This is a genomic window from uncultured Eudoraea sp., from assembly GCF_947260015.1.
GTDB lineage: Bacteria > Bacteroidota > Bacteroidia > Flavobacteriales > Flavobacteriaceae > Eudoraea.
The window spans coordinates 1-86,860 of sequence record NZ_CAMYOM010000012.1 but is presented as its reverse complement, the minus strand read 5'-3'; the positions used below and the strand labels follow the sequence as shown (position 1 = coordinate 86,860).

88 protein-coding genes, 1 tRNA gene and 1 pseudogene are annotated in these 86,860 nt (G+C 35.9%); 53 read left to right on the top strand and 37 right to left on the bottom strand.

The genetic code is table 11. The features are described from left to right. Nucleotides 1-229: 229 nt before the first annotated feature. Nucleotides 230-2,473: a transglycosylase domain-containing protein gene (locus Q0X66_RS07605; protein WP_297704882.1), complete on the bottom strand. Its 2,244-nt coding sequence runs from the start codon at nucleotides 2,471-2,473 to the stop codon at nucleotides 230-232. A 104-nt stretch (nucleotides 2,474-2,577) separates the two neighbouring features. On the opposite strand from Q0X66_RS07605, the gene Q0X66_RS07600 reads away from it, so the two are divergent. Next, on the top strand, nucleotides 2,578-3,351 hold the full coding sequence (locus Q0X66_RS07600) for a S1/P1 nuclease (RefSeq protein WP_297704880.1): 774 nt from the start codon (nucleotides 2,578-2,580) through the stop codon (nucleotides 3,349-3,351). 204 nt (nucleotides 3,352-3,555) lie between these two features. On the opposite strand, the gene Q0X66_RS07595 is transcribed toward Q0X66_RS07600, so the two are convergent. Together Q0X66_RS07595 and Q0X66_RS07590 are read right to left on the bottom strand one after the other, a co-directional pair. Continuing rightward, the gene (locus Q0X66_RS07595; RefSeq protein ID WP_297704878.1) at nucleotides 3,556-4,131 is read right to left on the bottom strand and encodes an alpha-ketoglutarate-dependent dioxygenase AlkB; all 576 of its coding nucleotides are present in this window, start codon (nucleotides 4,129-4,131) and stop codon (nucleotides 3,556-3,558) included. A gap of 23 nt (nucleotides 4,132-4,154) precedes the next feature. Next, the gene (locus tag Q0X66_RS07590) at nucleotides 4,155-5,027 is read right to left on the bottom strand and encodes an AraC family transcriptional regulator (RefSeq protein ID WP_297704876.1); all 873 of its coding nucleotides are present in this window, start codon (nucleotides 5,025-5,027) and stop codon (nucleotides 4,155-4,157) included. A gap of 216 nt (nucleotides 5,028-5,243) precedes the next feature. Between Q0X66_RS07590 and Q0X66_RS07585 the strand changes: the two genes are divergently transcribed. Beyond that, complete coding sequence (locus tag Q0X66_RS07585; RefSeq protein WP_297704874.1) at nucleotides 5,244-5,828, top strand: hypothetical protein; 585 nt, start codon at nucleotides 5,244-5,246, stop codon at nucleotides 5,826-5,828. Nucleotides 5,829-5,873: 45 nt separating this feature from the next. Here Q0X66_RS07585 and Q0X66_RS07580 read toward each other — a convergent pair whose 3' ends face one another. The 4 genes from Q0X66_RS07580 to Q0X66_RS07565 form a co-directional block, all read right to left on the bottom strand. Then, a complete protein-coding gene (locus tag Q0X66_RS07580; protein WP_297704872.1) occupies nucleotides 5,874-6,506 on the bottom strand; it encodes an MOSC domain-containing protein in 633 nt (210 codons plus the stop codon). 121 nt (nucleotides 6,507-6,627) lie between these two features. Then, the gene (locus Q0X66_RS07575; protein WP_297704870.1) at nucleotides 6,628-7,014 is read right to left on the bottom strand and encodes a hypothetical protein; all 387 of its coding nucleotides are present in this window, start codon (nucleotides 7,012-7,014) and stop codon (nucleotides 6,628-6,630) included. A gap of 287 nt (nucleotides 7,015-7,301) precedes the next feature. Further along, nucleotides 7,302-8,393 carry a helix-turn-helix domain-containing protein gene (locus tag Q0X66_RS07570; protein ID WP_297704868.1) on the bottom strand — a complete coding sequence of 364 codons (1,092 nt, stop codon included), beginning with the start codon at nucleotides 8,391-8,393 and terminating at the stop codon, nucleotides 7,302-7,304. Between the two features lie 126 nt (nucleotides 8,394-8,519). After that, nucleotides 8,520-8,873 carry a DUF6249 domain-containing protein gene (locus tag Q0X66_RS07565; protein ID WP_297704866.1) on the bottom strand — a complete coding sequence of 118 codons (354 nt, stop codon included), beginning with the start codon at nucleotides 8,871-8,873 and terminating at the stop codon, nucleotides 8,520-8,522. Nucleotides 8,874-9,008: 135 nt separating this feature from the next. Here Q0X66_RS07565 and Q0X66_RS07560 point away from each other — a divergent pair, with 135 nt between their 5' ends. Next, entirely contained in the window at nucleotides 9,009-9,593 is a 585-nt protein-coding gene (locus Q0X66_RS07560; protein ID WP_297704864.1) for a sigma-70 family RNA polymerase sigma factor, read from the top strand. Then, the gene (locus Q0X66_RS07555; protein WP_297704862.1) at nucleotides 9,580-9,999 is read left to right on the top strand and encodes a hypothetical protein; all 420 of its coding nucleotides are present in this window, start codon (nucleotides 9,580-9,582) and stop codon (nucleotides 9,997-9,999) included. Before Q0X66_RS07560 ends, Q0X66_RS07555 begins: the two co-directional genes overlap by 14 nt. Nucleotides 10,000-10,034: 35 nt before the next feature. Here Q0X66_RS07555 and Q0X66_RS07550 read toward each other — a convergent pair whose 3' ends face one another. Both Q0X66_RS07550 and htpG read right to left on the bottom strand, forming a co-directional pair. Beyond that, nucleotides 10,035-10,394 (bottom strand): MauE/DoxX family redox-associated membrane protein, encoded by a 360-nt coding sequence (locus Q0X66_RS07550; RefSeq protein WP_297704860.1) that lies wholly within the window; start codon nucleotides 10,392-10,394, stop codon nucleotides 10,035-10,037. Nucleotides 10,395-10,534: 140 nt separating this feature from the next. After that, a complete protein-coding gene (gene htpG, locus Q0X66_RS07545; protein WP_297704858.1) occupies nucleotides 10,535-12,421 on the bottom strand; it encodes a molecular chaperone HtpG in 1,887 nt (628 codons plus the stop codon). A 681-nt stretch (nucleotides 12,422-13,102) separates the two neighbouring features. On the opposite strand from htpG, the gene Q0X66_RS07540 reads away from it, so the two are divergent. Together Q0X66_RS07540 and Q0X66_RS07535 are read left to right on the top strand one after the other, a co-directional pair. Further along, nucleotides 13,103-14,110 carry a 3-oxoacyl-ACP synthase III family protein gene (locus Q0X66_RS07540; RefSeq protein WP_297704856.1) on the top strand — a complete coding sequence of 336 codons (1,008 nt, stop codon included), beginning with the start codon at nucleotides 13,103-13,105 and terminating at the stop codon, nucleotides 14,108-14,110. A gap of 19 nt (nucleotides 14,111-14,129) precedes the next feature. Beyond that, nucleotides 14,130-14,681, top strand: a complete 552-nt coding sequence (locus Q0X66_RS07535; protein ID WP_297704854.1) for a pyridoxamine 5'-phosphate oxidase family protein — start codon at nucleotides 14,130-14,132, stop codon at nucleotides 14,679-14,681. 96 nt (nucleotides 14,682-14,777) lie between these two features. Here the strand turns inward: Q0X66_RS07535 and Q0X66_RS07530 are convergent, their stop codons facing one another. Next, complete coding sequence (locus Q0X66_RS07530) at nucleotides 14,778-15,146, bottom strand: carboxypeptidase-like regulatory domain-containing protein (protein ID WP_297704852.1); 369 nt, start codon at nucleotides 15,144-15,146, stop codon at nucleotides 14,778-14,780. A gap of 380 nt (nucleotides 15,147-15,526) precedes the next feature. Between Q0X66_RS07530 and Q0X66_RS07525 the strand changes: the two genes are divergently transcribed. After that, a complete protein-coding gene (locus tag Q0X66_RS07525; protein ID WP_297704850.1) occupies nucleotides 15,527-15,886 on the top strand; it encodes a CoA-binding protein in 360 nt (119 codons plus the stop codon). Here Q0X66_RS07525 and Q0X66_RS07520 read toward each other — a convergent pair. Then, complete coding sequence (locus tag Q0X66_RS07520; protein ID WP_297704848.1) at nucleotides 15,883-17,346, bottom strand: sodium:solute symporter; 1,464 nt, start codon at nucleotides 17,344-17,346, stop codon at nucleotides 15,883-15,885. The genes Q0X66_RS07525 and Q0X66_RS07520 overlap by 4 nt on opposite strands. A 58-nt stretch (nucleotides 17,347-17,404) precedes the next feature. Here Q0X66_RS07520 and recR point away from each other — a divergent pair, with 58 nt between their 5' ends. The 14 genes and pseudogenes from recR to Q0X66_RS07450 all read left to right on the top strand — a co-directional run bounded on the left by recR (nucleotide 17,405) and on the right by Q0X66_RS07450 (nucleotide 27,936). After that, nucleotides 17,405-18,025 carry a recombination mediator RecR gene (gene recR, locus Q0X66_RS07515; RefSeq protein WP_297704847.1) on the top strand — a complete coding sequence of 207 codons (621 nt, stop codon included), beginning with the start codon at nucleotides 17,405-17,407 and terminating at the stop codon, nucleotides 18,023-18,025. A gap of 89 nt (nucleotides 18,026-18,114) precedes the next feature. Next, nucleotides 18,115-19,470, top strand: coding sequence for a dihydrolipoamide acetyltransferase family protein (locus Q0X66_RS07510; protein WP_297704845.1), 1,356 nt, complete (start codon nucleotides 18,115-18,117; stop codon nucleotides 19,468-19,470). 181 nt (nucleotides 19,471-19,651) lie between these two features. After that, on the top strand, nucleotides 19,652-20,428 hold the full coding sequence (locus Q0X66_RS07505; RefSeq protein ID WP_297704843.1) for a 3'-5' exonuclease: 777 nt from the start codon (nucleotides 19,652-19,654) through the stop codon (nucleotides 20,426-20,428). Between the two features lie 19 nt (nucleotides 20,429-20,447). Next, nucleotides 20,448-21,059, top strand: coding sequence for a fumarylacetoacetate hydrolase family protein (locus Q0X66_RS07500; protein WP_297704842.1), 612 nt, complete (start codon nucleotides 20,448-20,450; stop codon nucleotides 21,057-21,059). Beyond that, nucleotides 21,060-21,398 carry an Hpt domain-containing protein gene (locus tag Q0X66_RS07495; protein ID WP_297704840.1) on the top strand — a complete coding sequence of 113 codons (339 nt, stop codon included), beginning with the start codon at nucleotides 21,060-21,062 and terminating at the stop codon, nucleotides 21,396-21,398. Further along, a pseudogene (locus Q0X66_RS07490) lies at nucleotides 21,398-22,633 on the top strand (competence/damage-inducible protein A); the annotation flags it as partial. The gene Q0X66_RS07495 and the pseudogene Q0X66_RS07490, both read left to right, overlap by 1 nt. Next, the gene (gene rpmB / locus Q0X66_RS07485) at nucleotides 22,616-22,882 is read left to right on the top strand and encodes a 50S ribosomal protein L28 (RefSeq protein WP_366938681.1); all 267 of its coding nucleotides are present in this window, start codon (nucleotides 22,616-22,618) and stop codon (nucleotides 22,880-22,882) included. The pseudogene Q0X66_RS07490 and the gene rpmB, both read left to right, overlap by 18 nt. 21 nt (nucleotides 22,883-22,903) lie before the next feature. Beyond that, a complete protein-coding gene (rpmG, locus tag Q0X66_RS07480) occupies nucleotides 22,904-23,086 on the top strand; it encodes a 50S ribosomal protein L33 (protein WP_297704838.1) in 183 nt (60 codons plus the stop codon). 6 nt (nucleotides 23,087-23,092) lie between these two features. Next, a complete protein-coding gene (locus Q0X66_RS07475; RefSeq protein WP_297704836.1) occupies nucleotides 23,093-23,245 on the top strand; it encodes a DUF4295 domain-containing protein in 153 nt (50 codons plus the stop codon). Between the two features lie 90 nt (nucleotides 23,246-23,335). Beyond that, nucleotides 23,336-24,298, top strand: coding sequence for a signal recognition particle-docking protein FtsY (gene ftsY / locus Q0X66_RS07470; protein ID WP_297704834.1), 963 nt, complete (start codon nucleotides 23,336-23,338; stop codon nucleotides 24,296-24,298). Beyond that, on the top strand, nucleotides 24,295-24,918 hold the full coding sequence (locus Q0X66_RS07465) for a DUF2911 domain-containing protein (RefSeq protein ID WP_297704832.1): 624 nt from the start codon (nucleotides 24,295-24,297) through the stop codon (nucleotides 24,916-24,918). The genes ftsY and Q0X66_RS07465 overlap by 4 nt, the downstream gene beginning before the upstream one ends. A gap of 84 nt (nucleotides 24,919-25,002) precedes the next feature. Further along, nucleotides 25,003-25,152 carry a hypothetical protein gene (locus Q0X66_RS07460; protein WP_297704830.1) on the top strand — a complete coding sequence of 50 codons (150 nt, stop codon included), beginning with the start codon at nucleotides 25,003-25,005 and terminating at the stop codon, nucleotides 25,150-25,152. 2 nt (nucleotides 25,153-25,154) lie between these two features. Then, on the top strand, nucleotides 25,155-26,816 hold the full coding sequence (locus Q0X66_RS07455; RefSeq protein WP_297704828.1) for an amidase family protein: 1,662 nt from the start codon (nucleotides 25,155-25,157) through the stop codon (nucleotides 26,814-26,816). Between the two features lie 121 nt (nucleotides 26,817-26,937). After that, nucleotides 26,938-27,936 carry a DUF481 domain-containing protein gene (locus tag Q0X66_RS07450; RefSeq protein ID WP_297704826.1) on the top strand — a complete coding sequence of 333 codons (999 nt, stop codon included), beginning with the start codon at nucleotides 26,938-26,940 and terminating at the stop codon, nucleotides 27,934-27,936. A 44-nt stretch (nucleotides 27,937-27,980) separates the two neighbouring features. Here the strand turns inward: Q0X66_RS07450 and Q0X66_RS07445 are convergent, their stop codons facing one another. Next, nucleotides 27,981-29,081 (bottom strand): serine hydrolase, encoded by a 1,101-nt coding sequence (locus Q0X66_RS07445; protein WP_297704824.1) that lies wholly within the window; start codon nucleotides 29,079-29,081, stop codon nucleotides 27,981-27,983. Nucleotides 29,082-29,205: 124 nt separating this feature from the next. On the opposite strand from Q0X66_RS07445, the gene rimO reads away from it, so the two are divergent. Continuing rightward, a complete protein-coding gene (gene rimO / locus Q0X66_RS07440) occupies nucleotides 29,206-30,525 on the top strand; it encodes a 30S ribosomal protein S12 methylthiotransferase RimO (protein ID WP_297704822.1) in 1,320 nt (439 codons plus the stop codon). Between the two features lie 36 nt (nucleotides 30,526-30,561). Here the strand turns inward: rimO and Q0X66_RS07435 are convergent, their stop codons facing one another. After that, nucleotides 30,562-31,353 (bottom strand): anti-sigma factor, encoded by a 792-nt coding sequence (locus tag Q0X66_RS07435; protein ID WP_297704820.1) that lies wholly within the window; start codon nucleotides 31,351-31,353, stop codon nucleotides 30,562-30,564. Further along, the gene (locus Q0X66_RS07430; RefSeq protein WP_297704817.1) at nucleotides 31,346-31,912 is read right to left on the bottom strand and encodes a sigma-70 family RNA polymerase sigma factor; all 567 of its coding nucleotides are present in this window, start codon (nucleotides 31,910-31,912) and stop codon (nucleotides 31,346-31,348) included. Before Q0X66_RS07430 ends, Q0X66_RS07435 begins: the two co-directional genes overlap by 8 nt. A 119-nt stretch (nucleotides 31,913-32,031) precedes the next feature. Between Q0X66_RS07430 and Q0X66_RS07425 the strand changes: the two genes are divergently transcribed. Then, the gene (locus tag Q0X66_RS07425; protein WP_297704815.1) at nucleotides 32,032-32,550 is read left to right on the top strand and encodes a fasciclin domain-containing protein; all 519 of its coding nucleotides are present in this window, start codon (nucleotides 32,032-32,034) and stop codon (nucleotides 32,548-32,550) included. 33 nt (nucleotides 32,551-32,583) lie between these two features. Here the strand turns inward: Q0X66_RS07425 and Q0X66_RS07420 are convergent, their stop codons facing one another. Genes Q0X66_RS07420 through Q0X66_RS07405 form a run of 4 tightly spaced genes read right to left on the bottom strand, consistent with a single transcriptional unit; the run spans nucleotide 32,584 to nucleotide 34,373 of the window. Beyond that, complete coding sequence (locus Q0X66_RS07420; protein WP_297704813.1) at nucleotides 32,584-33,006, bottom strand: hypothetical protein; 423 nt, start codon at nucleotides 33,004-33,006, stop codon at nucleotides 32,584-32,586. Beyond that, nucleotides 33,003-33,656 carry a serine hydrolase gene (locus Q0X66_RS07415; RefSeq protein ID WP_297704811.1) on the bottom strand — a complete coding sequence of 218 codons (654 nt, stop codon included), beginning with the start codon at nucleotides 33,654-33,656 and terminating at the stop codon, nucleotides 33,003-33,005. Before Q0X66_RS07415 ends, Q0X66_RS07420 begins: the two co-directional genes overlap by 4 nt. Nucleotides 33,657-33,660: 4 nt before the next feature. Then, the gene (locus Q0X66_RS07410; protein WP_297704809.1) at nucleotides 33,661-33,909 is read right to left on the bottom strand and encodes a hypothetical protein; all 249 of its coding nucleotides are present in this window, start codon (nucleotides 33,907-33,909) and stop codon (nucleotides 33,661-33,663) included. An 11-nt stretch (nucleotides 33,910-33,920) separates the two neighbouring features. Beyond that, nucleotides 33,921-34,373: an SRPBCC family protein gene (locus Q0X66_RS07405; protein WP_297704807.1), complete on the bottom strand. Its 453-nt coding sequence runs from the start codon at nucleotides 34,371-34,373 to the stop codon at nucleotides 33,921-33,923. Between the two features lie 209 nt (nucleotides 34,374-34,582). Here Q0X66_RS07405 and Q0X66_RS07400 point away from each other — a divergent pair, with 209 nt between their 5' ends. The 6 genes from Q0X66_RS07400 to Q0X66_RS07375 all read left to right on the top strand — a co-directional run bounded on the left by Q0X66_RS07400 (nucleotide 34,583) and on the right by Q0X66_RS07375 (nucleotide 41,487). Beyond that, the gene (locus Q0X66_RS07400) at nucleotides 34,583-35,386 is read left to right on the top strand and encodes a peptidyl-prolyl cis-trans isomerase (RefSeq protein ID WP_297704805.1); all 804 of its coding nucleotides are present in this window, start codon (nucleotides 34,583-34,585) and stop codon (nucleotides 35,384-35,386) included. Beyond that, nucleotides 35,337-36,821, top strand: a complete 1,485-nt coding sequence (locus tag Q0X66_RS07395; RefSeq protein ID WP_297704803.1) for a peptidylprolyl isomerase — start codon at nucleotides 35,337-35,339, stop codon at nucleotides 36,819-36,821. The genes Q0X66_RS07400 and Q0X66_RS07395 overlap by 50 nt, the downstream gene beginning before the upstream one ends. Nucleotides 36,822-36,825: 4 nt before the next feature. Beyond that, nucleotides 36,826-37,779: a MoxR family ATPase gene (locus Q0X66_RS07390; protein WP_297704801.1), complete on the top strand. Its 954-nt coding sequence runs from the start codon at nucleotides 36,826-36,828 to the stop codon at nucleotides 37,777-37,779. Between the two features lie 248 nt (nucleotides 37,780-38,027). Continuing rightward, nucleotides 38,028-40,295: an aconitate hydratase gene (locus Q0X66_RS07385; RefSeq protein ID WP_297704799.1), complete on the top strand. Its 2,268-nt coding sequence runs from the start codon at nucleotides 38,028-38,030 to the stop codon at nucleotides 40,293-40,295. A gap of 74 nt (nucleotides 40,296-40,369) precedes the next feature. Further along, entirely contained in the window at nucleotides 40,370-40,927 is a 558-nt protein-coding gene (locus Q0X66_RS07380; RefSeq protein WP_297704797.1) for a TlpA disulfide reductase family protein, read from the top strand. A 2-nt stretch (nucleotides 40,928-40,929) separates the two neighbouring features. Beyond that, nucleotides 40,930-41,487: a TlpA disulfide reductase family protein gene (locus Q0X66_RS07375; protein WP_297704795.1), complete on the top strand. Its 558-nt coding sequence runs from the start codon at nucleotides 40,930-40,932 to the stop codon at nucleotides 41,485-41,487. A gap of 59 nt (nucleotides 41,488-41,546) precedes the next feature. Here the strand turns inward: Q0X66_RS07375 and Q0X66_RS07370 are convergent, their stop codons facing one another. The 4 genes from Q0X66_RS07370 to Q0X66_RS07355 are packed head-to-tail and all read right to left on the bottom strand — an operon-like array spanning nucleotide 41,547 to nucleotide 45,231. Next, nucleotides 41,547-41,996, bottom strand: coding sequence for a sterol desaturase family protein (locus tag Q0X66_RS07370; protein WP_297704793.1), 450 nt, complete (start codon nucleotides 41,994-41,996; stop codon nucleotides 41,547-41,549). A 1-nt stretch (nucleotide 41,997) separates the two neighbouring features. Beyond that, on the bottom strand, nucleotides 41,998-42,837 hold the full coding sequence (locus Q0X66_RS07365) for a phytoene/squalene synthase family protein (protein WP_297704791.1): 840 nt from the start codon (nucleotides 42,835-42,837) through the stop codon (nucleotides 41,998-42,000). Between the two features lie 3 nt (nucleotides 42,838-42,840). Then, complete coding sequence (gene crtI / locus Q0X66_RS07360) at nucleotides 42,841-44,313, bottom strand: NAD(P)/FAD-dependent oxidoreductase (RefSeq protein WP_297704788.1); 1,473 nt, start codon at nucleotides 44,311-44,313, stop codon at nucleotides 42,841-42,843. Between the two features lie 21 nt (nucleotides 44,314-44,334). After that, a complete protein-coding gene (locus tag Q0X66_RS07355; protein WP_297704887.1) occupies nucleotides 44,335-45,231 on the bottom strand; it encodes a MerR family transcriptional regulator in 897 nt (298 codons plus the stop codon). Nucleotides 45,232-45,407: 176 nt separating this feature from the next. On the opposite strand from Q0X66_RS07355, the gene Q0X66_RS07350 reads away from it, so the two are divergent. After that, on the top strand, nucleotides 45,408-46,763 hold the full coding sequence (locus Q0X66_RS07350) for a Gfo/Idh/MocA family oxidoreductase (protein WP_297704786.1): 1,356 nt from the start codon (nucleotides 45,408-45,410) through the stop codon (nucleotides 46,761-46,763). 11 nt (nucleotides 46,764-46,774) lie between these two features. Continuing rightward, nucleotides 46,775-47,491, top strand: a complete 717-nt coding sequence (locus Q0X66_RS07345) for a DUF1080 domain-containing protein (protein ID WP_297704784.1) — start codon at nucleotides 46,775-46,777, stop codon at nucleotides 47,489-47,491. A gap of 52 nt (nucleotides 47,492-47,543) precedes the next feature. On the opposite strand, the gene Q0X66_RS07340 is transcribed toward Q0X66_RS07345, so the two are convergent. Together Q0X66_RS07340 and Q0X66_RS07335 are read right to left on the bottom strand one after the other, a co-directional pair. Further along, nucleotides 47,544-47,627, bottom strand: a tRNA-Leu gene (locus Q0X66_RS07340). 134 nt (nucleotides 47,628-47,761) lie between these two features. Continuing rightward, nucleotides 47,762-48,211 carry a hypothetical protein gene (locus Q0X66_RS07335; RefSeq protein ID WP_297704782.1) on the bottom strand — a complete coding sequence of 150 codons (450 nt, stop codon included), beginning with the start codon at nucleotides 48,209-48,211 and terminating at the stop codon, nucleotides 47,762-47,764. Between the two features lie 147 nt (nucleotides 48,212-48,358). Here Q0X66_RS07335 and Q0X66_RS07330 point away from each other — a divergent pair, with 147 nt between their 5' ends. Beyond that, a complete protein-coding gene (locus Q0X66_RS07330; protein WP_297704780.1) occupies nucleotides 48,359-49,192 on the top strand; it encodes a universal stress protein in 834 nt (277 codons plus the stop codon). A 24-nt stretch (nucleotides 49,193-49,216) separates the two neighbouring features. Here the strand turns inward: Q0X66_RS07330 and Q0X66_RS07325 are convergent, their stop codons facing one another. Genes Q0X66_RS07325 through Q0X66_RS07310 form a run of 4 tightly spaced genes read right to left on the bottom strand, consistent with a single transcriptional unit; the run spans nucleotide 49,217 to nucleotide 53,005 of the window. After that, entirely contained in the window at nucleotides 49,217-49,891 is a 675-nt protein-coding gene (locus tag Q0X66_RS07325) for an ABC transporter ATP-binding protein (protein ID WP_297704778.1), read from the bottom strand. Nucleotides 49,892-49,900: 9 nt separating this feature from the next. Then, complete coding sequence (locus Q0X66_RS07320) at nucleotides 49,901-51,163, bottom strand: FtsX-like permease family protein (RefSeq protein ID WP_297704776.1); 1,263 nt, start codon at nucleotides 51,161-51,163, stop codon at nucleotides 49,901-49,903. Next, the gene (locus tag Q0X66_RS07315) at nucleotides 51,163-52,263 is read right to left on the bottom strand and encodes an efflux RND transporter periplasmic adaptor subunit (RefSeq protein WP_297704774.1); all 1,101 of its coding nucleotides are present in this window, start codon (nucleotides 52,261-52,263) and stop codon (nucleotides 51,163-51,165) included. Before Q0X66_RS07315 ends, Q0X66_RS07320 begins: the two co-directional genes overlap by 1 nt. 37 nt (nucleotides 52,264-52,300) lie before the next feature. Beyond that, nucleotides 52,301-53,005, bottom strand: a complete 705-nt coding sequence (locus Q0X66_RS07310) for a LytTR family DNA-binding domain-containing protein (protein ID WP_297704771.1) — start codon at nucleotides 53,003-53,005, stop codon at nucleotides 52,301-52,303. A 498-nt stretch (nucleotides 53,006-53,503) separates the two neighbouring features. Here Q0X66_RS07310 and Q0X66_RS07305 point away from each other — a divergent pair, with 498 nt between their 5' ends. The 5 genes from Q0X66_RS07305 (at nucleotide 53,504) to Q0X66_RS07285 (ending at nucleotide 58,652) form a co-directional block, all read left to right on the top strand. Continuing rightward, on the top strand, nucleotides 53,504-53,803 hold the full coding sequence (locus Q0X66_RS07305) for an HPF/RaiA family ribosome-associated protein (RefSeq protein ID WP_297704768.1): 300 nt from the start codon (nucleotides 53,504-53,506) through the stop codon (nucleotides 53,801-53,803). Nucleotides 53,804-53,827: 24 nt separating this feature from the next. Beyond that, nucleotides 53,828-54,664 carry a universal stress protein gene (locus Q0X66_RS07300; RefSeq protein ID WP_297704766.1) on the top strand — a complete coding sequence of 279 codons (837 nt, stop codon included), beginning with the start codon at nucleotides 53,828-53,830 and terminating at the stop codon, nucleotides 54,662-54,664. Nucleotides 54,665-54,712: 48 nt separating this feature from the next. Then, nucleotides 54,713-56,608: a PAS domain S-box protein gene (locus Q0X66_RS07295; RefSeq protein ID WP_297704764.1), complete on the top strand. Its 1,896-nt coding sequence runs from the start codon at nucleotides 54,713-54,715 to the stop codon at nucleotides 56,606-56,608. A 55-nt stretch (nucleotides 56,609-56,663) separates the two neighbouring features. Further along, nucleotides 56,664-57,719: a response regulator gene (locus Q0X66_RS07290; protein WP_297704884.1), complete on the top strand. Its 1,056-nt coding sequence runs from the start codon at nucleotides 56,664-56,666 to the stop codon at nucleotides 57,717-57,719. Nucleotides 57,720-57,812: 93 nt separating this feature from the next. Continuing rightward, the gene (locus tag Q0X66_RS07285) at nucleotides 57,813-58,652 is read left to right on the top strand and encodes a universal stress protein (RefSeq protein ID WP_297704762.1); all 840 of its coding nucleotides are present in this window, start codon (nucleotides 57,813-57,815) and stop codon (nucleotides 58,650-58,652) included. Nucleotides 58,653-58,740: 88 nt separating this feature from the next. On the opposite strand, the gene trxA is transcribed toward Q0X66_RS07285, so the two are convergent. Then, nucleotides 58,741-59,040 (bottom strand): thioredoxin, encoded by a 300-nt coding sequence (trxA, locus tag Q0X66_RS07280; RefSeq protein WP_297704760.1) that lies wholly within the window; start codon nucleotides 59,038-59,040, stop codon nucleotides 58,741-58,743. 119 nt (nucleotides 59,041-59,159) lie between these two features. Between trxA and Q0X66_RS07275 the strand changes: the two genes are divergently transcribed. The 10 genes from Q0X66_RS07275 (at nucleotide 59,160) to Q0X66_RS07230 (ending at nucleotide 66,651) form a co-directional block, all read left to right on the top strand. Further along, on the top strand, nucleotides 59,160-60,005 hold the full coding sequence (locus Q0X66_RS07275; RefSeq protein ID WP_297704758.1) for a universal stress protein: 846 nt from the start codon (nucleotides 59,160-59,162) through the stop codon (nucleotides 60,003-60,005). A gap of 18 nt (nucleotides 60,006-60,023) precedes the next feature. Continuing rightward, nucleotides 60,024-60,857: a universal stress protein gene (locus Q0X66_RS07270; protein ID WP_297704756.1), complete on the top strand. Its 834-nt coding sequence runs from the start codon at nucleotides 60,024-60,026 to the stop codon at nucleotides 60,855-60,857. A gap of 18 nt (nucleotides 60,858-60,875) precedes the next feature. Next, on the top strand, nucleotides 60,876-61,724 hold the full coding sequence (locus Q0X66_RS07265) for a universal stress protein (RefSeq protein ID WP_297704754.1): 849 nt from the start codon (nucleotides 60,876-60,878) through the stop codon (nucleotides 61,722-61,724). A 96-nt stretch (nucleotides 61,725-61,820) separates the two neighbouring features. Next, the gene (locus Q0X66_RS07260; protein ID WP_297704752.1) at nucleotides 61,821-62,237 is read left to right on the top strand and encodes a hypothetical protein; all 417 of its coding nucleotides are present in this window, start codon (nucleotides 61,821-61,823) and stop codon (nucleotides 62,235-62,237) included. A 42-nt stretch (nucleotides 62,238-62,279) separates the two neighbouring features. Next, nucleotides 62,280-63,122, top strand: coding sequence for an ATP cone domain-containing protein (locus Q0X66_RS07255; protein ID WP_297704750.1), 843 nt, complete (start codon nucleotides 62,280-62,282; stop codon nucleotides 63,120-63,122). Nucleotides 63,123-63,140: 18 nt separating this feature from the next. Further along, on the top strand, nucleotides 63,141-64,505 hold the full coding sequence (locus Q0X66_RS07250; protein ID WP_297704748.1) for an MBL fold metallo-hydrolase: 1,365 nt from the start codon (nucleotides 63,141-63,143) through the stop codon (nucleotides 64,503-64,505). A gap of 76 nt (nucleotides 64,506-64,581) precedes the next feature. Further along, entirely contained in the window at nucleotides 64,582-65,007 is a 426-nt protein-coding gene (locus Q0X66_RS07245) for a hypothetical protein (protein ID WP_297704746.1), read from the top strand. A gap of 106 nt (nucleotides 65,008-65,113) precedes the next feature. Further along, a complete protein-coding gene (locus Q0X66_RS07240; protein WP_297704744.1) occupies nucleotides 65,114-65,557 on the top strand; it encodes a hypothetical protein in 444 nt (147 codons plus the stop codon). 10 nt (nucleotides 65,558-65,567) lie between these two features. Next, entirely contained in the window at nucleotides 65,568-66,227 is a 660-nt protein-coding gene (locus Q0X66_RS07235; protein WP_297704742.1) for a hypothetical protein, read from the top strand. 133 nt (nucleotides 66,228-66,360) lie between these two features. Beyond that, complete coding sequence (locus tag Q0X66_RS07230) at nucleotides 66,361-66,651, top strand: hypothetical protein (RefSeq protein ID WP_297704740.1); 291 nt, start codon at nucleotides 66,361-66,363, stop codon at nucleotides 66,649-66,651. A 236-nt stretch (nucleotides 66,652-66,887) separates the two neighbouring features. Here the strand turns inward: Q0X66_RS07230 and Q0X66_RS07225 are convergent, their stop codons facing one another. The 4 genes from Q0X66_RS07225 to bglX all read right to left on the bottom strand — a co-directional run bounded on the left by Q0X66_RS07225 (nucleotide 66,888) and on the right by bglX (nucleotide 75,191). Next, complete coding sequence (locus Q0X66_RS07225; RefSeq protein ID WP_297704739.1) at nucleotides 66,888-67,385, bottom strand: heme-binding domain-containing protein; 498 nt, start codon at nucleotides 67,383-67,385, stop codon at nucleotides 66,888-66,890. 122 nt (nucleotides 67,386-67,507) lie between these two features. Further along, on the bottom strand, nucleotides 67,508-68,392 hold the full coding sequence (locus Q0X66_RS07220; protein ID WP_297704738.1) for a dienelactone hydrolase family protein: 885 nt from the start codon (nucleotides 68,390-68,392) through the stop codon (nucleotides 67,508-67,510). Between the two features lie 51 nt (nucleotides 68,393-68,443). Further along, on the bottom strand, nucleotides 68,444-72,385 hold the full coding sequence (locus Q0X66_RS07215) for an AsmA-like C-terminal region-containing protein (protein ID WP_297704736.1): 3,942 nt from the start codon (nucleotides 72,383-72,385) through the stop codon (nucleotides 68,444-68,446). 517 nt (nucleotides 72,386-72,902) lie between these two features. After that, nucleotides 72,903-75,191 carry a beta-glucosidase BglX gene (bglX, locus tag Q0X66_RS07210; protein WP_297704734.1) on the bottom strand — a complete coding sequence of 763 codons (2,289 nt, stop codon included), beginning with the start codon at nucleotides 75,189-75,191 and terminating at the stop codon, nucleotides 72,903-72,905. A gap of 445 nt (nucleotides 75,192-75,636) precedes the next feature. Here bglX and Q0X66_RS07205 point away from each other — a divergent pair, with 445 nt between their 5' ends. From Q0X66_RS07205 to ugpC, 6 genes are read left to right on the top strand one after another with little or no spacing between them, the layout of a single operon-like run. Further along, nucleotides 75,637-76,932, top strand: coding sequence for an extracellular solute-binding protein (locus Q0X66_RS07205; RefSeq protein ID WP_297704732.1), 1,296 nt, complete (start codon nucleotides 75,637-75,639; stop codon nucleotides 76,930-76,932). Between the two features lie 9 nt (nucleotides 76,933-76,941). Next, the gene (locus Q0X66_RS07200; RefSeq protein ID WP_297704730.1) at nucleotides 76,942-77,814 is read left to right on the top strand and encodes a carbohydrate ABC transporter permease; all 873 of its coding nucleotides are present in this window, start codon (nucleotides 76,942-76,944) and stop codon (nucleotides 77,812-77,814) included. Nucleotides 77,815-77,826: 12 nt separating this feature from the next. Beyond that, nucleotides 77,827-78,633 (top strand): carbohydrate ABC transporter permease, encoded by an 807-nt coding sequence (locus Q0X66_RS07195; protein WP_297704727.1) that lies wholly within the window; start codon nucleotides 77,827-77,829, stop codon nucleotides 78,631-78,633. A gap of 17 nt (nucleotides 78,634-78,650) precedes the next feature. After that, nucleotides 78,651-80,093, top strand: coding sequence for a glycoside hydrolase family 130 protein (locus tag Q0X66_RS07190; protein ID WP_297704725.1), 1,443 nt, complete (start codon nucleotides 78,651-78,653; stop codon nucleotides 80,091-80,093). An 18-nt stretch (nucleotides 80,094-80,111) separates the two neighbouring features. Further along, nucleotides 80,112-81,227: a hypothetical protein gene (locus Q0X66_RS07185; protein WP_297704723.1), complete on the top strand. Its 1,116-nt coding sequence runs from the start codon at nucleotides 80,112-80,114 to the stop codon at nucleotides 81,225-81,227. A 15-nt stretch (nucleotides 81,228-81,242) separates the two neighbouring features. Beyond that, nucleotides 81,243-82,340 carry a sn-glycerol-3-phosphate ABC transporter ATP-binding protein UgpC gene (ugpC, locus tag Q0X66_RS07180; protein ID WP_297704721.1) on the top strand — a complete coding sequence of 366 codons (1,098 nt, stop codon included), beginning with the start codon at nucleotides 81,243-81,245 and terminating at the stop codon, nucleotides 82,338-82,340. 225 nt (nucleotides 82,341-82,565) lie between these two features. Here the strand turns inward: ugpC and Q0X66_RS07175 are convergent, their stop codons facing one another. From Q0X66_RS07175 to Q0X66_RS07160, 4 genes are all read right to left on the bottom strand, one after another. Then, the gene (locus Q0X66_RS07175; RefSeq protein WP_297704719.1) at nucleotides 82,566-83,075 is read right to left on the bottom strand and encodes a hypothetical protein; all 510 of its coding nucleotides are present in this window, start codon (nucleotides 83,073-83,075) and stop codon (nucleotides 82,566-82,568) included. 158 nt (nucleotides 83,076-83,233) lie between these two features. Further along, complete coding sequence (locus tag Q0X66_RS07170) at nucleotides 83,234-84,376, bottom strand: saccharopine dehydrogenase C-terminal domain-containing protein (protein ID WP_297704717.1); 1,143 nt, start codon at nucleotides 84,374-84,376, stop codon at nucleotides 83,234-83,236. A gap of 504 nt (nucleotides 84,377-84,880) precedes the next feature. Then, nucleotides 84,881-85,681 (bottom strand): tetratricopeptide repeat protein, encoded by an 801-nt coding sequence (locus Q0X66_RS07165; RefSeq protein ID WP_297704715.1) that lies wholly within the window; start codon nucleotides 85,679-85,681, stop codon nucleotides 84,881-84,883. 3 nt (nucleotides 85,682-85,684) lie between these two features. Then, nucleotides 85,685-86,182, bottom strand: a complete 498-nt coding sequence (locus Q0X66_RS07160) for a hypothetical protein (protein WP_297704713.1) — start codon at nucleotides 86,180-86,182, stop codon at nucleotides 85,685-85,687. Nucleotides 86,183-86,860 lie beyond the last annotated feature (678 nt).

Here is an 86,860-nt window from a genome sequence, read left to right as displayed (position 1 = left end):
TTTAATAAAAACCAGGATACAAATATCCTCCGTTTTTATTTAGGGAACAATGCTTTTTCTGCAAATGACCGGAGTTGTATTGTGAACGACATATTCCCAAGTATTTCATTGAACTATTTTTGGATAACTGATAAACTTTTAAGTGTTATAAAAGTGTAAAATTAAAGCAATATTCTTTAAAATTTAATCAAACTACAAATTACCATGATCTACAGGTGTGATGTTAACTTTACTGCTTGAATTTTTTAGTTTTCTTCTTTTTGGGATTTTTAAAAAGTCTTTTAAAGAAGCCGTCCCGTTTTACAGGTTCGCATTCAAGCATGGAAAGTACCGCAGCATCAGGTTTAATAAACCTGGCCCGGGTTATGTAATTATAGGATGCATCTCTATTTAATTTTTGCATCCAAATCGCAAAAATAGGCAATGCAGCACTGGCGCCCTGCCCAAGTGATGTGTTCTTAAAACCTATTTCATGATTATCCAAACCTACCCAGGTTACATGAACTAATTTAGGGGTAAGTGCTACAAACCACGCATCTTTATTATTCTGTGTTGTTCCGGTTTTACCAGCAATATCATTTTTTAATCCATAGATATTTCTTATTCTGCTTCCCGTTCCTTCATTAATCGTGGCTTTCATATATTCGAGCATAATTTGCCGGTTTTCCTCACTGAATGCTTGAACTTTTGATATAGTTGGACTAAAAGTATCAAGTATGGAATCTTTGTAATTATTTATGCTACTTATCAATATGGGTGCAACTGGTTTCCCGTGATTTACATAACTGGCATACGCTCCCGCCATTTCTTCAATACCAATTTCCCCTGTACCCAGAGCTAAGGAGGGTAATTCTGGTAAATCTTCTGTAATTCCCATTTTTACAGCCTGTTCCAGGACGTTCTCTATACCTGTTCTTTCCAAAACTTTTACCGCCACGGTATTCACAGAATTACTCAATGCCTGTTTCATGGAATAATTCATATAAGTTTCTTCTTTATTCCCGGAATTTGAAGGAGACCAACCCTCTAAATTTTTATAGGCTACTTCTTCAGCGGAAAAATAGGTGCAGGGTTCAATTCCGGATTCCAATGCTGCGGTGTAAACTATTGGTTTAAATGTTGACCCCACTTGCCTTCTGCTTTGAGAAATATGATCATATTTGAAAACTTTATACTCAATCCCACCTATCCAGGTTTTAACAGAACCTGTCGTCGGATCTATGGAGATAGAACCGGTATTAAGAAATTTCATATAATGCTTAATACTGTCTATAGAACTTATTTCCAGTTCTTTATCGCCTTCCCATGAAGTAACAGTCATCACTTTCTTTTTTTGTAAGCTATCCAATGCCTGTTGCTCATTCAGGCCCTGTTGAATTAGATTTTTATAGGCTGTAGATTTCTTCACCGTTTTAAAAATTAATTCCTTGTCTGTAAGCCATGGGGCCGATTGACCATAGCTCTTTTCAAAACTTTTTTGAAGGGATTTCATATGAGTCTTCATGGCTTCTTCTGCTAAAACCTGCATTTTGTAATCGAGAGTAGTATAAATTTTGAGCCCCGAAGTATAAATATTATAGGAATTTCCTTGTTCATTTTGCTTTTTACACCAGTTGAGAACTTGTTTTCGTACTTCTTCCCTAAAATATGGAGCTAATCCATGATTATGATCATAATCTCTATAATTAATAGTTAACGGCAGAACTTTTAAACTATCATTTTCTCCTGCTTTAATAAAGCCTCTTTCTTCCATGGAATTCAATACCAGATTTCTTCGTTGAATACTATTTTTAGGGAAAACTCGCGGATTATAAGTGTAGGTAGCCTTTAGCATTCCTATAAGAACTGCAGCTTCTTCAATCTTTAGTTTATTGGAGCCTTTGCTAAAGAATTTTAAGGAGGCACTTTCTATGCCAAAAGTATTATCGCCAAAGGAAACTGTGTTTAAATAGTGCATTAAAACCTCTTCCTTGGTATAGATTTCTTCAAGTCTCGTAGCAACTATCATTTCTTTAATTTTATCAACAGTTAAATAAAATTTTCCTGTTCTTGATCTGGGATAAAGATTTTTGGCCAACTGCTGACTAATGGTACTGCCCCCGCCTGAGGCTTTATTTTGCATTAAAACTGTTTTTACTGCTACTCTTAATAAACTTTTGTAGTCTATTCCGGAATGCTCATAAAATCGTTCGTCTTCAACGGCGATAAGAGCATTTATTAATTGTTTTGGGATATTATGGTACGAAACGGGTTGTCTATCAGTCAGGTAATATTTTCCAATTAGCACGCTATCTGCAGTATATATTTCCGAAGCTCTTGAGTGCTGATATTCTGCCAATGATTTCTTGTCGGGAACTTTTCCCCAGGCACCAAAATAGACACTCAATACAAAGATTAGTGCCAGACCAATGAACAGGGCTGCTGCTAACAAGGCATACCTTAGAAATGGAGGAGTTATTCTTTTAAGAATCACTTATATGGATTTATTTATGCAAGATGAAATTATTTAATTAAAATATTACATGCCTTAACAATACATTAATGCCCTTTTATTTAATTTTGAAAAAAAAATCAGCAATGAGGAGTATTGTTTTATTGGGTCTTTTGAGCGTCCATTTAGTAATGGGAAATTACAATTTCTGGTCCAAAACAGGTCACAGGGTTATTGGTGATGTAGCACAGGAACATTTAAATGGAAGAACAAAACGCGCTATTTCTAAATTACTAAAGGGGCAAAGTCTGGCAACTGTTTCTAATTATGCTGACATCATTAAGTCAGACAGAGCCTTTAGAAATTTCTCGGCCTGGCATTATGTAAATATACCATTGGACAAGAATTATTCAGAGGTAGAACCAAACCCAAATGGAGATTTGGTTACCGGAATTCTAAAATGTATTGAAATACTAAAAAATAGTGACAGTACTGAAGCAGACAGAATTTTCTATTTAAAAATGCTTATTCATTTAATTGGTGATTTGCATCAACCCATGCACGTTGGGCGGGCAGAGGATAAAGGTGGTAATGAAATTCAGCTGCAGTGGTTTGGAAAAGGTAGTAATTTACATAGGGTTTGGGATTCTGATATGATTAATGATTATGGGATGAGTTATACCGAACTATCAAAAAAATTACTGAGCCTTAATAAAGAAAAAATTAGGGAAATAAATAAAGGTACAGTTCTGGAATGGGTAAAGGAATCACAAGAATTGGTAAATGAAATATATACCTCAGTTGAGAAAGGCGAAAAGTTAGGCTATTCTTACAGTTATAAATATTGGAACACGGTAGAGAAACAATTACAAAAAGGAGGGCTGCGTTTAGCTCGGGTATTAAATGATATATATAGTTAAGCTATTTAAAATAAGAGGATTAGAATTGTAATTTACCTAATATATAGGGGATTAAGCGATATTTTATGTTTTTTAATGCATTTTGCAAGTTATTGTATTAAGGTTGCATATGAGGAAATTAACATAGTATACCAAAGTGTTAAAGAGAGTATTCAACTCCGCAGTAAAAGGTATAAAAAAATCGACTTGGATAAGTCGATTTTTTTATGAGATAACTCTAAAGGTCAGGTTTATTCTTTCCCCAATTGATTTGGTTGTTTTAGCTATTTGATGGAGCCAGTAGTGTTGTGTTGGACCACTCATTAGAAGCAGACTACCATGTTCAAGAAGGATTTTATATTTTAAATCCTTTATTTTTTTGTGTTTTAGATGGAAATAACGTTCCTGCCCAAGCGATACTGAGGCTATTACCGGATTCTTCCCTAATTCCTTTTCATCATCTGAATGCCAGCCATTACTGTCTTTTCCATCTCTATAAAGATTTAAAAGACAACTTGTAAATTCAACAGAAGTTAAGCTTGATATTTTTGTTTTAAGATCTAATATCGTTTCACTAAATGGTAGTGGTTGCATTGTGATACCTGAATAGGAATAAGATCGATTATTATTTCCATATAGTGCGGTTAACCTGGGCTGAGGATATAATTTACCATAAACTCTTATTTCATCCTGACGCCATGTAACTGAAGATTTTAGCAGTTCGAAATAGGTACTGGCATTCTCAAAATCAAGAAAATTAGAGAAATAAGTGATATCACTATCTGGTAGTTGTAATTTCAATTGTTTCAAAAGTTTTTAATCTATTATTGGACCACCTTATTTAAGGTGTTTCTGTATTCAGACGGATTTTGCCCGGTAAATGCTTTAAAAGATTTATTAAAGTGCGAAAAATTATTAAAACCACTTTCAAAACATACATCAGTAATGCTCATGGGCTGCTCAGCAAGCAATTTTGACGCGTGCACCAGACGATATTCATTCACAAATTGAATAAAAGTTTTGTTAGTTATTTTTTTGAAATATCTGCAAAAGGAAGGAACAGTCATTCCTGCCTTATCTGAAATTTCAGAAAGGGTTATTTCTTCTTTGAAATTATTTCTCACATGATTAAAAACTATGTTTATTCGGTCGTTATCCTCAATATCCGTTTTAAATGAGAATCCTTCTGCGTTCAGCACTTTAAAATCCTGAGAATTGCTTAATTCATTCAATATGGACAAAATGGATAACAACTGTTCAAAATCTGATTCATTTTCAAGATTTTCCAGTTTTTCGCCAACAATATTTTTGGTTTCACCACTAAAAGCAACGCCACCCCTCGCAATTTCAAACAAAGTCTGGGTTTGTTTCATTTCTGGAATATTAAAAAAAGAATTACCCAAAAAGTCCGCTTTCATTTGTATGACAATTTCACTTTTATTCCCGGTAAACTTATCAGTAAATCCACAATGCGGTAAATTACTTCCAATTAAGATTAAGTCGCCATCTGTATAACAAGAAATATGACTTCCAATCTGGCGTTTACCTGCTCCTCCGTTAACATAAACTAATTCTATTTCGGGATGATAGTGCCACAAATTGTCCTTGTTATTCTTTAATGAATCAAATTTTTGATACGTATATGAGCGCCCAAAATTGGGTTCTATAGCTTCAAAAGCTGGTTTGTGCTTTTTCATTTTTTCTGATGATTGATAATGTAAAATTACTCAACCTTGTTTTAGTCAATAGTTGCAAAATTACCAATTATATGTGCAATATTAACCCTAATATCAAAATAGAGTTAACAAACGGTTAAAATAGGATATAAATTAGAAAACCTGCTTGTATTTCCTGAAATGCATTGGTGGTAAGTTTGTCCTGTAAATTATTCATTAACTCTAAATTAAAATGTCATGAAAACAAATTTGAAATTTACCGCAATGATTGCCTTAATGTTTACTGCAGCAGTAGGCCTGGCAAAAGAACCTAAACTAAGCTTGATGACAAATGGTCAATCCAAAAGCTTAATTGTAGAATTAGATTCACAACACGAAAAGACCTATCTAAAGATTATTGATGAAAATCAGAATGTCATATTTTCTGATAAAATAACAGAAACATCTTATACCACGAAGTTTGACCTCAATGAACTAGAGAATGGTTCTTACTATTTCAAACTGGATGATCCCTTAAGGACTCTCATCTACCCAATAAGTGTAGAAAACGAGGAGGTTAAAATTCTGAAAAGGACTGAAAACAACAAGCCTGTATTTAGGCAAAAAGGTGATAAACTCTTTCTTAACTTACTTAACTTGGACGGTAAAGATGTGGAAATTAAAGTTTTTGATAGTGATAACCGCACTTTGTTTAGTGAAGTAATTGAGAACGAAATCATTGTTACAAAAGCCTTTAATTTTGAATCAGCCCATGAAGATCGGTACATTGTGGTCGTAAAGAATGGTAATAATACCTACTATGAAGACATTGTAGTTAATTAGTAAGTTGTTTAGTTAAGTTTAAAAGGGGCCTTTTTGGCCCCTTTTTTATAGATATTTTTTTAAACGTTCTTTTTTATATTCCGGTAATGCCAGATTTTCTATCGCCAGCCTTAAGATTTTTTCATCTTTTTCCTTTGTATACAGTAATTTAAAGAACTGCTGTACAGTTAATGAATTAGCTGAAGGTTCAATTAGGATTAATTTATCTCCTGAAGAGACCTGGCCTTCTTCAAGTATTTTCACATAAGTACCCGGGAATCCGTACTCAATAAACTCTTTCAAAATCTGTTGTGTGCCAAAACGAATTCCCAATTTAAAACAAGGTTCCCTGGGTTGTGATATCTGAACCAATGCGGAACCAATTTTGTATATATCGCCTATTCTTATTTGAGATTCATCCAAATCGCTCACGCTGAGGTTTTCTCCAAACATTCCCCAGTTCCAGTCTAAGTCCGGATATCGGTTTTTCCAATAGGGATAATGTTCGGCAGAAAAGAGATAACAGGCTTTGTAAATACCTCCATGTACTTTAAGGTCTGCAATGGAATCATTCGCCACCTTTTCTATTTCCAAGACCAATGGAGAACTCGTAGGGTGTTTAAAAATACCCGTACTAAGCTCTTTTCCATTCCAATTAACCTTGGTTAAATTCCCGATGTTGGTAGATAATACCTGCATGCTCTAAAGATATCACCCCTTGGTATTAATTACAAATCAAGGCGTTTGATTTCTTATTAGGAATCCCGGAATTTAAACAAATCATAGAGCTAGTAAGAATCTTGGTGGAATTGAAGAAAGGCTATGATTTTAATTTAAGTTCAAACACCATGAATTTTAAAACCTCAAGACTAATATTTTCAAAATCTAAAATAATTTCTCCATGCTTTTTTATACTATAATAGTAAACATCACCTATTTTGAATTGCCCAAAATTGATCTTTCCATTACCGTGATGAAAAACCCCAAAACCTTCGGTTATAAAGGTGAAACTAAAGTCATTACTAATTTTTCGAAAAGGGAGTCTTTCTTTTGGGTTTAAAGTAATATTCCATAATCTGAATTCGTCATTTTCGTATATAGGTGCCTGGCCCAATGTTTCGACGAATTGTTCAGATCTCAATTCGTTCAATCTGGTAATTTCCCAACTTTCAAAATTTCCTACAGGACTTAATTCTATTAAACTCATAAAACTTTTTTTCAACTTAAGTAGCATTGATAAATCAAAAAATAGGGCCATATAAAATGACCCTAAGGGGAACTATCGCGATTCAACATTCATAATCTACTTCCCGTATATTGGAAAAGTTAAACATGTAACACATTAGTCAAATCGGTTGCAAATATTGGTAAAAGGATTGTTTTGAACTTATGAATTCAATCTTAAGAAGTTTTGATTTCAGAATTTATTACTAAATAAAGGATTAATGAGACTCAATAAAATAGTAGTTAAGCTTTAAACAGTTCATTATTGTTCTAGTTTTCTAAAATCTCAGTATGATAATTCATAGGAGTGGTTCCGGTAGCCTTTTTAAATGCTGTATAAAATGATGCTTTGCTATGAAAACCCACTTCACGACTCAGGCCTTCTATACTTAAACTAGAAAGAATATCAGTGTTTAGTAGCTCCTGAGCCCTCTTTACCCTGAACTCGTTAATGTAAGTATTGAAGTTTTTATTATAATGTTTATTAATGGCCATGGATACATCTCTGGGATGAACTTCAAGAGCAATTGAGATGTCTGCTATTGTAAGATCCTGTTTTGTATAAACGGCGGAATCCATAACATAATAGTCTATTCGGTTAATAAGTTCAAGAACTTTTTCTTTTGGATCCTCTCTTTTAAAAGAAGGCTCTTTTACTGGTAAATCTGCCCGATGAGCAGCGGAAATCACATTATATTGAATAATTCCACTGATAGCAATAGAAAAAACAAGTATTAGGTTAGCACAGGATATGAGCAATTCAAAAATCGGTGCAACCTCAATAAATAAAGTCCCGATGTGTACACTTACAAGCACAAAACAAAAAGCTATAAAAAACCTGGTCCATTGTAGTTGTCTGTTTTTGTCTGTTGCAAATTGGTTTTTTACTTCTTTTGTGTGATTATTAAGATATTTGTTTATTCGGACAATAATGTATAAAGAATACATAAGGCCAAGCACGAATAATATTTCGAAAAGATAGCTGCCTCTCAGATATTCTTTTGTTGTTTCGGGGAGTAAAAACAAAAGAAACAGAAAAAGAATAGAAATCACTCCCGGATACAATATCCGATAAGTTACTCTCTCATGGGCAAATATGGAGATCTTTTGTACGTAAAGAAAAAAGATCGGAAATATGATCCATGAAAAGCTAATGGGAAGAAGGAGTAAACCAGGATGATCTTCAAGGATTTTAAAATCCTCCAGTATAATTGGTGAAAACTCAATGGCAAATCCGATAAGAAACAAACCCAGAAAGAAAGTGGATTTATTCTTTTTGCTAATAAAAAGAAGAATAACCCCCAAAATTAATCCTTGAAACACCCCTAAGGAGTGCACTAAGGCAATGATATTGTCATCCATTTGCTTATTTTGTACTCTTAAAGTTCTATAAAGTATGGCTTTAAAACAAATAATTTAGCAGACAAATAAAAAAACCATTGTAAATATTTACAATGGTTTTAGTTCTCTTTAAGTGGACAGACTTGGTTATGACTCTTTCTCTAATTTTTTTGTCAGAGTAAAACCGGCAAAAAGGCCAAGACCTGCCATTATTAATATAGTTCCGGGATAAGCTACATCTTCATCCATCCCCATAGAGTTTGATAGTATGGAAGCTATAAATATTGCCAATCCAATCCCAAATAATAATAAAGATAAATTAAGGATTAATACTTTCCAGAAAGGAGCAGCATGCTCCCTTTTTCCTTTTACAAAAATGCTGGCATCTGCACCTTTTTCAATTAATGCTAGTCGCTCCTTATTTCGTGTTGAAAAATACAGATAAAAAACACCAAAGATTGCCCCGAATATAAGTCCAACAATAATAATTTCTCCTCCCATGATATTTTGTTTTTAATGGATTAAATAATTTGTTCATAGGGTATGACGAACAAATTTCAAAGATGGTTACAGAAAATAGGATTTTTTTTATATTTTATGTAACCAGGATGTTATTATATGCGTCTTATATAACAAATGAGCCAGAAACCGGACGAGCACCTTATTAATAAGGTTATAAAAGGGGAAAATAATGCCTATGCTGTTTTGGTAGATAGGTATAAGCATATGGTATATACTCTGGCATTGAAAATTGTAAAAAACCGGGAGGACGCTGAAGAAGTAGCGCAGGATACTTTTGTAAAAGCCTATAGCGCGTTGAATGAATTTAAGGGTGAATCTAAGTTTTCTACCTGGTTGTATAAGATTGCTTATTATAGAAGTTTAGACTATTTGAAAAAGAATAAGAGACGGGTTGAGACAAGCACAATAGATATTTCTGAAGAATATAATATAGCATCTATGGATGATGCCTTGGATGGGATGGAAGTAAAAGAACGAGCAGAAATAATAAAACATGCAATTCAGGAACTACCTGCTGCTGATGCTGTTTTGATAACTCTATATTATTTTGAAACACTTTCAATGAATGAAATATCAAAGGTGATGGGGATTTCTGCGAATACAATTAAAGTAAGACTGTTTAGGGGTAGGAAACGTTTAGCAAAAATTTTGGAAAATAATTTGGAACAAGAAATTATACATAGTTATGGAAGAGAATAATGATAAACAGCTTGATGATTTTGTAAAAAAAATTGTAAAAAGTACAGGGCTTGAGACACCTTCTGTTGGTTTTACCCAAAACATTATGTCAAAAATAGTAGCTCAGGAGGCCAAAAGTACTGTAACTGTATACCAGCCTTTGATTTCCAAAACAAGCTGGTTGATTCTGGCCACCATTATTTTATTACTATTGGCCTATGTAATTTTTGGAAAATTGGACCTTACTATTAGCTGGTTACCTAATATTAATTCAGAGGTTTTAAATAAAATTGGATTTATGGATGCTCTGTCACAAATAAATCTGCCTGATACGGCAGTTTACTCCCTAATTGGAATAATGTTGTTTTTTTATGTGCAGATAATTTTTATGAAAAGACATTTGGAAAGCAGATTTACTTTAAATTGATTATTGATGAAAAGATACTCAATTTATTAAATTGTCTAAATCAGCAAATACCAATAGGCCCAGTACATAAGTGCGAATTGTATTGGGATTCTTAGGAGCAGGATCCATCTTGGTATTCCTGCAGAGGCTTTTTTCCCGGATAACATATAAAAATGTACAGTAAGGAAAATAGTTAACATTAGAATTATTCCATATATGGCCGGATCCTTAAGTTTAGGTAACAACAGGCTAATTCCCAATGCTATTTCCGCAATTCCACTTAAACCTACCAAAAGTTTGTGCTTGGGAAGATACCCTGGCATAATGCGGAGGTAGGCTTTGGGTTTTATAAAATGCATAATACCTGCCAGGATATACATAAAGGACATTAATAGATAATGCCAGGTATAAATCATTTAATTTGAATTAGTGGTAAATTAGAATTAAAAAACTTCACGGGCCCTCTGAAATTATCATATAGATAATCTATGTGCGCCCGTGAAGCATTCAATGAACATGAAATTTATGCAGTTTCGGTAATCTCTGATAGGAGTACCTATTTAATCATCTCGTAACTGCGGCTAATAAACTTAGTTAGTTCTTCACCCTTAAGCAAGCCTTTTGATAATCGGGCAAGATCCAAAGACTGATTTATTAATCGATCTCTTTTTTTAGCCGTCTTTGTTCCAAGAATTTCACCTACTAATGGATGATTTATGTTTACTATTAAATTATACATCTCTGGCATATTCCCCATGCCAAACATTCCACCGCCTCCGGTTTGCTGCATTTCCTTCATTCGCCTCATAAACTCCGGTTCAGTAATGATAAAAGGAGAAGCTTCGCTATCCATGGCTTCCAATTGTACAGTATAACCTTTATCCGTAGTTACACCTTCTATATTAGCCTTTAATTGCTCCTTCTCTTCATCAGACAATTTGCTTATTTGAGTATCTTCCTTTTTGATCAGATTATCTAAATGATCTGCATCTACCCTGGCAAAAGACAATTTCTCATTTGAAGTTTCTAATTTTTGCATCAAATGTGATATAATAGGCGAATCAAGAAGGAGTACTTCAAAACCTTTAGTTTTGGCAGCTTCAATATAACTGTGTTGTGATTCCTTATCTGATGCATATAGCACTACCAATTTGTCATCTTTATCTGTTTGAAGAACCTTAATTTTTTCTTTTAACTCGTCAAACGTATAATAAGCGCCATCAACCGTGGGGTATAATGCAAATTTGTCAGCTTTTTCAAAGAATTTTTCCTCTGACAACATTCCGTATTCAATGACTATTTTAATATCATTCCATTTTTTCTCAAAATCCTCCCGGTTATTTTTGAATAAAGCGGTAAGCTTATCAGCAACCTTTCTTGTTATATATGAGGAAATCTTTTTAACTGCACCATCTGCTTGCAGGTACGATCGGGATACATTCAGCGGAATGTCCGGAGAATCAATTACACCTCTGAGCATCGTAAGGAATTCTGGAACTATTCCTTCAACATTATCAGTTACGAAAACCTGGTTTTGATACAGTTGAATTCTGTCCTTCTGAATACTTAAGTCATTAGTTAGTTTTGGAAAATATAGTATGCCCGTCAGATTAAAGGGGTAATCCACATTTAAATGAATATGGAATAGGGGCTCTTCAAATTGCATTGGGTACAATTCCCTGTAAAAATTCTTGTAATCCTCATCTTTTAAATCTGCCGGCTTCTTTGTCCAGGCAGGGTTTGGATTATTTATTATGTTATCTACTTCTATTGTTGGAGCCGGATCATCTTCTTTAGCATCTTCAGGTTTTGGAAGAGTCTCAGTCTTTGTGCCAAATTTAATTGGAATGGGCATAAATTTATTGTACTTCTGCAATAATTCAGTAATCCTGTTCTCCTCTAAAAATTCAGTTGAATCATCTGCAATACTTAAAATTATTTCTGTACCGTGTTCTTTTTTATTCGATTTTTTCAAATTGAATTTAGGCGAACCATCACAGCTCCAATGTACTGCCGGGTCATCGGTATAACTTTTTGTGATAATCTCAACTTTATCCGCAACCATAAAGGAAGAATAAAAGCCTAAGCCAAAATGTCCTATAATACCTGAGTCTTTGTCCCCTTCCTTGTATTTATCAAGGAATTCTTCAGCACCGGAAAACGCTATGTCATTAATATACTTTTTAACTTCTTCTTCAGTCATGCCAATACCCTGGTCAATGATATGAAGCTTTTTACCTTCCTTATCTATCTTCACCTCAATCATTGGATTTCCATACTCTAATTTGGCCTCGCCGATTGAGCTGAGATGTTTTAATTTGAGTGTGGCATCCGTAGCATTTGAAATTAGCTCGCGTAAAAATATTTCGTGATCACTATAGAGGAATTTTTTAATTAATGGGAAAATGTTTTCAACTGAAACATTAATCTTACCTGTAGCCATATTTATATGATTTTTTAAATTATAACTTATTCATGTCAAAAAAAGTACCATACTGCACACAGGTGACAAACTGACACTTTAACATATTCCAGCATCCATTAAGCTAAACTTTAACATATTTTATGTTTAATTTATATGTATAATGATTAAACAATATGTATTTTTGAAGTGTGATTACGAAAAATCAATTGCTATGAAAAAGTTTTTTGGTTTAGTAATCAGATTGTTTATTAATTGGTTAGGTTGTTTAAAAGTGTGCTTTCCCTCGAGAGCACACTTTTTTTTATAATATTTTATAATAATTAAAAATTAGTCTAAATAAATTAAAAATATATTCAACATAAAATATTTTCACATGAATCTGTAAAAATTCGGTACAGGCATTTAAGCATAACATAATTTTGTCTTGTTTCTATCATTTTTTGTAGAATGCAAAAATTTACTTCAATTCGTATATTTTAAATTATAAAAACTATCTATTCAATTTAACATCAAGATAAAGAATACGTCACAGCCTCCACAAAAAACATCTTTGAGAATTATCCAATGTTCTCTGGGTTTCCGAATTCATCAATTCTTTTTTTTTGGTTATCTTAGATTGTAGATATTATATCTTTTTTGATGATTATTTCCCAATGTACAGGCAATTCTTTTCAGATTAACTAACACACATACTAAATAATGTATAATTCAAAAATTAGTGGACTGGGCTATTTTGTACCTGACAACGTAGTGACTAATAGCGATCTGTCAAAAGTCATGGATACCAATGACGAATGGATACAGGAGCGAACAGGGATAAAGGAACGGCGACATGTTGTAAAAGGGGAGGATACCACTTCCACGATGGGTGTTAAGGCGGCAAAAATAGCTATTGAAAGAGCGGGAATAGATAAGGATGACATAGATTTTATCGTATTTGCTACCCTGAGTCCGGACTATTACTTTCCGGGACCAGGGGTACAGGTACAACGAGATCTGGGTATTAAAACTATTGGAGCAATAGATATAAGAAATCAATGTTCCGGCTTTGTTTATGCCATTTCCCTGGCAGATCAGTATATTAAGAGCGGCATGTATAAGAACGTGCTGGTAATAGGTTCTGAGTTACATTCCGGCGGCCTTGATATGACTTCTCGGGGTAGGGGAGTATCTGTAATTTTCGGAGATGGTGCTGGTGCTGTTGTTTTGACCAGAGAGGAGGATAATTCTAAAGGAATTTTGTCTACCCATTTGCATTCAGAGGGAGCCCACGCGGAAGAACTTTCCTTAATTGCTCCGGGGATGGGAAAACGATGGGTATTGGATATATTAAAAGACAATGATCCCAATGACGAATCCTACTTTCCCTATATGAACGGACAGTTTGTATTTAAGAATGCCGTGGTTCGTTTTAGCGAGGTAATTATGGAAGGATTAAAAGCAAATAATCTTGAAGTGACAGACATTGACATGCTAATTCCCCACCAGGCCAATTTGCGAATTTCTCAGTTTATACAAAGAAAGTTCAGGTTAAAGGATGACCAGGTTTATAATAACATTATGAAATATGGAAATACCACTGCTGCCTCTATACCTATAGCACTCACCGAAGCATGGGAGCAGGGCAAAATAAAAGAAGGAGATCTTGTAGTATTGGCCGCATTTGGGAGTGGGTTTACGTGGGGTAGTGCTATAATCCGATGGTAAACATTTTAATCTGATTTGAATGGGGAAACGTTACGAAAGTCTGGATTCTACTCACGTAGATTTTATTTCTAATCAAAAGCTATTTTTTGTTGCAACTGCCATGAAAGATGGATCAATTAATCTATCTCCAAAAGGAATGGATTCTTTCCGAATTATTGATACCACAAGAATTCTTTGGTTAAATCTTACCGGTAGCGGGAATGAAACTGCAACCCATTTGCAATTTGATAAAAGAATGACAATCATGTTTTGTGCATTTGAAGGAAAGCCATTAATATTACGTCTATATGGTGAGGCACGAGCATTCCATGAGCGGGATTCCTTTTGGAAAGAGCATATTGGACAATTTCCTGAAATAGCCGGTAGCAGACAATTAGTTGAAATGAAAATAAAACTGGTCCAGACTTCATGTGGGATGGGCGTGCCACTAATGGACTACAAAGCGGAGCGAAATATGCTCAATATATGGGCAGAAAAAAAAGGTACAAAAGGCCTTATCGAATACATGGGCCTCAAGAATGCAAATAGCCTGGATGGATTGCCAACGGGAATATTTGATGAGAAATCTTAAAATTAAAATCCCCGGCTATATAGCCGGGGATTTTTTAATTGACAAATATTACAAGAGATAACCAACCAATACTCTGCATATTTTATCAATTAATATCTATAGAATACCACCACCGCTTTGCTTTGTATTACTATCTCTTCTTTTTCGTTTTACAGCTTTGTTTTTACCACTTCCAAACCGATAAGAAATTCCTGCAAAAACAGTCTGACTCTCCCAATTGAACTCCCCATCGGGTAGTTTTTTTATTTGAAAAGTGCCATCTTCATTGGTGATTCCTCCTGTAATTATACTTTTATCTGAAGCCAATTTGATCACAATTGCGGCATAAGCCACCGGTTGTTTACGAACATTGTCAATTACCCTGCCGCTTATACTTCCCAATACAACATTTGAATCTGATCTTGCTCCATTTACAAGGAATACTCCACTAAATAGCAGGGTATAAAGCAAAATTAACTTATTCATGAACTTTGCAATATTGATTATACATACTTGACGATAACAATCAGTTAATGTTACCTTTAATAAAGATTTTAACATATTTTAACCATTCAAAGTTTACCCTGATTTTTAAAACTTATTTGGATAGGAATTGATTAAATTGAAATAGTATCTTTGCTTATCAATGGGTGGAAAATGCTTACAATTAACCTGGTGTAATATAATAATAAAACCCCGACAGATTTGTCGGGGTTTCTTTCGTTGATGGGCCATATTAAACACTAACCATTAACTATAAAAATATAGCACCACAACGAATTAAGTCTTTGGTTGTTTACCAAAAGACGAATATTAATATGAATAGTTACAGTAATTAACACACTTTAACGTGACCGAAGTACATTATGAAAACTACACTTGTTTTTGGGGCTTCATTAAATCCAAATCGCTACAGTTATTTGGCCATAATTAGATTGCGGGCAAAAGATATCGAAACCATGGCTTTTGGTCCAAAGATCGGTGATGTATCAGGTGTACAGATTAGTTCGAGCCTTGAAGACTTTCAAGACATTCATACCATTACCTTATATCTTAATCAAAAACGACAAAAGGAGTATTATGAACAAATTATTCAAATTAATCCTAATCGGGTGATTTTTAACCCGGGTACGGAAAACCCTGAGTTTTATAAAATTTTAAACAACAATGAAATTGAAGTAGAAATAGCATGTACTTTGGTGCTATTGGCTACGGATCAATATTAATTAGTTTTTCTTCTAATAACATATAACCCAATAAAAGTAAATAACCCATTAACAGGTAAAAGTTCATATCCCACAGCATATCCTCCCAGGTATGCAGGAGGTATATTGGCAATTCCAATTACAAGCAGTACCGATGTAATTGCAACAATCCAAACATAGTTGTCCTGTACCTTGTAAGTTGTAAATATGCCAAAAGCAAACAGGCCCAGGAGTGGGCCATAAGTGTAAGTAGCAACAGTCAAAAGGCCATCAATAACATTCCTGTCTAAAACGTATTTGAATAGTATGACCACTAGAATCAGGAGCACGCTCATCCAGATATGCGTTTTTTTCCGTAATATTTTTTGATCATTTTTTGGTTTTTGTTCAATTCCAAGAAAATCTATACAAAAAGAAGTTGTCAAAGAGGTAAGGGCACTATCTGCACTGCTATAGGCCGCTGCAATCAGGCCAAGTATAAAAGTGATTGCCACGGTAACACCCAAGCCACTATTTAAGGCTATTTCAGGGAAAAGAAGATCAGATTTTGGTTCCCCGTCCATTAGTGGCGTTGCAATATTGAATTTGCTGGCATAAATGAAAAGTAAAGCCCCCAAAAGCAGAAAAACAAAATTTACCACAATCAGGATAAGACTGAAGGAAACCATATTCTTCTGGGCATCTTTTAAATTTTTACAGGTTAAGTTCTTCTGCATCATATCCTGATCGAGTCCGGTCATGCAAATAGTGATGAACATACCACCTATAAAAGATTTAATGAAGTGGTTTTTAGCGTAAAAATCATCGGTAAAGAAAACTTTGCTGTACTCTTTTAATTCTTCTGAATTAATAAACTCCGTAAAGCTCCAACCCAATTTTGAATTAATAAAGTAAATAGATAACCCCACAGACAATAGCATAAAAAGGGTCTGCAGCGTGTCTGTCCAAACAATTGTTTTAATACCCCCTCGAAAAGTATAAATCCATATTAAGAGAATAGATAAGACTACAGTAAGTTCAAATGGTACATTCCAGGCGTCAAATACAAATTGTTGTAGAACTATGGCTACTAAAAACAGCCGGAAAGAGGCCCCTAACACCCTGGAAATAAAGAAAGACAAAGCACCTACTTTATAACTGACAATTCCAAAGCGCTCTTTGAGGTACTCATAAATTGAGATAACATTCAATCGGTAATAGATAGGCATCAGAATAAAAGCAACCACAAAATATCCTACCAAGTACCCGAAAACAACCTGCATATAACTAAACTGGGAACTTTCTACCCAGCCGGGAACGGATATAAACGTGACACCGGATAAAGAAGCGCCAATCATACCAAAAGCTACCAAATACCAAGGCGACTGTTTTCCTGCTTTAAAAAAATCAGCATTGGAATCGTTTTTTCCGGTGAAGTAAGAGATAAGCAATAGCAAGAAGAAATAACCGCCAATAAGAAGCAGAATATGCGATGCTGTCATAAAAATAAATTACTAGCGCAAAGTACAAAAACTTAAAACATTATGTAATTTTGCCTTTATGGAATTTTCATCTAAACTCTTAGAAAATGCGGTTTACCATATGTCTCAGTTGCCGGGAATTGGAAAACGTACTGCATTGCGGTTAGTACTTCACCTATTAAACCAGCCGGGGGAACAAACTTCAGATTTGTCCCGTTCGCTTCTGGCCCTTAGAGAGGAAATTAAATTATGCTCAAATTGCCATAATATATCGGATGTTGCATTATGTCAAATCTGTGCAAACCCTAAAAGGGAGCAAGATGTGGTTTGTGTAGTTGAGGATATTCGAGATGTAATGGCCATTGAAAACACTGGTCAGTACAGGGGTTTGTACCATGTACTTGGAGGCAAAATATCTCCGATGGAGGGTGTTGGTCCACAGGATTTAACCATTCCCTCTTTGATCTCAAAAGTAAGTCAAAATCAAATAAAAGAACTGATTTTTGCACTGAGCTCTACCATGGAAGGTGATACCACTAACTTTTATATATATAAGCAATTAAAACCCTTTGATATAAAAATCTCTACAATTGCGAGAGGAATATCGGTAGGTGATGAATTGGAATATGCGGATGAAGTCACATTGGGAAGAAGCATTCTTAACAGAATTCCATTTGAAGGTTCCATGAAGGCTACATGAAGATAATTCATACAATAAATTTAAAAATAGGGGCGTTTTTTTAGTATTTTTGCAAAATATTTGTACAAAAAAGCACTATAAATAGTAATATGGCAAAATTTGAATTGAAATTGCCGCAAATGGGTGAAAGTGTTGCAGAAGCTACCTTAACTGCTTGGTTAAAGGAGGTTGGCGATACGATAGAAATGGATGAGGCGGTATTTGAAATTGCGACAGATAAGGTAGACTCTGAAGTACCCAGCGAAGTTGAGGGTGTATTGCTGGAAAAACTTTTTAATATTGACGATATCATTAAAGTTGGACAGACGGTGGCTGTTATAGAAATGGATGGAGAATCAGAGTCCGCAGGAGTCACCTCTGCAGACCAAAAAGAAGAATCGACCGAAATTCTTCCAGAGGAAGTAGTTGTCTCAGAAGAAAAAGTGGGCAATGTTCAGGAACTTGTTGGCAGCTCAGCTCAAAGTTTAGCCGATACAACCCGCTTCTACTCTCCCCTTGTTAAAAATATTGCCAGAGAAGAAGGTATAACGGCAGCTGAATTGGATAATATAGAAGGTACTGGTAAAGAAGGCAGGGTTACCAAAAATGATATTTTGGCCTATATAAAGATTGAGAAGCCTGAAATCACTCCGGTTGCAAAACCTGATGTAACACCAGTGAAGGTGCCTGAACCATTAAAGCAGGAAACTCCTGTTAGCACAGAACCGCATCAGGTTACCAGGGTACAGTCTAATGGTGAAGATGAGATTATTCCATTGACAAGGATGGGTAAACTTATTGCCCATCATATGAAAGAGAGTATCTCCACTTCAGCACACGTACAAAGTTTTATTGAAGTAGACGTTACCAATGTGGTTGCGTGGAGGAATAAGGTTAAGGATGCTTTCCAGAAAAGTGAAGGAGAAAAGTTAACATTTACGCCAATTTTTATTGAGGCCGTCGCAAAGGCTTTAAAGAAATATCCAATGGTTAACATTTCAGTAGAAGGGGAAACAGTAATACGGAAAAAGAATATTAATATTGGAATGGCTGCTGCATTGCCCGATGGAAATCTGATTGTACCTGTAATAAAAAATGCAGATCAGCTGAATTTGGTTGGAATGGCCAAAGTAGTCAATGATCTCGCGAACAGATCAAGAAACAATGCACTAAAACCAGATGAGGTAAAAGACGGCACTTATACAGTCACAAACGTAGGATCTTTTGGAAGTGTTTTTGGGACACCAATTATTAACCAACCTCAGGTGGCAATATTGGCCCTGGGAGCCATTCGAAAAATGCCGGCTGTTATAGAAACAGCAGAGGGCGACTTTATTGGTATCCGTAGTAAAATGTTTCTTTCACATAGCTATGATCATCGTGTTGTAAATGGGGCTCTTGGCGGTATGTTCGTTAAAACCATTGCAGATTATCTTGAGGCCTGGGATATGGATAGGGAGATTTAGTCTTTTTTTGGAAGTTACCGAATGCAAAATATGTAGACTTTCATTACAATAATGGCATCTTAAATACTTTTAGATGATATGTTTATTGGAATGCCTTTGTTCAAAATCTCTTAAAAGATATGTTTTTAAGTCCTGTTTAACTTTATTTTAAAAATTATCTTTGCTTAAATATCCCTCTATAATGGAACTAAAACTCAGCAAACCCATATGTTTTTTTGATTTGGAAACCACGGGCACCAATGTCGCCAAGGACCGAATCGTTGAAATTTCCATTCTGAAAGTATTTCCTAATGGCAATAAAGAAAGTAAGACCTGGCTGGTTAATCCTGAAATGACCATACCTGATGAGGTCGTTGCAATTCATGGTATTTCTAATGAGAAAGTTGCCAACGAACCTAAATTTAAGGAGTTGGCCAGAGAAATTTTCAACATAATAAAGGACTGCGATCTGGCCGGTTTTAATTCGGATCGTTTTGATATCCCACTTCTGGCGGAAGAAATGCTTCGATCAGAAATTGATTTCGATCTAAAAAACATGTTATCTGTAGATGTTCAAACCATTTTTCATAAGATGGAAAAACGTACCCTGGAGGCAGCATATAAATTTTATTGCGATAAAGACCTTAATAATGCTCATAGTGCTGAAGCCGATACCATGGCAACTTACGAAGTCCTTCTATCTCAGTTAGATCGTTATCCAGAGCTTGAAAACAACATAAAGAATCTGTCTGATTTTTCAAGACGGAAACAGTCTGTAGATTTTGCAGGTTTTATTGTTTTGGATGAAAATGGGGAAGAAATATTTTCATTTGGGAAACATAAGGGTAAAAAAGTACTGGCAGTATTGGACCAGGAACCAGGTTATTTTGGATGGATCCTGAATGCGGATTTTCCTCTGTATACCAAAAAGGTACTTACTCAGATAAAACTAAGTCAGCTGAATAATAAATTAAGCTAAAAGTTTCAGGAAATAATAGATGAAAATCATTTGTATTGGTCGTAATTATGTGGATCATATAGAGGAACTGGCCAATGAAAGGCCCAGGGATCCGGTGGTGTTTATCAAGCCCGATTCTGCTGTTCTTCCAAAGGAACAAGATTTTTATATCCCGGAGTTCTCAAAAGAAATTCATTATGAAATAGAAGTTTTGGTAAAAATCAAAAAAGTAGGTAAACATATTAATGACAAATTTGCCCATACCTATTATGATGAGATTGGGCTTGGTATAGATTTTACAGCCAGAGATCTGCAATCCAAGTTAAAAGAAAAAGGTCTTCCCTGGGAAATTTCTAAAGGTTTTGATGGTTCGGCTGTAATAGGAAAATGGGTAGATAAGACTAATTTTCAAGACTTGAACAAATTGAATTTTTCACTTTCAAAAAATGGGACAATAGTCCAAAAGGGAAATACAGCTTTAATGTTATGGAACATAGATTCACTAATTTCATATGTCTCTAAATTCTTTATGTTAAAAAAGGGAGATATAATTTTTACCGGAACTCCCGCTGGTGTTGGTAAAATAAGTGCAAATGATTACCTTTCGGCCATGCTTGAAGGTGAAGAATTACTTACCGTAAAAATTAAATAAATGATATACAGTTTAGATAAAATAAATGAGATGGCTGAAGGGGATGAGGATTTCATAAACTCTGTTATTTCTGTATTCCTTGAGGAAGTTCCCCAGGATCTTGAAGATCTTGAGAAGGCAATTGAAAATGGTGATTACGAAAACGTCTATAAACTGGCACATAAAATAAAGCCGAATGTAGATTTATTGGGCATGGAACAGAGCAGAGTAATTGCCCTGGATATTGAAACAAGAGGTAAAAGCCCCAATAATAAGGAAGAAATTGAGAAAAAGTTTCCCTTACTAAAAAAAGATATTCATCAGGTAATTTCTGAACTTAAAAAAGACTTTAATTTCTGATGTTTGCTGAAATTATTACCATTGGCGATGAAATTCTAATTGGCCAAATAGTAGATACAAACTCTGTCTTTATAGCAGGTGAATTAAATAAGATTGGGGTTTCGGTATTTCAGATAACTTCTGTTCAGGACGATAGATCTCATATACTAAAGGCCTTATCAGATGCCGGGAAGCGGGCAAAAATTGTCATTATTACTGGTGGTTTAGGACCAACCAAGGATGATATAACCAAACATACCCTCTGTGAGTTTTTAGATGATAACCTGGTTGAAAACAAGCAGGTATTGGCTCACATAGAAGAGTTGTTTAAGAATTATATTACCACACCTATTTCCAATATCAACCGGCAACAGGCTTTCGTCCCCTCTAAAGCTCAGATATTGCACAATGCCCATGGTACGGCCCCGGGGATGTGGATTACTACCGAAAAAGCCACTTTTATTTCACTTCCGGGAGTGCCTTTTGAGATGAAAAATCTTATAAACAATGAAGTTATCCCAAAGATTGTGGCAACTTTTGATCGCCCGCATATTTATCATAAGACAATAATGACATATGGCCTGGGCGAAAGCGCCATTGCGGCAAGAATAGAGGATTGGGCGGAAAATTTACCTTCTTTTGTTAAGCTGGCTTACCTCCCTAATTTGGGCAAGGTTCGGTTGCGATTAACGGCAAAAGGAGCAGACAAGGATGTTATAGAAGATGCGGTCAAAGAAGAATCGGCAAAATTGTATTCCATAATCGGGGATATCATATATGGGGAAGAAGAGGATGGGTCTATAGAATCTGGAGTTGCCAAATTGCTTACTTCAAAGAAAATGACCCTGGCCACAGCTGAAAGTTTTACCGGAGGCAAAATTGCAGAACAAATTACGGCAATTCCAGGTGCCTCGGCTTATTTTTTAGGGAGCGTGGTAAGTTATGCCACTCAGGTCAAAATAGATGTTCTTAAGGTGCCTGAGGAGCTGGTAAAAAAGAATTCAGTAGTAAGCGCAGAAGTTGCAAAAGCAATGGCTGTTAATGTAAGGGAATTATTGAAGGCAGACTTTGCTATGGCAACAACAGGCAATGCAGGTCCTACAAAAGGTGATTCGGATGTAGCCATTGGAACTGTTTATATTGCAATTGCTACTCCGAATGATGTTTTAGTGGAAAAATTCACAATGGGAAATCACCGTACTCGAATAGTCCAAAAAGCAGTGCATAGGGCTTTCCAGATGCTGCAAAAAGAAGTAAAAAGTAGCGTAATGTCAAAAGTTTGTGAACTTACCGGAAAGAGAGCTATGTTTGGGAATAATGTATCCTTCTCTCTCAATAGAACAAGGAGAAGATTTGATGTAAATCTTTCCAAGAAACGTTTTTATATTCCGGAGGAAGATAGATGGATCACTTTGAAGGTTTCTACAAGGGCTCTTAAATCGATAAACAAAAAAGGCATTTCTGCTGTTTTAAAGGAAGCTAGAGCTAAAGGATTGATTAAATAATCCTTCAATATATAGATTACGATGGCAAAAAGAGGAAACAGAGTTCAGGTAATATTGGAATGTACAGAGCATAAAAACTCTGGTATGCCAGGAACATCCAGATATATTACAACCAAGAACAAGAAGAATAGCCCTGATAGGTTAGAGGTTAAAAAATTTAATCCTATTCTCAAGAAGATGACTGTTCATAAAGAGATAAAATAAGAAAGCATGGCAAAGAAGACGGTAGCAACTTTACAATCTAGTTCTAAAAGACTTACCAAAGCTATAAAAATGGTAAAATCACCTAAAACAGGTGCCTATACCTTTGTAGAATCCGTTATGCCACCGGAAATGGTGAACGAATGGATGAATAAGAAGTAACAAACTGACTAAAATTGAGTTCTGAGCCGCTTTCTATTGATAGCGGCTTTTTTAATTTCATATATTTGTCTAACGACTTTTTGAGGTGACATGAGCTTATTTAAAAAAATATTTACATCCCGGAATAAAGAGACCTTAGACAAAGGATTAGAGAAAACTAAAACCAGTTTTTTATCCAAACTAAGCAAGGCTGTAGCTGGTAAATCCAAAGTAGACGATGACGTTTTGGATAATCTGGAAGAAGTTTTAGTGACTTCTGATGTTGGAGTGAACACGACACTAAAAATTATTGAACGTATTGAGGCAAGGGTTTCCAGGGATAAATATATGGGCACCGATGAACTGAACGGAATTCTCCGGGAAGAAATTGCAGGTCTATTATCAGAAACTCATGTGGGTGAAGAGGAAGAATTCAGTGTGCCTAAGAACAAAAAACCATACGTTATTATGGTTGTTGGTGTTAATGGGGTAGGTAAAACCACCACCATAGGAAAACTGGCCTATCAGTTTAAAAAACAAGGACTTCAAGTTGTAATAGGGGCAGCTGATACTTTTAGGGCCGCCGCTATAGATCAGCTGCAGGTTTGGGCAGATCGTGTAGAGGTACCTTTAGTGAAACAAAAAATGGGCAGCGATCCTGCTTCTGTTGCCTTTGATACCTTAAGTTCGGCCGTTACCCAGGGTGCAGATGTTGTTTTGATTGATACCGCTGGCAGATTGCATAATAAAGTCAATTTAATGAATGAACTTGGCAAGGTAAAGCGGGTTATGCAAAAAGTCATTGAGGATGCACCACATGAAGTACTTTTGGTACTTGACGGATCTACCGGACAAAACGCATTTGAACAGGCTAAAGAGTTTACAAAGGCTACAGAGGTAACTTCATTAGCAGTAACAAAATTAGATGGTACGGCCAAAGGGGGAGTAGTCATTGGTATTTCAGATCAGTTTAAGATTCCGGTTAAATATATTGGTGTAGGGGAAGGAATAGAGGATCTTCAGGTATTCAATAAATATGAATTTGTGGATTCATTCTTTAATATAGCCCATTGAAAGTCTTAAATCTCATACTTTTTACTTTCTTTTCAGTAGTACTTGCGGCGCAAATTGAGGCTCCTAAAGCCAGTCCGTTTTCGAAGGTTGAACAGGATGTTGGTCTTACTAAAATCACCATTTCTTATTCCAGACCCGGAGCAAAGGGCAGAAAAGTACTGGGAGGTCTTGTCCCTTATGGGCGAATTTGGCGTGTTGGCGCAAATGAGTCTACCAAATTTACATCAGATAGCGATTTGACTATTATGGGGAATTATTTGCCCAATGGCACATATGCCCTTTATGCATTTCCAAATAAAGATTTTTGGGACGTAGTTTTTCACAAAAATTTGGAACATTGGGGAGATGGAAGAAAAGATTATGATCCGGAAGATGATGCTTTCAGGATTCGGATAAAACCACAAGAAATTCCTAATTACCAGGAAAATTTCCTGATTACTTTTGATGAAATTGACCACAATTCCATTAATATGCTTTGGATTTGGGAACAAACACTAATAAAAATACCAATTTCAGTAGATACGGATACAAAAATGAGACAGGAAATTGCACTAAAAATAGAAGAAAATCCTACCGCTCAAACTTATTATGAAGCGGCACGATATCTGCAGGAGCAGTAAGAATCATATCCGGAAGCCCTGTCTTATCTAAATAAGGCCATTGAATTAGGAGGGGATACGTATTATTTTTAAAGAGTTAAATCTTTGGTTGAAGCAGCTTTGAAAGATTACGGTAGTGCCATTATTTCAGCACAAAAATCATTGGAATTAGCACAAAAAGAAGATAAAGATGAATTTGTTCGCATGAATGAACAAAACATCTACGATTGGCGAAATAAACAGGTCAAGAATTAACGATGAATAAACTAATTTATCTTTTTGGACTTATATTAATCATTTCATGTAAGGAATCTAAGGAAATTGATTACTCCTCAGTAGTGCTTTGGGAGTCCTATAATGACTCCTCTGAAGTGGCTGCGAACCAGGAGCATGAAAAATCGCGAATGCGTTTCAAACTTATACAGTCCAGGGTGTCAGACAAAAATGAGAGTTTCCGGCCGCTGTATCACGAAGTGGTTAAAATGCCGGAAAGCGAATATGAACTATTAAAACCCTTAATTCTTGAAAAGGATATACCCACAATACAAGGGCACATTAAAGAGGGAAGATTGACATATGAAAATTTGGTTCGGTTTTTTCTCTATAGAATTTATCGTTTTGAATTGGATAGCAGCACTACGCTACATACTATTATCGCGTTAAATGAAAATGTAATAATAGAAGCCAGGGAACTCGATAATTTAATTTCAGAAGACCGTCATCCTATTTTTGGTATGCCTATTCTCCTTAAAGACAATATTGGTGCTGCCGGGATGAATACAACAGCAGGATCAATTGCACTGAAAGATAATGAAACCGAAGACGCCTTTATTGTCGAACAATTAAAGAAAAACAAAGCTTTGATATTAGGCAAAGTTAATCTTAGTGAATGGGCATATTATATATGTAATGGCTGTCCATTGGGGTATAGTGCTATAGGTGGCCAAACATTAAACCCTTATGGGAGAGGTCTTTATGAAACAGGGGGTTCCAGTTCAGGAAGTGGTACTTCAATGGCCGCAAATTATGCAATTGGCGCGGTTGGCACAGAAACATCCGGATCTATTCTCTCTCCATCGAGTCAAAATTCGGTAGTGGGTTTAAAACCAACCATAGGGCTTTTAAGCAGAACAGGAATTGTGCCAATTTCAAGTACCCTTGATACTCCCGGACCAATGACAAGGAATGTTGTGGATAATGCCATTTTATTATCGGCAATGACGGGTAAGGATAAGGATGATAAAAAATCTGTGGGAACTAACGAAGATTATCTAAATGCGGTTCTCAATGCAGGGACTTTAAAAGGGAAGCGTTTAGGGGTATTTAAAGATCTGCTGGAAACTGATTCTATTTATAAGAATACGGTAAACAGACTTAGAAAACTGGGCGCCATAATATTTGAGCTTACTGAACCGGAGGTATCCATGGATGGGTTTCTAACGCTTCTCAACATTGATATGAAAAATGATCTTCCTGAATATCTCAACGCCAACGTACAAAATAAAAAAGAAATTCCAATGCGCACTCTTGAGGAGATTGTTAAATTTAATTTAGCTGATTCTATGTTGCGTATTCCCTACGGGCAATCAATTTTTGATGGAATACTTAAAGATTCAACTTCATTGGAGGAATTGCAACTCATTAAAAATAGATTAGAGGAAAACGGACGATTATTTTTTGATACCCCTATGGATAAACACCAATTAGATGCCATTTTGTCTATAAATAATTACCATGCAAGCTATGCGGCAGTGGCCAAATATCCTGCATTAACTATGCCTATGGGATACAAGGAAACCGGGGAGCCGATAAGCCTTACATTTATTTCAAAACAATTTCAGGAGCCTAACTTACTTAAATTGGGACGCGCCTTTGAAACGGCCACAAATTTGAGAAAACCTCCAAAAGCATATAAATAGCTACTATAAATGCTTATCTTTTCAAAAAAATATTAATGACTCTATCAAAATTTAATAGATGATATTATAAAAGTAAAATTTGAATAAGACTGCTATACATATTGTTCTATTATTAATTTTAATGACCTTTCCACAAATAAAAGGTCTTGCTCAAAAAACAGACACAATAGTTCATGTGAATGGAAATATATTAAAAGGAGATTTCAAAAAGTTGGAGTATGCAGTGGTTACCTGGAAAATGGAGGGCATGGGAACCATAAGTTTGGAAGAACCCTTTATAAAAACCATTATTTCAGATAAGCAATTTGAAATAAAATTGAAAAATGGTGTGATTTATTATTCTTCTTTCACCGCTTCTGAGAATGGTCGTTCGACTTATATTATGATGGATGGCCAAAAAAAATTAATAAACATTGATGATATTGTTGAAGTATATCCGATAAAAAGGAATTTATGGATGCGATTAAGCGGAAATATAAGTCTTGGCGCTAATTATCAAAAAAGTAGCGATGTATCTACACTAGCCCTATCTGGTAATTTGGATTACAGGAAGAAGAAAACGTATTTTCAGTTAACCTGGAATGTAAACCTGTCATATCAGGGAGATAGCATAACTACAAATAACTCGGAAATTGATCTTTCGTGGCAAAGACTGTTCAAGAACAGATGGTCTACTTTAGTTGCAGTTGGTACAAGTACGAATTTGCAATTGGGTATCAAACGAAGATATAATGTAAGTCTGGGAGGGGTTAAAGATATTACGTACAACACCTGGAATAGATTGTATGTAGGCGCCGCTTTAAGTGGTATCAATGAAACTCCTTTTGATGATTTTGACCCAACAACGGATCTTGCGGGACTCATTCGGGTGGGTTGGTCGGTTTATAAATTTACGAGCCCAAAAGTACAAGTAAATACCAATATCAGCTATATTCCATACATTACGGGTGATTCAAGGTCTAGAGTGAATGTTAACGTTAATCCAAGTATCAGTATTTGGAATGATAATTTTAAGGTTGGATTCACATTTTATTACAATTATGACAGTAACCCTCCTGAAGGGTCTATCACAAATGCAGACTTTGGTGTAAACCTCCAACTAGGCTATGTATTGCATTGACAGAATACTTACTTAAAAGTCATTTAATTCTTAAAAAATGAATCTTAATCTATAAGGTTGCTAATTTTCTCCCATAGGGCATTGTCAAAACTTGAGGGGCCTAATAAACTCTCCCCTGCATTTTCCCCCATTCTAACTATAACCAGTCCCATACTGGGAACAACATATAATTTTTGATCATTTTTGCCAAGTCCGGAATACATGTCGGCTGGTGCGTTTGGTGTGAGGGACCCATTAAATACCACTTGTAAAGAGGGAGCCATAAAGCTCTCTTTCCCGTTGAGCCACCAAAGATATCCATAGGACTTGTTCAGTTCCTGGGAGGTGTTTTTCATTTCAGATATAAAAGTCAAATCACCTAATATAATTTCGTCATTCCACACGCCATTATTTAAATTGAGTAAGCCAAATCTTGCCATACTTCGGGCTGTGCTAAAATAAACATTGTTCAAACCATTGGTGGATAACCAAAATCCATTCATACCGATTCTATTTCTAAGATTGGTATTGAAAAAAGAACTAAAAGTAGTACCTGCGGCTTCGCTTACAACACTTTCTAATAAAGTATAAGGTCCATTGTGATAGGCCCATCTGCTACCTGCATCAGCTTCATATTCCAGGCAAGCTGCTGTAACACAATCAAATGCAGTATCCTTCAGGCCACTTGTCATGGACAATTGATTCCATATGGTGATCAAATTTTCTTTGTCTGCAGGTGCTGATGTCCAGCCTTCACCCAGGTAATCGGAAGTTTTATCATTCAGATCCAGCAATTGCATTTCTTGTGCAATACCAACTGTGAACGCGGTTAGAGTTTTACCTGCCGATGCCCAATACCAGAGGCTATCCTTCTTAAAAGTTCCGAAGTATTCTTCCATGGCAATTTTGCCATCTTTTAAAATTAGAAATGCCTTGGTATCCTTTTCCTCAAGGAAATCTATCAGTGGCTGTTTATTGTTTGTATTCCAGCCTAATTCTTCAGGGCTTACTGTTGCCCAATCATCAGAAGCAGTGCTTGGAAAATATAGGGATGCATCCGGATTTTCTTCAATTATCTCATCGTTTAAATCATCTGAATTATTGGAACATGCCGAACAGCCCAGGAATATGATAATTAAAAATAGTCCTTGAATTTGGTGTTTCATATGGTTTTAATTTCTAATTAGACCAATACTACTATTAATGGTTTAACGCAGAATGAGAAGAATTCTTGTTAAAAGGTGGCTCTTCTTCTATTGTATTGTATTTTTGCACGGCTAAAGAAAACCCATGCGAACAAAGTCGGTAAAGAAAAATAGAATAAATGTTGTAACCCTGGGATGTTCCAAAAATGTCTACGACTCTGAGGTTCTTATGGGACAACTCAGAGCTAATGATAAAGAGGTAGTGCATGAAGAGGAAGGGAATATAGTAGTCATAAATACCTGTGGTTTTATAGCTAATGCCAAAGAGGAAAGCGTGAATACCATTTTGGAATATGTAGATAAAAAGCAATCAGGAGAGGTAGATAAAGTTTTTGTTACAGGATGTTTGAGTGAGCGTTATAAGCCGGATCTGGAAAAGGAAATTCCTAATGTTGATGAATATTTTGGGACCAGTGATCTGCCTAATTTGTTAAAGGCCCTGGGAGCCGATTACAAACATGAATTAATTGGAGAACGCTTAACAACAACCCCGAAAAATTATGCCTATTTGAAGATTGCAGAAGGTTGTGACAGGCCTTGTTCTTTTTGTGCAATACCTTTAATGCGCGGTAAGCACAGGAGTAAGCCAATAGAGGAATTGGTTTTAGAATCTCAAAAACTGGCATCAAATGGGGTCAAAGAACTTATACTAATTGCTCAGGACTTAACATATTACGGACTTGATCTTTATAAAAAGAGGAACCTTGCCGAATTACTAAAGGCACTTGCCGGGGTAGAAGGAATAGAATGGATTCGCCTTCATTATGCCTTTCCAACAGGGTTTCCTATGGATGTGCTTGAGGTTATGAAAGATGAACCAAAAATCTGCAAGTACCTGGATATACCTTTACAACACATCTCAGATCCGATCCTTAAGAGCATGCGCAGAGGAACTACTAAGGCCAAAACTACCGGGCTTTTAAAAGATTTTAGACATAGTGTACCGGATATGGCCATCAGAACCACGCTAATTGTGGGCTATCCGGGTGAAACGGAGGAGGATTATCTGACCTTAAAGAACTGGGTATCAGAAATGCGATTTGAACGACTTGGCTGTTTTACTTATAGCCATGAAGAGAACACCCATGCTTATAAACTGGAAGATGATGTGCAGGAAGAGGTGAAACAACAAAGGGCGAATGAGATAATGGAGCTTCAATCCGGTATTTCATGGCAGTTAAATCAGGAAAAAATAGGGAAAGTATTTCGTTGTATTATTGATCGTAAGGAAGGAAATTATTTTATTGGAAGAACCGAATACGATTCTCCGGATGTGGATAATGAAGTTTTGGTTGATGCAAAGAACTTCTACGTTAAAATTGGAGAATTCGTAGAACTTGAAATTACAGATGCGGCAGACTTTGACCTTTATGGGAAACCAGTTAAACAAAGTGTTTTGAACTAAATGTTTAAATTAATCCTGCTCTGCATCCTGTTTGTTTTAAAGCAAGACATTAGAGATCAGGTTTTCAACCGTAGGATGGTCATTACCACCGGCTGGTTCAATGGTGATATTAAAAGATTCGGCCTTGTCTATATATTTTAAAGGGATCAAATCTGTATCCGCCGGTAACAGACCCATATTTATCATTATGCCATCAACATCGGCCCACATTTGATATGTTTTATCTTTCTCCAAAGGCGGAAGTCCCTGTGAATTTACTAGAACACTTTTTGTAGTATGATTTACGTATGCCACTGCCCTTGATTCAGGAAATATCCTATTGCCCTTAAGTAACAAAGGAATTACATTACGGTTGTTTATGGACTGATAGCGCTGACTGGTAACTTCAAATGTTTGTTCCAAATTTGACAAACGATCCTGCAAGGCAAAAGTCTGTTCCTGCAGTGCTTTTAAGTTATCTTCTGAAGCCTGCCATCTGTTGTAAAACCAAAAGGAACTTAATGCAAAAATTGCAGCAAGACTGGCCGCTACAGCAAGTCGGCCATAATTGAATGTATCACTTTTTTTAAGAACAGTAATGTCCCTGACTTTTGAGGTTTCACCATTGGTCTCCAAAGCATCACTTAATGCTATTTTTACGCTATCAGGTGGTTGAATAGCATTTTCAAAAGCTATATTTTGAAATTCTTCTTCAAGTCCTTCAAATATACTTCTTAAATCAGCATCTTCTTTTAGTCCCTTTTGAATTAGTATTTCCTTATCATCTGAAAGTTCTCCTAAAAGATACTGCGCTAATAGCCCGTCTTCTAAAATCTTTTTCTTATCCATTTCCAAAAACTTCTATTAATAATATAAGCAATGTAAGTTCTGAACGTCTTTCCCGTAATTTCATAAGGGCTTGTCTTATGTATGATTTAAAAGAACCCAGGGGAACATTCATTGCCTTATGGGCCTCCCGATGTGTTTGGCCTTTAAAATAAACCAGATCAATTGCTTGCTGATGGTGAGGTTCCAACTCCGATAAAATCCCTTTTAAAGCCGTATAATCTGTCACCTCCAGATCAGCATTCTTATTTTCATATACACTTAAATCTTCCGATTGGATGAGTGGCGTAGATTTTCGAAGCGCATTTAAGGTCGTATTTTTAGCGATCCTATAGGCCCATGTATAGAATTTGCCTTTCTCAGCATCATACGAGCCTATATTTTTCCAAATTTTTATAAAACTTTCCTGAAGAAGGTCTTTGGCTAAATCTTCTTCTCTACACATTCTTAGTATTACCCCATAAAGTGCTCCTGAGTACTTGTCATATAGGAGATATAAGGCATTCTTATCTCCCTGGAGAAGTAGATTGATGGATTCGATGTCTTTTGGGTCTGCTGCCATAAACTTGTGTTAAAGATATGATAAAAAATCACTTTGCTCATCCACGGCCCTCATCAATGCGTATCTAATAATGCATAATGCACATAAATAATTACTAATAATTAATCTTTAAACAAATCATGAAAAAAATTTATTTAATTCTCTCAATGGTAGCTCTACTATTTTCTGCTCAAACTACCTCCGCACAAGACAATTCTATGGACATAGTAGATATCGCCGTTTCTGTAGATGATTTTTCAACCCTGGTAAGTGCTTTAAAAGCTGCAGACCTTGTAACTGCTCTTCAGGGAGATGGTCCCTTTACTGTATTTGCCCCTGTAAACGCAGGTTTTGCCAAAATTGATTCAAATACTATGAATTCACTTCTAGCTCCTGAAAACAAAGAACAATTAGCTGCTATTTTAACGTATCATGTAGTAGCAGGAAAAGTTGACGCCGCGGCAGTTGTTGCAGCATTAGAAGCAGGAAACGGGAAAGCCGAATTAAAAACCCTTAACGGGGAAATGCTTACGGCAGTTTCTAAAGACGACGGGATCTATCTAATGGATCAGAGCGGAAATTACAGCAAAGTCACCAAAACTGATGTTATGGCTTCAAATGGGGTCATCCATATCATTGAAGATGTTGTTATGCCCTAATATTATACTTTTTTAAAGTTAAGAGCACCGTTTTTACGGTGCTTTTTTTGTTTCAAGCGCATAGTTGTAAAATTCCCTGCCAAGCGCGGCCAAAAATGGGATGCCTATTTCCTCGTACTCGTAATTATCGTTATTAAAAATGCCATCTTTATTGACTAAGATGGTCGCTGTAAGCATAAATTCTATATGATTCTTCTCATCGACAATATAAGCGCAATCAGTTAAAGTGCCATAGGCAAAACCAACTTTGTTATAGATGTTAATGTGTTGGGGAATTGCGTCTCGTGTATCCCCGTAAATAAAAAATTTACAGTAGCCATCATAATATTCCTGAGGGTCATAACCAGCTTCTTTGGGGAGCGTTTGCATAGCATTTAACAGAAATTCTCTTTGATCCTCACTAAGGTTAAACCTTTCATTTATCTTGAATAATTCCGGGAATATTAGTCTTTTCAATACTCCGTGCTGTGAACTAAGCGGATTAAACTAAGTGATATAGGTTCTGTGTTTATTATAGACGCAGATGTTCCGGTAGTGCTGTCGTTTATATAATAAATAAGAGGCTTTGTGGTTACATCATCGGAATGTACACCTAGTCTGTGTGAAATTCTCACAGGAAATACTCCCTTGTTTCTAAGCCGTAAATTAATATCATCCTGTCCTTGGAATTCAAATAATCTGTTGTTGGCATGATTATCACTAACAGCCATAATTTTGGAGATGTCCTCTGCAAAGGTGTTTTCAACTGAATCCCCTTCAACGTAGTAACGCGTATCTCTATTTAAAGAATCTGTAAAATTTAATTTCTCCAGGGCCAGAACTGCAATTGGCAATTTAACGGTACTGGCCGGATAGAAGTATTTCATATCATCCAACTGAAATTCATGATCAGTCAGGATAATACTATCACTACTTCGATCTATTTGGGTATAAAGTATTTGGACTTCATATTGATCAGCACTATCAATAACTTTTCGGATGGATGTGTTTTGAGAGGCCAAAACAAATGCCATTGGGTTATTTTCTTTACTCTTGGAATTACATGCCAGTGATAATAAGAATAGTACGAGAATAGTTAGTTTTAAAGCTCTCAATTCACGGTACATTTCGTTAGTTGTGTTGTTCTGAATAAACTTCCCCTCTATGCGGTATAAGGGCGTCACGTACACCCGCCATATTAACTTCTTCGACCACCATATACGCAATGCTGTGCATAGAACTTAAATCTGCATTGCCGGTAATATTCGGGCTCAAATTTTCAGCCTCGATATAATCTTTCAAATGCTTTTCGTGATGCATGGCAACTTCTTTTGCTTCAGGTCCTCTGAAATCCCAGATTAATTTAATTTTTCTACTCACAGATATTCTTTTTATTTGGCTACAGAGATACCTTTCTCAGCAAATGCCTTAAAATCACTTAAAGATTTAGCGGACTGTTTTTTAAATGCCCCGGGCATTATAAATCCCATTAATTTCATCATAAACCCCGAAAATTGAAATTCTGACTCCGAAACCCATTTGGTAGTATGGTCATCAATAACTTCAAAATAGTTCTTTTGGATATTATGAACACCTTTCGCATCATAAGTAGCATGGAATTCATCAGGAAAATTATTCTTTACAATGGTCTCAACCAGCGTCATCTCTCGTTTTCCCATTTTATAATACAATTCCATTTTTGCACCTTTTTTTGTGGGCTCTCCGGACAATTGTTTATAGCCTAAGAGCCCTTCCTGCCAATGTTTCATATTCTCAGGATTATCCAATTTTTTATGAACCTCGTCACGGGAAAGATCGATGACTATTTCAGTTGTATATTTCATGATAATAAGGTAGTTAGCTCTACTAATGTACTAAATAAATTTATGCAGGTACTAAAAATGTGTTAATCCATATTGCTATTACTTGCCCAGCAGAATTGAATTCTTATTTTTGTCGAATGCGTTTTTTAAACCTACAGACAAAAAATATAAGAATATATATAGGAATTGCTGCCTTGGTTTTCTTTTTATTTTCGTGTAATTCCTTTTTTTTGGAGAATGATGTAAACAAAGAACCATTGGCCAGGGTAGGGGATACTTATTTGTATTGGGACGAGGTTGAAGTTGTTCTTGGTGAAAATATCACAAAACAGGATAGTACATCTATGGTTACCAATTACATAAATAATTGGGCGACAAAACAGATACTCCTGGAAAAAGCCAAGATTAATTTACCTGATGAAAAGATCGCAGAATTTGAACAATTAGTCTCTAATTACCGAACAGATCTATATACCAGGGCCTATAAAGAAGCTTTGGTAAATCAGGTAGAGGATACGGTAATCTCTAAGGCAGAATTAAGCAGCTTTTACGAAGAAGAGAAAGAGAATTTTAAGCTCAAGGAAAAAATCATTAAACTCAGGTTTATTCAATTACCCCTGCAATTTCTTAATACAAAGGAGGTAACAGAGAGTTTAAAGCGATTTAATCAGGAAGACATTAAATATTTGGATTCTATAGGTGTACAATTTAAAAAATTGAATTTTAATGACTCACTTTGGGTTCCTGCCTCCCGGGTGATTGAAGAAATTCCTCCCTTGAATATTGATAATGAAAGTAGATACTTAAAAAAATCACAATTTTTTGAATTAGAGGATGCAATGGGGGTATATTTGACAAAGATAAACGATGTGCTTGGCGTTAATGAAATTGCGCCACTCTCTTACATAGAACCTACCATAAGACAGGTACTTCTTAATAGAAGAAAATTAAACTACATAAGAAAACTGGAAACAGAAATTATAGATGAAGCAACTAAGGAAAAAGTATTTGAAGTATATGACAAACAGGAATAGCTTACTGTTATTTTTATTCTTTTTTATTGTTTTCGTCAGTGCCCAAGCACAGGAAAATGATTCTATCCCTGATACTCAAATTGAACCGCCAGAAACTGTTTTGGTAGCTGATAATGAAGTAAAAAAAGATACTGTAAACACATTTAAAAGGATTAAGCTAGATGGGATTTCGGCGGTAGTAGGAGATTACCTGATTCTGGATTCCGATATTGAAAAAACGCTGATAGACTTGCGTAGCCAGGGAGCTGCTATGGACGATATTACACACTGCGGTTTATTGGGAAAGTTAATGGAAGACCGTTTATATGCCCATCAAGCGGTCCAGGATAGTATTTTGGTGTCTGATGATGAGGTAAATTCTACCAGTGACCGTCAAATGCAACAATTGGTGCAGCAGGTAGGATCTATGGAAAAAGTCCTTAGTTTTTACAATAAAGAAAGCGTTGAAGATTTCCGTGAAGAATTGTACAATATTAATAAGTTGAGAATGTTATCGGAGAAAATGCAACAAAAAATTATCAGCGAAATTGAAGTTACACCAGAAGAAGTAAGACAATTTTTTAGTAAAATTCCCGAGGATGAAAGACCTGTTTTCGGCGCAGAACTTGAAATTTCACAGATAGTTAAGATACCTGAAATCCCTGAAGAGGAAAAACAAAAAACAATTAATAAGTTAAATGAAATAAAGGCAGATTGTGAAGATAATGATGCCAGTTTTAGCGTAAAAGCAATTTTATATTCAAAGGATCCTGGCTCCAAGTCCAAAGGTGGTTTTTATAGCATGACAAGGGAAACACCTTTTGTAAAAGAATTTAAGGATGTGGCTTTTAGCTTGCGCCAGGGAGAAATTTCTGAACCATTTGAGACTCCTTTTGGGTACCATATTATTTTGATTGAAAAGATAAGGGGCCAGGAATTGGACCTGCGTCATATTCTCCTGCAACCAGAGATACCTCAATCTTCTATTGAGAAGGCCAGAGTTGAGTTGGATACCATAAGAAAACAGTTGATAGAAGGTAAATATACATTCGCTGAAGCTGCATTGAATTTTTCAGACGAAAAAGAAACTAAGTTTGACGGAGGGTTATTAAGAAATCCTATAAATTTTGATTCACGTTTTGAACTTACTAAGATGGATCCATCACTATATAATCAGGTAAGGAACTTAAAAGACAACGAAATATCGCAACCTACTTTGGATCAGGATCCTAACGGAGGCCCACCCAGGTATAAGATTTTGATGGTTTCTAATAGATATGATGAGCACGAGGCAAATTTTGCCCAGGACTATATTAAAATTCAGGAACTTGCACTAAGAGATAAGCAGTTTAGTACTATTAGGAAATGGCTTAATGATCATATTGCGGATACTTATGTAAGTGTTGGCGGAGATAATAGAGATTGTGAATTCGCCAATAAATGGATAAAGGAATAGCGGGATGTCTGACGTTACAGCAATCAAAAATTTAGTAGCCAAACATAAGGCTTTAAGAAATGAAATAGCTAAGATAATTGTTGGCCAGGACCTGGTAATAGACCAAATTCTTCTATCTATCTATACAGGGGGTCATTCCTTGCTTATTGGTGTTCCCGGATTAGCCAAAACCTTAATGGTAAACACAATTGCCCGTATTTTGGGGCTCGACTTTAAAAGAATACAGTTTACCCCAGACCTGATGCCCAGTGATATTTTAGGAAGTGAGATATTAGATCAGAATAGGAATTTCAAATTTATTAAGGGCCCTATTTTTGCCAATATAATTTTGGCAGATGAAATTAATAGAACACCACCTAAAACACAAGCAGCCCTTTTAGAGGCTATGCAGGAAAGGGCAGTAACAATAACAGGAGTACAGCATAAACTTTCCCGGCCATATTTTGTTCTCGCCACACAAAACCCTATTGAACAGGAAGGCACTTATCCGCTTCCGGAAGCGCAACTGGATCGATTTATGTTTGCAATAGAATTAAAATATCCATCTGTTGAGGAAGAAACACAAGTAGTAAAAACAACTACCAATGATGAATTTCCTGAGGTAAATTCCTTAATGAATGCAGAGGAGATTTTAGAAGTTCAGCATTTGGTTAGAAGAATACCCGTTCCGGATAATGTTGTGGATTATGCGGTAAAATTGGTAAGCAGTACCCGACCGGGATTAGAGACTTCTTCCGATTATGTTAAACAATACCTGGATTGGGGTGCAGGACCACGGGCTTCACAGAACCTTATTTTAGGGGCCAAGGCCCACGCTGCAATTAATGGCAAATTCTCCCCGGATATAGAAGACGTGCAGGCGGTTGCAATGGGTATTCTCAGACATAGAATAATTAAGAATTATAAAGCAGAGGCCGAAGGTATCTCAGAAGAAGAGATAATAAATAAACTTCTTTAATGTAGTATCGTAGATCTTCTGTGAAGAAGGTACAAGATTATTTTTCGAATCAGTCTGATTGCTATAAAAAGTATAGAACCTCCTGGGCAGAGAAAATCCGATTTCCCATTTTTCTCAAGTTTGGAAGAATTAAAAAATATAGTGATCTTATAACCATATTAAATATATAATCCTATTCTAAAAATTTCTTTACCCCCGCGGGTTTTACTAATTTTACGAAATTCAATTAACAGAAAAAACTCAGAATAATGGCATTTGATATTGACATGATTAAAGGGGTTTACGCCAATTTAGCGGAACGTATTGACAAGGCACGTGATATAGTTGGAAGACCATTGACACTTTCCGAGAAAATTTTATATGCTCATCTTTGGGAGGGCGAACCTACAAAGGCTTTTAAACGAGCAAAGGATTACGTAGATTTTGCACCGGATAGAGTGGCATGTCAGGATGCCACTGCTCAGATGGCGCTTCTACAATTTATGCAGGCGGGCAAGCCTAAGGTTGCAGTTCCCACTACGGTCCATTGCGATCATTTAATCCAGGCAAAGAGCGGGGCGGCTATTGATTTAAAAACTGCTAATAGCACAAGTGCCGAGGTATTCAACTTTTTAGAATCAGTTTCAAATAAATACGGAATAGGTTTTTGGAAGCCAGGAGCTGGAATTATTCATCAGGTGGTTTTGGAAAACTATGCTTTTCCGGGCGGTATGATGATAGGGACAGATTCACATACTGTAAATGCTGGAGGCTTGGGAATGTTAGCCATTGGTGTTGGAGGAGCAGATGCCGTTGATGTTATGGCAGGTATGGCCTGGGAACTTAAGTTTCCAAAATTAATTGGTGTTAAGCTTACAGGTAAGATTTCGGGTTGGACTTCCGCCAAGGATGTGATACTAAAAGTAGCTGGTATTCTAACCGTAAAAGGTGGAACCGGAGCAATTGTAGAATATTTTGGTGAAGGTGCTAAGAATCTCTCTTGTACCGGCAAAGGCACTATATGTAATATGGGTGCAGAAATTGGGGCTACTACTTCCACCTTTGGTTATGATGCCTCCATGGAAAGATATCTGCGTGCAACAGACAGAAGTGCTATTGCCGATGCGGCAAATGAGGTGAAGGAGTATCTGACCGCAGATTCAGAGGTTTATGCAGAACCGGAAAAGTACTTCGATGAACTGATAGAAATTAATTTAAATGATCTAAGACCACATCTTAATGGTCCTTTTACACCAGATTTGGCAACACCTGTTGGCGAACTAGGTCCTAAAGCCAGGACAAATGATTGGCCTCTTCAGGTTGACTGGGGGCTTATAGGGTCTTGTACTAATTCTTCCTATGAAGACTTAACCAGGGCTGCATCTATTGCCAAGCAAGCTGTGGACAATAATATAAAGCCAAAATCCGATTTTGGAATTAACCCGGGATCAGAACAAATCAGATATACGGCGGAACGTGACGGCTTACTGGAGATATTTGAAAACCTGGGAGCAACCATTTTTACCAACGCATGCGGTCCTTGCATTGGACAATGGGACAGAAGTGATCTCAAAGGCGATGAGAAAAATACTATTGTACATTCTTTTAACCGAAATTTTTCCAAAAGGGCAGATGGTAATCCCAACACACATGCTTTTGTGGGTTCTCCTGAAATGGTAGCGGCCATTGCACTTTCGGGAAGGTTAGATTTTGACCCTATGAATGATACTCTAATAAATGAAGATGGTAAGGAAATTAAATTAAAAGAACCAGTGGGAATTGAATTACCACCAAAAGGTTTTGAGGTTGATGATGCAGGATACCTGGCACCAGATGAAGATGGTAGTGGGGTTGAAGTAGTCGTAGCAAAAGATTCCGAGAGGTTGCAGGTTTTGGAACCTTTTGTACCTATTTCTGCGGATAGTCTTCAAAACATGAAGCTTCTTATTAAAGCATTTGGTAAATGTACAACAGACCACATTTCAATGGCTGGCCCATGGCTTAGATACCGGGGGCATTTGGATAATATTGCAAATAATACCTTGATAGGCGCTGTAAATGCTTTTAACAAAAAGACAAATTTTGTAAAAAATCAATTAAGTGGAGAATATGGTGGGGTACCAGATACGCAGAGAGCATATAAGGCCAAGGGTATAAAGACCATTGTAGTTGGTGATCATAATTATGGTGAAGGATCTTCCCGTGAACACGCGGCTATGCAGCCCAGACATTTAGGCGTAGCGGCGGTCCTTGTAAAGTCTTTTGCCCGTATTCACGAAACCAATCTGAAAAAACAAGGTATGTTAGCATTGACTTTTGCGAATGAAAGTGACTATGACCTTATCCAGGAAGATGACACCTTTAACTTTATTGATATTAAAGAATTTACTCCGGATAAACCATTGATTATTGAAGTTGTGCATGCGGACGGATCCAAGGATTTAATCCAAGCGAAACACACCTACAATCTGCAGCAGATTGAATGGTTCCGTGAAGGTTCTGCTCTTAATGTAATAAAGAAGGACAATGTGGTATAAATTACATATTAAATTTAATAAAGTAACTCCCGATATTTCTCGGGAGTTATTTAGTTTTGTCAAACCATAATAAAATGAAAGTAAGCAGGAAAACCATTTTAAATATACTATTCATGGCTTTCGTGCTTTCCTTTTTTGTAACCCCGCTTGGGTATTATGGTAAAGTTTTATTAAACCAAATATTTTCCTTTCGTCCGGAGGTTATTGAAGTTGGACAACAACAGCAAATAACAGATTATAACTGGAAGTTAAAAAATGCGAAATGGGAATTCTTCAATTTTGAAAAATCCAAAGGGAATGTAGTTTTTATTAATTTCTGGGCTTCATGGCGCCTGCCCTGTGCGGCAGAACTCAAAAGTATACAGAACCTATATGATAAATATAAGGATAAGGTCGATTTCTATATAATTACTGATGAGGAAAAGCTTCCAGTAGAGGAATTTATGAAAGAGAATAAATTTACTTTTCCGGTAACCTATCTTATTATTGGTGAGAGATCCCCCTTAACTATTCTTAAGCCGCCATCGTCCTATATAATTGATAAAAAAGGCTATATTAGAGTAAAACAAGAAGGAATTGCCGATTGGGATAATAAAACAATCTATAACCTTATCAATGAATTAATAAATTAGAAGTGAAATTAAAAAAGACACAGCTAGTCAATATTGCTATTATTCTATTATTGGCGCTTTATTTTTTTACACCGATAGGTTTTCATGCTAAAGTATATCTTAACAGGTTAATATCTCACAATCCTGTTCCTGTTGAAGAGAGAGCTCAGCAGTTTTTAGAGGATTATGATTTTAAACTGGTGAATTCAAAAGGTAATACCGTGAATCTCCTGGATTACAAGGGAGATGTTATATTTATTAATTTCTGGGCTACCTGGTGTCCACCTTGTGTTGCAGAAATGCCCGATTTACAACTGCTATATGACGCGTATGGGGAAAAGGTTACTTTTTTATTTATTGCCAGGGATAAAAAAGAAAAAGTGTCTAACTTCATGATGAAGAAAAAATATAATTTGCCGGTCTATTTCGAATCTGGATTTACACCAAAAACCTTATACTCTGCAGCTTTACCAACAACTTTTATTATAGATAAAAAAGGAAATATTGTTGTAGCTGAGACAGGATCTGCTGATTGGAACTCACAAAGCGTTCGCAGTCTATTGGATGGCCTCTTAAAATAATTATTAGCTTTCGGAAGCTTAGATATTCACCATTTTATTGAATACTATATTGAGCCCATTTATTTCTTAAAATACTTAAAAGGAACAATCAGCATTCCAAAACATTCACCTTTTTCTTTGCCAATATGCTTATGGTGCATTTTATGCGCCCTGCGTACACCTTTGGCATACCAGTTATTGGCATTTCTAAACATTTTAAATCGTTGATGAATGAAAATATCATGAACCATGAAGTACGCAGCACCATAGGCCATGATACCAAAGCCTAATGGCCATCCGTACCAGAAGGACGTATAGGACGCCAAATAGAAAAAGGTCATGCTAACAACTGCATAAAATATAAAGAAAGCATCATTGCGTTCAAACCATGAACCATGATCTTTTTTATGATGGTCACTGTGCAAACTCCATAAAAAACCATGCATTATGTACTTGTGAGTAAACCAGGCCATAAACTCCATTAAACCAAATGTGCCAAGGAAAATTAAGATCCAGATTATAATTTTCATGCTAGTATAAGTTCAGTTTATAATTTACATAGGACTTTGCAAGAAGTCCGAATTTTTGATAGTTGGGCACCCGTATTCTAGTGTTTTTGATTTCCATAGACGGCGTTTTCTGTAACTTACGGAGCAATTTATAATAATATTTATAAGCGGTATAAACACCAAATTTTGCTTCGTTAGGAAGTTGAACTATTCCGTCAAATGCCATTTTAAAATCTGTTTTTATTTCTTCGACAATCCTTAATTTCGACGTTTCATCTAGATCCAGGAGGTTCGTGTTTGGAAAATAAGAACGGTTTAAATGTTCATAATCGGCCTTAAGGTCTCTTAGAAAATTAACCTTTTGAAACGCAGACCCCAAAGCCATTGCAGAATCTTTAAGGGCTTCATAGCGATCATCGTCCCCTTTAACAAAAACGCGTAGACACATCAGGCCTACAACGTCCGCAGATCCATAAATGTATTCTTTAAATTCTGCTTCCGTACTGTAAACACTTTTATTAAGATCCATTCTCATACTTTTCATAAATGAACTAACCAAATGATGTGGAATTTGGTATTTATGGTATGTATGTTGAAAGGCATTTAGTATAGGATTAAGGCTTATTTTGTCTATTAAACTTGTCTCAAGATCCTCTTCAAATTTGTTGAATAATGTCTCTTTGTCATAGTCATGGAAGGCATCGACTATCTCGTCAGCACAACGAACAAAACCATATATATTGTATATGTCACCCCTTATGGAGGAGGATAACATTTTTGTAGCTAGCGAAAAGGATGTACTATAAGATTGAGTTACAATTTTGCTGCATTCAAAGGAAATATTATCGAAAATTGCTTTCATTTACTAACTATTATTATTTTTCTCTATTAATTCAGAAACTAATTTTCCCGAAATTAAAGAAGGAGGAACTCCTGGCCCGGGGACTGTAAGTTGTCCGGTGAAAAATAGATTATTAATTTTTTTACTCTTCAATCCTGGCCTCATAAAAGCCGTTTGTGATAATGTATTGGCCATTCCATAGGCATTTCCTTTATAAGAATTGTATTGTTCTTTAAAGTCATTTATACAAAACGATTTTTTAAATATAATATTATTTTCAACACTCTGTTTAGTCCGTTCCTGGAATCTTTTCAAGATAATATCAAAATACTGTTCCCTAAGTTCAGGTGTATCCTCTAATCCCGGGGCTAATGGAATCAGGAAAAAAGCAGTTTCCTTGTTACCGGGAGCCATACTTTTATCTGTTATTGAAGGGAAGTTCGCATAAAATAAAGGTCTGGATGGCCATTTGGGATTGTCATAAATTTCAGAGGCATGCTGACCAAAATCTGTGTCAAAAAACAAATTATGATGTTCAACATTTTCTAATTTTTTGTCAAACCCAATAAAGAAGAGTAAAGAAGAAGGAGCAAAGGTTTTTCTCTGCCAATATTTTTCAGAATATTGCCGATAAGCGCTGTCCAATAAGGTTTCTGTATGATGATAATCGGCACCGCTTAATACCATATCAGCAACTATTGTTTCAGAATTCACTAATATCCCGTTTGCCTTACCCTCATGCACTAAGATCTTTTCTACTGGGCTATCTGTGTGAATCCTAACCCCTAACTCCAGGGCTAAACTTTTCATTGCTAGAATTATCTGGTACATACCTCCCTTAGGATGCCAGGTACCAAGTCCAAAATCTGCAAAATTCATAAAACTATAGAAAGCAGGGGTATTGCTCGGCTTGGCTCCAAGAAATAACACCGGGAATTCCAGTGTTGAAATAAGTTTCGGGTTTTTAAATTTTTTACGAACTTCCTGACTTACTGTTTTAAAGAATTGGTCTACTCTTATTATAGTATCCTTCGTTACTAACTCTAAAGGGGAAAGTCCGGGACGATAGACAATTTCATTTATGGCAATATCATAATTTCTTTGTGCCTTGGCGATAAATTTTTTAAGATGCTTGGAACTGCCTTTTTCAATTCGCTCAAATTCCTCACAAATTTTATCCATGCAGTCCCCAATCGTGATAGTATCGTCTTCAAAGAATATTTTATAGGCCGGGCTTAGTTTATCCAATTGGTAATAGTCTGAGGTTTGTTTGCCAAAATCTGCAAAGAAGCGATCAAAAATATCAGGCATCCAATACCAACTCGGACCAATATCAAAGGTAAAACCATCTTTAGTAAGCTGACGGGCTCTTCCACCAATTGTATCATTCTTTTCATAAAGACTAACATTAAAGCCCTTTTTAGCCAGATAGCAGGCTGCAGAAAGGGATGAAAAACCCGATCCAATGATTACAACTTTTTTATTGTTGATATTCATGGTTTTACAGCTGTTGGTAACTTATAATGCTTTTGACAATTGTTCAATCGATGCAAAGGTACGAATGTGCGGCGGAAGTTTTTCTTTATTTATGTGTTGAATTTGCCTACCTAAAATCCATAAATTAGAATTTTTATGGTTTAAAAGTTTTGTAAAGTCATCAAAATATTTTCCTAATCTGTCTTTGTTTGGTACTACTGTAAAATAGGACAAATAATATATGTTATTATAATAGTTTTCCAGGTCTACAAGGTTTTCTAAAGGCATAGTCTGTCCCAGATAAATAGTTTTGTAACCACGAAGAAGAATTTCATAATTAATAAATAATAGCCCAATTTCATGGATTTCATTTTCAGGAAGAAAAAGAACGAATACTTTATCATGTTGAGTAGGTTCCATCAACTGTAATTTCTCCGTATTCGTGCAAATTTTCTGTTTAATCAAATTAGTAATAAAATGTTCATGCGATGGACTAATAGTATCTGTCTGCCAAAGTAATCCAAGTTCACTTAATAAAGGAATAAAGTATTCCCAAAAAATATCTCGAAAAGATTTTTCTGAAAGCAGGCTATTATATGTATTTTGGAATAATGACACGTCAAAATTAATCATGGACAATTTAAATGCATTGATTGCATGATTTTTTGTACTGTTTTTGGCCACGATCTCCCTGACAACAATCGGTATATCAGTCTCTGGTATTTTTGCGATTTTAGATATTTTGTAACCGTTGCTATAGAGCAAGGTAATATTCAGAAGCTTCTGAAGACTTGCCAGACTATAGGTCCTAATGTTGGTACTGGTTCGCTCTGGCGACAATAACCCGTATCTTTTTTCCCAGATTCGAATTGTATGTGCTTTAATACCGGACAGGTTTTCCAAATCACGAATACTAAATGATTTCTTTACATTGTTCATCATTTATAAATAATGTTTAAACAAATTTACAATTTTAAAGCGTAAGTATTTGATAGTTGCGTTAATTTTTTCGGAAGAAATCGGTAAAACAATCGTTTTTTTTTAGTTTATGACATTAAAATTTAAAAAATTCTATTATAAATGGATATATTTAACCTAACTAACCATGGTATATTATGTCAAAAAAAACCACTCAAACCAGAAAGCAGTTTTTAAAGAAAATAGGAGCAGGAACATTGGCTTTGGCCAGTGCACCGGCAATCATAGGTGCTGGGAGAAGACCTCAAATTTCTTATTTAAGCAGAAAAAAATATAGTGCGAACAGTAATATACAAATCGCTCTTATAGGTGCAGGGGGTATGGGATCTGAGGATACAAATACAGCCTTAAAACACGATGGTGTAAAATTAGTTGCTGTTTGTGACCTATATGATGGTCATCTCGAGAGAGCCAGGGAAAAATGGGGTAAGGACCTGTTTACAACGAAACAATATAAGGAAATATTGGCCAGAAAAGATGTGGATGCAGTTATTATCGGAACACCTGATCATTGGCATAAACAGATTTCAATAGACGCCATGCGTGCTGGTAAACATGTTTACTGTGAAAAGCCTATGGTTCATTCCTTAGACGAGGGGCATGATGTTATTAAAGCTCAGAATGAAACGGGAATGGTATTCCAGGTTGGTAGTCAGGGGATGTCCTCACTTGGAAATGAAAAAGCCAAAGAACTTCTAGCCCAGGGAGCAATTGGAGATATAAATTATGCCGAAGGTTTTTGGGCCAGAAGAAGCCCTACGGGGGCCTGGCAATACAATATCCCAGAGGATGCTTCCACAAAAACGGTAGATTGGGATACTTTTATTTCGAATACCAATAAGCGTCCTTTTGATGCTACCCGTTTTTTCAGGTGGAGAAACTACAAAGACTATGGGACAGGGATGTCCGGAGATCTTTTTGTTCATCTTTTTTCGAGCCTTCATTTTATAACTAATTCAAAGGGACCAAATCAAATATATTCGTCCGGGGGATTGCGTTATTGGAAAGACGGCAGGGAAGTACCGGATGTGCTTCTGGGAGTATTCGATTATCCTGATTCTGAGGAACACCCTCCTTTTAACCTTTCATTGCGTTGTAATTTTGTAGATGGTACCTCGGGAACAACTTATCTGAGAATTGTTGGTAGTGAGGGCTCTATGGATGTCCAATGGAGAAAAGTGATTTTAAGAAGAAATAATGAGGAATTTGACAGTGACCCATTTTTGCAGGCCAAGGCGTCACAAACCGCAGGTGGTAGTTCCAGGAAAAAGATGCTTCCTCAGGAAGAAATAGTTTTTGATGCCGAGGAAGGTTATAAAGGAGCCCATTATGATCATTTTTCCAATTGGTTCAACGCTATCCGAGGAGGCAAAGCTGTAACGGAAGACGCTGTCTTTGGTTATCGTGCGGCGGCCCCTGCTTTAGCTTGCAACGACAGTTATTATTTAGACAAAGCCATTAAATGGGATCCTGTTGGGATGAAACTACTTTAAATTTGAAGATTATGAAACGGCGTATAGTGATTATTGGTATGGTCCTTTTAATTGGAGCCTGCAAGAATACAGAGAAGAAAACAGTACAAATACCTACTGCAAAAGAAGCTCAAATAGTAACCACGGAATGGGTTGAACTCATGAAACCTTCAGACTGGAGGGGATATAACCAGGATTCCCTTCCATCAAATTGGTCAATTAAAGATGGTATTATTGAATGTTTTGGTGAAGCCGGAGATGTGGGAGGAGATATTATCAGTACAGAAACATATGACAACTTTGAATTTGCATTTGAATGGAAGATAACTAAAGGAGGCAATAGTGGTGCTAATTATCATGTCGTAGAGGATACTATATATCAATCACCCTATGAAACCGGACCTGAATACCAAATATTGGATGATATAGGTTTTGAAGAACCACTTGAAGATTGGCAAAAGACCGGCGCCAATTATGCTATGCATATTGCCAATGAAAACAAAACCCTGAAACCAGTAGGGGAGTGGAACACCAGTAAGATTATTTTTAATAAAGGTAAGGCCGAGCATTGGCTCAATGGTCAGAAAATTGTCGAATTTGATAAGAACTCCCAAGACTGGGAAGAAAAACGCAATAGTGGTAAATGGAATGATTATCCTGATTACGGTAAAAGTAATGATGGTTATTTGGCTCTGCAGGACCACGGAGCGGGCGTGTGGTTCAGAAATGTCCGGGTAAAACGCTTATAGTAATACTTTTAAACGAAAAACTGCTCCTTTTTTTACAGGAGCAGTTTTTTTGTGCCCACGACTGGAGTCGAACCAGCACGTCCTTTCGAACACTACCCCCTCAAGGTAGCGTGTATACCAATTTCACCACGTGGGCATTTTTACTAAAATTGCGGTGCAAATATAGCGAAGTATTTCTATTTGAAGATTAATCAAGCTTACTTAGTGCATCAAAAATCAACAATCATCAAAACTGTGTTCTAAGGATATAATAAAAAGTATTGCGTTGGATTAGTTTTTAAGAATATTTGGTAATTCCTCGCTGTCTATGATGTATTCCGTTATGCTAAATACTTCTTTTCGATTGGACCTAAACAGTTTTACAAATTTTGACATTTTATCTTCCAGATCTTCGTGATCATCTATAAATTGGGGGTTTGAACTCTGAACCGGATTTTCTACCATAAGGCCCAAATTCCCTTGGTGTGTGTTAACTTCCCTCATTAGATCCATACTTTTTTTCCGAATCTCAAAAAGGTTTTTCTGTATATTTTTTACCAGGTTAAGGTTATCGTCTTTTGTAATCCAGATAATATATTTATCAATCAAATGATGTAAAAACCTGAGATCGTCTTTATAGAATTCCAGATCTGACTTCCAATGATCTGTAAGAATATAAAGTTCTTGCCAGTTTACTTCTCCAATTTTATTTTGCTGAGTTGATTTATTGCTGCTATCCATGACAAATTTCCTTTTGGTTTGGATATTAAAAATAGTTTAGTTCATGACAAATTTTTATGATATAAGTCATGTAGAGCTTTTGTGACCAAAATCATGTTATGCAGATCTGAAATGAAGTAAATTGACTTATTATTTAAATGAATTGTTATGGACACTATTCTTTATGCCACGGATTGCACCAAAAATTCGATCTCAACTTTAGACTATGCTTTGAATCTCAGCGAAACTGTAAAAGCCAAACTGGTTGTACTTCACATATATGATATTCCGCCTGTAAGAACATCCAATATTAGGTCGCCTGAACAATTAAATAAATTGGCAATGAATGAGCATAAAGAATTACTGGAAGACTATTGCCGAAAAAACCTAAATCAAAATTTAAGTAAAAATCAACCATTATATGAGGTTGCTCAAAACACATCAATAAGCAAAGGAATTGTTGACAGAATAAGTAAATCAAAAATAGATTTGCTGGTCATAGGAATGAAAGATGAACATTCTTCACGAGGTTTCTTTAGTGGAAATATTGCGAATAAATTAATAGATAAAAACCTTTGCCCAATACTAATTATTCCTCCTCAATATAGCTATAAAGGGATAGAAAGGATTGCTTATGCCAGTGATTTTGAATCTTCGGATATCATTGCCATAGAAAAATTAGCTGCAATAGCGGAATATTATGATGCTAAAATAGAAGTAGTGCATATTCCTACTTTAGAGGAATATGGTGCCATGCAACAGATGGAATGGTTTAAAGAATTATTGGAAGTTCAGGTGCCGTACAAAAAAATAAGTTTTCACATGGTACTGGCCAATAGTATAGCACAAGGCTTAAGGAAGCATATAAAGGATGAGAATGCAGATTTATTAGGGATGTTGGAAAGAAAAAATAATGGTCTCTTTTCTTCTATTTTTAATAAAGATATTATAAAAAAAATGGAGACCTTAGTCACTATTCCAATACTTTGCTATAATTCCTAAAGTCAGGACTTAGTAATTTAAGATTCAGTTAATAATTGTGCCATCTTCCATTTCTATTATCCGATCTGTACGATTTGCAAAATCTAAATCATGTGTAACGACCAATAAAGAAAGTCCTTCCTCTTCCTTTAACCTCTTAAAAATTTGGAAAACATTTTCAGCATTATAACTGTCAAGATTACCTGTGGGCTCATCGCCCATTAAAATATCGGGATTATTTATAAGCGCTCTGGCAATTGCTACACGTTGTTTTTCTCCACCAGAAACCCTTGAAGCCCTTTTTTTTGCCAAATGTCCAATGTTCAGCATATTTAATTTTTCCATAGCATCATGTTCAATTTCTTCATAGGTTTTAGCTGCCAGTTTTTTAGCAGGAAGCATCACATTCTCCAGTACACTGAATTCTGATAGCAGATAATGAAACTGAAATACAAAACCGATATGCCTGCTTCTTATTTGTGACAATTCCTTATGGTGTTTGCCCGTGATGAGTTCCTCATTTAAAAATAATTGACCTTCATAATCTGTATCCAGGGTGGAAAGGATATAAAGAAGGGTGGATTTTCCGGAACCAGATTTGCCCATAATGGAGGCAAACTCCCCTTCTTTCACACTAAAGTTTATATCTTTTAAAACATGAAAATCTACGGGCTTTCTAAAATGCTTGTTGATATTTTTAGTTTCCAGTACCGTTCCCATAATTGTGAATTAGGTTCCGCGAATTATACGCACAGGATCTATTTTTCTAGCTTTATTTGAGGGTAAGTATCCGGCAATAAATGTAGAAATCAGGGCAAATACAATTCCAATAACATAATAGCCCGGGTTATAATTTACCGGGAATGTACTTATTGTAGGTAGTGCCTCGGTTTCGAAAGGTATATTATCAATAACTCTGGATAAAAAAAAGCCTATTATTAAACCAACAATTCCCCCTGCAACCCCAATTATCATGGCCTGACTCATAAATATAAGTTGCACATCCTTTCCCGAAAACCCTGTAGCCTTCAGGATGGCAATGTCTTTCATTTTTTCATAAATAAGCATATTCAGAATATTGTAAATTCCAAAGCCCGCAACAATAAGTAGGGTAATTGAAACCGCGTAAGTAATAATATTTCGAATATTACTTCCAGTTTCGAACTGAGCATTTGCTTCATTTATGTCAGTCGCTTTAATTTTAAACTGCCTTTCCAACTGCCTGGCCATGGGAACAGCTTCTGTGATATCATAGAGTTTTATATTGATATCTGTAATATAATTCTCGGCTTCTCCTTGTATTCTCTGCACGGTTTTAAGATTTGCAAAACTTTGAACATTGTCTATTTCCGCAATACCACTTTGGTAGATCCCAACTATCTTTAAAGGAAATACAGTTCCTTTAACAGTACTTATTTGTATTCGGTTCCCAACGCTCAGTGACATTTTTTTAGCAAGACCGGATCCCAGTAAAATACCATTGTCTGTATTTCTGAGCGCCTCCGGGCTACCTTCTACAATATTATCCTGAATATTTGATAAGCGCACTTCCTCCATAATATCTACACCCACAAGGTTACCACCTAATTCAATAGAGCCCGATAAATAAAATATCTGGGAACGAAGTTGAGGTGTTGCACCCTTCACATTTTCCTGATCTTTTAAATAATGTAATATCGGAAGGGCATTATGTATTTTCAGCTGGCTTTGTTTTGGCCTGATGGAGTGTATAACATTTAAGCCACCGTCAAATTTTTTATATAAAGAAATTGGCTGTTCCGCGGAAGGTTCAATTTCATTATACATATGAATATGTGGGGTCTGGTTAAGAACAAGATCATCTAACATTCCATTCAAACCCGTCATAAAGCTTACCAATGTAATATAGGCCCCAATACCAAATGTAACTCCAAGCGAGGCGGTTACCGTAGATTTCATCTTTGTTAGAAGATGTGTTTTGGCGATACTAAATATGACCTTCCAATTAGTCATTATTCCGGCTTTATTAAGTAGGTTTCAGCATCAAGACCCGATCGAACTTCAACGCGTTCCATGTCTTGTAAACCTGTAACAATTTCTATAATTCCTGTTTCAGTCTTCACTTGGTTTTCGCCTATAAGATATGCCTTAGGAATGGTTAGAGCATTTTCCTTTTGAGAAACTATAATATTGCCCTCTCCTGCCAATCCGGGATAAAGTACTTCCGGAGTATCTATGAATAAAGCTTCAATTTTGAAAGTCTGAGATCGTTCATCCTTTCTCGGATAAATTTTGTTAACGATTGCAGAATATACTTTTGACTCATAAGCATCAAGAGTAATTAAAGCGGTTTGACCAATTTTCAGCTTAACAATATCAACTTCGTCAACTAACATTTCAATTACAAAATCATCTGCACTTCCTATGGCTGCGATAGGCTCCATTGTATTAATTATTTCGCCCTGATTTTTATAAAGTGCGTAGAGCTTTCCATTGATTTTACTTTGTACTGTAAAATCTTCGGTTGCAATCAAAGAGGTTTGGTAATTGTTCTCTGCCTGCTTTAATTTTGTGTTTAATTCTGACTTTGTTCGTTCAAAATTACCTTTAAGCAAAGCCAAACTATTAGCTGATAATTCATAAGCCAGTTTTCGATTTTCGTATTCTACTTTGGATCCTATATTTTGTTCCCAGAGATTTTTTTGTCTAGTAAAATTTACAGAATCATTTTTATATCTAAGTTCCGCTGCATTTATTTCATCGATTAACGCCTTAATTATGGCATTACTACCGCTGTAATTCTCTCTTGCTAATTCAAGATTTAGTTTGGCATTTTCAGTGTTTAATTTAGGAGTATTGTTAATGATTTGAGCTATTGGGGCACCTTTTGAAACCGAATCGCCTTCGTCAACAAAAGTTTTATCCAGAATACCTCCTACAGCCGCATATACCTGATAAAGGCTGTCAGGTTGAATTGTTACCGAGGAATATACAGATTCTGTTATAGTTGCTTTAAGAGGCAATATCTTTTCCGGACCATTACTACAGCTTACAAAGACAGAAATTATAATAAAGCTAAAAATAAATCTAAACGATAAAGGCATGTATCTCATTAAGCTTATTTTGAGTTATTGGGTCTGAATTTACTTGCTAACTATCAAATTTTTCCAAAAGAAATTCAAGTTTAGGTTTTTGCTTTCTGCTCATGGGAATTTGATGTTTATCTATTTCCACACTTGTACAGTCGAATTTATCTACCTTGTTTAAATTTACAATATATGATCTATGAATCCTAAGAAATCTGTCATTCGGTAGCTTATCCGAAATTGATTTCATAGTACTTAGAGCAATGACTTTTTCATTGTCTGTGATTATTTTTACGTAATCGCCTAAGGCTTCAATCCATTTAACTTCTTTTATATTAAGCTGCTTGTTTTTCAGATTACTACGCACTGTGAAAGTTTCCTTATCTTCTTCAACTACATTTCGCCTGTTATTAGATAGCACTTTCCTTACTGCATGGTCAAATCGATCACTATTTAAAGGTTTTAATAAAAAATCTGTTACACCATAGTCAAATGCTTTTAGTGCATTATTGGAATTACCGGATATTATTATCACCTGTATTTTCTGATCCAAAGATTCAAGAAGATCGAAACCATCAATAAAAGGCATTTCAATATCGAGAAGAATTAAATCTATTTTATTGTTTTTAATGATTCTATTAGCGTCTATGGCATTACTGCATCCTGTCACCAAATTCAGATCATCATGATTTTGTACCATCCGGGCTATGATCTTACAATGCACTTTCGAATTTTCTACAACTAATGTGTTTAAAGGTGAATCTCTCATAACAATTAATAAAGATGCTCATATTCAGTTCACCAAGAAAGTTCTTAGATTTCTGATGACTATCTATTAAAAAACAAAACTACTTGCATTGTTAAGTAACACAAATGATTTTAATCATTGTAGGGTCCACTATCGGTCTGGCCAGAAAAAAACACTCCTGGGATTAATACTTGATATCGATGATCAGATAGCGTCTGCCAATTCTTTTTTTTCCCGATCTTGTATTCTCACAGGCACCATTCTGTCTTACTCTTTTGGGTCAGAATATTAGTAAAAATGTAATCATACCGGGAGTCCTTATTGTCTTGCTTAAAGAGAGCAATGGACTTAGGTTTTAATCTACTAACTTTTCGTTTTTGGCCAGGTTAATTAGTATCTCTAATTTAGTGGATAGTATATCTGAATTATTATAACTAGACAACAATCAAAAATGATAAATGTCATAGTTTACCATATAGCATGGTGCGATCTTTATTACAAACTCTAAATAATATAATTATGACAATAAATATTCAATATGTTCAAATGCCAACGAGTGAATCTATGAGTGCTATTATTACTTCTAAGTTAGAAAAACTGGCAAATAAATATGATTGGATTATTAAGGCAGATGTCTTTTTTAAATTAGAAAATGACCCATCTGGTTTAGGTAAAATATGTGAAATACGATTAAGTGCACCCGGTCCCAGGTTATTTGCTAAATCTAATCAGGATAATTTTGAAAAGGCCGCGGCCACGACAATAAAGGAATTAGAAAACCAGCTCAAAAAGAGAAAAGAAATTTTTAAAAAGTATTGAATAAGATATTTTAATTAAACTACCATGAAAAAAATATTAGTCCCCGTAGATTTTTCGGAACATGCAGGATATGCAGTTGAAGTCGCTGCTAAACTGGCAAAGGATTTTAGTGCAGAGATTATTGTACTTCATATGATGGGTCTGTCTGAAGCCTACTTAAGCAAAAGTGAATCTGAGGAAGCCGCAGAGGCGCACTTTTATATGAAATTGGCCAGAAAGCGTTACGAAACTTTTTTAAATAAACCATTTTTAAAAGGTGTTAAGGTTACCGAAATGGTTCAAAACTATAAGATCTTCAGTGAAATAAATGAGGTAGCCAAAGAAAACAACATTGACCTGATAATTATGGGCTCGCATGGGGCAAGTGGGGTTAGTGAAATTTTTGTAGGATCCAATACTGAAAAGGTAGTGCGTTCCTCTGATATTCCTGTTTTGGTAATAAAAGAACCATCTCCTTTGTTCACTCCTAAATTAGTTGTTTATGCTTGTGATCTTCGGGTAGAGAGTATTAAAGCATACCATAGCGCAAGGGCTCTTTTTGAGAATTGGGACCTTAAGCTTCATCTGGTATATGTTAATTTACCTAATGAAGAATTCATGAGCTCAGGAGAGATTAAAAAGAAAGCAGATTTTTTCCTTAAAGTTGCCCATAATGGTGCCGTTCCCTCTAATACTGAAATGATTTATGTCTCAGATTACTCAATTGAGAGAGGCATATTTAATCATGCGAATGATGTACAGGCCGATTTAATAGCGATTCCTACCCATGGAAGAAGCGGAATAGCGCATTTTTTTAAAGGAAGCATTGGTGAAGATGTGGTGAATCACGCGAATTTACCTGTGATTACTTTTAAGGTCTAGTAAAAGCCAACATTTTGCTTTCGGAATATTCATTCCTAAACTTAAAAGATGCATGTTTTTGATAAGAATATTAATATTTTCCATTTACTTTCGGAAGCTATATCGGAGGGAATAATAGTGGTTAGTCAGGATCAGTTAATTGTCTCGATTAATAAAAAAGCAGCACGGCTCTTTGATTATTCCAATAATGAACTTTTAGGAAGACCCTTATCCCTGCTAATCCCGGATAAGTATAAAAATGCACATAAAGAGCATGTTATTGAATATTACAAACATGTAAGGAAGGAAGCAATGGCCGGGGGGCGATGTGTACGAGGGCAGAGAAAATCCGGCGAGGAATTTCCTTTAAATGTGAGGTTTAATCCTTTTTCTATATATAAAAAAACCTATGTTCTTGCATTGGTTCATGATTTGTCTGCAAGAAAGGAGATTGAAGAAAACTTAATTGTAAAAGGTGAAGCATTGGACGCCACCCAAAATGGTGTCGTCATTTCAGATGCATTAAAAGAGGATCATCCTATTATATATGTGAACAAGGCATTTAGGAAACTTACCGGGTATTCAGAATCTGAAGCCCTAAATAGAAATTGCAGGTTCCTCCAGAAAGACGATAATGACCAAAGAGGCGTTAAAATAATGCACAAGGCCATAAGAGCAGGTAAAAAATGCAGGGTTCAGGTGAGGAATTACAAGAAAGATGGTACTTTATTCTGGAACGAAGTTTCCATTACACCAATACGAAATCGGGAAGGTAAGATAACTCATTTTATAGGGATACAGAATGATTTGACCAACCGTGTAAAGGCCGAGGAGGAAATACGCCATTTTTTAAATATTTTTGATGAATCACTTAACGAGATTTATGTTTTTGATGCGATAACCCTCATGTTTTCTCATGTGAATTATGGGGCACAGAAAAATACTGGTTATACTATCCGAGAGATTAAAAGGATTACTACTAAAGAGTTACTGGCCGACATCTCTGAAAAAAAATTCCGAAACTTAATCGATCCTATTCAGTTAAACTCCAATAAGAAAATTCAGATTGAAACAGAAATAAGGCGAAAGGATGGCTCAAAGTATCCGGTAGAAGTTCATTTGCAATCCTCGAGTCTGGGAAATAGGAAATTGATAGTTGCTATTGTCCTTGATATATCTGAACGGAAAAATTATACTCAAAAACTGGAAAAAACAGTTGCATTAAGAACACAGGAACTAAAGGAAGCCTTGGTTAAAGAAAAAGAACTGAACAATCTAAAGACCAAATTCCTTTCCTTGGTTTCTCACGAGTTTAAAACTCCTTTAAGCACTATCCTTACCTCAGCCACATTGGTTGGTAAATATACAACTACTGAACAGCAGGATATCAGGTTTAAACATTTAAAATCTATTAAAACAGGTGTACATCATCTTACCGGAATATTGAATGATTTTTTATCTATTGAGCGATTAGAAAAGGGAAAGGAAGTTTATAGACTTAATGATTTTTCGCTTAGTAAAGTTGTTAATGAGGTAATTTACAATGCGAATATGCTACTAAAAACAGGTCAAAAAATTAATTATCCCCTTAATATAGAGGATCTTACAATACATCAGGATGAGAAGATTATTTCATTGGCATTAACCAATTTGTTACATAACGCAATTAAGTATTCTCCTGAAGAAACTGAAATAGATTTAGAGATTGAAATTAATGAAGATAATATTCGCTTTCATGTTATTGACAAAGGCATTGGTATTCCGAAAGAAGACCAAAAGCATATATTTAACCTTTACTTTAGGGCAGACAATGTACTGCTGACTCAAGGTACCGGTATAGGCCTGAATATTGTAAAATCGCATGTTGAGAACCTGGGAGGGAATATTAGCTTTAAAAGTGTGGAAAACAAGGGGAGTAAATTCACGATAGAACTGCCTCTTGATGACAATCGCGAAGAATACTAGGTAGTTTAGTTATAAACCAAGGGGTTCTTTTTAAACCGTAATAACTGCTATTATGATCAAAAAGGTTTTATTAATTGAAGATGATACTGCTTTAAGGGAGAATACAGCCGAATTATTGGAATTAGCACATTACAAAGTCCTTAGCGCTCCTGACGGGGAAAAGGGAGTATTGGTTGCCAAAACTAGTCTCCCGGACGTTATCTTATGCGATATTATGATGCCAAAGTTAGATGGATATGGTGTTTTTACCGCCCTGTCCGAAGATAATAGGACCAAGTCAATTCCTTTTATATTTCTCTCTGCTAAAACAGAACGAAAGGATGTTAGGCAGGGTATGGATATGGGTGCTGATGACTACCTGACTAAACCATTTGAAGAATCTGAACTTATTGGTGCTATTGAGAGTAGGATAGCCAAGTCCAGTATTCTTAAAGAAGCACAACAAGAAAAGTTATACGATGATTTAGCAAGTGAAGCCAGAGTTAAGAGTATTCATCAGCTGAAGAATTTTATTGATGACAACGGCGAGGAATTCAGGTTTAATTTGGGGGAATCAATTTACAGGGAGGGCGATAACTCAAATTTGGTGTATCTGGTAATAAAGGGGAATGCTAAAACTCATAAACTTGATGAGCAGGGGAAAGAGCTGATAACAGGAATTTACAAAGCAGATGATTTTTTTGGATTTACCAGTTTCACTAAGAATATACCATACCAGGAATATGCCACAGCTATGGAGGATTCTGTCTTAATTGGCCTTAATAAGGATAAATTAATAATGGTTTTGGAGCATAATGGGGAATTGGTAATGGAGTTGTTGCAACTTTTGTCGGAAAACCTATCTCAGATCAAAGAGCAGTTGTTGCAGATGGCATATGGTTCTGTGCGAAAAAAAACTGCGTCTACTTTACTTAAATTTACCGAAAAGTTGCAGGAGGATGAAGCCGGAAATATTCACGTCTTAAGGAGTGACCTTGCAAGTGTTGCCGGAATGGCTACTGAAACTCTTATTAGAACTTTATCTGCATTTAAGAAAGAAGGTATAATTGAGATTAAAGATAGAGATATTAAAATTTTAGATATGGATCGGTTACAAAAGATTCCCGATTGAATTTTTGATGATGAACAGTTAGTGTACATGATGATAATCATTTTATGGTTCAATTGGTGATCGTAGTTTTATCCTTTAACAAATCAGACTGCAATGCAACGTATTTTAATCCCGACAGATTTTTCCGAAAATTCTCGTAATGCCATTAATTACGGGCTCGAATTATTTAAAAAAACCAAATGTATTTTTCACATTATTCACATCAACCCGATCCCCCCATATTCAGGTGCCGGGTCTTCAGTTAAAGGCACCTCGATCCTGCTTAGGGAAACCGTTTTGACTGAGAGTAAAAAAGACCTTAAAAAACTTTTGAATTATATTGAAGAACATCATAAAAATGAATTACATTCTTATGTTTCCATGGCAAAGTATGATTTTTTTGTAGATAGCATAAAGAGAGCAGTGGAAGACAAAAAGATTGACCTGATTATCATGGGTACTAAAGGTGCAACCGGACTTAAAAAAGTTTCAATGGGAAGTAATACTGGCGATGTGATTACTAGAGTAAAATGTCCTTTACTCGCGGTGCCGGAAAATTCTACTTATAAAACACCAAAAGAAATTGCCTTCCCAACGGATTTTCATATCGCCTACGATATTAAGGTCTTGGATAATCTAGTTGAGATGGCCACAATGAACAATTCTATATTAAGAGTTGTCCATATTTCAAAAAAAGGTGAAATGCTGAGTGAAGAACAATTGAGTAATAAAGATTTTTTACACGATTATTTGAGGGGAATTGACCATAGTTTCCATTCTTTAACCGGTTCCAAATTGGAAACTTCGATTCAGTGTTTTGTTGAAAGCAGAGATATTGATCTTGTAGCCATGGTGGCCAAAAATCTAAACTTTTTTCAACGAATCCTCTTCAGGCCCGCCGTAGAAGAAATTAGTTACCATACAGATATCCCATTTTTGGTATTGCACGAGTGAAGAATAGCAGAAATTACTATGTCTTTAATCATTGATTTAAGTTCAAGATAAAACCATAATGGAAAGCAATCTTCAGAATGTGCTATTGTTACCTATAGGATTCAATGATATTAATTAATTCTTCCTTAGGTAATACCCCCGATTGCCTCCATACTTGCTTTTTATCCTTGAATAGCAGCATTGTTGGAACACCTCTAACCTGATATTTAGAGGCAATAGATTGATTTTTATCTACATCTATCTTAATAATTTTGATTTTATCTCCCAATTCTTCTTTTACCTTTTTAAGGATAGGTCCCAACATTTTGCAGGGCCCACACCAATCTGCATAAAAATCTACAAGAACAGGAATATTGCCAGCTGTTAATTTTTCAAAATTTTGTTTCATGTTCTGATAATTAGGTGTAGCTAATTTAGAAAAGTTATGGAATTCAGTAACTGATTAATGTCATGGTTTCTTGTCTTGCTTAGTATTAATTTTAGAGCGGTTCTAAAGATAAATTAGATATGAGGAAAGTTGTAGTGCCCACAGATTTTTCTAAAAATGCATTTAATGCACTCAAATATGCCTGTCAAATATTCAAGTACACAAGATGTGACTTTTTTATTCTACACGCGTATGCAGATGAGGTATACCAACAAGACCAGGAGGTAGTGCGAAGTAAGTTAGATGAGTTAAAGGAGGTAACCTATAAGGATTCTGAAAAAAAACTGGCAAAAATTTTAAAGGACATATTTGAGTATTCGCCTAATCCAAAGCATAAGTTCAAACCTATTTCGGCTTTTGGAACACTTACTGATGAGGTCAACGATCTTATAAATATGGAGAATGCAGATATTGTGATAATGGGCACAAGGGGTGAAACTAATGATAGAACAATAACCTTCGGAAGTAAGACTATTCAGGTTTTGAAATACGTGCAATGCCCTGTACTTGCAATTCCCGAAAATTACAAATACCATCAGCCAAAAGAACTTTTGTTTCCTTCAGATTATTTGGTACCTCATAAAAGGAGGGAATTAAAACTACTGTGTGAACTAACAGGTTCCTATAGGTCATCTATTCATATGCTTTATATAGATTCTAATAAGAAACTTTCATTTCGGCAGGAAGACAATATGCGATTTTTAAAAGAATGTTTGTACAAGGCCAACTTGTTTTTTGAAACAACAGAAGGGAAGGATAAAACCATTGCCATCACAAAATATATTGTCCACAAAGAAATAGACCTGCTGGTAATGGTCAATTCCAGACATTCACATCTTGAGCAAATGTTGCATCAATCCACTATTGAAAAAATAGGTTTACACATAAAAATCCCATTTTTGGTTTTACAAAATCTGTCCCGTTAACATTTAAAATAAGTACTGATGAAAAAAATAATTCTTCCTACCGATTTTTCCTATAATGCATATAACGCTATCTCTTATGCTATGAACCTCTTAAAAGATGAGAAGGCAACTTTTTATCTTATGAATACCTATACACCGGCTATTTATCAAACAGAATATTTGTTGCACAGCCCCGGTCAAATTGGTCTTGGAGATATTTACCAATCAGAATCTATAAATCAACTGGAAGAACTGAAAAAGCAACTTGAAAAAGAGTTTAAGAATCCAAAACACACTATAATACCACATTCTGCTTTTAATATCCTTGTTGATGAAGTAGCTGCAATGGTTGCAAGCGAAGAAGCTGATTTGGTTATTATGGGTACTCAGGGAGCAACCGGTGCAAAAGAAATCTTTCTGGGCACACATACGGTGCATGTTATTAAAAAAGCTACCTGCCCTGTGATTGCAATTCCTGCGGATTTTAAATATGAAATACCCAAAAAAATACTCTTTCCAACGGACTATGAAGTTGAGTACAGTGAAACACAATTAGCGGGTCTTCTTAATTTATCCAAAATACACAATTCCAGTGTTGAAGTCATTCATATTTCAAGCGGCTATGACCTTACCGATCTTCAATTGCAAAATAAGGCTAAATTGGAAAAAATATTAGAAAAAATCCCTCATTTGTTCCATGACCTCCCAAATCAGGAAATCATAACAGGAATAAATAATTTCCAACTAAAAAACAAGATGAACATGTTGGCAATGATACAGAACAAACACACCTTTTTGGAAAGTCTTTTTATAGAACCAGTTATTAAGAAAATAGGGTTTCATGTTAGCATTCCTTTTATGGTTATTCCGTAATGTAAATCTGAAAATTCAATGAAAAATATTCTTATTGCCACAGATTTTTCAAACAATGCTTACAATGCACTTTTTTACACCACCCAATTGTTTAAAAATCACAATTGTTCATTCCATATTCTCAATGCTTATACTGAGCATACCCCACTAAAAAGTAATTCCCAGGCTGCAGGGCGAAACTTAAGTTTGTTACAACAACTGGGTGAGGAGTCTCTGGAGGGTTTAAATTCTTTTTTACATAGGATTAATCTTGATATCGCGAATAGTAAGCATCATTTTAGTATTCATTCTAAAAATGAAAATCTAATTGATGCTCTACAGCAGGCCATTAAAGAAACCAACGCAGATCTTGTTGTAATGGGGAATAAAGGGAAGACCGGGGCCAAATCCATTTTTTTAGCCAGCAATGTGATCAAATCCATAAACGGTATCAAGGATTGTCCAATATTAACCATACCAGGTGAAAAGGAATTTGTGTTACCTAAAGAGATTGCTTTTGCTACGGACTATAAAAAGAATTATAACGCTAAATTGTTACAGCCTCTGCTGACATTTGCCAGAAATTGTGATTCTTCTGTTTGTATTGTTCATATAAATGAAGAAGAAAGACTCGGCCCTGTTCAGAAGTCTAATTTATATACCCTTAGAGAGTATTTGGGACCAATAAAACATTCTATTCATTGGATGCCTGATTTTTCTAATAAATCCAGCGCGATTACAAATTTTATTGATGAATTGGGTATAGATATGCTGGTAATGATTCATTACCAGCACGGTTTTTTGGAGAAATTAACCCGTGAACCGGTAATTGAGAAAGTAAGTTTTAATATTGAAATACCCTTTCTCATTCTCCCATATACTGACTGATCAACATCATATGATAAGTCATAGTTTGGATTTAGTTTTATATAGTCATGATAATTCTGAACGATATAGTCAATACTAATTTATAATAATATATCCATGAAGAAAATAGGAATTTGGTTAGATAAAGAAAAGGCACATTTGGTTACCTTAAAAAATGAAGATGTAAGTTTCAGGACTATTACTTCAGAGATTGAGTTTTTTCACCCAAAAGGCGGAGCACGCTCTAAGACCAAATGGGGTCCGCAGGATGTGGTACAGGATAGCAAATATTTGGAAAGAGAGAAACACCAATTGAAATCGTATTTTAAGGAATTGGCAAAGACCATGAAAAATGCAGAAGCCATAGCAATTTTTGGCCCTGGAGATACCAATACCAAATTTTACAAGGAATTAAATGAAAATCATAAAAACCTGGCATTAAAAGTTAAGACCGTAGAGAAAGTAGATAGTATGACCGAAAATCAGGTCAAAGCCCTGGTCAGGGAATTTTTTAATAAAAAAAGCAGAGTTTAAGATTTTACAAATCTATGGAGACCATCTCAATTATCGCTTATAATGGCAAATGAAGATTTTCTTATAGTTAAGGCTTCGGGTGACAAAGTGTTATTCTCAGAAGAGAAGTTACGCACGTCGCTGAAACGAAGCGGCGCAGACGATAAAATGATCTCTCAAATCTTGACTCTTGTAAAGGATGAATTATATGATGGAATCACAACCAAAGAATTATATAATCGGGCCTATAGTTTTTTAAGACGCAACAAACCGGTTTTCGCTTCAAAATATAAACTTAAAAAGGCCATATATGAATTGGGTCCAACAGGTTTTCCGTTTGAAAGGTTTTTAGGTGCTGTATTAACATATTCGGGATACAAAATTCAGGTTGGCAAGACTGTTACAGGGAAATGCGTGAGCCATGAAATAGATGTGATTTCCGAAAAAAACGGATCTATCATAATTATTGAATGCAAATTTCATGGAGAACAAGGTCGCAATTGTAATGTTAAGATTCCATTATATATTTATTCCAGATATCAGGATATAAAAAATTCAAGGTATAAAGATATTTCAATTATTAAGGAGCCAGATGAATGCTGGGTAGTTACCAATACACGTTTTACTAAAGATGCCAAAATATATGGTAATTGCATGGGGCTCTATCTTCTGAGCTGGGATTATCCGAAAGGGGATGGTTTAAAAGATCGAATAGACAGACTGGGTCTATATCCCATAACAGTTTCAACACTTTTGACCAAAAGAGAGAAACAATTTTTGCTAAGCCGTGATGTAGTCCTATGTCGTCAATTATTAAAAGATAGTTTTTATCTCGACCATTTAGGCGTCTCGGATATAAGGAAAACTAAAATTCTAAACGAGGTAGGCAAGCTTTGCAAGCTTTGATGCAATTAATTCGAGATAATGGTTAAAGTACATTTTTTAGGGGCTTCGGGTACGGTCACAGGATCTAAATTTTGCATTGAAACAGATGAGCCAAACATTCTCATAGATTGCGGGATGTTTCAGGGCAGGAAGGACCTAAGAAAATCTAATTGGGAACCATTACCTTTTTCGGCAGACTCAATAGATGTTGTTTTATTGACACATGGTCACCTTGATCATACGGGTTATTTACCCAGATTGGTAATAAACGGATTTAATGGTAAAATTATAGGAACTGCCCCTACACTTGCCATAACAAAAATAATATTGCTCGATAGTGCAAAGATAAATGAGGAAGAAGCAGAATTAGCAAATAAGGAGGGGTATAGTAAGCATAGGCCAGCGCTGCCACTTTATAACATAAAGGATGCAGAAAATGCAATAGCTCTGTTTAGACCTGAAGAATTAAACCAATGGACACAACTTACTGAAAATATCCGGTATAGATTCAGGTATAACGGGCATATAATTGGTTCAACTTTTATCGAAATAGAAATTTCCGGAAAGCGTTTTATTTTTTCCGGAGATGTAGGGAGGCCAAATGATATTTTGTTAGATCCACCGGTAAAACCTGAGTGGGCCGATTTTCTTTTTATTGAAAGCACTTATGGCAATAAATTGCACCCACAAGATAATGTGGAGGATAGATTGGTCGCCCTGGTCAATAAAACATTATATGAAAGAGGAAACCTGCTCATCCCTTCTTTTGCTGTAGAACGTCTGCAATCTCTGATGTATTTATTCTGGAAGCTTTATAGGAAGAATAAAATACCAAATATTCCCATTTTTATTGATAGCCCTATGGGCAACAACGTACTTTCCATATTCGAACGTTTCCCAAATTGGCATAAGTTATCTCCAAAGGAATATAAGGCGATGTGTGCCCACGTAAATATTATAGACTCCTACAGACAAACATGGGAAACTATAGACGATCCCAGACCAAAAATTGTTATTGCCGGAAGCGGAATGGTTTCAGGTGGAAGAATTCTCACTTATTTACAACAATTGGTAGATAATCCGAATACCAATGTTTTATTGGTTGGTTATATGGCTGAGGGAACGCGAGGAAGAGCACTTTTGGAAGGGGCTCAGGAGCTTAAGATTTTTGGAAAATACTATGCAGTGAAAGCCAGTATTCATCACGAAGAAAGCTTATCAGCCCATGCAGATCAAAAAGAGTTAATAGACTGGATGGATTCTATTAAAAATATTCCGGAGCGTGTTTTTTTGATTCATGGAGAGCAGGAAGCCCTACTAGAATTTAAAATTAAAATTTCAGATGTATATAAATGGCATGTGCATATTCCTGAAATATTTGAAACGGTTGAACTTATTTTTTAACATTCACATGATTTTTATCATTGCTCGTAATTCAGATCAGGAGTAGTTTTAAAAGAAATGGGATTAAAAATCAATCATGGAAGATCAAACTGCAAATAATAAACTGGATACTCTGCAAAAATTACATTTAGATACACAGAAATGGAAATCTTCATTTTTCTTAATGAACGATGAATTATTATTCATAGAACAACTACTTCACTCCTATGTATTTGAGCCCAACACGCCTAATTTGTTTGAGCGTTTACAAGACTATCTTGAGCGTCTGAAGCATATTAAAGGTGATAAGACAAATATGCAGAAACTTTTAATACACCATGAAAATAATCTTGGAGGGTCCATTGAATGTAAAAACAGCAAATGGGATGAAGACGTTTATATGGAACATGAGAAGCTTAAGGCCAATGTGGCAAATTGTTTACAGAAGTTTCAAATCTTAAAGTCGGAGATATTCAATTATGCGGGTGGTATTTTAAAAAAAAGAAGACCCGACTATAATTAATCCTAACAGGCATAATAGCTACCTGATAATTATCATTTCTTTTGTTTTTATAAAAAACTAAATTGGAATCACATAATACATATTCACTATTATAAAATTTAACAAAATGAAAATTAAAGAAAACGCGCATCGTTATATTGAATGGATAGATCCGGAAGAGATGCACAGAACAAGCCTACTATGGCTATCGGAATTAAGATTTATGAAAGATGAACAATTGTTTTTAAACAATCTTATAAAACATTATACCGTACAATTGGTTGATATAAAAATTTTTGGAAAAAGTAAAGCAATTGTAACTGCTCTTACTGATCTGGAGAAACAAGTCATTGCTCTTATGAAAAAGGTTCAGGCTCATGAAAATAAATTAGAATTAATGATTGATGACGTTGATCAAATAGAATTGGAAAAGGCTTACCGCGATACCCACAGAGAATTGGCCAGCAGCATGGATCATTATAAAGAAGAATACAGGGAAATTAAAACCAAACTTTTTGATTTAGTTTCAAATGTGCTAAAGAAGGAGAAACAAAAGCGATTATTAAATTAATTAAAAGCATATGAAGAAAGCACTTACTTTAGTTGCATTATTATTCATGGGATGTTCGTCCTCGGAATTGGTAGATAATTGGAAAAATCCGGACATTATAATTTTTGACGCCAATAAAGTACTTGTTGTGGGGATGACTGCTAATTCTAAAGCTCAGGAAGAATTTGAAACTAAAATGAAAAGGCATTTTTCCAAAAGGGGAGTGGAGGCTATGCGAAGTGTGGATTTATTTGATGTTGGATTTACTGATTCTGAAAGGTCAGAAGAAGAACTCGATGATGTTGAACAATCACTTCTGGATAAAGATTTTGATGCCATTTTATTTACCAAAATTCTGGGTGCTGAAAATAAGGAGACCTTTAGGAAGGAGATAACAGATATAGATAATTTTAATGCTAAATTCAAAGACGATTATATATCACATCAGGATATTTATTATGATGAGAATTATTATGATGAGTATAAGGTCTATCATGCTGAGACTTCACTTTATTGTATATGTGTAGGGAAGGAACGACAACTCATATGGCGTGGTATTATAGATATAACAGATCCCTCAAATACTAAAAAGGCAATAGATGACTATATAAAACTCGTGGTTTTTGCCATGGAGGAACAGGATTTGATTTTCCACAAAGAAACGGATGAAGAAGATTCAACCAACCTTTAGCAGCCATTTCACTTGATTTAAGATTAGAAAATTTCATGCTTAGATTTTTTAAAAGCCAGGGATGATATAATTAATATTTTAGACTTGGCGTATCAATTAAATTTGTAATTTACTTTGATAAAAAGGCTTGGTCATGCGACGTGTAATCGTAGATTTTAAAAAACTAAATAAGGACATTCTGGATCTTCTTGTCACCAAATATCCTGATGGATATGATGATGACAATATTATCACATTTAAAAATACATTAAACGAAATAATAGAATGTGTAGAAGTAAGGACGGATGATACTGTATATCTGGTAAAAGTAAGTAAACGTCTGGTCGAGGCCATGGAAGATCATGACCTGGAAGACAATGAAATCATCGTAGAAGATGATGAGGATGAATTGGAAATAGATGAGATAATGGATGACGAAAAATAAAGAATACCTTTCCAATTAAGTTAAATACTACCAGCCTGAACCATAACTGGATAATGAATTCAAAATCACATCTTGCCTTCCTCTGCTTAAATTTCAATATTTCTTTAACTCATTTAAAACTCATTGTTTTTGCCATCGAAGAGCAAGATTTATTTTTCCATAAAAAACAGACAAAAAGGAGTCCACAAGCTCTTAATAGCCATTCATCTGAATTATGATTAAACGGGAATTTAAACTTATTGTCGTCTCTTCGGCATGACAAGGCTATCCGCAGGATAATTTTCTTTTAAATAGGTCATTTGATCTTGTGCCCAAACTATAATCTTTTGCCTTTGTTCTTCAGTAAGATTGGCCTCTTTGTGTAAGCCGAAATTGGTGTAAGAGGGTAATGGCATTTCTTTCTCTTCTACCATTTCAATAGTTTCTTCAAATTTATGATTCTGAATGGCTATGGGCATTTTTACAAAAGTTGAGAAATTTAAATGTTTCTTCCCATCTATCACATGATCATTAAGCCACCATGCTACCGGTTGTACATTTGCGTACCATGGGTATTCTGTTTTATTGGAGTGGCAGTCTTTGCAGGAAACCTGCAATAATTGGTTTACATCATCGGGAACCTCATATTTCGTGGAAACGTCATAGGTTCGTTCGTTGGATTCGTTTTTTTCAGGGCGGAAAAATTGTATTATTATCAATACAATGCCCAATCCTATAAAAACTTTCCTTAACATGATTTATAATTTAAGTTAGTGTCTAAATAAATTTAATTTTAGACTTTGATTTTATCCGAAGGTTTAATTAATAAATTTTCTGCGTACTCTCTTATAAGGATAAAGAGACAAAAGTATATCCTTTACTTCAGGTTTTTATTAAAAAAATTAATTGTTCTTTTCCAGGCCAATTCAGCGGCCTCCTTATCATAACGTGGAGTACTTGTGTTGTGAAAACCATGATTTACATCAGGGTAGGTATAAGCCACATATTCCTTGTTATTTGCTTTTAAAGCCTCTTCATAAGCCGGCCAGCCCTCATTAACTCTTGTATCCAATCCGGCGAATTGCAATAATAAAGGGGCATTTATTTTATCGATATCTTCTTTGGGTTGGCCACCGTAAAAAGGCACGGCTGCTGAAAGACCTGGAACTTTAACGGCCATCATATTTGATATCCATCCGCCAAAGCAAAATCCGACTACGCCAATTTTACCACTGCATTCGTCTTGGGCTTTTAAATAGTCATAAGCAGCAATAAAATCTTCCAGCATTTCATTTCGGTCACGTTCTCTTTGCATTTCCCTGCCCTCATCATCATTCCCCGGATATCCGCCGAGGGGGGTCAGTGCATCCGGGGCCAGTGTGATAAATCCTTCCAAAGCTGCCATTCTTGCCGTGTCTTCAATATATGGGTTTAGCCCTCTGTTTTCATGTACTACAACTATGCCCGGCAATTTTCCTTTTGTCTCCTTGGGCTTGGAAAGAAGACCCTTAATGGTTCCCCCACCTTTAGAAGATTCATAATTAATATAATACGAATCCAAACGGGGATCATTCATTGATACCAGCGCAGTATCTAGGTAATTAGGCATCATAAAGCTCATAAGAGAAGAAATAGTGATACCGCCTACAGCATAAAGGGACAATCTTTCAATAAATTCACGCCTTTGCATTTTATTATGAGCATAATCATCATAAAGATCAAAGACTTCCTGTTTAATATCTTCTTTTTTAAGTTTTTTCATAATCGTATCATTTTGAAATTAATTAATAATCGGATCAAACTTTCAAATTTTTTATTCCAATTTGTTGTCGCGCTTATATTTTCTTCTTAACAATCTATTCTCTTTCATCATTATACGGTATTCACTAAGCGAGTCCCTTTCCTTAAAATATTTCTTCTCAGATAAATGAAGCTTGTATTGAGTTTTATCGATGTCCTTATCTTTACTTTTAGCCTCTATATATATTTTTTTGCCGGCTTCTATATATTCTGTTTTTTTCGGAATTTTGGTTATATCCCTATTTTTAAAATTGGATAATGGTATTGCTGTCCACAGGCTGGTAGGAACATCTTCAAAACCCAAATGCCCGGCAACAAAAAAATCTAATGCTGTGGATTGCACCTCCATTAAGGGGAATTCAACCGTATTATTTGCAACATAAAGGATATTTTCAATGGATCCGAACCGAATATCTTCAAAACGTTTTTTCTTAAAAATGATATTTCCGATTTTAATAATGGGTTCAAAACCATTAATTTCTAATTCCTGAAGATCAAACCCTATAGTTCCTCTTAATGAATTAGATACTATTCCCGTACTATCTATTAAATCGCCTTCAAGTCGTGTATTAATACTTACTTTCCCATCTATTTTATCGGCTTCCCTAATGGAGGGGATATTAAAGTAATCAAACGAAATTAGTAATTTTTCCAAGTCGATATTATCCGTTGAAAACCCAAGAGAGAACTGGGTTTCAAATGGATCCGTGATATCTAAATAAGCATCCAGATTTACTTTGCCCTTATAAAAGTCAAAAGCGGTATTCTCCAGATAAAGCAGATTTTCATTTTCAAAATAAAAACCCGTATTGAAATTGTTTATGATGAGTTTATTAAATATGAATTCATCTAATTTAACGGAAAGTTCTGGCTGGTATTTATTGTAAAAGTCTTTTACCACATTTTTTAAAGCCAGATTACGATTTGTTTTTTTTACTTTCTTTACAGAATCTACCGTATTGAAAAGGTCCAAAAAGTCACTAAAACGCAACTTCTTTGAATAAATATTGAGTTTTGAGCTCATTCTTTCATAATTGCCACTTATTTCAGGTAAAATTGACGTAATATTATTTAATTGTCCCTCGAGTATTATTTTGTCTCCGGACGGCAGATCAATATTCATAGATTTAAGGATAGCATCATCATTGAGCATATCTATTTCAAGTACACTAAATGGTATACTTACCTTGCTTGAGTTATGCACCATAGCACTATTCTCTATCTTGAACATAGCCGTAGCAGAGGATATCAATTCATTCATGTTTTCAATATCACCTATGACTTTTGCGGTAATTTCCAAATCGCCTCCCTCAAGTAAAAAGGTGTCATAGTTTAAAAGTTCATTTAGCTGCGTAGGATCACCAAATGCCCTAACGTCTACATCTACATTAGTTCCTGCAGATTCGGATATATCTAACTGAGCAGCAAATTCTACATTACTTTTTTCATTGTATTCAAACCCACTTTCCTTAAGAACCAGGCTATTGGGGCCATCAAAATATAAACCAGCAAAAAAGCCTTCTAAAACCATCCAATCTAAGTATTCAAACCTGTCAATGGCTATACCTAGTTTGGGATTGAACTTAGTTTGAAGCTCCCTTAGGGTTTCTTTGATACGACTATTAATACTTGCTACAGAATCTTTTTGTTCTTTTTTTGTTCCTTTTTGAAAAACATCTATAAAATCGTCCCATTGCAATCTATCAGAATGAAGATTGATAAAGGTATCAACCTGGTCAGTATTGGTTGAAGAAAGAAATCCACCAAAATTCTCCAGTCTTCCGCTGAAATTTATTTTATCTTCCTCTCCTATCCCTATTTCCAGGGAGTTGAGGATAGCCAAATTGTTATCAATTTGTACATCCAATAAATCAATTGGTACGGTAAGGTTAATGGGTTGGAATAATACGCTGCTATTTGCTAATCTTAAAGTGCCATTTAGAGCATTTAAAAAATCATCCATTTGGAGTACGTCCCCATAAACCTTCCCATTTAAAGTAAAGCGACCACCATTAAAAAAGAAAGTGTCACTTTTAAAGATATCGTTCAATATTTCGGGGGAGCCTGTTACATCAACTTCCGCATCTATTATAATTTGTTCAGCTTGTTCAAAATCAAGAGCAGCATTGAGCTTAACCGCTCCTTCCCTGATTTCAAAAGCCGTGTTGTTAAGATTAAGATGATTTACATCACTAAAGGTCAATCCTGTGGAGAAATTAGTCAATTGAAAGGATTTATATCCAAATTCCTCAATATCTACGGCAATGGAAGGATCGAATTTTAAATAGATTTTTTGAAGTAATCTTTTTAATACAAAAGAAGATTTTTTTACTTTTTCTTTAGGTCCTTTATTGGGATTCTCAAAAATGTTCACAAAATCTTCCCATCTCAATTTAGTGGATCTTAAGCGTAAACTAGTTTTTGCTGAGACCTTGGCATCTTTGTTTAAAAGAGAGGAAAAATGAGAAGCCTCTCCGTATATTTTTAGATGATCAGAAGAACCCAAAGGAAGTTCTAAAATCTCTAACACAGCCCTGTTTTTTTTGAGATTAATATTTAGTTGTTTTACAGGAATAGAGAGCTCGTCTTCTATGTCAAAAATGTCCGTATTTATCACCTTTAATGTGATATTTGACTGCGTTAGCAGATCGGCAGCAGAAGTTGCATCCCCTTCTAATTCGGCCATTAAATTAAAGTGGCCTCCCTTAAGCGTAAAAATAGCGTCATTGGTTAGTGAAACTAAATTTTCAGGGATACCGTCTACTTTTAAAGAACCTTTAATGAGGGCTTTATCTTTTGGAGTGCTTATTAACATACCGTTATTTAACTCAAATTTGGTCTCTTTGTATATCCCTGTAACGGAACTGAATTTGAGTTTTGAATCTTTTTTGTCTTCAGTTTTGGCCCGCTCATCGTCATATATTCTGTTGGTAAAACTTCCAGTGAATGACAAATTATCCAAATCAAAACGGTCAATTATTAGGGCAGAATTTTCAACACTATTAAATTTAACATGCACAAGAGGGTTAGAAAATGGCGCAAAACTTCCCTGAAGGGTGGTGTGGGTGGAAAAAGCCCGGTCAATCTTATACTTGTTAAGTTTAAATTGTATATGATCCGATAGAAGGCTTACAGTTGGCTCATATTCTGTTTCTTCATTCACAAGCTCAAATAGAAAACTACTTTGTCTGGAAGTGTCAAAATCTGCTGTTAGCTTGAATATTTGATCTTTTATGGATAAATCAAATGAAGGGATATGAATTTTGTTGTTAGCCAGGTCTATTTCAGGATACATGGTGCCTTCAATCTTGGAATCTTTGAGATAACTCCCTTTTTCAAGGTTAAATCCCAGTTGTGTGATGTGAGCATCCAAATCCATGGAAGAGGTTATTTTATCCGGACCAACGAGGAGGTTTGATGATATTTCGTTTATCGTAAATTTAATTCTTTTATGACGCGGAATATTTTGTATATCGAAGGTAAAATTTTCAATATCAAAGGACATTTTGTATGGCTTGAAGATTTCAGAGACTCTATTTTCTTTAGGAAGGGAGTCTTTATTCGCGGTCAAAGCTGCCAGATCTTCTTTAGTAATGACGGAGGAATAGTTCGCATTTTCTATTCGCACAGATTTTACCTGAATCTTTTCTTTCAATAAACTCCTTACGGTTAGATTTAGATACACCTTCCTGGCTTCAAAACGGGTAATTTTTGAATCGGACGAATCTAAAAGCACCATGTTTTTCACGTAGAATGCCGGATTGGTAAAATTGCCCCAACTTCTTAAGGTAACATCGTCAAAACTGACCGTGCCATTATGTTTTTCTGAGATGGTATTTATAACGAAGTTGACGACTTCTTCTTTATGCCCCTTTACATAAAAGAAAATAGCCCCGAGTGCAATTCCTAAAATCAGAATTAAACCGACAATAAATTTTATTATTTTTTTAAGCATGGGGTATTTTTCTTTTTATAGAGGAAGGCATTAATAAAGCTGCGTTTAAAAATAAGAATTTTGGATTGATGTATTTAATATTTATTCTTTTTATAACATAATAATCGTTAGACTCATCTTATTATTTACTAATAGTGATTGACTTCTAAATGTAGCATGATTTTACAACTGGGAAACACAAAATTTATTTGATAGCTCTTCTGCGAATTAGAGGAATAATCAGAATAAATTGGCGTGCAGCTCGTATTCATGTAATTCCAAAGCTCGATAAGTTGTAACACGGGTAGTGCCCTAAATTATACCTCATGACTTTCGGGCGCAATATAGACTCGTTCATTATAATTGATTGCCAACCATTTCTAAAAGTGATACGGAAAACCTTTATAGCCTTTCTGTATGCTGTGTTTTGAGTTGGTCATCTATATCAAAGGCAATTAAGTATTATAAGCACCCTTTCACCTATAACCAAAGGTAAAAAGGCCTAAGAAGAGTATTGTAAGAGCTTTGTTGATCATACCTATTCCATTTTTAAGCTGAAGGATGTATTATGAGTGTCATCCGAATTTGTACCCACAAAAATTACAAATTCTCCGGGTTCCGAAACAAAATCTAAATCGTAATTATAAAATTTAAGATCTTCAATTGATATAAAAAAAGTTATTGGCCTGGTTTCTCCTTTATTCAATGCTACTTTTTGAAACCCTTTCAATTCTTTAACGGGCCTGGTAACTGTTCCAACTACATCACGAATATATAGTTGCACAACTTCCTTACCATCATAATTTCCTGTATTGGTTACATCTACTGTAACAGCTATGGAGTCGTTTTCATTCATTATATCTGAGCTTACTCTTAGATTGTCATAATTAAAAGTGGTATAACTCAAACCATATCCAAATGGATAAACGGGCTCGTTCCTTTCATCAATATAGTTGGATGTGAATTTTTCAAATTTACCCTCCTTGTTTTTAAGAGGGCGTCCTGTATTTTTATGATTATAAAAGACTGGAACTTGCCCTACATTTTGTGGGAATGTAGCAGTTAGTTTCCCAGATGGATTAACATCTCCAAAAAGCACATCTGAAATTGCTAAACCTGCTTCGCTTCCAGGAAACCAAACATTTAGTATGGCAGGCACTGTTTTACTTTCTTCTTTTAAAACTAAGGGTCTACCGGTAAATAATACTAAAACTACGGGCTTCCCCGTATTTAATAAAGCTTTTAGTAAATCCTTTTGAACTTGAGGAATTTCAATATTAGTTCTGCTACTGCTTTCGCCGTTAAATTCTGCCGATTCTCCTATGGCCGCAACTATAACGTCAGCTTCTGAGGCTATTTCCAGGGCTTCATTTAATAACTCTAGGTCAGATCTATTGTCCCTGTTGATTTCTTTTCCAAACATAGTTGCTCTTTTCTCCAATTCGGCATCATAGGTTAAATTGCTTCCTTTTGCATATAGTATCTTTACCTTATCGCCGGCAACATTCTTTATACCTTCTAAGAAAGCAATTGACCTATTTTGTTCAGTTGCAACACTCCATGTACCTGCCATATTCTCCTTCGTATTTGCTAAAGGACCCACAACAGCTATGGTTCCTGTCCTTTTTAACGGTAATAACTGATTTTCATTTTTTAATAAAACCATTGATTGTGAAGCAACTTCTCTCGCAAAAAGTCGATTTTCATTAGTGAAAATCTCTGTTTTTGCTCTGTTTACGTCACAATATTTATATGGATCGTCGAATAATCCTAAATCATATTTGGCTTTTAATATTCTTCTTACGGCATTATCAATTTGAGTCATCTTTATTTTCCCATCTTCTATAGATTTCTTAGTTGTAGTTAAAAAACCTTCGCCTACCATATCCATATCAACACCTGCATTTAAAGCTAATGCCGAACTCATTTGTAAATCACCCATTCCGTGCTCAATCATTTCATTTATTCCTGTATAATCAGTTACAACAAAACCTTCAAAACCCCATTGTTTCCTTAAAAGGTCAGTTAGTAACCATTTATTTCCTGTGGCAGGAACTCCATCAATTTCGTTAAATGATGCCATTACAGTTCCGGCGCCGGCTTCTACTGCGGCCTTATAAGGAGGTAAATATTCATTATACATGCGAATTCTGCTCATATCAACTGTATTATAATCTCTTCCTGCTTCGGAAGCGCCATATAATGCAAAATGTTTAACACATGATAAGATGGTATTGCTTTTAGTCAAGTCATCTCCCTGGTATCCACGAACCATCGCCTTTGCTATTTTACTACCTAAATAAACATCTTCTCCAGACCCTTCAGAAACTCTTCCCCAGCGCGGGTCTCTGGAAATATCAACCATAGGAGAGAAGGTCCAGTTAATACCATCTGCACTAGCTTCCGTCGCAGCCATTCGGGCAGTTTTTTCTATCAATTTCATATCCCAGGAAGTTGACAATCCCAAGGGTATCGGAAATGTGGTTCTATAACCATGAATGACATCTAAACCAAATAATAAGGGTATTTTCAAACGACTTTTTTCAACTGCAATTTTTTGAACCTCCCTTATTTTTTCAACCGATGTTATGTTCAGTAATCCACCAACCCTTCCTGCTTCAATATTTTCAGCGACATTCGAATTTTTTGCCTGGCCGGTTATCACATCACCTGCCCCCGGTAAATTTAACTGACCAATTTTTTCATCCAGGGTCATTTTTTTTAAGAGTTCTTCTACTATCAGAATAGTCTCTTGTGTTTGCGCTTTGGTAATTGCAAAACAAATAAGTAATATGGGCAGGTAATGTATAGGTCTGAATTTTTTCATTTTATTTCAATTATTCTACAGTGATAATTTTTGATTTTCCTGAAACTCATTCTTTAAAAAAGACATCAATTCGTAAATTGGGATTTTGAGTTTTTGTACTTGCCCAGACATTTAGCATACCTGATATAATTATTCCTTTAAAAATAAACTAATGTATAACACCGAAAAAATGAACTTATCAGGAGTTTTTAACTTGTACAAGTGTTAGGCCTGATTATTTTTTTCCGAAGTCACATCCTATGGGGATAATTGAAATTTAGCTCAATTACATACCCTAAAACTTTGACCGTGAAACCTGGTTGGTAATTTCATCGTATAAATTAGCTTGTTATAAATCCAATAGTTATTTAACAGAAAGACGTACCTTACCAGGAGGGTTATTTTTTTGCCGGGTATAGAAGATTTTACAAGAAATAAATTAATTCCAATTTTTCAAATATAGATTTTGAACATACGTAATTTGAAACCCATTTTCAATTATTTTTTTGCTATAACCTTGCTATTATCCTGTAATGGACATGAGCAAAAAGAAAAGACAATCACTTTTTGGTCATCAAATGCAAGTCAGGAAATTCTCTTCACAGCTTATTTTGCCGATAAATGGAATGAAAATCACAGTGAGAAGCTGGAATCCCAGCCCATACCCGAAGGGCAATCAAGCGAAGAGGTTATTATGGCCGCTGTAGTAGGCCGCACAACTCCGGACATTTATGCGAATATGTGGCAGGGATTGGTAGAAATGTATGCAAAATCGGGGGTTCTTGTTCCTTTGGATACCATCGAAGGATTTACAGATTTTATAATGGCGCGATCCGGAGAAGCGGTAGTTAAGGAAATTACTTCGGCTGATGGTCATATTTACCAGATCCCCTGGAAGATAAATCCATTTATGACCATTTATAATGAAAAAAAGATAGCCCAGCTTGGGCTAGATGTAGTGCCTACTACCTATAGCGCTTATCTGAAGGCCGGTAAAGATTTTTCAAAAGATACCGATGGAGATGGCTATGTTGACAAGTGGATAGGAGATACAGAGGTAAAAAACATCTGGCATCAACGGCTGAATAATTTTTATCCGTTATACCTGGCAGCATCTAATGGAGCCCCTTTGATAAAGGACAATAAAGCCGTATTTAATAATGAATACGCTGTTGGGGTGTTTAATTTTTTGCAGACAATATATCGTGAAGGTTACTTCGCCAAAGAATCTAATACAGTAGGGTCAGATAAATTCCTGGCAGGGCATACAGCTACAAAATGGACCGGGGCATGGGATGTAAGCTATCTGGAGCGATACAAGGAGGACGACTTTGAGTACAACATAGCACATTTGCCGGTACCAGATGACCATCGGGGAGTAGTGTACACCTATGCAGATCCAAAGAATATAGTACTTTTCAATACCTGTAAAAACCCTGCATTGGCATGGGAATTTATAAAAACAATGATCGATGAAGCGGGGGATTTAAAATTTTTGGAATTATCAGGTCAGATTCCCAGAAGACAAAAGATAAAAGAAAATGAAGTATTTCAGGTATTCCTGAGAGAAAACCCAAAAATAATTCCATTTATTGATCAATCCAATTATGTATATGGAACTGACAATTGTGAAGTATTGATCGAAGTATTAGACATTATATCTCAGGAATATGAATCCTGTGTTATTCACAACAAAAAAACACCAGCAAAAGCTATTGCTGATGCTTCCAGGGCAGTAGATATTTTATTGGGGAATTTTTAAGAAGCCGATATGCAAGTAAGACCAAAAAAGAAACGCAGCATTTTACCATATCTTTTGGTATCGCCTTACATGCTATTCTTTCTTGTATTTGTGGCGTTTCCGGTATTATTTTCATTCTTTTTGACTTTTCATAAATGGAATATTATCTCCCCAATGGAATATTCCGGAATGGATAATTACACAAGAATGTTTAATGACCGCTTATTCTGGAAGTCGCTGAGAAATACGCTATGGTTTCTTGTTATTCACATTCCATTGCAGATCATTTTTGCCCTGGGATTGGCGGTTTTCTTAAATAGTAAAATAAAGTTCAAAGGTTTATTCCGTTCTGTTTTTTTCTTGCCGGTTATTGTGTCAGGAGTAGTAGTTACTATCATGTGGCAACAATTATACGGTTTCAACGGCGGTGTAATAAACCAATTACTCAACTCTATTGGACTTGGGCGTGTAGGATGGCTAACAAACCCCGCTATGTCCATGCCCTCAATAGCGATTATGGCTACCTGGAAGAATGTAGGGCTTTATATTATTTTATTCTTGGTGGGCCTGCAGGCGGTACCTGAACATTATTACGAGGCCGCGGAAATAGATGGTGCTTCCTCCTGGCAAAAGTTATGGTACATCACTATCCCGGCCATCAACCCTACCATATTTATGGTGATTATTTTATCAACTATTGGCGGTTTTTCCCTATTCATAGAACCTTATGTAATGACCGGTGGCGGGCCTTTGAACAGTTCGCTCTCTTCGGTATTATACATTTATAAGCAGGCATTTGAATTCTACCATATGGGCTACGCCGCTACCCTGGGTTTTGCTTTTGCATTTATCATATTGATCATTATAGTAATTCAAAAGAAATATATAGAAAAAAAATATTGATGCGGATGTAACATGAAAAAAGCACTGATATATATCTGTTTAATAGTAATGGCCATTACCTTCCTGTATCCATTTTTTTGGATGATAATGGCATCGCTTACTCCGGAAAAACTAATAGGAAGTCTGACTTTTATTCCAGACAGCTTCACATTTAATAATTACCTGGCCATGTTTGGTAAGATACCTATTGGCAGGGCTCTGTTGAATAGTATGTTTGTCTCCAGTGTAATTACACTTGGGGTAATTCTTATTGGGGCCATGGTTGGCTATGCGCTGGCTAAAACCAGATTTATGGGGCGTAATTTTATATTTTATCTTATAATATTTACAATGACCCTGCCATTTCAGATTACCTTAATACCGAATTATATAACCATTGTAAAACTAGGTTGGGTGGATCAATACACGGCTCTGATAATCCCTTTTCTGGTCAATAATTTTGCAATCTTAATGTTCCGGCAATCTTTTATGTCTGTGCCTCAGGCACTTATTGATGCCGCAAGAATTGATGGCTGCAGTGAATTGCGAATCATCTTCCAGGTCTTGTTTCCAAGTATTATCCCCACCATAGTGACCGTTGGGATCCTCACTTTTATGACTACCTGGAATGAAGTACTATGGCCTTTAATTGTGGTACGGGATGAAATGGTAATGACTATGCCGCAGCTGGTAACCTTATTTTCAGTTGGGGGTCGAGCTGATGCACAATTGGGTGTTAAGCTGGCTTCAGCAGTGTTGTTGGCTTTACCAATTATGATTGCCTATTCATTTTTTCAGAAATATTTTATTCAAAGCATGGCCAGCTCCGGCATTAAATAATATAGGAGATAATATTTATGATAGCTTTCAACAGATCAAAAACGGTTTTAAAAGCCGATCCCAAACGTGTTATTTTACTATTTAACAGCCTGGGCATTGGTACATATACAACCAAAAACAGGGCAGAGGATCTGGTTCAAAGGGTTTTAAAATTAACAGATGCAGAAATAGAAATCATGTACCGTGATTTACTTCGGGAATTTAATCATCGCCATAAAGATCTCTCATCAGCCTTTTTAAAGTTTTACGGTCATATCGTGGATCTTGTACCCACCGATCTTCAGCTTTCTAAAGAAAAGAAGCTGCTTTTGGGCGCACATTTTGCCAAAGAATATTCTATTCAATCAGCCGCCCTGTTCAATCCATCTATTGTTCCGCATCCCAATCAGGAAAACCTTGGGGAAGGCGAAAAAAGGTTTATCATCAGTTTGCGTTCAGTTGGAGAAGGTCATATTTCATCGATTGAATTTCGTGAAGGAATTATTTCTATAGATGGAGAGGTTACTTTGGATAAAATCACCCCCTTTGCCACACATTCTGATAAAGATCTTTCGATAGGTTACAACAAGGACCAACTAAAATTAAGAGCTGCAACAATTTCGAATTTTGACACTAGTATTTTTGAAGCTCTCCCAAGTGATTTTACTTATCCGGACTATAAAGCTGCACTTGAAGCAAAGGTATTTAGTGAATATGATACTGATGCACAAAAGTTTTTGTTTGATTTTATAGATACCAACTACAATCTGGTAGCTGATACCGAATCTCCTCTTAGTGAACGTGTAATATTTCCAAGTGCAAAAGGTGAATCAATGGGGATGGAGGACGTACGTTTTGTAGAATTTAAGCATGAAAACGGACAGAAGGAATTTATAGGCACTTATACTGCATATGACGGTCATAAAATTACTCCTCAATTAATTTTAACAGAGGATTTCATCCATTTTAAAATTCGTACCATGTATGGTAAAGCGGTATCAGATAAGGGTTTTGCCCTTTTTCCGGAAAAAATTAATGGAAAGTTTGTAATGACTGCCCGGCAAGGGGGAGAAGATCTTACCATTATGGAATCTGACGATCTCTATTACTGGAATGAATTTAAAGTTATAATGACCCCCCAATTTACTTGGGGCTTGGTACAACAGGGAAACTGTGGTTCTCCACTAAAAACTGAACAGGGATGGCTATTGCTTACCCATGCGGTGGGTCCCCTGCGAAAATACGTGATCAGTGCTGTATTGTTAGATTTGGAACAACCAGAAAAAATAATAGGTAAGTTGAATTTTCCCTTAATATCGCCCAATGAGGAGGAACGAGAAGGCTATGTGCCTAATGTAGTATACAGTTGTGGGGCCATGATGCACAACGACCACCTTGTTATTCCTTATGCGATGTCTGATTCTGCTTCAAGCTTTGCCACGGTTTCGGTTTCTGAGATTTTAAAAAATATGAAAGCATAAAACACGAATTGATATTTTATGGAAAGAATTGTAAGCATAACGGGAAAAAGCCAAAAAATAGACCTTTTTAAGGTAGTTCACCGCTATGAAAATAATCCCATTGTTACATGTCACGATGTCAATAAAATATGGGATCCTCCTCATTTGAAAGTGGTCACTGTTCACAATGCCGGAATCACTCAGTATAAAGATGATATACTCATGTTATTCCGCTCGCATCTTCGGAATGGTATCTCTGTTCTGGGAATTGCCCGCAGCAAGGATGGCCTCTCAGATTGGCGTATAGATCCATCACCTGCTATGGTTCCTTGCGACTCGGACGATGAATTTGCAGAGGGAACAGACATAACTTCCCTAATAGCCAATGAAGGAGGCGGATTGGAAGATGCGAGAATTACACAGATTAATGAGCACTATTTTATTACGTATAGTGCCTATCATGGTAGTATACAGCATAGGGTTCGGGTTTCTCTGGCTGTCACAAAAGACTTTAAAACGTTTGTCCGTTATGGCCCTGTTTTGGAAACCGACATGCGTAATGTGGTGATTTTTCCAGAGAAAATCGATGATAATTTTTTCGCTCTTTTTCGCCCAAATGATTCTACAGATGGGCATACCGGAGGAATATTCAGGCAAATTCTATTGGGAAAGACGGCAGATTGTCTTTCTAATACCTGGGACATAAACCCCAAGCCCATTATGAACCAAAGTGGTCTTCCCAGTTTCTATTCCGATAAGATCGGTCCGGGAGCACCTCCCATAAAAACCAAACATGGGTGGATCAACATTTTTCATGGAGTAAGGAGCACCATGGATGGCAATCCCTATTATTTAGGAGTAGCGCTGCACGATTTAAAGGATGTCTCCAGGATCTTGGTGGCTAATTTTCCAATACTCATGCCTTCAAAAGCAGATTGCAGGGTAGGAGAGGAAGATTATATACATGTTCCCCAGGTGATATTTTGTTGTGGAGCAAGTAGAAAGGACAATGGTGAAATCTATATATATTATGCAGGTAACGATACGGTGATGAATGTTGGTGTCACCCATGAGGATATATTGGCAGAATTGTGTCATCGATATCCCCAGGATACGGCTACAGGAGTGGCTTTGTATAGTTTAAAATCAGAATAAAATAAATACTGGAGTATGGCACAAGTAAAGTTAAATCACATCGAAAAAGTATATGAAGGCGGTTTTAATGCGGCAAAAGATATTAACCTGCACGTTAAAAACAAGGAGTTTGTGGTTTTTGTGGGTCCCTCCGGTTGCGGGAAATCTACCCTTTTGCGTATGATTGCCGGACTTGAAGAAATCACTTCGGGTGAATTGTATATTGGTGAGGACGACGTCACCACTACGCCTGCAAAAAATAGGGGCATCGCCATGGTTTTCCAGAACTACGCCCTATATCCTCATATGACGGTTTATCAGAATATGGCATTTGGCTTAAAAATTAAAAAGGTAAACAAGAAGGAAATTTATGAGCGGGTTATGGAGGCTTCCAAAATACTGGAATTGGAAGATCTAATGGACAAACGTCCTGGTCAAATGTCCGGGGGACAGAGACAGCGGGTAGCTATTGGCAGAGCTATAGTAAGACATCCAAAAGTGTTTTTGTTTGATGAGCCTCTGTCTAATCTGGATGCCAAATTACGAGGCCAGATGCGGGTTGAAATAGCCAAGTTGCATACTAAACTTGATGCTACCATGATTTATGTAACCCATGACCAGGTTGAGGCCATGACCCTTGGGGACAGAATTGCAGTCTTGAATGACGGGCGATTGGAGCAGTTTGATACCCCAATGAATTTGTACAATAAGCCTGATAATATATTTGTGGCAAGATTTATTGGATCTCCACCTATGAATCTGATCGAGGGCCAGCTTTCCAATCAGGAAAAAGGGCTTCGCTTTAAGGATACCAGTGGAAACCTGGAATTTGATATTCCTGAAGATTTTCAAAAACGCCTGATAGCATATACAGACAAACGGGTGATTTTGGGAGTACGTTCAGAAAGTATTACTGATAAAAGGGATGCGGCCAGCATCAATTTCCAGGGGACTATAGCAACTATAGAATTGTTGGGCAACGAACAGATTATAGCCGTTACCGGGCTTACTGACACCGTTATTTGCAGAGTTTCTACAAAAAGGGTTTGTGCGCTCGAAGACACTGTAGAATTATTTATGGATATCTCTTCAATCTACTTTTTTGACAAAGAATCTGAACAACGAATTATTTAATACAAAATTTAGTCTTTATTGATGGCACTTTCCATAGTAAGCCCCCCTGAAACAGAACTTTTGTTAAATGTAACTGAAAGTTCACTTAATTGAGTTTTTAGCTTACTTTATTAATAGTTTATTTGAACTTTAGAGTCCCGATAGCTCCTTCTCCATAGTATTACGAAGGAGAAGCTATCGGGATGGACCAGAGCTTTTCATAGGAGGTTTTGTTGTAGCACGTTTTTATTTCTGCAATTCATCTTCAACAGTTTTAAAATCATTCAGATTACTCAATAAATCATTAGAAAATTCGTCAATACTTAAGAAGTCTTTTTCCATATATTTTATGCTATTTCCTGAGCGAAACACTTTGGATATCTCAATTAACTTTCTCTTATAGACTCCATATCCAGAAGATACTTGTCTTGCATAAAACAAATCGGTCAAATACCCGTCTGACATTTCATATTGGCCATTAGCTAGTTCTTTTAATTTTGACCGTGGGTTGAATTTTTTACTCGATTCAATAGATTTTTTTTCCCGTTGTTTGAGTTCAAAAATTAATCCATGCACGTTTCCTTTTGTTACATGAATTTGCTCCACTCCAGTATTAAGAATTACAAGCCCATCTTCTAGAAATTGAATTCCGAGATTAGGATTATTTGAAAATTCAGTTTGATTAACAACAGAATTCTCAAAATCCTTTAAATCTGAAATAAGTTTATAAATATTTTCTATTTGTAAATCTGTCATTTTGTCAAATGTGCTACAACTTGGTTCTATAGATGTAAAATACATCTTTATGCGTCTAATTTAAAACAAAGTCGATGTTTTTTATAATCATTTATTTGAACTTTGATAACAGCCATGTATTTTCATCAATTAAACAGAATGGGCTTTTATTGGTGTGTTTACACTTTACCATAAACCGGTACAATAAAATTCCCGTTTAAAAATCGCTTCGGATCTATTTGACTTTGCAGGAGAACCCCACTATAAAGGGATTCGAGCATTAGTTGAGCAGACTGAAGCAAGGGCACTGCCGTGGCCATTTGGATGGCCCGTAATTGATGTTTTCCCACTGTTTGTGGTTGTATCTGTTTGGAGATCTCTCGTCTGTACAAATTCCCTTCTATATCCTTACCCTCCACAGCTGCATACAAAATGATCTTGTCGTCTTCGATGTGTGGAATCATCGCTTCCATTTTGTGCTGTAAGGCGTCAATAGCTTCATGGGTATTTCCCAAACCGGTACGTTGTTCTTCTACCCATGCATAATGTCCGGGATACCGCAAAGTCTTGTAATCGAGAAAACCCACCTTTTTAGCTAAAGCATCCGGTAGGTCGGCTGCACCGCCGGAAGTAAGGTCCTCTTCATAGGTAATGCCATCGATAATTATGGCAGCTCTTTCTGATAATGAAGGAAGTCTTGTTTTTTTATAATCACGAAGCGCCAGGGTATCTTTTAGGTATTCGGTAGCTACCCCGACCGGACTCCAGGTGAATCCATAATAATGTGGGGCAACAGCATGGTCTGTCAGGGCACCTACTTTAAACTCCAGCTTGTCCACTTTGTCTACTTCAAAATCGCTGCAAAACTGTTGGAAAAGCAGGTTGGCGAGGATATTGATGTAGCCGGGAGCAAGACCGGTTTGAAGAACGAAACCCGTTGTAGCATCCTTTGCCAATGCCATTATTTCTCTGGTTTCTGCAACATACTCGGTCAGGTTGGCATAGTGCAGGTGAAAGTCTTTGGCCAGCATGGCTATTTTTGGAGCCAGGCTACCAGGGAGGCAATCGAGGAGTACATCACCCTGGCCCAGGATTTCTTTCATTTCCTCTGTAAGGTCTTCCCCGGGAAGATGAAATGCCTTAACGGAACAGGGATTAGTTGTACCCTCCTCTATCCATCGGGCGACCTTTATCGCTTTTGAAAGCGTTCGGTTTCCGATAAAAACGGTAGGTGGTACTGCACTCCTTTCCATAAGGAGCAGACCGGCCGCTTCGGCAATACCGCCAGCCCCGGCAATAATGATGTTATAGTGCTTATTCATTCCAGAAATATATCATTCTTATCGAGCTTTATTTTGAACATATTACAATTGTTTATTTGAACTTTTGTGTCCCGATAGCTCCTTCTCCATAGTATTACGAAGGAGAAGCTATCGGGATGGACTAGGGCTTTTCACAAGACATGTTGTTGTCACTAGTTTTTATTCTTTTTCGTATTTATAACTGCACCCTTCAATACAAATTGGTCCACTTGTCGGTGTTGCTATAAAGTGATTCGATTCATATTCCAATTTATATGTTATAAATCCTTCTTCGTTCTCCAATTCCGATTCAAATCCCTCACAGTTAAATTCTAGAATCAATTTGGAAGAATCGATTAAAAAAATTCATCCAGCACATTCTGAAAATTTACTTGAGGTAAATGTCCCATTCCCATAAAAAACAAACTCTTCTCCATCTTCAACAGTGATTCAATATTGCGGGCCCGCCTTAGGAGGGCAGGCCCGCCTTAGGAGGGCAGGCATGTAATAGCCTGCATTGTACAGTTATTTTTTAAGATTTGCCAGCAAATCTTCTATTTCTTCCTGATAGATTTCATTTAGGTATTCCTTGTATGTATCATCCCTTTTATAAGCTATGTTCTCTTTGGCCTTTCTCAAATAGTCTATACCTTTAAGCGTGTCTCCTAGCTGCAGATAAGTTCTTCCTAAACCAAAATCGGCTTCACATGTTTTATCATATTGGATCAGGGCACTCTCAAATGATGATATAGCGCCATTATAATCAGCCAATTCGTAATGACAAAGGCCTTGATAAATGAAGGTTTGGACATCTGCCCAATCCGTGCCCTGGTTTGATAAACTTTGCTGGAAATATTCGAGAGCCCTGGTATAATCTTTAAGCCCGAAATAGCTCTCACCTCTTAGAAAATCTATGTCTTCTCCCCAGGGTGCATCCTTAACATTTGGTGTTAAGCTATCTAGTCTGTTAAAATCAATTAAAGCGCCTTTAAAATCTCTGAGAAAACGCAGTTTCATGTATCCTCTATATCCAAGATGTTTGTTTGGCTCTAATTCTACGGCCTTATCCAGATAATAAAATCCAGTTGCATAATCTCCACGTTTATTAAACGCGACTGATCTTTCAAAATAGGGATCGGAATAATTAGGATGCTGCCAATTGAGTATATCAAACATAGCTTGTGATAATCCGAGCCCTTGCATATTTCCCGCCAGGTGAAATCGTTTTTCCTTTGGCGTAAGGAATAGTTGATATGCCAGTATTAAGCTGTAAACGGTAAAGACAGTTGCAAGAATTATTTTTGTTATTTTCAATACTAATCTCATAGTCTAGAAAATATCAATGATTTTACCTTTATAAAATTTAAAGGTGATTTGAACGTAACTATCTTGCATTTGGTTCTGAATCATGCCAGGCTGCCATTTTTGCAGCTTTGCAAGAACGGAATACAATTCGGAAAGGTCTTTATTGGAGATATCAATTTCATTCAATTCAGGATCAATCATTTTAGCTCTGAAATAACCCGAATCTCCTTTACAATTGACTACATAACGTATGGTTAACAGGCCGTTCTTTGGTAAATTTTTGATTTGAGTATTCTGAAGAATATCTTGTTTCATTGCCCTTTTCCCGCCTCTATAATCTGTATTTAACGAGTAATATTGAAATATTTTGTCATCATTGCATGGTCTAAATTCCAGTAAATCTTGCTTACGGTTAAATGCTATGTCTCCAACTTGTTCATCTAGCTTAAAATAAATCCATACAGTAATCGAAGCAGCAACTATAAAACTACATATAAGCCACAGATTTAGTTTATTATTCAATGAATCTTAATTTGTATGATAAATGTAGGATTAATCTTTATTTGGTGCAAATTAAAACTACATATAAGCCACAGATTTAGTTTATTATTCAATGAATCTTAATTTGTATGATAAATGTAGGATTAATCTTTATTTGGTGCAAATAAGTGTGTTGAACCGGCAGGGGGCGAGGTCAAAATTAAAAATCTGTTTCTTTAAAAAATGATTGGCATTTGGTGCTTGGGATTTATTTCCTTGGCTGGGGTTGACTCCCTCAACCTTCACCAAGGTTTCTGGTGACATATTTGGTCGTCGGACTTAACGCTCACAAACTGTAAAAGAAAAATCTGTTTATTTAAAAGAACAATTGGCATTTGGTGCTTGGGATTTAGATCTTCGGCTGGGGTTGACTCCCTCAACCTTCACCAAGGTTTCTGTTGACATATTTGGTCGTCTGACCCAGCGCTCACAAACTGCAAAAGAAAAATCTGTTTATTAAATAGAATTATTGGAATTTGGTGCTTGGAATTTATTTCCTCGGCTGGGGTTGACTCGCCTAGTTTATCATACCCATCGATCGTTTTCTTAATATACATAATAATCTGAATAACATGATATAATTTAAATCCTTGGTAAGTATTTACCCGCTTTCGGACAAAATAATACAGTGTTCATCCTAATACTATTTCAAAATCTGAT

What these genes read in the sequence shown, in the direction of transcription:
- Q0X66_RS07200 (WP_297704730.1), top strand. Translation starts at nt 76,942, where the DNA reads ATGCAAGTAAGACCAAAAAAGAAACGCAGCATTTTACCATATCTTTTG.
- Q0X66_RS07350 (WP_297704786.1), top strand. Translation starts at nt 45,408, where the DNA reads ATGTCAAAAAAAACCACTCAAACCAGAAAGCAGTTTTTAAAGAAAATA.
- Q0X66_RS07195 (WP_297704727.1), top strand. Translation starts at nt 77,827, where the DNA reads ATGAAAAAAGCACTGATATATATCTGTTTAATAGTAATGGCCATTACC.
- Q0X66_RS07365 (WP_297704791.1), bottom strand. Translation starts at nt 42,837, where the DNA reads ATGAAAGCAATTTTCGATAATATTTCCTTTGAATGCAGCAAAATTGTA.
- Q0X66_RS07510 (WP_297704845.1), top strand. Translation starts at nt 18,115, where the DNA reads ATGGCAAAATTTGAATTGAAATTGCCGCAAATGGGTGAAAGTGTTGCA.
- Q0X66_RS07560 (WP_297704864.1), top strand. Translation starts at nt 9,009, where the DNA reads ATGAGCCAGAAACCGGACGAGCACCTTATTAATAAGGTTATAAAAGGG.
- Q0X66_RS07355 (WP_297704887.1), bottom strand. Translation starts at nt 45,231, where the DNA reads ATGAACAATGTAAAGAAATCATTTAGTATTCGTGATTTGGAAAACCTG.
- Q0X66_RS07305 (WP_297704768.1), top strand. Translation starts at nt 53,504, where the DNA reads ATGACAATAAATATTCAATATGTTCAAATGCCAACGAGTGAATCTATG.
- Q0X66_RS07330 (WP_297704780.1), top strand. Translation starts at nt 48,359, where the DNA reads ATGGACACTATTCTTTATGCCACGGATTGCACCAAAAATTCGATCTCA.
- Q0X66_RS07295 (WP_297704764.1), top strand. Translation starts at nt 54,713, where the DNA reads ATGCATGTTTTTGATAAGAATATTAATATTTTCCATTTACTTTCGGAA.
- Q0X66_RS07255 (WP_297704750.1), top strand. Translation starts at nt 62,280, where the DNA reads ATGGCAAATGAAGATTTTCTTATAGTTAAGGCTTCGGGTGACAAAGTG.
- Q0X66_RS07345 (WP_297704784.1), top strand. Translation starts at nt 46,775, where the DNA reads ATGAAACGGCGTATAGTGATTATTGGTATGGTCCTTTTAATTGGAGCC.
- Q0X66_RS07600 (WP_297704880.1), top strand. Translation starts at nt 2,578, where the DNA reads ATGAGGAGTATTGTTTTATTGGGTCTTTTGAGCGTCCATTTAGTAATG.
- Q0X66_RS07505 (WP_297704843.1), top strand. Translation starts at nt 19,652, where the DNA reads ATGGAACTAAAACTCAGCAAACCCATATGTTTTTTTGATTTGGAAACC.
- Q0X66_RS07240 (WP_297704744.1), top strand. Translation starts at nt 65,114, where the DNA reads ATGAAAATTAAAGAAAACGCGCATCGTTATATTGAATGGATAGATCCG.
- Q0X66_RS07565 (WP_297704866.1), bottom strand. Translation starts at nt 8,873, where the DNA reads ATGGGAGGAGAAATTATTATTGTTGGACTTATATTCGGGGCAATCTTT.
- Q0X66_RS07250 (WP_297704748.1), top strand. Translation starts at nt 63,141, where the DNA reads ATGGTTAAAGTACATTTTTTAGGGGCTTCGGGTACGGTCACAGGATCT.
- crtI (WP_297704788.1), bottom strand. Translation starts at nt 44,313, where the DNA reads ATGAATATCAACAATAAAAAAGTTGTAATCATTGGATCGGGTTTTTCA.
- Q0X66_RS07475 (WP_297704836.1), top strand. Translation starts at nt 23,093, where the DNA reads ATGGCAAAGAAGACGGTAGCAACTTTACAATCTAGTTCTAAAAGACTT.
- bglX (WP_297704734.1), bottom strand. Translation starts at nt 75,191, where the DNA reads ATGAAAAAATTCAGACCTATACATTACCTGCCCATATTACTTATTTGT.
- Q0X66_RS07540 (WP_297704856.1), top strand. Translation starts at nt 13,103, where the DNA reads ATGTATAATTCAAAAATTAGTGGACTGGGCTATTTTGTACCTGACAAC.
- Q0X66_RS07380 (WP_297704797.1), top strand. Translation starts at nt 40,370, where the DNA reads ATGAAAGTAAGCAGGAAAACCATTTTAAATATACTATTCATGGCTTTC.
- Q0X66_RS07590 (WP_297704876.1), bottom strand. Translation starts at nt 5,027, where the DNA reads ATGAAAAAGCACAAACCAGCTTTTGAAGCTATAGAACCCAATTTTGGG.
- recR (WP_297704847.1), top strand. Translation starts at nt 17,405, where the DNA reads ATGGAATTTTCATCTAAACTCTTAGAAAATGCGGTTTACCATATGTCT.
- Q0X66_RS07370 (WP_297704793.1), bottom strand. Translation starts at nt 41,996, where the DNA reads ATGAAAATTATAATCTGGATCTTAATTTTCCTTGGCACATTTGGTTTA.
- Q0X66_RS07425 (WP_297704815.1), top strand. Translation starts at nt 32,032, where the DNA reads ATGAAAAAAATTTATTTAATTCTCTCAATGGTAGCTCTACTATTTTCT.
- ftsY (WP_297704834.1), top strand. Translation starts at nt 23,336, where the DNA reads ATGAGCTTATTTAAAAAAATATTTACATCCCGGAATAAAGAGACCTTA.
- Q0X66_RS07190 (WP_297704725.1), top strand. Translation starts at nt 78,651, where the DNA reads ATGATAGCTTTCAACAGATCAAAAACGGTTTTAAAAGCCGATCCCAAA.
- Q0X66_RS07270 (WP_297704756.1), top strand. Translation starts at nt 60,024, where the DNA reads ATGAAAAAAATAATTCTTCCTACCGATTTTTCCTATAATGCATATAAC.
- Q0X66_RS07165 (WP_297704715.1), bottom strand. Translation starts at nt 85,681, where the DNA reads ATGAGATTAGTATTGAAAATAACAAAAATAATTCTTGCAACTGTCTTT.
- rpmB (WP_366938681.1), top strand. Translation starts at nt 22,616, where the DNA reads ATGCTGCAAAAAGAAGTAAAAAGTAGCGTAATGTCAAAAGTTTGTGAA.
- Q0X66_RS07320 (WP_297704776.1), bottom strand. Translation starts at nt 51,163, where the DNA reads ATGACTAATTGGAAGGTCATATTTAGTATCGCCAAAACACATCTTCTA.
- Q0X66_RS07300 (WP_297704766.1), top strand. Translation starts at nt 53,828, where the DNA reads ATGAAAAAAATATTAGTCCCCGTAGATTTTTCGGAACATGCAGGATAT.
- Q0X66_RS07525 (WP_297704850.1), top strand. Translation starts at nt 15,527, where the DNA reads ATGAAAACTACACTTGTTTTTGGGGCTTCATTAAATCCAAATCGCTAC.
- Q0X66_RS07235 (WP_297704742.1), top strand. Translation starts at nt 65,568, where the DNA reads ATGAAGAAAGCACTTACTTTAGTTGCATTATTATTCATGGGATGTTCG.
- Q0X66_RS07390 (WP_297704801.1), top strand. Translation starts at nt 36,826, where the DNA reads ATGTCTGACGTTACAGCAATCAAAAATTTAGTAGCCAAACATAAGGCT.
- Q0X66_RS07570 (WP_297704868.1), bottom strand. Translation starts at nt 8,393, where the DNA reads ATGGATGACAATATCATTGCCTTAGTGCACTCCTTAGGGGTGTTTCAA.
- Q0X66_RS07395 (WP_297704803.1), top strand. Translation starts at nt 35,337, where the DNA reads ATGAAGCAACTAAGGAAAAAGTATTTGAAGTATATGACAAACAGGAAT.
- Q0X66_RS07500 (WP_297704842.1), top strand. Translation starts at nt 20,448, where the DNA reads ATGAAAATCATTTGTATTGGTCGTAATTATGTGGATCATATAGAGGAA.
- rpmG (WP_297704838.1), top strand. Translation starts at nt 22,904, where the DNA reads ATGGCAAAAAGAGGAAACAGAGTTCAGGTAATATTGGAATGTACAGAG.
- Q0X66_RS07245 (WP_297704746.1), top strand. Translation starts at nt 64,582, where the DNA reads ATGGAAGATCAAACTGCAAATAATAAACTGGATACTCTGCAAAAATTA.
- Q0X66_RS07585 (WP_297704874.1), top strand. Translation starts at nt 5,244, where the DNA reads ATGAAAACAAATTTGAAATTTACCGCAATGATTGCCTTAATGTTTACT.
- Q0X66_RS07550 (WP_297704860.1), bottom strand. Translation starts at nt 10,394, where the DNA reads ATGATTTATACCTGGCATTATCTATTAATGTCCTTTATGTATATCCTG.
- Q0X66_RS07520 (WP_297704848.1), bottom strand. Translation starts at nt 17,346, where the DNA reads ATGACAGCATCGCATATTCTGCTTCTTATTGGCGGTTATTTCTTCTTG.
- Q0X66_RS07220 (WP_297704738.1), bottom strand. Translation starts at nt 68,392, where the DNA reads ATGAAAAAACTTAAAAAAGAAGATATTAAACAGGAAGTCTTTGATCTT.
- Q0X66_RS07555 (WP_297704862.1), top strand. Translation starts at nt 9,580, where the DNA reads ATGGAAGAGAATAATGATAAACAGCTTGATGATTTTGTAAAAAAAATT.
- Q0X66_RS07325 (WP_297704778.1), bottom strand. Translation starts at nt 49,891, where the DNA reads ATGGGAACGGTACTGGAAACTAAAAATATCAACAAGCATTTTAGAAAG.
- Q0X66_RS07215 (WP_297704736.1), bottom strand. Translation starts at nt 72,385, where the DNA reads ATGCTTAAAAAAATAATAAAATTTATTGTCGGTTTAATTCTGATTTTA.
- Q0X66_RS07315 (WP_297704774.1), bottom strand. Translation starts at nt 52,263, where the DNA reads ATGAGATACATGCCTTTATCGTTTAGATTTATTTTTAGCTTTATTATA.
- Q0X66_RS07450 (WP_297704826.1), top strand. Translation starts at nt 26,938, where the DNA reads ATGACCTTTCCACAAATAAAAGGTCTTGCTCAAAAAACAGACACAATA.
- Q0X66_RS07455 (WP_297704828.1), top strand. Translation starts at nt 25,155, where the DNA reads ATGAATAAACTAATTTATCTTTTTGGACTTATATTAATCATTTCATGT.
- Q0X66_RS07385 (WP_297704799.1), top strand. Translation starts at nt 38,028, where the DNA reads ATGGCATTTGATATTGACATGATTAAAGGGGTTTACGCCAATTTAGCG.
- Q0X66_RS07275 (WP_297704758.1), top strand. Translation starts at nt 59,160, where the DNA reads ATGAGGAAAGTTGTAGTGCCCACAGATTTTTCTAAAAATGCATTTAAT.
- Q0X66_RS07445 (WP_297704824.1), bottom strand. Translation starts at nt 29,081, where the DNA reads ATGAAACACCAAATTCAAGGACTATTTTTAATTATCATATTCCTGGGC.
- Q0X66_RS07265 (WP_297704754.1), top strand. Translation starts at nt 60,876, where the DNA reads ATGAAAAATATTCTTATTGCCACAGATTTTTCAAACAATGCTTACAAT.
- Q0X66_RS07580 (WP_297704872.1), bottom strand. Translation starts at nt 6,506, where the DNA reads ATGCAGGTATTATCTACCAACATCGGGAATTTAACCAAGGTTAATTGG.
- Q0X66_RS07260 (WP_297704752.1), top strand. Translation starts at nt 61,821, where the DNA reads ATGAAGAAAATAGGAATTTGGTTAGATAAAGAAAAGGCACATTTGGTT.
- Q0X66_RS07230 (WP_297704740.1), top strand. Translation starts at nt 66,361, where the DNA reads ATGCGACGTGTAATCGTAGATTTTAAAAAACTAAATAAGGACATTCTG.
- Q0X66_RS07435 (WP_297704820.1), bottom strand. Translation starts at nt 31,353, where the DNA reads ATGGATAAGAAAAAGATTTTAGAAGACGGGCTATTAGCGCAGTATCTT.
- Q0X66_RS07185 (WP_297704723.1), top strand. Translation starts at nt 80,112, where the DNA reads ATGGAAAGAATTGTAAGCATAACGGGAAAAAGCCAAAAAATAGACCTT.
- ugpC (WP_297704721.1), top strand. Translation starts at nt 81,243, where the DNA reads ATGGCACAAGTAAAGTTAAATCACATCGAAAAAGTATATGAAGGCGGT.
- Q0X66_RS07335 (WP_297704782.1), bottom strand. Translation starts at nt 48,211, where the DNA reads ATGGATAGCAGCAATAAATCAACTCAGCAAAATAAAATTGGAGAAGTA.
- trxA (WP_297704760.1), bottom strand. Translation starts at nt 59,040, where the DNA reads ATGAAACAAAATTTTGAAAAATTAACAGCTGGCAATATTCCTGTTCTT.
- Q0X66_RS07225 (WP_297704739.1), bottom strand. Translation starts at nt 67,385, where the DNA reads ATGTTAAGGAAAGTTTTTATAGGATTGGGCATTGTATTGATAATAATA.
- Q0X66_RS07285 (WP_297704762.1), top strand. Translation starts at nt 57,813, where the DNA reads ATGCAACGTATTTTAATCCCGACAGATTTTTCCGAAAATTCTCGTAAT.
- Q0X66_RS07430 (WP_297704817.1), bottom strand. Translation starts at nt 31,912, where the DNA reads ATGGCAGCAGACCCAAAAGACATCGAATCCATCAATCTACTTCTCCAG.
- Q0X66_RS07575 (WP_297704870.1), bottom strand. Translation starts at nt 7,014, where the DNA reads ATGAGTTTAATAGAATTAAGTCCTGTAGGAAATTTTGAAAGTTGGGAA.
- htpG (WP_297704858.1), bottom strand. Translation starts at nt 12,421, where the DNA reads ATGGCTACAGGTAAGATTAATGTTTCAGTTGAAAACATTTTCCCATTA.
- Q0X66_RS07405 (WP_297704807.1), bottom strand. Translation starts at nt 34,373, where the DNA reads ATGAAATATACAACTGAAATAGTCATCGATCTTTCCCGTGACGAGGTT.
- rimO (WP_297704822.1), top strand. Translation starts at nt 29,206, where the DNA reads ATGCGAACAAAGTCGGTAAAGAAAAATAGAATAAATGTTGTAACCCTG.
- Q0X66_RS07310 (WP_297704771.1), bottom strand. Translation starts at nt 53,005, where the DNA reads ATGAGAGATTCACCTTTAAACACATTAGTTGTAGAAAATTCGAAAGTG.
- Q0X66_RS07535 (WP_297704854.1), top strand. Translation starts at nt 14,130, where the DNA reads ATGGGGAAACGTTACGAAAGTCTGGATTCTACTCACGTAGATTTTATT.
- Q0X66_RS07415 (WP_297704811.1), bottom strand. Translation starts at nt 33,656, where the DNA reads ATGTACCGTGAATTGAGAGCTTTAAAACTAACTATTCTCGTACTATTC.
- Q0X66_RS07530 (WP_297704852.1), bottom strand. Translation starts at nt 15,146, where the DNA reads ATGAATAAGTTAATTTTGCTTTATACCCTGCTATTTAGTGGAGTATTC.
- Q0X66_RS07170 (WP_297704717.1), bottom strand. Translation starts at nt 84,376, where the DNA reads ATGAATAAGCACTATAACATCATTATTGCCGGGGCTGGCGGTATTGCC.
- Q0X66_RS07175 (WP_297704719.1), bottom strand. Translation starts at nt 83,075, where the DNA reads ATGACAGATTTACAAATAGAAAATATTTATAAACTTATTTCAGATTTA.
- Q0X66_RS07495 (WP_297704840.1), top strand. Translation starts at nt 21,060, where the DNA reads ATGATATACAGTTTAGATAAAATAAATGAGATGGCTGAAGGGGATGAG.